Source organism: Burkholderia sp. RF7-non_BP4 (assembly GCF_001521935.1).
In the GTDB taxonomy this organism is placed as follows: Bacteria; Pseudomonadota; Gammaproteobacteria; order Burkholderiales; family Burkholderiaceae; genus Burkholderia; species Burkholderia diffusa.
In genome coordinates, this window is record NZ_LOTA01000091.1 from 1 (window position 1) to 107,260 (window position 107,260).

General features: G+C 64.5%; 112 protein-coding genes, 5 tRNA genes, 1 rRNA gene and 1 riboswitch. Of the genes, 110 read left to right on the top strand and 8 right to left on the bottom strand.

Annotated features, from left to right (window positions below):
* Nucleotides 1–7: 7 nt before the first annotated feature.
* The 50 genes from rrf (at nt 8) to dsbD (ending at nt 40,013) form a co-directional block, all read left to right on the top strand.
* Nucleotides 8–120 (top strand): 5S ribosomal RNA (rrf, locus tag WS49_RS28635).
* A 1,877-nt stretch (nt 121–1,997) separates the two neighbouring features.
* Nucleotides 1,998–2,083 (top strand) — tRNA-Tyr (locus WS49_RS28645).
* A 43-nt stretch (nt 2,084–2,126) separates the two neighbouring features.
* Nucleotides 2,127–2,200 (top strand) — tRNA-Gly (locus WS49_RS28650).
* Between the two features lie 25 nt (nt 2,201–2,225).
* Nucleotides 2,226–2,300 (top strand) — tRNA-Thr (locus WS49_RS28655).
* A 65-nt stretch (nt 2,301–2,365) separates the two neighbouring features.
* A complete protein-coding gene (gene tuf, locus WS49_RS28660; protein WP_006482910.1) occupies nt 2,366–3,556 on the top strand; it encodes an elongation factor Tu in 1,191 nt (396 codons plus the stop codon).
* A gap of 59 nt (nt 3,557–3,615) precedes the next feature.
* Nucleotides 3,616–3,691 (top strand) — tRNA-Trp (locus tag WS49_RS28665).
* Nucleotides 3,692–3,733: 42 nt separating this feature from the next.
* Nucleotides 3,734–4,114, top strand: coding sequence for a preprotein translocase subunit SecE (gene secE, locus WS49_RS28670; RefSeq protein WP_059535562.1), 381 nt, complete (start codon nt 3,734–3,736; stop codon nt 4,112–4,114).
* Nucleotide 4,115: 1 nt separating this feature from the next.
* On the top strand, nt 4,116–4,673 hold the full coding sequence (nusG, locus tag WS49_RS28675) for a transcription termination/antitermination protein NusG (protein WP_006400672.1): 558 nt from the start codon (nt 4,116–4,118) through the stop codon (nt 4,671–4,673).
* 140 nt (nt 4,674–4,813) lie between these two features.
* Nucleotides 4,814–5,245 carry a 50S ribosomal protein L11 gene (rplK, locus tag WS49_RS28680; protein ID WP_006400671.1) on the top strand — a complete coding sequence of 144 codons (432 nt, stop codon included), beginning with the start codon at nt 4,814–4,816 and terminating at the stop codon, nt 5,243–5,245.
* Nucleotides 5,246–5,944 (top strand): 50S ribosomal protein L1, encoded by a 699-nt coding sequence (gene rplA / locus WS49_RS28685; protein WP_059535563.1) that lies wholly within the window; start codon nt 5,246–5,248, stop codon nt 5,942–5,944.
* A 295-nt stretch (nt 5,945–6,239) separates the two neighbouring features.
* Nucleotides 6,240–6,737, top strand: a complete 498-nt coding sequence (rplJ, locus tag WS49_RS28690; RefSeq protein WP_038715103.1) for a 50S ribosomal protein L10 — start codon at nt 6,240–6,242, stop codon at nt 6,735–6,737.
* Between the two features lie 63 nt (nt 6,738–6,800).
* The gene (gene rplL / locus WS49_RS28695; RefSeq protein ID WP_021161757.1) at nt 6,801–7,175 is read left to right on the top strand and encodes a 50S ribosomal protein L7/L12; all 375 of its coding nucleotides are present in this window, start codon (nt 6,801–6,803) and stop codon (nt 7,173–7,175) included.
* Nucleotides 7,176–7,552: 377 nt separating this feature from the next.
* Nucleotides 7,553–11,659 (top strand): DNA-directed RNA polymerase subunit beta, encoded by a 4,107-nt coding sequence (gene rpoB, locus WS49_RS28700; protein WP_059535566.1) that lies wholly within the window; start codon nt 7,553–7,555, stop codon nt 11,657–11,659.
* 21 nt (nt 11,660–11,680) lie between these two features.
* The gene (gene rpoC / locus WS49_RS28705) at nt 11,681–15,922 is read left to right on the top strand and encodes a DNA-directed RNA polymerase subunit beta' (RefSeq protein ID WP_059535568.1); all 4,242 of its coding nucleotides are present in this window, start codon (nt 11,681–11,683) and stop codon (nt 15,920–15,922) included.
* A 242-nt stretch (nt 15,923–16,164) separates the two neighbouring features.
* Nucleotides 16,165–18,012 carry a DNA helicase RecQ gene (gene recQ, locus WS49_RS28710; protein WP_059535570.1) on the top strand — a complete coding sequence of 616 codons (1,848 nt, stop codon included), beginning with the start codon at nt 16,165–16,167 and terminating at the stop codon, nt 18,010–18,012.
* Nucleotides 18,013–18,239: 227 nt separating this feature from the next.
* Nucleotides 18,240–18,620 (top strand): 30S ribosomal protein S12, encoded by a 381-nt coding sequence (gene rpsL, locus WS49_RS28715; RefSeq protein WP_006400662.1) that lies wholly within the window; start codon nt 18,240–18,242, stop codon nt 18,618–18,620.
* Nucleotides 18,621–18,792: 172 nt separating this feature from the next.
* Nucleotides 18,793–19,263 (top strand): 30S ribosomal protein S7, encoded by a 471-nt coding sequence (rpsG, locus tag WS49_RS28720; protein WP_034209730.1) that lies wholly within the window; start codon nt 18,793–18,795, stop codon nt 19,261–19,263.
* Between the two features lie 123 nt (nt 19,264–19,386).
* The gene (gene fusA, locus WS49_RS28725; protein ID WP_059535572.1) at nt 19,387–21,489 is read left to right on the top strand and encodes an elongation factor G; all 2,103 of its coding nucleotides are present in this window, start codon (nt 19,387–19,389) and stop codon (nt 21,487–21,489) included.
* A gap of 41 nt (nt 21,490–21,530) precedes the next feature.
* On the top strand, nt 21,531–22,721 hold the full coding sequence (gene tuf / locus WS49_RS28730; protein ID WP_006482910.1) for an elongation factor Tu: 1,191 nt from the start codon (nt 21,531–21,533) through the stop codon (nt 22,719–22,721).
* Between the two features lie 286 nt (nt 22,722–23,007).
* The gene (gene rpsJ, locus WS49_RS28735) at nt 23,008–23,319 is read left to right on the top strand and encodes a 30S ribosomal protein S10 (protein WP_004199280.1); all 312 of its coding nucleotides are present in this window, start codon (nt 23,008–23,010) and stop codon (nt 23,317–23,319) included.
* 178 nt (nt 23,320–23,497) lie between these two features.
* Complete coding sequence (rplC, locus tag WS49_RS28740) at nt 23,498–24,148, top strand: 50S ribosomal protein L3 (RefSeq protein ID WP_006752926.1); 651 nt, start codon at nt 23,498–23,500, stop codon at nt 24,146–24,148.
* Entirely contained in the window at nt 24,148–24,768 is a 621-nt protein-coding gene (rplD, locus tag WS49_RS28745; RefSeq protein ID WP_006477192.1) for a 50S ribosomal protein L4, read from the top strand. The genes rplC and rplD overlap by 1 nt, the downstream gene beginning before the upstream one ends.
* On the top strand, nt 24,765–25,079 hold the full coding sequence (gene rplW, locus WS49_RS28750; protein WP_004199275.1) for a 50S ribosomal protein L23: 315 nt from the start codon (nt 24,765–24,767) through the stop codon (nt 25,077–25,079). Before rplD ends, rplW begins: the two co-directional genes overlap by 4 nt.
* Nucleotides 25,080–25,081: 2 nt before the next feature.
* Nucleotides 25,082–25,909: a 50S ribosomal protein L2 gene (rplB, locus tag WS49_RS28755; protein ID WP_006482900.1), complete on the top strand. Its 828-nt coding sequence runs from the start codon at nt 25,082–25,084 to the stop codon at nt 25,907–25,909.
* Nucleotides 25,910–25,919: 10 nt separating this feature from the next.
* Entirely contained in the window at nt 25,920–26,195 is a 276-nt protein-coding gene (gene rpsS, locus WS49_RS28760) for a 30S ribosomal protein S19 (protein ID WP_004199273.1), read from the top strand.
* Nucleotides 26,196–26,207: 12 nt separating this feature from the next.
* A complete protein-coding gene (gene rplV, locus WS49_RS28765; RefSeq protein ID WP_004199272.1) occupies nt 26,208–26,537 on the top strand; it encodes a 50S ribosomal protein L22 in 330 nt (109 codons plus the stop codon).
* 11 nt (nt 26,538–26,548) lie between these two features.
* A complete protein-coding gene (gene rpsC, locus WS49_RS28770) occupies nt 26,549–27,349 on the top strand; it encodes a 30S ribosomal protein S3 (RefSeq protein ID WP_006482899.1) in 801 nt (266 codons plus the stop codon).
* A 2-nt stretch (nt 27,350–27,351) separates the two neighbouring features.
* Entirely contained in the window at nt 27,352–27,768 is a 417-nt protein-coding gene (gene rplP, locus WS49_RS28775) for a 50S ribosomal protein L16 (RefSeq protein ID WP_059468475.1), read from the top strand.
* A 9-nt stretch (nt 27,769–27,777) separates the two neighbouring features.
* Nucleotides 27,778–27,972, top strand: coding sequence for a 50S ribosomal protein L29 (gene rpmC / locus WS49_RS28780; RefSeq protein WP_006400652.1), 195 nt, complete (start codon nt 27,778–27,780; stop codon nt 27,970–27,972).
* Nucleotides 27,969–28,241 carry a 30S ribosomal protein S17 gene (gene rpsQ, locus WS49_RS28785; RefSeq protein ID WP_006752928.1) on the top strand — a complete coding sequence of 91 codons (273 nt, stop codon included), beginning with the start codon at nt 27,969–27,971 and terminating at the stop codon, nt 28,239–28,241. Before rpmC ends, rpsQ begins: the two co-directional genes overlap by 4 nt.
* 309 nt (nt 28,242–28,550) lie before the next feature.
* Entirely contained in the window at nt 28,551–28,919 is a 369-nt protein-coding gene (rplN, locus tag WS49_RS28790) for a 50S ribosomal protein L14 (protein ID WP_006752929.1), read from the top strand.
* A gap of 9 nt (nt 28,920–28,928) precedes the next feature.
* Complete coding sequence (gene rplX, locus WS49_RS28795) at nt 28,929–29,237, top strand: 50S ribosomal protein L24 (protein ID WP_006477187.1); 309 nt, start codon at nt 28,929–28,931, stop codon at nt 29,235–29,237.
* A gap of 16 nt (nt 29,238–29,253) precedes the next feature.
* A complete protein-coding gene (gene rplE, locus WS49_RS28800) occupies nt 29,254–29,793 on the top strand; it encodes a 50S ribosomal protein L5 (protein ID WP_006482882.1) in 540 nt (179 codons plus the stop codon).
* A 7-nt stretch (nt 29,794–29,800) separates the two neighbouring features.
* Complete coding sequence (gene rpsN, locus WS49_RS28805; RefSeq protein WP_006482884.1) at nt 29,801–30,106, top strand: 30S ribosomal protein S14; 306 nt, start codon at nt 29,801–29,803, stop codon at nt 30,104–30,106.
* A gap of 14 nt (nt 30,107–30,120) precedes the next feature.
* A complete protein-coding gene (gene rpsH, locus WS49_RS28810) occupies nt 30,121–30,516 on the top strand; it encodes a 30S ribosomal protein S8 (RefSeq protein WP_006477185.1) in 396 nt (131 codons plus the stop codon).
* Nucleotides 30,517–30,534: 18 nt separating this feature from the next.
* Complete coding sequence (rplF, locus tag WS49_RS28815) at nt 30,535–31,065, top strand: 50S ribosomal protein L6 (RefSeq protein ID WP_006758786.1); 531 nt, start codon at nt 30,535–30,537, stop codon at nt 31,063–31,065.
* Nucleotides 31,066–31,077: 12 nt separating this feature from the next.
* Nucleotides 31,078–31,443 (top strand): 50S ribosomal protein L18, encoded by a 366-nt coding sequence (rplR, locus tag WS49_RS28820; RefSeq protein WP_006477183.1) that lies wholly within the window; start codon nt 31,078–31,080, stop codon nt 31,441–31,443.
* 14 nt (nt 31,444–31,457) lie between these two features.
* Complete coding sequence (gene rpsE / locus WS49_RS28825) at nt 31,458–31,976, top strand: 30S ribosomal protein S5 (RefSeq protein ID WP_006752931.1); 519 nt, start codon at nt 31,458–31,460, stop codon at nt 31,974–31,976.
* Between the two features lie 15 nt (nt 31,977–31,991).
* Nucleotides 31,992–32,174 carry a 50S ribosomal protein L30 gene (gene rpmD, locus WS49_RS28830; RefSeq protein ID WP_006400644.1) on the top strand — a complete coding sequence of 61 codons (183 nt, stop codon included), beginning with the start codon at nt 31,992–31,994 and terminating at the stop codon, nt 32,172–32,174.
* A 26-nt stretch (nt 32,175–32,200) separates the two neighbouring features.
* Entirely contained in the window at nt 32,201–32,635 is a 435-nt protein-coding gene (gene rplO, locus WS49_RS28835) for a 50S ribosomal protein L15 (RefSeq protein WP_006482880.1), read from the top strand.
* A 42-nt stretch (nt 32,636–32,677) separates the two neighbouring features.
* Complete coding sequence (gene secY / locus WS49_RS28840) at nt 32,678–34,027, top strand: preprotein translocase subunit SecY (protein ID WP_006400642.1); 1,350 nt, start codon at nt 32,678–32,680, stop codon at nt 34,025–34,027.
* Between the two features lie 9 nt (nt 34,028–34,036).
* Nucleotides 34,037–34,255: a translation initiation factor IF-1 gene (gene infA / locus WS49_RS28845; protein ID WP_004521905.1), complete on the top strand. Its 219-nt coding sequence runs from the start codon at nt 34,037–34,039 to the stop codon at nt 34,253–34,255.
* A gap of 20 nt (nt 34,256–34,275) precedes the next feature.
* Complete coding sequence (gene rpmJ, locus WS49_RS28850) at nt 34,276–34,392, top strand: 50S ribosomal protein L36 (RefSeq protein ID WP_004199844.1); 117 nt, start codon at nt 34,276–34,278, stop codon at nt 34,390–34,392.
* Nucleotides 34,393–34,430: 38 nt separating this feature from the next.
* On the top strand, nt 34,431–34,796 hold the full coding sequence (gene rpsM, locus WS49_RS28855; RefSeq protein ID WP_039323572.1) for a 30S ribosomal protein S13: 366 nt from the start codon (nt 34,431–34,433) through the stop codon (nt 34,794–34,796).
* Between the two features lie 28 nt (nt 34,797–34,824).
* Nucleotides 34,825–35,226 (top strand): 30S ribosomal protein S11, encoded by a 402-nt coding sequence (gene rpsK, locus WS49_RS28860; RefSeq protein ID WP_004197937.1) that lies wholly within the window; start codon nt 34,825–34,827, stop codon nt 35,224–35,226.
* A 155-nt stretch (nt 35,227–35,381) separates the two neighbouring features.
* The gene (gene rpsD / locus WS49_RS28865) at nt 35,382–36,005 is read left to right on the top strand and encodes a 30S ribosomal protein S4 (RefSeq protein WP_012362893.1); all 624 of its coding nucleotides are present in this window, start codon (nt 35,382–35,384) and stop codon (nt 36,003–36,005) included.
* Nucleotides 36,006–36,129: 124 nt separating this feature from the next.
* Nucleotides 36,130–37,107 carry a DNA-directed RNA polymerase subunit alpha gene (locus tag WS49_RS28870; protein WP_006477176.1) on the top strand — a complete coding sequence of 326 codons (978 nt, stop codon included), beginning with the start codon at nt 36,130–36,132 and terminating at the stop codon, nt 37,105–37,107.
* A 136-nt stretch (nt 37,108–37,243) separates the two neighbouring features.
* A complete protein-coding gene (gene rplQ / locus WS49_RS28875) occupies nt 37,244–37,639 on the top strand; it encodes a 50S ribosomal protein L17 (protein ID WP_006477175.1) in 396 nt (131 codons plus the stop codon).
* Between the two features lie 207 nt (nt 37,640–37,846).
* Nucleotides 37,847–38,173, top strand: a complete 327-nt coding sequence (cutA, locus tag WS49_RS28880) for a divalent-cation tolerance protein CutA (protein WP_057924809.1) — start codon at nt 37,847–37,849, stop codon at nt 38,171–38,173.
* On the top strand, nt 38,166–40,013 hold the full coding sequence (dsbD, locus tag WS49_RS28885; protein ID WP_059535574.1) for a protein-disulfide reductase DsbD: 1,848 nt from the start codon (nt 38,166–38,168) through the stop codon (nt 40,011–40,013). The genes cutA and dsbD overlap by 8 nt, the downstream gene beginning before the upstream one ends.
* A 115-nt stretch (nt 40,014–40,128) precedes the next feature.
* Here dsbD and hemB read toward each other — a convergent pair whose 3' ends face one another.
* Entirely contained in the window at nt 40,129–41,127 is a 999-nt protein-coding gene (gene hemB / locus WS49_RS28890) for a porphobilinogen synthase (protein ID WP_059535576.1), read from the bottom strand.
* A 253-nt stretch (nt 41,128–41,380) separates the two neighbouring features.
* Complete coding sequence (gene yihA / locus WS49_RS28895; RefSeq protein WP_059505749.1) at nt 41,381–42,040, bottom strand: ribosome biogenesis GTP-binding protein YihA/YsxC; 660 nt, start codon at nt 42,038–42,040, stop codon at nt 41,381–41,383.
* 218 nt (nt 42,041–42,258) lie between these two features.
* Between yihA and WS49_RS28900 the strand changes: the two genes are divergently transcribed.
* The 5 genes from WS49_RS28900 to msrQ all read left to right on the top strand — a co-directional run bounded on the left by WS49_RS28900 (nt 42,259) and on the right by msrQ (nt 48,390).
* Complete coding sequence (locus WS49_RS28900; RefSeq protein ID WP_059535578.1) at nt 42,259–42,912, top strand: c-type cytochrome; 654 nt, start codon at nt 42,259–42,261, stop codon at nt 42,910–42,912.
* A gap of 201 nt (nt 42,913–43,113) precedes the next feature.
* A complete protein-coding gene (locus tag WS49_RS28905) occupies nt 43,114–45,330 on the top strand; it encodes a cytochrome c biogenesis protein ResB (RefSeq protein ID WP_059535580.1) in 2,217 nt (738 codons plus the stop codon).
* A gap of 4 nt (nt 45,331–45,334) precedes the next feature.
* Complete coding sequence (gene ccsB / locus WS49_RS28910) at nt 45,335–46,525, top strand: c-type cytochrome biogenesis protein CcsB (protein ID WP_059535582.1); 1,191 nt, start codon at nt 45,335–45,337, stop codon at nt 46,523–46,525.
* A gap of 159 nt (nt 46,526–46,684) precedes the next feature.
* Complete coding sequence (gene msrP / locus WS49_RS28915) at nt 46,685–47,680, top strand: protein-methionine-sulfoxide reductase catalytic subunit MsrP (protein ID WP_059535584.1); 996 nt, start codon at nt 46,685–46,687, stop codon at nt 47,678–47,680.
* Nucleotides 47,681–47,700: 20 nt separating this feature from the next.
* Nucleotides 47,701–48,390, top strand: a complete 690-nt coding sequence (msrQ, locus tag WS49_RS28920) for a protein-methionine-sulfoxide reductase heme-binding subunit MsrQ (RefSeq protein ID WP_059535669.1) — start codon at nt 47,701–47,703, stop codon at nt 48,388–48,390.
* Between the two features lie 86 nt (nt 48,391–48,476).
* On the opposite strand, the gene lptM is transcribed toward msrQ, so the two are convergent.
* The gene (gene lptM / locus WS49_RS28925) at nt 48,477–48,758 is read right to left on the bottom strand and encodes an LPS translocon maturation chaperone LptM (protein WP_059535586.1); all 282 of its coding nucleotides are present in this window, start codon (nt 48,756–48,758) and stop codon (nt 48,477–48,479) included.
* A 36-nt stretch (nt 48,759–48,794) separates the two neighbouring features.
* On the opposite strand from lptM, the gene cyaY reads away from it, so the two are divergent.
* Nucleotides 48,795–49,121, top strand: a complete 327-nt coding sequence (gene cyaY, locus WS49_RS28930; RefSeq protein ID WP_059535587.1) for an iron donor protein CyaY — start codon at nt 48,795–48,797, stop codon at nt 49,119–49,121.
* Between the two features lie 98 nt (nt 49,122–49,219).
* On the opposite strand, the gene WS49_RS28935 is transcribed toward cyaY, so the two are convergent.
* Nucleotides 49,220–51,607, bottom strand: coding sequence for a penicillin-binding protein 1A (locus WS49_RS28935; RefSeq protein WP_156441469.1), 2,388 nt, complete (start codon nt 51,605–51,607; stop codon nt 49,220–49,222).
* 226 nt (nt 51,608–51,833) lie between these two features.
* Between WS49_RS28935 and WS49_RS28940 the strand changes: the two genes are divergently transcribed.
* From WS49_RS28940 to ugpQ, 12 genes are all read left to right on the top strand, one after another.
* Nucleotides 51,834–52,757: a hypothetical protein gene (locus WS49_RS28940; RefSeq protein WP_059535591.1), complete on the top strand. Its 924-nt coding sequence runs from the start codon at nt 51,834–51,836 to the stop codon at nt 52,755–52,757.
* Complete coding sequence (locus WS49_RS28945; RefSeq protein WP_179949296.1) at nt 52,754–53,389, top strand: fimbrial protein; 636 nt, start codon at nt 52,754–52,756, stop codon at nt 53,387–53,389. Before WS49_RS28940 ends, WS49_RS28945 begins: the two co-directional genes overlap by 4 nt.
* The gene (locus tag WS49_RS28950) at nt 53,386–54,255 is read left to right on the top strand and encodes a hypothetical protein (RefSeq protein WP_059535593.1); all 870 of its coding nucleotides are present in this window, start codon (nt 53,386–53,388) and stop codon (nt 54,253–54,255) included. Before WS49_RS28945 ends, WS49_RS28950 begins: the two co-directional genes overlap by 4 nt.
* Nucleotides 54,252–55,895 carry a type IV pilus secretin PilQ gene (gene pilQ / locus WS49_RS28955; RefSeq protein ID WP_059535595.1) on the top strand — a complete coding sequence of 548 codons (1,644 nt, stop codon included), beginning with the start codon at nt 54,252–54,254 and terminating at the stop codon, nt 55,893–55,895. The genes WS49_RS28950 and pilQ overlap by 4 nt, the downstream gene beginning before the upstream one ends.
* Nucleotides 55,896–55,935: 40 nt before the next feature.
* Nucleotides 55,936–56,490, top strand: a complete 555-nt coding sequence (aroK, locus tag WS49_RS28960) for a shikimate kinase AroK (RefSeq protein ID WP_059535597.1) — start codon at nt 55,936–55,938, stop codon at nt 56,488–56,490.
* Nucleotides 56,487–57,566 (top strand): 3-dehydroquinate synthase, encoded by a 1,080-nt coding sequence (aroB, locus tag WS49_RS28965; protein WP_059535599.1) that lies wholly within the window; start codon nt 56,487–56,489, stop codon nt 57,564–57,566. The genes aroK and aroB overlap by 4 nt, the downstream gene beginning before the upstream one ends.
* Before the next feature lie 41 nt (nt 57,567–57,607).
* The gene (locus WS49_RS28970) at nt 57,608–58,816 is read left to right on the top strand and encodes a deoxyguanosinetriphosphate triphosphohydrolase (RefSeq protein WP_059535601.1); all 1,209 of its coding nucleotides are present in this window, start codon (nt 57,608–57,610) and stop codon (nt 58,814–58,816) included.
* 90 nt (nt 58,817–58,906) lie between these two features.
* A complete protein-coding gene (ugpB, locus tag WS49_RS28975; RefSeq protein WP_059535603.1) occupies nt 58,907–60,241 on the top strand; it encodes a sn-glycerol-3-phosphate ABC transporter substrate-binding protein UgpB in 1,335 nt (444 codons plus the stop codon).
* A 99-nt stretch (nt 60,242–60,340) separates the two neighbouring features.
* Nucleotides 60,341–61,225 (top strand): sn-glycerol-3-phosphate ABC transporter permease UgpA, encoded by an 885-nt coding sequence (ugpA, locus tag WS49_RS28980; RefSeq protein ID WP_059535674.1) that lies wholly within the window; start codon nt 60,341–60,343, stop codon nt 61,223–61,225.
* Nucleotides 61,222–62,067, top strand: a complete 846-nt coding sequence (gene ugpE / locus WS49_RS28985) for a sn-glycerol-3-phosphate ABC transporter permease UgpE (protein WP_059535604.1) — start codon at nt 61,222–61,224, stop codon at nt 62,065–62,067. The genes ugpA and ugpE overlap by 4 nt, the downstream gene beginning before the upstream one ends.
* 32 nt (nt 62,068–62,099) lie before the next feature.
* Nucleotides 62,100–63,185, top strand: a complete 1,086-nt coding sequence (locus WS49_RS28990) for a sn-glycerol-3-phosphate import ATP-binding protein UgpC (protein ID WP_059535606.1) — start codon at nt 62,100–62,102, stop codon at nt 63,183–63,185.
* A 28-nt stretch (nt 63,186–63,213) separates the two neighbouring features.
* On the top strand, nt 63,214–63,978 hold the full coding sequence (gene ugpQ, locus WS49_RS28995) for a glycerophosphodiester phosphodiesterase (protein WP_059535608.1): 765 nt from the start codon (nt 63,214–63,216) through the stop codon (nt 63,976–63,978).
* Between the two features lie 164 nt (nt 63,979–64,142).
* On the opposite strand, the gene WS49_RS29000 is transcribed toward ugpQ, so the two are convergent.
* Nucleotides 64,143–64,874: an OmpW/AlkL family protein gene (locus WS49_RS29000; protein WP_059535610.1), complete on the bottom strand. Its 732-nt coding sequence runs from the start codon at nt 64,872–64,874 to the stop codon at nt 64,143–64,145.
* Nucleotides 64,875–65,067: 193 nt separating this feature from the next.
* Between WS49_RS29000 and WS49_RS29005 the strand changes: the two genes are divergently transcribed.
* The 5 genes from WS49_RS29005 to thpR all read left to right on the top strand — a co-directional run bounded on the left by WS49_RS29005 (nt 65,068) and on the right by thpR (nt 74,668).
* Nucleotides 65,068–65,781: a transposase gene (locus WS49_RS29005; protein WP_059467849.1), complete on the top strand. Its 714-nt coding sequence runs from the start codon at nt 65,068–65,070 to the stop codon at nt 65,779–65,781.
* 288 nt (nt 65,782–66,069) lie between these two features.
* Nucleotides 66,070–70,773, top strand: a complete 4,704-nt coding sequence (locus WS49_RS29010; RefSeq protein ID WP_059535612.1) for a glutamate synthase-related protein — start codon at nt 66,070–66,072, stop codon at nt 70,771–70,773.
* Nucleotides 70,774–70,858: 85 nt separating this feature from the next.
* On the top strand, nt 70,859–72,325 hold the full coding sequence (locus WS49_RS29015) for a glutamate synthase subunit beta (protein WP_059535614.1): 1,467 nt from the start codon (nt 70,859–70,861) through the stop codon (nt 72,323–72,325).
* 307 nt (nt 72,326–72,632) lie between these two features.
* A complete protein-coding gene (locus tag WS49_RS29020; protein WP_059535616.1) occupies nt 72,633–74,123 on the top strand; it encodes an alanine/glycine:cation symporter family protein in 1,491 nt (496 codons plus the stop codon).
* Nucleotides 74,120–74,668, top strand: coding sequence for an RNA 2',3'-cyclic phosphodiesterase (gene thpR / locus WS49_RS29025; RefSeq protein WP_059535618.1), 549 nt, complete (start codon nt 74,120–74,122; stop codon nt 74,666–74,668). The genes WS49_RS29020 and thpR overlap by 4 nt, the downstream gene beginning before the upstream one ends.
* 67 nt (nt 74,669–74,735) lie before the next feature.
* Here thpR and WS49_RS29030 read toward each other — a convergent pair whose 3' ends face one another.
* Entirely contained in the window at nt 74,736–76,505 is a 1,770-nt protein-coding gene (locus WS49_RS29030; protein WP_059535620.1) for an ABC transporter ATP-binding protein/permease, read from the bottom strand.
* Nucleotides 76,506–76,774: 269 nt separating this feature from the next.
* Nucleotides 76,775–76,898, top strand: a riboswitch (TPP riboswitch).
* Nucleotides 76,899–77,132: 234 nt separating this feature from the next.
* Here WS49_RS29030 and WS49_RS29035 point away from each other — a divergent pair.
* The 29 genes from WS49_RS29035 (at nt 77,133) to tatC (ending at nt 98,575) form a co-directional block, all read left to right on the top strand.
* Complete coding sequence (locus WS49_RS29035) at nt 77,133–78,269, top strand: FAD-dependent oxidoreductase (protein WP_059535621.1); 1,137 nt, start codon at nt 77,133–77,135, stop codon at nt 78,267–78,269.
* A gap of 32 nt (nt 78,270–78,301) precedes the next feature.
* Nucleotides 78,302–78,499: a sulfur carrier protein ThiS gene (thiS, locus tag WS49_RS29040; protein WP_014898319.1), complete on the top strand. Its 198-nt coding sequence runs from the start codon at nt 78,302–78,304 to the stop codon at nt 78,497–78,499.
* Between the two features lie 39 nt (nt 78,500–78,538).
* Nucleotides 78,539–79,354, top strand: coding sequence for a thiazole synthase (locus WS49_RS29045; RefSeq protein ID WP_039322226.1), 816 nt, complete (start codon nt 78,539–78,541; stop codon nt 79,352–79,354).
* Nucleotides 79,351–80,475: a thiamine phosphate synthase gene (gene thiE / locus WS49_RS32860; protein WP_063888620.1), complete on the top strand. Its 1,125-nt coding sequence runs from the start codon at nt 79,351–79,353 to the stop codon at nt 80,473–80,475. The genes WS49_RS29045 and thiE overlap by 4 nt, the downstream gene beginning before the upstream one ends.
* Before the next feature lie 84 nt (nt 80,476–80,559).
* The gene (locus WS49_RS29055) at nt 80,560–81,381 is read left to right on the top strand and encodes an ABC transporter ATP-binding protein (RefSeq protein ID WP_059535623.1); all 822 of its coding nucleotides are present in this window, start codon (nt 80,560–80,562) and stop codon (nt 81,379–81,381) included.
* Nucleotides 81,378–82,145, top strand: coding sequence for a lipid asymmetry maintenance ABC transporter permease subunit MlaE (mlaE, locus tag WS49_RS29060; protein WP_059535625.1), 768 nt, complete (start codon nt 81,378–81,380; stop codon nt 82,143–82,145). The genes WS49_RS29055 and mlaE overlap by 4 nt, the downstream gene beginning before the upstream one ends.
* A 24-nt stretch (nt 82,146–82,169) precedes the next feature.
* The gene (gene mlaD / locus WS49_RS29065; RefSeq protein WP_059535627.1) at nt 82,170–82,730 is read left to right on the top strand and encodes an outer membrane lipid asymmetry maintenance protein MlaD; all 561 of its coding nucleotides are present in this window, start codon (nt 82,170–82,172) and stop codon (nt 82,728–82,730) included.
* A 32-nt stretch (nt 82,731–82,762) separates the two neighbouring features.
* Nucleotides 82,763–83,728 carry an MlaA family lipoprotein gene (locus WS49_RS29070; protein WP_059535678.1) on the top strand — a complete coding sequence of 322 codons (966 nt, stop codon included), beginning with the start codon at nt 82,763–82,765 and terminating at the stop codon, nt 83,726–83,728.
* A gap of 110 nt (nt 83,729–83,838) precedes the next feature.
* Nucleotides 83,839–84,468 carry an MlaC/ttg2D family ABC transporter substrate-binding protein gene (locus tag WS49_RS29075; RefSeq protein WP_059535680.1) on the top strand — a complete coding sequence of 210 codons (630 nt, stop codon included), beginning with the start codon at nt 83,839–83,841 and terminating at the stop codon, nt 84,466–84,468.
* Nucleotides 84,465–84,740, top strand: coding sequence for an STAS domain-containing protein (locus WS49_RS29080; protein ID WP_059535629.1), 276 nt, complete (start codon nt 84,465–84,467; stop codon nt 84,738–84,740). Before WS49_RS29075 ends, WS49_RS29080 begins: the two co-directional genes overlap by 4 nt.
* Before the next feature lie 192 nt (nt 84,741–84,932).
* The gene (locus WS49_RS29085; protein ID WP_059535631.1) at nt 84,933–85,859 is read left to right on the top strand and encodes an ABC transporter ATP-binding protein; all 927 of its coding nucleotides are present in this window, start codon (nt 84,933–84,935) and stop codon (nt 85,857–85,859) included.
* Complete coding sequence (locus tag WS49_RS29090; protein ID WP_059535633.1) at nt 85,856–86,611, top strand: ABC transporter permease; 756 nt, start codon at nt 85,856–85,858, stop codon at nt 86,609–86,611. Before WS49_RS29085 ends, WS49_RS29090 begins: the two co-directional genes overlap by 4 nt.
* A gap of 50 nt (nt 86,612–86,661) precedes the next feature.
* A complete protein-coding gene (locus tag WS49_RS29095; RefSeq protein ID WP_006477131.1) occupies nt 86,662–86,901 on the top strand; it encodes a BolA family protein in 240 nt (79 codons plus the stop codon).
* Nucleotides 86,902–86,914: 13 nt separating this feature from the next.
* Nucleotides 86,915–88,264, top strand: coding sequence for a UDP-N-acetylglucosamine 1-carboxyvinyltransferase (murA, locus tag WS49_RS29100; protein ID WP_059535635.1), 1,350 nt, complete (start codon nt 86,915–86,917; stop codon nt 88,262–88,264).
* The gene (gene hisG, locus WS49_RS29105; protein ID WP_006751807.1) at nt 88,261–88,914 is read left to right on the top strand and encodes an ATP phosphoribosyltransferase; all 654 of its coding nucleotides are present in this window, start codon (nt 88,261–88,263) and stop codon (nt 88,912–88,914) included. Before murA ends, hisG begins: the two co-directional genes overlap by 4 nt.
* 24 nt (nt 88,915–88,938) lie before the next feature.
* Nucleotides 88,939–90,255 (top strand): histidinol dehydrogenase, encoded by a 1,317-nt coding sequence (hisD, locus tag WS49_RS29110; RefSeq protein ID WP_059535636.1) that lies wholly within the window; start codon nt 88,939–88,941, stop codon nt 90,253–90,255.
* Between the two features lie 119 nt (nt 90,256–90,374).
* The gene (gene hisC, locus WS49_RS29115; RefSeq protein WP_059535638.1) at nt 90,375–91,448 is read left to right on the top strand and encodes a histidinol-phosphate transaminase; all 1,074 of its coding nucleotides are present in this window, start codon (nt 90,375–90,377) and stop codon (nt 91,446–91,448) included.
* A gap of 65 nt (nt 91,449–91,513) precedes the next feature.
* Nucleotides 91,514–92,101 (top strand): imidazoleglycerol-phosphate dehydratase HisB, encoded by a 588-nt coding sequence (gene hisB, locus WS49_RS29120; RefSeq protein ID WP_006751804.1) that lies wholly within the window; start codon nt 91,514–91,516, stop codon nt 92,099–92,101.
* A gap of 62 nt (nt 92,102–92,163) precedes the next feature.
* A complete protein-coding gene (locus WS49_RS29125; RefSeq protein WP_059535640.1) occupies nt 92,164–92,784 on the top strand; it encodes a MarC family protein in 621 nt (206 codons plus the stop codon).
* Complete coding sequence (gene hisH / locus WS49_RS29130; RefSeq protein WP_059535642.1) at nt 92,781–93,422, top strand: imidazole glycerol phosphate synthase subunit HisH; 642 nt, start codon at nt 92,781–92,783, stop codon at nt 93,420–93,422. Before WS49_RS29125 ends, hisH begins: the two co-directional genes overlap by 4 nt.
* 175 nt (nt 93,423–93,597) lie before the next feature.
* Nucleotides 93,598–94,353 (top strand): 1-(5-phosphoribosyl)-5-[(5-phosphoribosylamino)methylideneamino]imidazole-4-carboxamide isomerase, encoded by a 756-nt coding sequence (gene hisA / locus WS49_RS29135; protein WP_059535644.1) that lies wholly within the window; start codon nt 93,598–93,600, stop codon nt 94,351–94,353.
* 106 nt (nt 94,354–94,459) lie between these two features.
* The gene (hisF, locus tag WS49_RS29140; protein ID WP_059535646.1) at nt 94,460–95,233 is read left to right on the top strand and encodes an imidazole glycerol phosphate synthase subunit HisF; all 774 of its coding nucleotides are present in this window, start codon (nt 94,460–94,462) and stop codon (nt 95,231–95,233) included.
* Nucleotides 95,233–95,649 carry a phosphoribosyl-AMP cyclohydrolase gene (gene hisI / locus WS49_RS29145; protein WP_059535647.1) on the top strand — a complete coding sequence of 139 codons (417 nt, stop codon included), beginning with the start codon at nt 95,233–95,235 and terminating at the stop codon, nt 95,647–95,649. The genes hisF and hisI overlap by 1 nt, the downstream gene beginning before the upstream one ends.
* Nucleotides 95,646–96,011 carry a phosphoribosyl-ATP diphosphatase gene (locus WS49_RS29150; RefSeq protein WP_059535648.1) on the top strand — a complete coding sequence of 122 codons (366 nt, stop codon included), beginning with the start codon at nt 95,646–95,648 and terminating at the stop codon, nt 96,009–96,011. Before hisI ends, WS49_RS29150 begins: the two co-directional genes overlap by 4 nt.
* A gap of 71 nt (nt 96,012–96,082) precedes the next feature.
* A complete protein-coding gene (locus WS49_RS29155) occupies nt 96,083–96,475 on the top strand; it encodes a DUF4870 family protein (RefSeq protein ID WP_059449807.1) in 393 nt (130 codons plus the stop codon).
* Between the two features lie 29 nt (nt 96,476–96,504).
* Nucleotides 96,505–96,870, top strand: coding sequence for a histidine triad nucleotide-binding protein (locus tag WS49_RS29160; RefSeq protein WP_044845951.1), 366 nt, complete (start codon nt 96,505–96,507; stop codon nt 96,868–96,870).
* A 93-nt stretch (nt 96,871–96,963) separates the two neighbouring features.
* On the top strand, nt 96,964–97,194 hold the full coding sequence (gene tatA / locus WS49_RS29165; protein WP_034183658.1) for a Sec-independent protein translocase subunit TatA: 231 nt from the start codon (nt 96,964–96,966) through the stop codon (nt 97,192–97,194).
* Nucleotides 97,195–97,220: 26 nt separating this feature from the next.
* Nucleotides 97,221–97,751: a Sec-independent protein translocase protein TatB gene (tatB, locus tag WS49_RS29170; RefSeq protein ID WP_059535650.1), complete on the top strand. Its 531-nt coding sequence runs from the start codon at nt 97,221–97,223 to the stop codon at nt 97,749–97,751.
* Between the two features lie 41 nt (nt 97,752–97,792).
* Nucleotides 97,793–98,575 carry a twin-arginine translocase subunit TatC gene (gene tatC / locus WS49_RS29175; RefSeq protein WP_059535652.1) on the top strand — a complete coding sequence of 261 codons (783 nt, stop codon included), beginning with the start codon at nt 97,793–97,795 and terminating at the stop codon, nt 98,573–98,575.
* 226 nt (nt 98,576–98,801) lie between these two features.
* On the opposite strand, the gene WS49_RS29180 is transcribed toward tatC, so the two are convergent.
* On the bottom strand, nt 98,802–100,007 hold the full coding sequence (locus tag WS49_RS29180; RefSeq protein WP_059535654.1) for a Do family serine endopeptidase: 1,206 nt from the start codon (nt 100,005–100,007) through the stop codon (nt 98,802–98,804).
* Between the two features lie 21 nt (nt 100,008–100,028).
* Here WS49_RS29180 and WS49_RS29185 point away from each other — a divergent pair, with 21 nt between their 5' ends.
* The 8 genes from WS49_RS29185 (at nt 100,029) to WS49_RS29220 (ending at nt 105,948) form a co-directional block, all read left to right on the top strand.
* A complete protein-coding gene (locus WS49_RS29185; RefSeq protein ID WP_059535656.1) occupies nt 100,029–100,775 on the top strand; it encodes a Nif3-like dinuclear metal center hexameric protein in 747 nt (248 codons plus the stop codon).
* Between the two features lie 218 nt (nt 100,776–100,993).
* Nucleotides 100,994–101,614 carry a ubiquinol-cytochrome c reductase iron-sulfur subunit gene (gene petA, locus WS49_RS29190; RefSeq protein WP_059535658.1) on the top strand — a complete coding sequence of 207 codons (621 nt, stop codon included), beginning with the start codon at nt 100,994–100,996 and terminating at the stop codon, nt 101,612–101,614.
* Complete coding sequence (locus WS49_RS29195; protein WP_059535660.1) at nt 101,614–102,996, top strand: cytochrome b; 1,383 nt, start codon at nt 101,614–101,616, stop codon at nt 102,994–102,996. The genes petA and WS49_RS29195 overlap by 1 nt, the downstream gene beginning before the upstream one ends.
* Before the next feature lie 21 nt (nt 102,997–103,017).
* Complete coding sequence (locus WS49_RS29200; protein WP_059535662.1) at nt 103,018–103,776, top strand: cytochrome c1; 759 nt, start codon at nt 103,018–103,020, stop codon at nt 103,774–103,776.
* Between the two features lie 94 nt (nt 103,777–103,870).
* Nucleotides 103,871–104,482: a glutathione S-transferase N-terminal domain-containing protein gene (locus WS49_RS29205; protein WP_006400565.1), complete on the top strand. Its 612-nt coding sequence runs from the start codon at nt 103,871–103,873 to the stop codon at nt 104,480–104,482.
* 70 nt (nt 104,483–104,552) lie between these two features.
* Nucleotides 104,553–105,074 carry a ClpXP protease specificity-enhancing factor gene (locus WS49_RS29210; protein ID WP_059535664.1) on the top strand — a complete coding sequence of 174 codons (522 nt, stop codon included), beginning with the start codon at nt 104,553–104,555 and terminating at the stop codon, nt 105,072–105,074.
* A gap of 19 nt (nt 105,075–105,093) precedes the next feature.
* Nucleotides 105,094–105,169 (top strand) — tRNA-Thr (locus WS49_RS29215).
* A 575-nt stretch (nt 105,170–105,744) separates the two neighbouring features.
* The gene (locus tag WS49_RS29220) at nt 105,745–105,948 is read left to right on the top strand and encodes a hypothetical protein (RefSeq protein WP_059535665.1); all 204 of its coding nucleotides are present in this window, start codon (nt 105,745–105,747) and stop codon (nt 105,946–105,948) included.
* Nucleotides 105,949–106,028: 80 nt separating this feature from the next.
* Here the strand turns inward: WS49_RS29220 and WS49_RS29225 are convergent, their stop codons facing one another.
* The gene (locus WS49_RS29225; protein WP_059535667.1) at nt 106,029–106,829 is read right to left on the bottom strand and encodes a cystine ABC transporter substrate-binding protein; all 801 of its coding nucleotides are present in this window, start codon (nt 106,827–106,829) and stop codon (nt 106,029–106,031) included.
* Nucleotides 106,830–107,260: the final 431 nt, after the last annotated feature.

Genomic DNA, 107,260 nt, shown 5'->3' on the forward strand with positions numbered 1-107,260 from the left:
CTCTTTGCCTGATGACCATAGCGAGTCGGTCCCACCCCTTCCCATCCCGAACAGGACCGTGAAACGACTCTACGCCGATGATAGTGCGGATTCCCGTGTGAAAGTAGGTAATCGTCAGGCTCCCTAAGCCAAGAACCCCCGCCCGAACAGGCGGGGGTTTTTGCATTGGCGCGATGGAAATGCGAGCGCAGGCAATCGATCTCCTCTGTTTGCTGCCCAAGCGCGTCGCCGGAATCCACCGCTTTCCATCAACCGGGCCAATCACCCGTCGATTCGCTGCAATCTCCAGCAAGGGAGGCGACTCGGGCCGGTTCGGCGACGCCTCCGGCAACGCATTTTTCCGGCCAATGTAGGTAACTATGTTCGAGGCGCGGGGGTTGCCGGTGTATGGCTGGCGCGTTTCATGGCAAATCCACGGTAGTTCGAGGCCGCGCGAGCATACCCGTTAGCATCCGAATGACGACCGAAATTCCCACGGAGCCCTCCGCCGCCGCCCAGTGTCGGGAGGTGACGTCGGTTTGCCTGCTCGATCCCGTCAGACGTCCCCGTGTTGGTTCTGACGAGAGCGAGCTACCAGATTCGAAGGGCATAGGCTTCGTCAACGAGCGAACGAGCTGCGCCACCGAAAAAGCCACGATCTTAGCCATCAACGCGAAATGCATACCGCTCGCGTCGACGCTGGTCGGCACATGAGGTGCACGCGGCGCTCGGATCACCCAGCGCGGAATGCTCGCCCGGTACAAGTCGCGGATCCAATTTTTGCCCTGATCTCGGCACGGCGTGAGCATCGCCGGGGCGGCGAGCAGCCGACGTTGAGGTGCTCGTGTCGGACGTTAGCTTCTCTGGCGCGCGTAGTCCGCAGGAGGCGTCGCATAGGCATCTCGATCAAAGTCGACGCGGAAGAACCGCCGGTCGACGCCGGATACTTCGCCGCCACCTACAACGCGGCGATGCCAGAGAGCGCGGCCCCGGAGGCAGTCGCGGACGCATGATGTTGAAGATCCCTTCGACCCACCTGATTGCGGCTCGCGGCGACGATGACACCGCCCGGAGCGGTCCGGAAGCTCGACCTGCCCGGACGTCCTGGTGCCGCTGATACGCGACGATTTGCACCCACACATCTGCCCATCATGTCGGCCACGCGTCACCGTCGCAGCGAACGCGCCGCGGTGCGGCAAGTATCGCGTCGGACCTTCGCGCAGCGGATCAACACATGAGTCGGACTATCGCAGCGAAGCCGCGCTATACGTCCGATATCCGATACGACACTCGGCCCGCTGACCACGGACTTCAACGTTGTTATGTGCCGTGCGAGCTGGCGCGCCTCTTTTGCGCGTCCTGCTTGCGGCATCGTGGTGCCGCCGGAGTGCGACATGGAGGCACCGAAGATCGCGCGAAAACACGAGAGAAGTCCGGACTTTGAATGAGGCGGGGGAGAGCGGGGGCTCGATCGCGTGAAAGCGGGACGGTATCGCGCCTCTATTCTGTCCCCAGAACGGAAAACGTGGGCCAATGGCGGTCCCTGTTCTGGCGGTTCGATTCCTGCATGTCGCAGCGGAGGATGCGAGCAGGCACTATATCCGGAACCCGATGTCCGGTGTGTCGGAGCCTCTGCGGATAGCCCGGCTGACCCCGGCCGGACGATGCGCTGACGCGCCACCGTTAAACGGCTTCAGATTGGTCCTGGCGTTTGCCGGATGCCTTTGCAAATCCCGCCGGCATGGAAATTGCGGATTTTTTGCATCTACCCGCTTGGCATTATGCGCGGAAGGCCTTATGATGGCGGTCTTTCGTTTTCAGCGAAGATGCAAATCGATGCTGAAGACGGAGGTCTGACGAAGATGTGGGCGCCGATCGGCGATCCTCTCGTGCTTGCCTCAGCCGGGCGAGCATGGGTGTCGAGTGAGTCGCGCAAGTAGGCTGGAAGAGGATGAAAATAATCTTCCGGATGTGCTTGACAAGAGTGCGATGCACCCCCATAATCGTCAGTTCTCTACGGAGGGGTGCCCGAGCGGCTAAAGGGGGCAGACTGTAAATCTGTTGGCTTACGCCTACGTTGGTTCGAATCCAACCTCCTCCACCAGAACATCAGCGCAGAGAGCGGTAGGGAATCGTTAGTGGCCCGTGCGGGTGTAGCTCAATGGTAGAGCAGAAGCCTTCCAAGCTTACGACGAGGGTTCGATTCCCTTCACCCGCTCCAGTCCGTGTAGTTGAAGCGTAATAGCGCCCATGTGGCTCAGTGGTAGAGCACTCCCTTGGTAAGGGAGAGGTCGGCAGTTCGATCCTGCCCATGGGCACCAGCAGTAAAAAGTCAGTGTCTGTTTGCGCGCGGCGCAACATGTGAAATTCCTTTCGGGAGTTGAAAATGGCCAAGGAAAAGTTTGAGCGGACCAAGCCGCACGTCAACGTTGGTACGATTGGTCACGTTGACCACGGCAAGACGACGCTGACGGCAGCGATCACGACGGTTCTGACGAAGAAGTTCGGCGGCGAAGCGAAGGCCTACGACCAGATCGACGCGGCACCGGAAGAAAAGGCGCGCGGCATCACGATCAACACGGCACACGTCGAGTACGAAACGGCAAACCGCCACTACGCACACGTCGACTGCCCGGGCCACGCTGACTATGTGAAGAACATGATCACGGGCGCAGCGCAGATGGACGGCGCGATCCTGGTTTGCTCGGCAGCAGACGGCCCGATGCCGCAAACGCGTGAGCACATCCTGCTGGCGCGTCAGGTTGGCGTTCCGTACATCATCGTGTTCCTGAACAAGTGCGACATGGTGGACGACGCTGAACTGCTCGAGCTGGTCGAGATGGAAGTTCGCGAACTGCTGTCGAAGTACGACTTCCCGGGCGACGACACGCCGATCGTGAAGGGTTCGGCGAAGCTGGCGCTGGAAGGCGACACGGGCGAGCTGGGCGAAGTGGCGATCATGAGCCTGGCAGATGCACTGGACACGTACATCCCGACGCCGGAGCGTGCAGTTGACGGCGCGTTCCTGATGCCGGTGGAAGACGTGTTCTCGATCTCGGGCCGCGGTACGGTGGTGACGGGTCGTGTCGAGCGCGGCATCGTGAAGGTCGGCGAGGAAATCGAAATCGTCGGTATCAAGCCGACGGTGAAGACGACCTGCACGGGCGTTGAAATGTTCCGCAAGCTGCTGGACCAAGGTCAGGCAGGCGACAACGTCGGTATCCTGCTGCGCGGCACGAAGCGTGAAGACGTGGAGCGTGGTCAGGTTCTGGCGAAGCCGGGTTCGATCACGCCGCACACGCACTTCACGGCTGAAGTGTACGTGCTGAGCAAGGACGAAGGCGGCCGTCACACGCCGTTCTTCAACAACTACCGTCCGCAGTTCTACTTCCGTACGACGGACGTGACGGGCTCGATCGAGCTGCCGAAGGACAAGGAAATGGTGATGCCGGGCGACAACGTGTCGATCACGGTGAAGCTGATCGCTCCGATCGCGATGGAAGAAGGTCTGCGCTTCGCAATCCGCGAAGGCGGCCGTACCGTCGGTGCCGGCGTCGTCGCCAAGATCATCGAGTAAGCCAGTTATTCGTTGATCGACAGTTTTGGGGCTGGCATCAGCCGGCCCCAACATGGTTTAGGGGTATAGCTCAACTGGCAGAGCGTCGGTCTCCAAAACCGAAGGTTGGGGGTTCGATTCCCTCTGCCCCTGCCAAAAATCGCCACGTGTCCCACGTGGCATTTGTTTTAAGGTGTTATGGCGAATCCATCCGTCGAAACTGTAAATACCTCCGGCGATAAGCTGATGCTGGCCCTGGGCGTATTGCTGGTCTTGGCCGGATTCGTGGGCTTCTTCTGGCTGGCCAACCAGCAGTGGTATGTCCGCGGCGCCGCATTGGCGGTAGGTATCATCGCCGGCGTGGCCGTCGGTCTGATGTCCGTGCCTGGCAAGAGCCTCATCGCATTTGCCAAGGATTCGTACAAGGAAGTCCGCAAGGTCGTTTGGCCCACCCGCAAGGAAGCAACGCAAACCACGCTTGTCGTGTTCGGTTTCGTGCTCGTGATGGCGATTTTCCTCTGGTTGAGTGACAAATCGATCGAATGGGTGATTTTCTCGGCGATTCTGGGTTGGAAATGATATGAGCGATACTCCGGCATCCCCGAGCGGAAAGCGTTGGTACGTCGTGCACGCCTACTCCGGTATGGAGAAGAGCGTGCAGCGCGCGCTTCAGGAGCGCATTGAGCGTGCTGGCATGCAGGATAAATTCGGTCAGATCCTGGTTCCGACCGAAGAAGTGGTCGAAGTCAAAGGCGGCCACAAGGCTGTAACCGAGCGTCGTTTCTTCCCCGGCTACGTGCTGGTGGAAATGGAGATGACGGACGAAACGTGGCACCTCGTGAAGAACACGGCGAAGGTCACGGGTTTCGTCGGCGGTGCGCGTAACCGCCCGACCCCGATTTCCCCGAAGGAAGTCGAAAAGATCATGTCGCAGATGCAGGAAGGCGTCGAGAAGCCGCGCCCGAAGACCCTGTTCGAAGTTGGCGAGATGGTGCGTGTCAAGGAAGGCCCGTTCACGGACTTCAACGGCACTGTCGAGGAAGTCAACTACGAAAAATCGCGCGTGCGTGTGTCGGTCACCATCTTTGGCCGCTCTACCCCGGTCGAACTCGAGTTCGGTCAGGTCGAAAAAGTTTGATCCCGATTCGGTGGGCAGCCTCGGCTGCCCACCTTCGCGCTTACGGCTCGCGTTATGGCCGTTGAGGAGCGTCAGTAGCCAACGGCGAACGCGCGTTATCACTCACCGAACGCCGTCTGGCGTTCCAACGAGGTTTACAAATGGCAAAGAAGATTGTCGGCTTTATCAAGCTGCAGATTCCTGCAGGTAAAGCCAACCCGTCGCCGCCGGTCGGTCCGGCACTGGGCCAGCGCGGCCTGAACATCATGGAGTTCTGCAAGGCGTTCAACGCGCAGACTCAAGGCATGGAGCCGGGTCTGCCGGTGCCGGTGGTCATCACGGCATACGCTGACAAGAGCTTCACGTTCGTGATGAAGACGCCGCCGGCGACCGTCCTGATCAAGAAGGCGGCGAAGGTGGACAAGGGCTCGAGCAAGCCGCACACCGACAAGGTCGGTTCGATCACGCGCGCTCAAGCCGAAGAAATCGCGAAGACCAAGATGCCGGACCTTACGGCAGCTGATCTGGACGCAGCCGTTCGCACCATCGCTGGTAGCGCACGCTCGATGGGCATCACTGTGGAGGGCGTGTAAATGGCTAAGATCTCCAAGCGCCGTCAGGCATTTGCCGCCAAGGTCGACCGTCAGAAGCTGTACGCGATCGAAGACGCACTGGCACTCGTGAAGGAATGCGCGAGCGCGAAGTTCAACGAATCGATCGACGTCGCAGTCCAGCTCGGCATCGACGCGAAGAAGTCGGACCAAGTCGTTCGTGGTTCGGTCGTTCTGCCGGCAGGTACGGGCAAGTCGGTTCGCGTTGCCGTGTTCGCACAAGGCGACAAGGCCGAGCAGGCTCGTGCAGCAGGCGCGGAAATCGTCGGTATGGAAGACCTGGCTGAGCAGATCAAGGCTGGCCAGATGGACTTCGACATCGTGATCGCTTCGCCGGACACGATGCGTATCGTCGGTACGCTCGGTCAGATCCTCGGCCCGCGCGGCCTGATGCCGAACCCGAAGGTCGGCACGGTCACGCCGGACGTCGCGACTGCAGTCAAGAACGCGAAGGCTGGTCAGGTGCAATTCCGTGTCGACAAGGCCGGTATCATCCACGCGACCATCGGCCGTGCATCGTTCGAATCGACCGCACTGCGTTCGAACCTGTCGGCACTGATCGAAGCGCTGCAGAAGGCCAAGCCGGCAACGAGCAAGGGCGTCTACCTGCGCAAGATCGCACTGTCGAGCACGATGGGTGTCGGCGTGCGTGTCGACCAGGCTACGCTGGCAGCACAGTAAGCAAGTATTCGGGCCGCTTCGTTCGCGACGCGGCCTACATGGGCTTTGGGCGGTTGTTCGTGCAGCAGGGCGGGCAACCGGTTATCAAAGACCGTTGGTGGGGCGCAGCAGGCAGGCGATCCCTTAATTCAAGCCAACGCAGATGGCGAACCCGAAAAAGTTTTGCAGTGGTGAAGCCGCAGGTCGTGAAGCGATTCACGGCGTGAGGTGGAAATACTCCTAACGAGGTCGGACGCCGTTGTTGAACGAGGTACGTGAGGTTTCGTGCCGAACGTATCGTTTCTGGAGGCTAACCGTGCCGCTTAATAGAGAAGACAAGCAAGCCGTCGTCGCTGAGGTTGCCGCGCAAGTCGCGAAGGCCCAGACCGTTGTGCTGGCTGAGTATCGTGGAATTGCGGTTGGCGATCTGACCAAGCTGCGCGCGAAAGCGCGTGAGCAACAGGTTTACCTGCGCGTGTTGAAGAACACGCTGGCGCGTCGCGCTGTTGAAGGTACGCCTTTTGCTCCGCTGGCAGAGCAGATGACTGGCCCCCTGATCTACGGCATCTCGGAAGATGCAATTGCTGCTGCTAAGGTCGTCAACGACTTCAGCAAGAGCAATGACAAGTTGGTCATCAAGGCTGGTTCGTTCGATGGCAAGGTGATGGACAAGGCTGGCGTGCAAGCGCTGGCAAGCATCCCGAGCCGTGAAGAACTGCTCTCGAAGCTGCTGTTCGTTATGCAATCGCCTGTTTCGGGCTTCGCGCGTGCTCTTGCCGCGCTGGCCGAGAAGAAGCAAGCAGAAGCTGCGTAATCGAGCGTGCATCAGCGTCACTGATCGCTGGCTGTATCCGAATTCAATTTAGGAGTATTTCAAATGGCAATCGCAAAAGAAGACATCCTGGCAGCAGTCGAAGGGATGACCGTTCTGGAACTGAACGAACTGGTCAAGGCATTCGAAGAGAAGTTTGGCGTGTCGGCAGCTGCAGTGGCAGTCGCTGGCCCGGCAGGCGGCGGCGCTGCTGCTGCTGCAGAAGAGAAGACCGAATTCACGGTCGTCCTGGCTGAAGCAGGCAGCAACAAGGTTGCAGTCATCAAGGCAGTTCGCGAACTGACGGGCCTGGGCCTGAAGGAAGCGAAGGACGTCGTTGACGGCGCACCGAAGGCTGTCAAGGAAGGCGTCGACAAGGCTGCTGCTGAAGAAGCCAAGAAGAAGCTGGAAGAAGCAGGCGCGAAGGTCGAAGTCAAGTAAGTTTCGACGCGCTGTGCGAAGGCTGGCGGTATTTTCACCGCCGGCCTTTTTGTGCTTTGTGGGGACGTTATTCTGGCACTCATTCGGGAGCCCGAATAATCGGCCCCAGAAGCCAAAGAAAACCGCCGAATCGTAAGCGATGGTCGCGATCGGCGTTTCTCTTTGTCTTCTGAAGCGACTGCAGAAGGCAAGTTTGGTCGGGTAGCGGGCAACACAGGCATCCGCTGCCGTCAGCCAGCGGTTGGTAGCGGCCAACCACCAAGCTTCTCGGCTCGTTCAAGCCATCGGGCGGCCATCGGGTCTCAGTCGGTGAACACTCGGGTTCGAAACGTCCAGGTATCCCGCCTCGACAGCACCCGCCGTGATTCGGAGATCGTATGCAATATTCCTTCACCGAGAAGAAGCGCATTCGCAAGAGTTTCGCGAAGCGCCCCATCGTTCACCAAGTTCCGTTCTTGCTGGCCACCCAGCTTGAATCATTCAGCACGTTTCTGCAAGCTGATGTGCCTGGCACGCAACGCAAGCCTGAAGGTTTGCAAGCCGCATTCACATCGGTATTTCCCATTGTTTCGCACAACGGCTTCGCGCGCCTCGAGTTCGTGAGCTATGCGTTGTCCGCGCCGGCATTCAACATCAAGGAATGCCAGCAGCGTGGCCTGACGTACTGCTCCGCGCTGCGCGCGAAGGTCCGCCTCGTCATCCTCGACAAGGAATCGCCGAACAAGCCGGTCGTCAAGGAAGTGAAGGAGCAGGAAGTGTACATGGGCGAAATTCCGCTCATGACGCCGACGGGCTCGTTCGTCATCAACGGCACCGAGCGTGTCATCGTCTCGCAGCTGCACCGTTCGCCGGGCGTGTTCTTCGAACACGACAAGGGCAAGACGCACAGCTCGGGCAAGCTGCTGTTCTCGGCACGGATCATTCCGTACCGCGGCTCGTGGCTCGACTTCGAATTCGATCCGAAGGACATCCTGTACTTCCGCGTCGACCGTCGCCGCAAGATGCCGGTCACGATCCTGCTGAAGGCCATCGGCCTCACGCCGGAACAGATCCTCGCGAACTTCTTCGTGTTCGACAACTTCACGCTGATGGACGAAGGCGCGCAACTCGAGTTCGTGCCCGAGCGCCTGCGTGGTGAAGTCGCGCGCTTCGACATCACGGATCGCGACGGCAAGGTCATCGTCCAGAAGGACAAGCGGATCAACGCGAAGCACATTCGCGACCTCGAAGCCGCGAAGACCAAGTACATCTCGGTGCCGGAAGACTATCTGCTCGGCCGCGTGCTGGCGAAGAACGTCGTCGACGGCGATACCGGCGAAGTGATCGCGACCGCGAACGACGAAGTCACGGAAAGCGTGCTCGAGAAGCTGCGCGAAGCGGGCATCAAAGATATCCAGACGCTCTACACGAACGATCTGGACCAGGGTCCGTACATCTCGTCGACGCTGCGTGTCGACGAAACGACCGACAAGACGGCCGCGCGCATCGCGATCTACCGCATGATGCGTCCGGGCGAGCCGCCGACCGAAGAAGCGGTCGAGGCGCTGTTCAACCGTCTGTTCTACAGCGAAGAAGCGTACGACCTGTCGAAGGTCGGCCGTATGAAGTTCAACCGCCGCGTCAGCCGTGACGAGATCACCGGCCCGATGACGCTGCAGGACGACGACATCCTCGCGACGATCAAGATCCTCGTCGAACTGCGCAACGGCAAGGGCGAAGTGGACGACATCGACCACCTCGGCAACCGTCGCGTGCGTTGCGTCGGCGAACTGGCGGAAAACCAGTTCCGCGCGGGTCTCGTGCGTGTCGAGCGCGCGGTCAAGGAACGCCTCGGCCAGGCCGAAAGCGAAAACCTGATGCCGCACGACCTGATCAACTCGAAGCCGATTTCGTCGGCGATCCGCGAGTTCTTCGGTTCGTCGCAGCTGTCGCAGTTCATGGACCAGACCAACCCGCTGTCGGAAATCACGCACAAGCGCCGTGTTTCCGCACTGGGCCCGGGCGGTCTGACGCGCGAACGCGCAGGCTTCGAAGTTCGTGACGTGCACCCGACCCACTATGGCCGCGTGTGCCCGATCGAAACGCCGGAAGGTCCGAACATCGGTCTGATCAACTCGCTCGCACTGTACGCGCACCTGAACGAGTACGGCTTCCTCGAGACGCCGTACCGCAAGGTCGTGGACAGCAAGGTGACCGACCAGATCGACTACCTGTCGGCGATCGAGGAAGGCCGCTACATGATCGCGCAGGCGAACGCCGCAATCGACGAGAACGGCACGCTGGTCGACGAACTCGTGTCGTCGCGTGAAGCCGGCGAAACGATGATGGTCACGCCGGACCGCATCCAGTACATGGACGTCGCGCCGTCGCAGATCGTGTCGGTTGCCGCTTCGCTGATCCCGTTCCTCGAGCACGACGACGCGAACCGTGCACTGATGGGTTCGAACATGCAGCGTCAGGCCGTGCCGTGTCTGCGTCCGGAAAAGCCGGTCGTCGGTACGGGCATCGAGCGCACCTGCGCGGTCGACTCGGGCACGACGGTTCAGGCGTTCCGCGGCGGCGTCGTCGACTATGTCGACGCAGGCCGTATCGTGATTCGCGTGAACGACGACGAAGCGGTCGCAGGTGAAGTCGGCGTCGACATCTACAACCTGATCAAGTACACGCGTTCGAACCAGAACACGAACATCAACCAGCGTCCGATCGTGAAGATGGGCGACAAGGTCTCGCGCGGCGACGTGCTGGCCGACGGCGCCTCGACGGACCTGGGCGAGCTCGCGCTCGGCCAGAACATGCTGATCGCGTTCATGCCGTGGAACGGCTACAACTTCGAGGACTCGATCCTGATCTCGGAGAAGGTCGTGGCCGACGATCGCTACACGTCGATCCACATCGAAGAGCTGAACGTCGTTGCACGCGACACGAAGCTCGGGCCGGAAGAAATCACGCGCGACATCTCGAACCTGGCGGAAGTCCAGCTCGGCCGTCTCGACGAATCGGGCATCGTGTACATCGGTGCGGAAGTCGAAGCGGGCGACGTGCTGGTCGGCAAGGTCACGCCGAAGGGCGAGACCCAGCTGACGCCGGAAGAGAAGCTGCTGCGCGCGATCTTCGGCGAGAAGGCTTCGGACGTGAAGGACACGTCGCTGCGCGTGCCGTCGGGCATGAGCGGTACCGTGATCGACGTCCAGGTGTTCACGCGTGAAGGCATCCAGCGCGACAAGCGTGCGCAACAGATCATCGACGACGAACTGAAGCGCTACCGTCTCGACCTGAACGACCAGCTGCGCATCGTGGAAGGCGACGCGTTCCAGCGTCTCGCACGGATGCTGGTGGGCAAGGTCGCGAACGGCGGTCCGAAGAAGCTCGCGAAGGGCACGAAGATCGACCAGGCTTACCTGGAAGACCTCGACCACTACCACTGGTTCGACATCCGCCTCGCGGACGACGAAGCAGCGGCATCGCTCGAAGCGATCAAGAACTCGATCGAAGAAAAGCGTCACCAGTTCGATCTCGCGTTCGAAGAGAAGCGCAAGAAGCTCACGCAAGGCGACGAACTGCCGCCGGGCGTGCTGAAGATGGTCAAGGTGTACCTCGCGGTGAAGCGCCGCCTGCAGCCTGGCGACAAGATGGCAGGCCGCCACGGTAACAAGGGTGTCGTGTCGAAGATCGTCCCGATCGAAGACATGCCGTACATGGCCGATGGCCGTCCGGCAGACGTCGTGCTGAACCCGCTCGGCGTGCCGTCGCGGATGAACGTGGGTCAGGTTCTGGAAGTGCACCTCGGCTGGGCCGCGAAGGGCCTCGGCTGGCGTATCGGCGAAATGCTGCAGCGTCAGGCGAAGATCGAGGAACTGCGCGTGTTCCTGACGAAGATCTACAACGAGTCGGGCCGCCAGGAAGACCTGGAAAGCTTCACCGACGACGAGATCCTCGAACTCGCGAAGAACCTGCGCGAAGGCGTCCCGTTCGCAACGCCGGTGTTCGACGGTGCGACCGAGGAAGAAATGGGCAAGATGCTCGACCTCGCGTTCCCGGACGACATCGCGGAACAGCTCGGCATGAACCCGTCGAAGAACCAGGTCCGCCTGTACGACGGCCGCACGGGCGAGATGTTCGAACGTCGCGTGACGCTGGGTTACATGCACTACCTGAAGCTGCACCACTTGGTCGACGACAAGATGCACGCGCGTTCGACCGGCCCGTACTCGCTCGTCACGCAGCAGCCGCTGGGTGGTAAGGCGCAGTTCGGTGGCCAGCGTTTCGGTGAAATGGAAGTGTGGGCACTCGAAGCGTACGGCGCGTCCTACGTGCTGCAGGAAATGCTGACGGTGAAGTCGGACGACGTGACCGGCCGGACGAAGGTTTACGAGAACCTCGTGAAGGGCGATCACGTGATCGATGCAGGCATGCCGGAATCCTTCAACGTGCTCGTGAAGGAAATCCGCTCGCTCGGTATCGACATCGATCTCGACCGCAATTAATCGGACTACGGAGAGAAAGCAATGAAAGCTCTGCTCGATCTATTCAAGCAAGTCCAACAGGAAGAAGTTTTCGACGCGATCAAGATCGGTCTGGCCTCGCCGGACAAGATCCGTTCGTGGTCGTTCGGTGAAGTGAAGAAGCCGGAGACCATCAACTACCGTACGTTCAAGCCGGAACGCGATGGTCTCTTCTGCGCGAAGATCTTCGGGCCGATCAAGGACTACGAGTGCCTGTGCGGCAAGTACAAGCGTCTGAAGCACCGCGGCGTGATCTGCGAGAAGTGCGGCGTCGAAGTGACGCTGGCGAAGGTGCGTCGTGAACGGATGGGCCACATCGAGCTGGCCTCGCCGGTCGCGCACATCTGGTTCCTGAAGTCGCTGCCGTCGCGTCTGGGCATGGTGCTCGACATGACGCTGCGCGACATCGAACGCGTGCTGTACTTCGAAGCATATGTGGTGATCGAACCGGGCATGACGCCGCTGAAGGCGCGGCAGATCATGACCGAAGAGGATTACTACAACAAGGTCGAGGAATACGGCGACGAATTCCGTGCCGAAATGGGCGCGGAAGGCGTGCGTGAACTGCTGCGCGCGATCAACATCGACGAGCAGGTCGAGACGCTGCGCACCGAGCTGAAGAACACCGGCTCGGAAGCGAAGATCAAGAAGTACGCGAAGCGCCTGAAGGTCCTCGAGGCATTCCAGCGCTCGGGCATCAAGCCCGAGTGGATGATCCTCGAAGTGCTGCCGGTGCTGCCGCCGGAACTGCGTCCGCTCGTGCCGCTGGACGGCGGCCGTTTCGCGACGTCGGACCTGAACGACCTGTATCGCCGCGTGATCAACCGTAACAACCGGTTGAAGCGTCTGCTCGAGCTGAAGGCCCCTGAAATCATCGTCCGCAACGAAAAGCGGATGCTGCAGGAAGCCGTCGACTCGCTGCTCGACAACGGTCGTCGCGGCAAGGCGATGACGGGCGCGAACAAGCGTCCGCTGAAGTCGCTCGCCGACATGATCAAGGGCAAGGGCGGTCGTTTCCGTCAGAACCTGCTGGGCAAGCGCGTCGACTACTCGGGCCGTTCGGTCATCGTGGTCGGCCCGACGCTGAAGCTGCACCAGTGCGGTCTGCCGAAGCTGATGGCGCTCGAGCTGTTCAAGCCGTTCATCTTCAACAAGCTGGAAGTGATGGGCGTCGCGACGACCATCAAGGCTGCGAAGAAGGAAGTCGAGAACCAGACGCCGGTGGTGTGGGACATCCTCGAAGAGGTGATCCGCGAGCACCCGGTGATGCTGAACCGTGCGCCGACGCTGCACCGTCTCGGTATCCAGGCGTTCGAGCCCGTGCTGATCGAAGGCAAGGCGATCCAGCTGCACCCGCTCGTCTGCGCGGCGTTCAACGCCGACTTCGACGGTGACCAGATGGCCGTTCACGTGCCGCTGTCGCTCGAAGCGCAGATGGAAGCGCGCACGCTGATGCTGGCGTCGAACAACGTGCTGTTCCCGGCCAACGGCGATCCGTCGATCGTGCCGTCGCAGGATATCGTGCTGGGTCTGTACTACGCGACCCGCGAAGCGATCAACGGCAAGGGCGAAGGCCTGTCGTTCACCGGCGTGTCGGAAGTGATCCGCGCGTACGAGAACAAGGAAGTCGAGCTGGCATCGCGCGTCAACGTGCGGATCACCGAAATGGTCCGCAACGAAGACACGTCGGAAGGCGCGCCGCAATTCGTGCCGAAGATCTCGCTGTACGCGACGACCGTCGGTCGCGCGATCCTGTCGGAGATCCTGCCGCACGGCCTGCCGTTCTCGGTGCTGAACAAGCCGCTGAAGAAGAAGGAAATCTCGCGCCTGATCAACACCGCGTTCCGCAAGTGCGGTCTGCGTGCGACGGTCGTGTTCGCCGACCAGCTGATGCAGTCGGGTTTCCGCCTCGCGACGCGCGCCGGCATTTCGATCTGCGTGGACGACATGCTCGTGCCGCCGCAGAAGGAAACGATCGTCGGCGACGCCGCGAAGAAGGTGAAGGAGTACGACCGCCAGTACATGTCGGGTCTCGTCACCGCGCAGGAACGCTACAACAACGTGGTCGACATCTGGTCGGCGACGTCGGAAGCGGTCGGCAAGGCGATGATGGAGCAGCTGTCGACGGAGCCGGTGACGGACCGCGACGGCAACGAGACGCGCCAGGAGTCGTTCAACTCGATCTACATGATGGCCGACTCGGGCGCCCGGGGTTCGGCGGTGCAGATTCGTCAGCTGGCCGGTATGCGCGGCCTGATGGCGAAGCCGGACGGCTCGATTATCGAGACGCCGATTACCGCGAACTTCCGCGAAGGCCTGAACGTGTTGCAGTACTTCATCTCGACCCACGGTGCACGTAAGGGTCTGGCTGATACGGCACTGAAGACGGCAAACTCGGGTTACCTGACCCGTCGTCTCGTCGACGTCACGCAGGATCTAGTGGTGGTCGAGGACGATTGCGGCACGTCGAACGGCGTGGCGATGAAGGCGCTGGTCGAAGGCGGTGAAGTCGTCGAGGCACTGCGCGACCGTATCCTCGGCCGCGTCGCGGTCGCGGACGTCGTGAACCCGGAAACGCAGGAAACGCTGTACGAATCGGGCACGCTGCTCGACGAAACGGCGGTCGAGGAAATCGAACGCCTCGGCATCGACGAAGTGCGCGTGCGCACGCCGCTGACCTGCGAAACGCGTTACGGCCTGTGCGCGGCCTGCTACGGCCGTGACCTCGGCCGCGGCTCGCTCGTGAACGTCGGCGAAGCAGTCGGCGTGATCGCGGCACAGTCGATCGGTGAACCGGGCACGCAGCTGACGATGCGTACGTTCCACATCGGTGGTGCGGCATCGCGTGCGGCAGTGGCGTCGTCGGTCGAAGCGAAGAGCAACGGTATCGTGCGTTTCACGGCGACGATGCGTTACGTCACCAACGCGAAGGGCGAGCAGATCGTCATCTCGCGTTCGGGCGAGGCGCTGATCACCGACGATATCGGCCGCGAGCGCGAACGTCACAAGATCCCGTACGGCGCGACGCTGCTGCAGCTCGACGGCGCGGCGATCAAGGCCGGCACGCAGCTGGCGACGTGGGACCCGATGACGCGTCCGATCATCACCGAGTACGGTGGTACGGTGAAGTTCGAGAACGTCGAGGAAGGCGTGACCGTCGCGAAGCAGATCGACGACGTGACCGGCCTGTCGACGCTGGTCGTGATCGACGTGAAGCGTCGCGGTTCGCAAGCTTCGAAGAGCGTGCGTCCGCAGGTGAAGCTGCTCGACGCGAACGGCGACGAAGTGAAGATCCCGGGCACGGAACACGCGGTGCAGATCGGCTTCCAGGTCGGCGCGCTGATCACCGTGAAGGACGGCCAGCAAGTGCAGGTGGGTGAAGTGCTCGCACGTATCCCGACCGAAGCGCAGAAGACGCGTGACATTACCGGCGGTCTGCCGCGGGTGGCGGAACTGTTCGAAGCGCGTTCGCCGAAGGATGCCGGCATTCTCGCGGAAGTCACCGGCACGACGTCGTTCGGCAAGGACACGAAGGGCAAGCAGCGTCTCGTCATCACGGACCTCGAAGGCAATCAGCACGAGTTCCTGATCGCGAAGGAAAAGCAGGTGCTGGTCCACGATGCTCAGGTCGTCAACAAGGGCGAAATGATCGTGGACGGCCCGGCCGATCCGCACGACATCCTGCGTCTGCAGGGTATCGAGGCGCTGTCGCGCTACATCGTCGACGAAGTGCAGGACGTGTATCGTCTGCAGGGCGTGAAGATCAACGACAAGCACATCGAGGTGATCGTTCGCCAGATGCTGCGTCGTGTGCAGATCACCGACAACGGTGATACGCGCTTCATCCCGGGCGAACAGGTCGAGCGTTCCGACATGCTGGACGAGAACGATCGCATGATCGCCGAGAACAAGCGTCCGGCGTCGTACGACAACGTGCTCCTCGGTATCACGAAGGCGTCGCTGTCGACCGACTCGTTCATCTCGGCGGCATCGTTCCAGGAAACGACCCGCGTGCTGACCGAAGCGGCGATCATGGGCAAGCGCGACGATCTGCGCGGTCTGAAGGAAAACGTGATCGTCGGCCGTCTGATCCCGGCCGGTACGGGTCTCGCGTTCCACAAGGCACGCAAGGCGAAGGAGATGTCCGACCGCGAGCGTTTCGATCAGATCGCAGCGGAAGAGGCATTCGACTTCGGCACGCCGAGCGCGCCTGCGGAAGAGCCGCAACACCCGGCAGCCGAATAAGCACGGGCGGCGCGAGCCGCCTCACGTTGCGTATTCGCTGTCGTCGAAACCGCCCGGTCCGCCGGGCGGTTTTTTTTATTCGTCGTTCACGTGCATGACGGGCTTGCCGCACGCTTGCGCAGGCCCGTCATGTGCGCGAACGAACTCGGTCGATTGGCCAACGTTGCACGATTCGCCGCGCGCTGCGCGAGCGGGTTGTTAAAATCGCGGTCATCGTTCCGCCGTCCTCGTTCTCATCATTCATGTCCCGCGCCCTCGAAATCCTCGACGAAGTCTTTGGTTATTCCGCATTTCGCGGCCAGCAGGGCGAGATCGTCGAACATGTCGCCGGCGGCGGCGATTGCCTCGTGCTGATGCCGACGGGCGGCGGCAAGTCGCTGTGCTACCAGATTCCGGCGCTGCTGCGTCGCGAAGCCGGGCAGGGCGCCGGCATCGTGGTATCGCCGCTGATCGCGCTGATGCAGGACCAGGTCGCCGCGCTCAGCGAAGTCGGCGTGCGCGCGGCCTACCTGAACTCGACGCTGTCGGGCGCCGAGGCCGCGGCGACCGAGCGCGCGCTGCGCGAGGGCGAGATCGACCTGCTGTACGTCGCGCCGGAGCGTTTGATGACCGGGCGCTTCCTCGACCTGCTCGAGCGCGCGAAGATCGGCCTGTTCGCGATCGACGAGGCGCACTGCGTGTCGCAGTGGGGGCATGACTTCCGTCCCGAATACATCCAGCTGTCGGTGCTGCACGAGCGTTTCCCGTCGGTGCCGCGCATCGCGCTGACGGCTACCGCCGACGCGATCACGCGAGACGAGATCATCCATCGCCTCGCGCTCGACGATGCGCGCGTGTTCGTGTCGAGCTTCGACCGGCCGAACATCCGCTACCGGATCGTCGAGAAGGACAACGCGCGCGCGCAGCTGCTCGACTTCATCCGCGCGGAGCACACGAACGCGGACGGCACGACCGACGCGGGCGTCGTCTACTGCCTGTCGCGCCGCAAGGTCGAGGAAACGGCCGAATGGCTGAAGGCACAGGGCGTGCGCGCGCTGCCGTATCACGCGGGGATGGAGTTCGAGGTGCGACAGAAGCACCAGGAAATGTTCCAGCGCGAGGAAGGCATCGTGATGTGCGCGACCATCGCGTTCGGCATGGGCATCGACAAGCCGGACGTGCGCTTCGTCGCCCATCTCGATTTGCCGAAGAGCGTCGAAGGCTACTACCAGGAAACCGGCCGTGCGGGCCGCGACGGGATGCCGGCGAACGCGTGGATGGCGTATGGGCTCGGCGACGTCGTCCAGCAGCGCAAGATGATCGACGAGTCCGATGCGGACGACGCGCACAAGCGCGTGCAGACGTCGAAGCTCGATGCGCTGCTCGGGCTGTGCGAGACGATCTCGTGCCGGCGTGTGCGGCTTCTGAACTACTTCGGCGAGGCGAGCCAGCCGTGCGGAAACTGCGACACGTGCCTCGAGCCGCCTGATTCGTGGGACGCAACGCGCGAGGCGCAGATGGCGCTGTCGTGCGTATTCCGCGCGCAGCGCGCGAGCGGCTTCAATTTCGGTTCGAGCCATCTGATCGAGATCCTGCGCGGCGGCCGCACCGAGAAGGTGCTGCAGCGCGGCCACGACCAGCTCAGTACGTTCGGGATCGGCGCGTCGCTGTCCGAGCCCGAGTGGCGCGCGATTTTCCGGCAGCTCGTGGCGTACGGCTATCTGGCGGTCGACCATGGCGGCTTCGGCGCGCTGATGCTGACCGAGGCCGCGAAGCCGGTGCTGAAGAACGAAGAGAAGGTCACGCTGCGCCGCTACGTGAAGCCACAGCGCACGCGCCAGTCGTCGAGCCGCAGCGGCACGCGGGTCGACCCGACGGCCGGCATGGGCACGCGCGAGCGCGCACGCTGGGATGCGCTGCGCGCGTGGCGCGCGGAAACCGCGAAGTCAGACGGCGTGCCGGCCTACGTGATTTTCCACGACGCGACGCTGGCCGAAATCGCGCGCAACGCGCCGGAGACGATCGACGACCTGCGCCACATCCCCGGCATGGGCGTGCGCAAGCTGGAACGCTTCGGCGACGAGATCATCGACGTCGTCGAATCGGCATGACACAGGTGTTCCGACCCTTCCGGTAAACCGCCCGCGCGGCTGGCAAATCACGCAAGCCGTTGACTTAGTTGGTATTTCCGGAATATCATGCTGGGTTCCGGTATTCGGTGGGCCGAGTCGCGTTCGAAGGTTCGTGTCCGTATCGCCGGTTCGGAAGTCAACTGTGCGTCGATTCTCGCTTTGCCCGAAATCGATGTGCAGATTTTGTTCAATTTCAGGAATAAACAATGCCAACCATCAACCAACTGGTTCGCAAAGGCCGTCAGTCGGAAACGACGAAGAGCAAGAGCCCGGCCCTGCAGGACTGCCCCCAGCGTCGCGGCGTGTGCACCCGTGTGTACACGACGACGCCGAAGAAGCCGAACTCGGCACTCCGTAAGGTCGCCAAGGTTCGTCTGACGAACGGCTTCGAAGTGATTTCGTACATCGGCGGTGAAGGCCACAACCTGCAGGAACACTCGGTTGTGCTGATCCGCGGCGGCCGTGTGAAGGACTTGCCGGGTGTGCGTTACCACATGGTTCGCGGCTCGCTGGATACCCAGGGCGTCAAGGACCGTAAGCAAGCGCGCTCGAAGTACGGCGCGAAGCGTGCAAAGGCTGCCAAGTAAGCAGTTTTTGATCAGGGATCGCCGCAGGGCGGTCAAGGCGGGAGTGCCGGATTGCCGGTGCTGTCGAGTAAGTGGTCACCCGGCCAAGCTGGTTAGTCGTGAAGATGTGATCGGGTTTGTTGGTGACCGCGGGGCTGGATGCAGCTCCAACTGAACAGGTAAAGGAAGAATCATGCCGCGTCGTCGCGAAGTCCCCAAGCGGGAAGTGTTGCCGGATCCGAAGTTCGGCAACGTTGATGTAGCCAAGTTCATGAACATGCTGATGCTGTCCGGCAAGAAGTCGGTCGCAGAGCGCATCGTTTATGGCGCATTCGAACAAATCCAGACCAAGGGTGGCAAGGACCCGCTGGAAGTGTTCACCGTTGCGCTCAACAACGTGAAGCCGGTGGTCGAAGTGAAGAGCCGTCGCGTTGGTGGTGCCAACTATCAGGTTCCGGTCGAAGTGCGCCCGTCGCGTCGTATGGCATTGGCGATGCGCTGGCTGCGTGAGGCTGCGAAGAAGCGCAGCGAGAAGTCGATGGCTCTGCGTCTGGCAGGTGAACTCACCGAAGCGGCCGAAGGCCGTGGCGGCGCGATGAAGAAGCGCGATGAAGTTCACCGCATGGCAGAAGCCAACCGCGCGTTCTCGCATTTCCGTTTCTAAGCGCCTGGCTGGGCTGTTTGCGGAAATAAATTCCGGGCGGGTGCGCTTTTCAGGCGCCTCGCCCGTTTGTGTTGAAGCATGATGCAGCAGGGCTGCATCGTGTTATCCCAGTAGAGGATCAAAGTGGCTCGCAAGACTCCTATCGAGCGCTACCGCAATATCGGTATTAGCGCTCACATCGACGCCGGCAAGACGACGACGACCGAGCGCATTCTGTTTTACACCGGTGTGAACCACAAGATCGGTGAAGTCCACGACGGCGCAGCAACGATGGACTGGATGGAGCAGGAACAGGAGCGTGGCATCACGATCACGTCCGCTGCTACCACGGCCTTCTGGAAAGGCATGGGCGGCAACTATCCGGAACACCGCATCAACATCATCGACACCCCGGGCCACGTCGACTTCACGATCGAAGTGGAGCGTTCGATGCGCGTGCTCGATGGCGCGTGCATGGTGTACTGCGCAGTGGGCGGTGTGCAGCCGCAGTCGGAAACGGTGTGGCGCCAGGCTAACAAGTACAAGGTGCCCCGTCTCGCGTTCGTCAACAAGATGGACCGTACCGGCGCGAACTTCTTCAAGGTCTACGACCAGCTCCGTCTGCGCCTGAAGGCGAACCCGGTTCCGGTCGTGGTGCCGATCGGCTCGGAAGAAAACTTCAAGGGCGTGGTCGACCTGATCAAGATGAAGGCGATCATTTGGGACGAAGCGTCGCAAGGCACGAAGTTCGACTACGTCGACATCCCGGCCGAGCTCGCCGAGACCTGCAAGGAATGGCGCGAAAAGATGGTCGAAGTGGCTGCTGAAGCCAGCGAAGACCTGATGAACAAGTACCTGGAAGAAGGCGATCTGCCGGAAGCCGACATCGTCAAGGCGCTGCGCGACCGTACGATCGCGTGCGAAATCCAGCCGATGCTGTGCGGTACCGCGTTCAAGAACAAGGGCGTGCAGCGTATGCTCGACGCCGTGATCGACTTCCTGCCGTCGCCGGTCGACATCCCGCCGGTCAAGGGCGAGCTCGAAAACGGTGAAGAAGCAGAGCGCAAGGCGTCGGACGACGAGAAGTTCTCGTCGCTCGCGTTCAAGATCATGACCGACCCGTTCGTCGGCCAGCTGATCTTCTTCCGTGTGTACTCGGGCGTCGTCAACTCGGGCGACACGCTGCTGAACTCGACCAAGGGCAAGAAGGAACGCCTCGGTCGTATTCTGCAGATGCACGCGAACCAGCGTGAAGAAATCAAGGAAGTCCGTGCAGGCGACATCGCTGCTGCGGTCGGCCTGAAGGAAGCGACCACGGGCGACACGCTGTGCGACCCGGCGAACCCGATCGTTCTCGAGCGCATGGTGTTCCCGGAGCCGGTGATTTCGCAGGCTGTCGAGCCGAAGACCAAGGCTGACCAGGAAAAGATGGGCCTCGCGCTGAACCGTCTGGCGCAGGAAGACCCGTCGTTCCGCGTGCAGACCGACGAAGAATCGGGCCAGACCATCATTTCGGGCATGGGCGAGCTCCACCTCGAAATTCTGGTCGACCGGATGAAGCGTGAATTCGGCGTGGAAGCGACCGTCGGCAAGCCGCAGGTTGCATACCGCGAAACGATCCGTTCGACGGCGAAGGACGTCGACGGCAAGTTCGTCAAGCAGTCGGGTGGTCGCGGTCAGTACGGTCACGCGGTCATCACGCTCGAGCCGAACGAACAGGGCAAGGGCTACGAGTTCTTCGACGAGATCAAGGGTGGTGTGATTCCGCGTGAATACATCCCGGCGGTCGACAAGGGTATCCAGGACACGCTGAAGTCGGGCGTGCTGGCTGGCTTCCCGGTCGTCGACGTGAAGGTTCACCTGACGTTCGGTTCGTACCACGACGTTGACTCGAACGAAAACGCGTTCCGCATGGCCGGTTCGATGGCGTTCAAGGAAGCGATGCGCAAGGCGAACCCGGTCGTCCTCGAGCCGATGATGGCTGTCGAAGTCGAGACGCCGGAAGACTACATGGGCAACGTGATGGGCGACCTGTCGGGCCGTCGCGGTATCGTCCAGGGCATGGAAGACATGGTTGGCGGCGGCAAGATCGTTCGCGCCGAAGTGCCGCTGTCGGAAATGTTCGGTTACTCGACGTCGCTGCGTTCGCTGACGCAAGGTCGTGCAACGTACACGATGGAGTTCAAGCACTACGCTGAAGCTCCGCGCAACGTTGCTGAAGCGATCATCAGCGCGAAGTCGAAGTAAATCTGAAGCTACCAACCGATATTTTTTGAAAGAAGAGAATCATGGCAAAAGAAAAGTTTGAGCGGACCAAGCCGCACGTCAACGTTGGTACGATTGGTCACGTTGACCACGGCAAGACGACGCTGACGGCAGCGATCACGACGGTTCTGACGAAGAAGTTCGGCGGCGAAGCGAAGGCCTACGACCAGATCGACGCGGCACCGGAAGAAAAGGCGCGCGGCATCACGATCAACACGGCACACGTCGAGTACGAAACGGCAAACCGCCACTACGCACACGTCGACTGCCCGGGCCACGCTGACTATGTGAAGAACATGATCACGGGCGCAGCGCAGATGGACGGCGCGATCCTGGTTTGCTCGGCAGCAGACGGCCCGATGCCGCAAACGCGTGAGCACATCCTGCTGGCGCGTCAGGTTGGCGTTCCGTACATCATCGTGTTCCTGAACAAGTGCGACATGGTGGACGACGCTGAACTGCTCGAGCTGGTCGAGATGGAAGTTCGCGAACTGCTGTCGAAGTACGACTTCCCGGGCGACGACACGCCGATCGTGAAGGGTTCGGCGAAGCTGGCGCTGGAAGGCGACACGGGCGAGCTGGGCGAAGTGGCGATCATGAGCCTGGCAGATGCACTGGACACGTACATCCCGACGCCGGAGCGTGCAGTTGACGGCGCGTTCCTGATGCCGGTGGAAGACGTGTTCTCGATCTCGGGCCGCGGTACGGTGGTGACGGGTCGTGTCGAGCGCGGCATCGTGAAGGTCGGCGAGGAAATCGAAATCGTCGGTATCAAGCCGACGGTGAAGACGACCTGCACGGGCGTTGAAATGTTCCGCAAGCTGCTGGACCAAGGTCAGGCAGGCGACAACGTCGGTATCCTGCTGCGCGGCACGAAGCGTGAAGACGTGGAGCGTGGTCAGGTTCTGGCGAAGCCGGGTTCGATCACGCCGCACACGCACTTCACGGCTGAAGTGTACGTGCTGAGCAAGGACGAAGGCGGCCGTCACACGCCGTTCTTCAACAACTACCGTCCGCAGTTCTACTTCCGTACGACGGACGTGACGGGCTCGATCGAGCTGCCGAAGGACAAGGAAATGGTGATGCCGGGCGACAACGTGTCGATCACGGTGAAGCTGATCGCTCCGATCGCGATGGAAGAAGGTCTGCGCTTCGCAATCCGCGAAGGCGGCCGTACCGTCGGCGCCGGCGTCGTCGCCAAGATCATCGAGTAACATCGACGATCCGCGGATCCCTCCGGGGTCCGCGATTCCACGGTAGGCAGTCGTACCGTCGAAACCGGGTGTCCAGTTTGATCTGGCACCCGGTTTTGTCTTTGTGGCGTGCGCGTTGCCGTCTTGATAAACGCATACCACCATTCCGATTTTTCGTGTAGAATCGCGGGCTTAGCAGTGGAAGTACCGTTCGGAAGCTGGCGCCTCGCTCCCCGCAGGTAACAGGTTTCGCGTTCTTTTAGTGTCCGGCGATGCAACATCGCCTCGCTCTTTTCAAGGAATCGTCATGCAGCAACAGAAAATCCGCATTCGCCTGAAGGCTTTCGACTATCGTCTGATCGATCAATCGGCTGCCGAAATCGTCGATACCGCGAAGCGGACTGGCGCAATCGTCCGTGGCCCGGTGCCGCTGCCGACGCGCATCCAGCGTTTTGACATCCTGCGTTCGCCGCACGTCAACAAGACGTCGCGCGATCAGCTCGAAATCCGTACCCACCAGCGCCTGATGGACATCGTCGATCCGACCGACAAGACGGTTGACGCGCTGATGAAGCTCGACCTGCCGGCTGGCGTCGACGTGGAAATCAAGCTGCAGTAAGGCTTTCGGCGCCATCTGGCGTGCCGGGCGGTGCTAAGTCTTTGTATTGCTTGCGGAAATCGATAAGTCGGGCTATACTGCTTGGCTTTTCGCGTATTCGCGTAAAAAAGTTGGGCCTTGCGTGCCTGGCATTTTGTAAATCAGCCCCGACCAATCGCAGTCGGGAATGGAGAAAATGATGAGCCTTGGACTCGTAGGTCGCAAGGTTGGCATGACCCGTATCTTCACGGCTGAAGGGGATTCGATTCCCGTCACCGTGCTGGACGTGTCGGACAACCGCGTGACGCAGATCAAGACTGTTGAAACCGACGGCTACACGGCCGTGCAGGTTGCATTCGGCTCCCGCCGCGCATCGCGCGTGACGAAGCCGCTGGCAGGTCATCTCGCCAAAGCCGGTGTCGAAGCCGGTGAAATCCTCAAGGAATTCCGCATTGACGCGGCCAAGGCAGCTGAGCTGTCGAATGGCGCCGTGGTCGGTGCTGATCTTTTCGAAGTGGGCCAGAAGGTCGACGTGCAAGGCGTGTCGATCGGTAAGGGCTACGCCGGTACGATCAAGCGTTACAACTTCTCCTCCGGCCGTGCTACCCACGGTAACTCGCGCTCGCACAACGTGCCGGGCTCGATCGGTATGGCGCAGGATCCGGGTCGCGTTTTCCCGGGTAAGCGCATGACGGGTCACCTCGGTGACGTTACGGTGACGGTGCAGAACCTCGAAATCGCTCGTATCGACGCAGAGCGCAAGCTGCTGCTCGTCAAGGGTGCGATTCCGGGCGCGAAGGGCGGCAAGGTTTTCGTGACGCCGGCCGTCAAGACCAAGGGGGCGAAATAATGGAACTCAAGCTCCTGAACGAAAATGGTCAGGAAGGTGCAGTGGTCAACGCGTCGGACGTCGTGTTCGGTCGTGACTACAACGAAGCGCTGATCCACCAGGTCGTCGTCGCGTACCAGGCGAATGCTCGCCAGGGTAACCGCGCACAGAAGGACCGTGAGCAAGTCAAGCACACCACCAAGAAGCCGTGGCGTCAGAAGGGTACGGGCCGCGCTCGTGCCGGTATGTCGTCGAGCCCGCTGTGGCGTGGCGGTGGTCGCATCTTCCCGAACTCGCCGGAAGAGAACTTCTCGCACAAGGTCAACAAGAAGATGCATCGCGCAGGTCTCTGCTCGATCTTCTCGCAGCTGGCCCGTGAAGGCCGTCTGTCGGTCGTCGAGGACATCATCCTCGAAGCGCCGAAGACCAAGCTGCTGGCTGACAAATTCAAGACCATGGGTCTCGACTCCGTGCTGATCATTACGGACACGGTCGACGAGAACCTGTACCTGGCTTCGCGCAACCTGCCGCACGTGGCGATTGTCGAGCCGCGCTACGCTGACCCGCTGTCGCTGATCTACTTCAAGAAAGTGCTGGTCACGAAGGCTGCGGTCGCCCAGATCGAGGAGTTGCTGTCATGAGCGAGATTCGCAAGAACGATCATCGTTTGATGCAGGTCCTGCTCGCACCGGTGATCTCGGAAAAGGCGACGCTGGTTGCCGACAAGAACGAGCAGGTCGTGTTCGAAGTCGCACCGGATGCCACGAAGCAGGAAGTGAAGGCGGCTGTCGAGCTGCTGTTCAAGGTTGAAGTTGATTCGGTCAACGTGCTGGTTCAGAAGGGCAAGCAAAAGCGCTTCGGCCGTTCGATGGGCCGCCGTAAGGACGTGAAGAAGGCGTACGTTTGCCTGAAGCCCGGCCAGGAAATCAACTTTGAAGCGGAGGCCAAGTAATCATGGCAATCGTGAAAGTTAAACCGACTTCGCCGGGTCGCCGCGCGATGGTCAAGGTGGTCAACAAGAATCTGCACCAGGGCAAGCCGTTCGCGGCACTGCTCGACTCGCAGAGCTCGACCGCCGGCCGTAACAACAACGGCCGCATCACCACGCGTCACAAGGGTGGTGGTCACAAGCAGCATTACCGTATCGTCGATTTCCGTCGCACGAAGGACGGCATCCCGGCAAAGGTCGAGCGTCTCGAGTACGACCCGAACCGTAGCGCGAACATCGCGCTGGTGCTCTACGCAGACGGCGAGCGTCGCTACATCATCGCCCCGAAGGGCCTGACCGTCGGCCAACAGCTGATGTCGGGTTCGGAAGCGCCGATCCGTGCAGGCAACACGCTGCCGATCCGCAACATTCCGGTCGGTACGACGATCCACTGCATCGAGATGCTGCCGGGCAAGGGCGCGCAAATGGCGCGTTCGGCTGGCACGTCGGCCATGCTGCTGGCACGTGAAGGCGTCTACGCGCAGGTTCGTCTGCGTTCGGGCGAAATCCGCCGCGTGCACATCGAGTGCCGTGCAACGATCGGTGAAGTCGGCAACGAAGAGCATAGCCTGCGCCAAATCGGCAAGGCTGGCGCGAACCGCTGGCGCGGTATCCGCCCGACGGTGCGTGGCGTTGCGATGAACCCGGTTGATCACCCGCACGGTGGTGGTGAGGGCAAGACGGCTGCAGGTCGCGACCCGGTGAGCCCGTGGGGTACGCCGGCTAAGGGTTACCGCACCCGCAGCAACAAGCGCACGACGACGATGATCGTCCAGCGCCGTCACAAGCGTTAAGGAGTAGGCAATGGCACGTTCTGTAAAAAAAGGTCCGTTCTGCGACGCCCATTTGCTGAAGAAAGTTGAGGCGGCTGCAGCTTCGCGCGACAAAAAGCCGATCAAGACCTGGTCGCGTCGCTCGACGATTCTGCCGGATTTCATCGGCCTGACGATCGCTGTTCACAACGGCCGTCAACACGTTCCGGTGTACATCTCGGAAAACATGGTCGGCCACAAGCTTGGCGAGTTCGCACTGACCCGTACGTTCAAGGGTCACGCGGCCGACAAGAAGGCCAAGAAATAAGGGGCAATCAAGATGGAAGTGAAAGCAATTCATCGCGGTGCCCGCATCTCGGCGCAAAAAACGCGCCTTGTGGCTGACCAGATCCGCGGTTTGCCGGTCGACAAGGCGCTGAACGTTCTGACGTTCTCGCCGAAGAAGGCGGCTGGCATCGTGAAGAAGGTTGTGCTGTCGGCAATCGCGAATGCGGAGCACAACGAAGGCGCTGATATCGACGAGCTCAAGATCAAGAGCATCTACGTCGACAAGGCTGCATCGCTCAAGCGTTTCACCGCGCGCGCCAAGGGCCGCGGTAACCGCATCGAGAAGCAATCCTGTCACATCACTGTGACGGTCGGGAATTAAGGAGCCATACGATGGGACAGAAAATTCATCCGACTGGCTTCCGCCTGGCTGTCAGCCGCAATTGGGCTTCGCGTTGGTACGCGAACAACAACAATTTCGCGGCGATGCTGCAGGAAGACATCGGTGTTCGTGAATACCTGAAGAAGAAGCTGAAGAACGCTTCGGTCGGTCGGGTCGTCATCGAGCGTCCGGCAAAGAACGCGCGCATCACGATTTACAGCTCGCGTCCGGGCGTCGTCATCGGCAAGAAGGGCGAGGATATCGAACAGCTGAAGACGGAACTGCAACGCCGCATGGGCGTGCCGGTTCACGTCAACATCGAAGAAATCCGCAAGCCGGAAACCGATGCGCAACTGATCGCTGACTCGATCACGCAACAGCTCGAGCGCCGGATCATGTTCCGTCGCGCGATGAAGCGTGCGATGCAGAACGCGATGCGTCTGGGTGCCCAAGGCATCAAGATCATGAGCGCAGGCCGTCTGAACGGTATCGAAATCGCTCGTACGGAGTGGTATCGCGAAGGTCGCGTGCCCCTTCACACGCTGCGTGCCGACATCGACTACGCGACCTCGGAAGCGAAGACGACCTACGGCATCATCGGCGTCAAGGTATGGGTGTACAAGGGCGACACGCTCGGCCGCAATGACGCGCCGGTGGTCGAAGAAGTAGCCGAAGACAAGCGTCCGCGTCGCAATGCGCGTCCGGGCGACCGTCGTCCGCGCCGTGACGGCGAAGGCGGCGCTCCGGGTGCTCGTCGTGGCGCACCGCGCCGTGGCGCCGGCAAGCCCGAAGACGGCAAGACGGGAGAATAACGATGCTGCAACCGAAACGCAGGAAGTATCGTAAAGAGCAGAAGGGTCGTAACACCGGCAAGGCGACGCGCGGCAACGCAGTGTCGTTCGGTGAATTCGGTCTGAAGGCGATCGGTCGCGGTCGTTTGACCGCACGTCAAATTGAAGCGGCGCGTCGTGCAATGACGCGTCACATCAAGCGTGGCGGCCGCATCTGGATCCGGATCTTCCCGGACAAGCCGATTTCGCAAAAGCCGGCAGAAGTGCGTATGGGTAACGGTAAGGGTAACCCGGAGTACTACGTCGCCGAAATCCAGCCGGGCAAGATGCTCTATGAAATGGACGGCGTAACCGAAGAACTGGCACGCGAAGCGTTCCGTCTGGCCGCAGCGAAGCTGCCGCTGAAGACGACGTTCATCGTGCGCCAGCTCGGCGCCTAAGGAGAAAACATGAAGGCTTCCGAACTTCTCCAGAAAGACCAGGCCGCGCTCAACAAGGAGCTGGCGGACCTGCTGAAGGCGCAATTCGGCCTGCGCATGCAACTCGCGACCCAGCAGCTCACGAACACGAGCCAGCTGAAGAAGGTTCGTCGCGACATCGCACGTGTGCGGACCGTCATGACTCAGAAGGCGAACCAGAAATGAACGATAGCGTGAAAACCTCGCTGAAGCGGACGCTGGTCGGTCGGGTCGTCAGCAACAAGATGGACAAGACCGTCACCGTGCTGATCGAGCACCGCGTCAAGCACCCGATCTACGGCAAGTATGTCGTGCGCTCGAAGAAGTACCACGCGCATGATGAAGCGAACACCTGCAACGAAGGCGATCTCGTCGAAATCCAGGAAACTCGTCCTGTTTCGAAGACGAAGGCCTGGACGGTGTCGCGCCTCGTCGAAGCAGCTCGCGTCATCTAAGCGGGCAGAGCAGTAGGCAGTAACAGGCACTTCGCCAAGAAGTGCTTGAAATCGCAAAGTTTTTGCTTGCGTGACCGGGATTATTTGTTATAATCCCGGTCTTCCCTCTTTATGGGAGCCCCGTCGCGGGCGAAGTTGGTGGGGGAAGCGGACTGGCGCCAGCCTGTCCGAAAGATTCACCGAATTGCGATGGCGGGTTTCGTTTGCCGTCGCTGCTGTTCCAACCCAAGCAGCCGATTGGCTGACGGGACCAAGACTGACCGAATGCATCATGGTGGTGCATCCGGATTAAGTTGGGAAAGACAAACCATGATCCAGACCGAATCTCGGCTCGAAGTAGCCGACAACACGGGTGCGCGTGAAGTCATGTGCATCAAGGTGCTCGGCGGCTCGAAGCGTCGTTATGCCGGCATTGGCGACATCATCAAGGTGACCGTCAAAGAAGCAACGCCGCGCGGGCGCGTGAAGAAAGGCGAAATCTACAACGCCGTGGTGGTCCGCACCGCCAAGGGTGTTCGTCGTCAAGACGGCTCGCTGATCAAGTTCGACGGCAACGCCGCTGTGCTTTTGAATAACAAGCTTGAGCCGATCGGCACCCGTATCTTCGGGCCGGTGACGCGTGAGCTGCGTAGCGAACGATTCATGAAGATCGTTTCGCTGGCGCCGGAAGTGCTGTAAGGAGTCGCGATGAACAAGATTCGCAAAGGTGACGAAGTTATCGTCGTCACTGGCAAGGACAAGGGCAAGCGCGGCGTCGTGCTGGCTGTCGGTGCAGAACATGTGACGGTTGAAGGTATCAACCTCGTCAAGAAGCATGTGAAGCCGAACCCGATGAAGGGTACGACGGGCGGCGTGGAAGCGAAGACGATGCCCCTGCATATTTCGAACGTCGCACTGGTCGACGCGAATGGCAAGGCGTCGCGTGTTGGCATCAAGGTCGAGGAAGGCAAGAAGGTTCGCTTCCTGAAGACGACCGGTGCCGTACTGAGCGCCTGACGCAGCGGAGTAAAAAATGGCTCGTTTTCAAGAGTTTTACAAAGAAAAGGTTGTGCCCGGCCTGATCGAGAAGTTCGGTTACAAGTCGGTCATGGAAGTGCCGCGCATCACCAAGATCACGCTGAACATGGGTCTTGGCGAAGCGATCGCTGACAAGAAGATCATCGAGAACGCCGTTGGCGACCTCACGAAGATCGCTGGTCAGAAGCCGGTCGTCACGAAGGCGCGCAAGGCAATCGCAGGCTTCAAGATCCGCCAGGGCTACCCGATCGGCGCGATGGTGACGCTGCGTGGTCGTGCGATGTACGAATTCCTCGACCGTTTCGTGACCGTTGCCCTGCCCCGCGTGCGTGACTTCCGCGGTGTGTCGGGCCGTGCTTTCGATGGCCGCGGCAACTACAACATCGGTGTGAAAGAGCAGATCATTTTCCCCGAAATCGACTACGACAAGATCGACGCACTGCGTGGGCTGAACATCAGCATCACGACGACTGCGAAGACCGACGACGAAGCAAAGGCACTGCTCGCCAGCTTCAAGTTCCCGTTCAGAAACTGAGGTTACCGTGGCTAAACTGGCACTGATCGAACGTGAAAAGAAGCGCGCCCGCCTGGTCGCGAAGTTCGCAGCAAAGCGCGAAGCGCTGAAGGCGATCGTCGAAGACCAAAGCAAGTCGGAAGAAGAGCGCTACGAAGCACGCCTTGAGCTGCAGCAACTGCCCCGCAACGCAAACCCGACCCGCCAGCGTAACCGCTGCGCGATCACGGGCCGTCCGCGTGGCACGTTCCGTAAATTCGGCCTCGCGCGTAACAAGATTCGTGAAATCGCATTCCGTGGCGAGATTCCTGGCCTGACCAAGGCGAGCTGGTAATAGGAGAAACGTAAATGAGCATGAGTGATCCTATCGCCGATATGCTGACTCGCATCCGCAACGCGCAGATGGTCGAGAAGGTATCGGTCGCGATGCCCTCGTCGAAGGTCAAGGTTGCAATCGCGCAAGTCCTGAAGGACGAAGGTTATATCGACGATTTCGCCGTCAAGGCGGAAGGTGCGAAGTCCGAACTGAATATCGCGCTGAAGTACTACGCAGGTCGCCCGGTCATCGAACGCCTCGAGCGCGTGTCGAAGCCTGGTCTGCGCGTGTACCGCGGCCGTAACGACATTCCGCAGGTCATGAATGGCCTGGGCGTGGCAATCGTGTCGACGCCGAAGGGCGTGATGACCGACCGCAAGGCGCGCGCTACCGGCGTCGGCGGCGAAGTCATCTGCTACGTCGCTTAAAGCCGAGGAGAGAGAAACATGTCTCGAGTAGGTAAGAGCCCGATCGCGCTGCAAGGCGCGGAAGTCAAGCTGGCCGACGGTGCTATCACCGTCAAGGGCCCGCTGGGCACCATCACGCAAGCGATCAATCCGCTCGTGAACGTGGCGAACAACGACGGCACGCTGAATCTGTCGCCGGTCGACGAAAGCCGCGAAGCAAACGCACTGTCGGGCACGATGCGCGCGATCATCGCGAATGCCGTGCACGGCGTGACCAAGGGTTTCGAGCGCAAGCTGACGCTGGTTGGCGTCGGTTATCGTGCGCAAGCGCAAGGCGACAAGCTGAACCTGTCGCTGGGTTTCTCGCACCCGGTGGTGCACCAGATGCCGGAAGGCGTCAAGGCTGAAACCCCGACGCAAACCGAAATCGTGATCAAGGGGATCAACAAGCAACAAGTCGGTCAAGTGGCTGCGGAAGTCCGCGGTTACCGTCCGCCGGAGCCCTACAAGGGCAAGGGCGTGCGCTATTCCGACGAGGTTGTGATCCTCAAAGAAACGAAGAAGAAGTAAGGGTGCGCAATCATGGATAAGACTCAATCTCGCCTGCGCCGCGCTCGCCAGACGCGTATCAAGATCGCTGAGCTGCAGGTCGCGCGTCTCGCCGTGCATCGCACGAACACGCACATCTACGCTCAAGTGTTCTCGCCCTGCGGCACCAAGGTGCTCGCCAGCGCGTCGACGCTCGAAGCAGAAGTGCGCGCCGAACTGGCCGACAAGTCGGGCAAGGGCGGTAACGTTAATGCTGCGACGCTGATCGGCAAGCGTATTGCCGAGAAGGCAAAGGCCGCCGGCATCGAATCCGTCGCCTTCGACCGCTCGGGCTTCCGCTACCATGGCCGCGTCAAGGCGCTGGCTGAGGCAGCTCGCGAAGCTGGGCTCAAGTTCTAAGGAAGGAATTCGTCATGGCAAAGATGCAAGCGAAAGTTCAGGCTGACGAGCGCGACGACGGCCTTCGCGAAAAGATGATTTCGGTCAACCGCGTGACCAAGGTCGTGAAGGGTGGCCGTATTCTCGGCTTCGCCGCACTGACCGTGGTCGGCGACGGTGATGGCCGCATCGGTATGGGCAAGGGCAAGGCGAAGGAAGTGCCGGTCGCTGTCCAGAAGGCAATGGAACAAGCTCGCCGCAACATGTTCAAGGTGCCGCTCAAGAACGGCACGCTGCAGCACGAAGTGCACGGCAAGCATGGCGCATCCGCTGTCCTCCTCGCTCCGGCGAAGGCAGGTACGGGCGTGATCGCCGGCGGCCCGATGCGCGCAGTGTTCGACGTGATGGGCGTTCAGAACGTCGTGGCAAAGAGCCACGGTTCGACGAACCCGTACAACCTCGTTCGCGCCACGCTGGACGGTCTGCGCAAGCAGTCGACCCCGGCAGACATCGCGGCGAAGCGCGGCAAGTCCGTCGAAGATATTTTGGGCTAAGCCCGGGTGGTCACCATGTCTGAAAAAACTGTCAAGGTTCAGCTCGTTAAGAGCCTGATCGGGACCCGCGAATCGCACCGCGCGACCGTGCGTGGCCTGGGCCTGCGCCGACTCAACTCGGTTAGCGAGCTGCAGGACACGCCGGCGGTCCGCGGCATGATCAACAAGGTCTCGTACCTCGTTAAGGTCATCGCGTAAGCGGCCCTACGGATCAAGGAGTTGATATGGAATTGAATAACCTGAAGCCGGCCGCTGGCGCCAAGCACGCCAAGCGTCGCGTCGGCCGCGGCATCGGTTCGGGCCTCGGCAAGACGGCTGGCCGTGGTCACAAGGGTCAGAAATCGCGTTCGGGCGGCTTCCACAAAGTCGGTTTCGAAGGCGGTCAGATGCCGCTGCAACGTCGTCTGCCGAAGCGCGGCTTCACGTCGCTGACGAAGGAATTCGTCGGTGAAGTGCGCCTGGGCGACCTCGAGAAGCTGCCGGTCGATGAAATCGATCTGCTCGCACTGAAGCAAGCCGGCCTGGTCGGCGAGCTGACGAAGAGCGCAAAGATCATCGCGACGGGCGAACTGAAGCGCAAGATCGTCGTGAAGGGTCTCGGTGCCACCAAGGGTGCGCGCGCTGCGATCGAAGCGGCTGGCGGTTCGTTCGCCGAGTGACACGCGTAGCGCGTCGTTACTTGCATTCATCGGAGAAGGTACTTGGCTAACAGCCCGAGTCTTGCAAAACCCGGTCGAAGCACGGCGAAATTCGGCGATCTGCGTCGGCGAGCGATGTTCCTGCTCCTGGCGCTGATCGTCTATCGCATCGGCGCGCACATCCCCGTGCCGGGCATCGATCCGGATCAACTGGCGAAGCTGTTCCAGAGTCAGGCGGGCGGCATCCTGGGCATGTTCAACATGTTCTCGGGTGGCGCGCTTTCCCGCTTCACGATCTTTGCGCTGGGGATCATGCCGTACATCTCGGCGTCGATCATCATGCAGTTGCTGGCGATCGTCTCGCCGCAGCTTGAGGCGCTGAAGAAGGAAGGGCAGGCAGGGCAACGGAAGATCACGCAGTACACGCGGTATTTCACCGTGGTGCTCGCGACCTTCCAGGCGTTCGGTATCGCGGCTGCGCTGGAAAACCAGCCGGGCCTCGTGATCGACCCCGGCATGCTGTTCCGGCTGACGACGGTCGTGACGCTGGTTACCGGCACGATGTTCCTGATGTGGCTGGGTGAGCAGATCACCGAGCGTGGTCTGGGCAACGGCATCTCGATCATCATCTTCGGCGGGATCGCAGCAGGGTTCCCGAATGCCGTCGGTGGGCTGTTCGAGCTGGTGCGCACGGGTTCGATGAGCATCATTTCGGCGATCATCATCGTCGTTCTGATTGCCGCGGTGACTTACTTGGTCGTGTTCATCGAACGCGGTCAGCGCAAGATCCTCGTGAACTACGCGAAGCGCCAGGTCGGCAACAAGATCTACGGTGGCCAGTCGTCGCACTTGCCGCTGAAGCTGAACATGTCGGGCGTGATTCCGCCGATCTTCGCGTCGTCGATCATCCTGTTTCCGGCCACGATTCTCGGCTGGTTCAGCACGGGTCAGCCGTCGGGAAGCTGGATCTCCAACACGTTGCATAACGTCGCGGAGGCGCTGAAGCCGGGTCAGCCGGTCTATGTGCTGCTGTACACGCTGGCAATCGTGTTTTTCTGCTTCTTCTACACCGCACTGGTGTTCAACAGCAGGGAAACCGCGGACAACCTGAAGAAGAGCGGCGCGTTTGTTCCGGGCATTCGTCCGGGCGATCAGACCGCACGATATATCGACCGCATCCTCACGCGTCTGACGCTGGCCGGTGCGATCTACATCGTCTTCGTGTGTCTGCTGCCGGAATTCCTGGTGCTGCGCTGGAACGTGCCGTTTTATTTTGGTGGAACGTCGCTGCTGATCATTGTCGTCGTCACGATGGACTTCATGGCGCAGGTGCAGTCGTACGTTATGTCGCAACAGTATGAGTCGCTGCTCAAGAAGGCAAACTTCAAGGGCGGCAACATCCCAATGCGTTAATTAAGGACTATGGCCAAAGACGATGTAATCCAGATGCAAGGTGAGGTGATCGAAAACCTCCCGAATGCGACCTTCCGTGTGAAGCTGGAAAACGGCCATGTCGTGTTGGGGCATATCTCCGGGAAGATGCGGATGCACTACATCCGCATCCTGCCGGGCGACAAGGTGACGGTTGAATTGACGCCTTACGATCTGTCTCGTGCGCGGATCGTGTTCCGGGCGAAGTGATTTGAAAAAAGGGTATTATCATGAAAGTGATGGCATCGGTTAAGCGCATTTGCCGCAATTGCAAGATCATCAAGCGCAAAGGCGTCGTTCGCGTGATCTGCAGCTCGGATCCGCGCCACAAGCAGCGCCAAGGCTGACCGCGCGTTTGTTTGCGCTTTTTGTTTGAGGAAAAACAATGGCTCGTATCGCAGGGGTTAACATCCCGAATCACCAGCATACCGAGATCGGCCTGACGGCAATCTTCGGTATCGGCCGCACGCGCTCGCGCAGCATCTGCACGGCAGCTGGCGTGGAATTCTCGAAGAAGGTCAAGGACCTGACCGACGCAGACCTCGAAAAGCTGCGTGAAGAAGTGGGCAAGTTCATCGTCGAAGGCGATCTGCGCCGTGAAGTGACGATGAACATCAAGCGCCTGATGGACCTCGGTTGCTACCGTGGTGTTCGTCATCGCAAGGGCCTGCCGATGCGCGGTCAGCGTACGCGTACGAACGCACGTACCCGCAAGGGTCCGCGTCGTGCAGCGCAAGCGCTGAAGAAGTAAGCGGAACTGACAGTTACAGGAAAACGTAATGGCTAAGGCTTCGAACACCGCGGCGCAACGCGTTCGCAAGAAGGTTAAGAAGAACGTCGCTGAAGGCGTGGTTCACGTTCACGCGTCGTTCAACAACACGATCATCACGATCACCGATCGCCAGGGCAATGCACTGGCATGGGCGACGTCGGGCGGCCAGGGCTTCAAGGGCTCGCGCAAGTCGACGCCGTTCGCTGCTCAGGTTGCTGCTGAGTCGGCCGGTCGCGTGGCGATGGAATACGGCGTGAAGAATCTGGAAGTGCGGATCAAGGGCCCGGGCCCGGGTCGTGAGTCGGCAGTGCGCGCACTGCATGGCCTCGGCATCAAGATCACCGCGATTTCGGACGTCACCCCGATTCCGCACAACGGCTGCCGTCCGCCGAAGCGCCGTCGTATCTAAGAATGTGCTGGCACGTTCGTGCTGGCACATTTGCCTGTCGCCGCGTAGCGTCGACGGGCGTTGCTTTTTTGATTGACTAAGCCCACCGTTCGCCCCAAAGGGCGCGAACTAGCGCGGATTTCGATCCGCGTGACTGATTGATAAAGGAATGCAAAGTGGCACGTTATATCGGCCCTAAGGCCAAGCTGTCCCGCCGTGAAGGCACCGACCTGTTCCTGAAGAGCGCGCGCCGCTCGCTCGCCGACAAGTGCAAGCTCGACAGCAAGCCGGGTCAGCACGGTCGTACCTCGGGCGCACGTACGTCCGACTATGGTACGCAGCTGCGTGAAAAGCAAAAGGTCAAGCGCATTTACGGCGTCCTGGAGCGTCAGTTCCGCCGCTACTTCGCTGAAGCCGACCGTCGCAAGGGCAACACGGGTGAAAACCTGCTGCAACTGCTCGAGTCGCGTCTCGACAACGTCGTGTATCGCATGGGCTTCGGCTCGACCCGCGCTGAAGCGCGTCAGCTGGTGAGCCACAAGTCGATCACCGTGAACGGCGTCGTCGCGAACGTGCCGTCGCAGCAAGTGAAGGCGGGTGACGTCGTCGCGATCCGCGAAAAGGCAAAGAAGCAGGCGCGTATCGTCGAAGCGCTGTCGCTGGCCGAGCAAGGCGGCATGCCGAGCTGGGTTGCAGTCGATGCGAAGAAGTTCGAAGGCACGTTCAAGCAAATGCCGGAACGCGCTGACATCGCAGGCGACATCAACGAAAGCCTGATCGTCGAATTGTATTCGCGTTAATCCGATTGACGGCCGAGGTACCCCGATTGCGTTACGCAAGGAGGGGCCTCGGCTGTTTATTTTCTGGTTGTTACCGGTCAGCCTTATCGGTGTAACGAGCCGAGGGTATTGAAAAGGAAAGCCCATGCAAACCAGTTTGCTGAAACCCAAGATCATCGCCGTGGAATCGCTGGGCGAGAACCACGCGAGGGTGGTCATGGAACCGTTCGAACGCGGTTACGGCCACACCTTGGGCAATGCGCTTCGCCGCGTGCTGCTGTCGTCGATGGTTGGCTACGCGCCGACCGAAGTCACGATCGCCGGCGTGGTGCACGAGTATTCGACGCTTGATGGCGTGCAAGAGGACGTCGTCAACCTGCTGCTGAACCTGAAGGGTGTGGTGTTCAAGCTGCACAACCGTGACGAAGTGACGGTGACCCTGCGCAAGGAAGGCGAAGGCGTCGTCACGGCCGGCGATATCGAGCTGGCTCACGATTGCGAAGTCATCAACCCGAATCACGTGATCGCACACCTGTCGAAGGGCGGCAAGCTCGACGTTCAGATCAAGATCGAAAAGGGTCGCGGCTACGTGCCCGGCAACGTCCGTCGCTATGGCGAAGACACGGCCAAGATCATCGGCCGCATCGTTCTCGACGCGTCGTTCTCGCCGGTTCGCCGCGTGAGCTACGCAGTTGAAAGCGCACGTGTCGAGCAGCGTACCGACCTCGACAAGCTCGTGATGAACATCGAGACGAGCGGCGTGATCACCCCGGAAGAGGCGATCCGTCAATCGGCCCGCATCCTGGTCGACCAGCTGTCCGTGTTCGCGGCACTGGAAGGCACGGAAACGGCTGCAGAGGCACCGTCGCGCGCACCGCAGATCGATCCGATCCTGCTGCGTCCGGTGGACGATCTCGAGCTGACGGTTCGTTCGGCGAACTGCCTGAAGGCCGAGAACATCTACTACATCGGCGACCTGATCCAGCGCACGGAAAACGAGTTGCTGAAGACGCCGAACCTCGGTCGCAAGTCGCTCAACGAGATCAAGGAAGTGCTCGCTTCGCGCGGTCTCACGCTGGGCATGAAGCTCGAAAACTGGCCGCCGGCTGGTCTCGACAAGTAAGCCCGGTTGTTGCTGTAGTTGGCAAAGATGCGGATTTTCCTTTAAGATCCGCATCTTGCTTTTTTCGTTACCGGCCCGTGCACCCCAGCGGTGCGATAGAAGAGCTGGATCAAAACTTTGAATCAAGGAAACTGAAATGCGCCATCGTCATGGTCTGCGGAAACTGAACCGCACGAGCAGCCACCGTCTGGCTATGCTCCGTAACATGTCCAACTCGCTGATCGAGCACGAAGTCATCAAGACGACGCTGCCGAAGGCGAAGGAACTCCGTAAAGTCGTCGAGCCGCTGATCACGCTCGGCAAGAAGCCGTCGCTGGCAAACCGTCGCCTGGCGTTCAACCGCCTGCGCGATCGTGACTCGGTGGCGAAGCTGTTCGACGTGCTCGGTCCGCGTTTCGCGAACCGTCCGGGCGGCTACCTGCGCGTGCTGAAGTTCGGCTTCCGCGTCGGCGACAACGCACCGATGGCACTGGTCGAGCTGCTCGATCGTCCGGAAGTCGACGAAACGGAAAACGTGCAAGAAGCCGAGTAAGCTTCCAGTACGCAGCAGTATCTGAAAAGGGCCGGGCAAATGCTTGGCCCTTTTTGTTTTTGTGGCGCCGCGGGCTGCGATCGATTGTCGCAGCCCGCGGCCGGCAGCGTCGCGCAGGCTGCGCTACGATACGGAACTGTCGGCGCGGACCTTCGATGGGCCGATCGTGGCGGCGGAAGCCGGCAAAAACCAGCCAGGAGGGCGCGTATGGTGGTGGTGTTGATGCTGACGACGGTGCCGGACGCGGCGACGGCCGCAGCGCTCGCCGACGGCGCGCTCGATGCGCGGCTTGCCGCGTGCGTATCGGAGCTCGGTGCGATCAAGTCGCGCTACCACTGGCAGGGCAAGGTCGAGACGGCCGACGAGATCCAGTTGCTGTTCAAGACGAGCCCCGTGCGCTCGCTCGAACTGGAGCGATTTATTCTCGCGCATCATCCGTACGAGACGCCGGAAATCGTCTCGTGGCAGGCGACGGCTTCGGCCGCATACGGCCAGTGGGTGACCAGCGAAACTCAACGTCTATTTCATGTTTAACGGTATGGCGCTTTCCGTGCGCGTGCGCGCGCTGCGGGTCCTCGCAGTCCTGTTGTCGTTCATGTTCATGCTGGGCGGCCTGTCGGTCGCGCGCGCGGCCGACGATTTTCTCGATCCGTCGGTCGCATTCAAATTCAGCGCGAGCGAAGCGCCGGGGCAGGTGGACGTCCGCTTCAAGGTCGCCAATGGCTATTACCTGTACCGAGAGCGGTTCGCTTTCGCGGTGAAGGGCGGGCAGGCGACGCTCGGCGATCCACTGTTCCCGGCCGGTCATGTGAAGTTCGACCAGACGTTCCAGAAGGAAGTCGAGACCTATCGCGACGAGGTCGTGATTCATGTGCCGGTCAAGCAGGCGGCGGGGCCGTTCGAGCTCGCGGTGACGTCGCAGGGGTGCGCCGACGAAGGGATCTGCTATCCGCCCGCGGAGCACGTCGTGAAGGTCGACGGCGCGGCGCTGGGCGCGGCCGCGCCGGCCGACGGCGCACCGGCCTCGGGCAACTGGTTCGACAAGGTCACGAGCGCGGATTTCGCGCAGTCGCTGCTCGAGGGGCACGGCTTCTTCACGATCGTCGCGCTGTATTTCGTCGCGGGCGTCGTGCTGAGTCTCCTGCCCTGTTCGTATCCGATGATTCCGATCGTGTCGGCGATCATCATCGGCCAGGGCACGCGGGCGACGCATGCGCGCGGCTTTGCGCTGTCGCTGACGTACGTGGTCGGCATGGCGCTCGTCTATACGGTGCTGGGCATCGCGGCGGCGCTGGTCGGCCAGAGCCTTGGCGCGTGGTTGCAGAACCCGTGGGTGCTCGGCGCGTTCGGCGTGCTGCTCACGGCATTCGCGGTATCGCTGATTTCCGGCAAGGACATCGCATTGCCCGAGCGCTGGCAGAACGGCGCGGCCGAAGCCTCGCGCGCGCGGCAGGGCGGCCACTTCGTCGCCGTCGCCGCGATGGGTGCGTTGTCGGCGCTGGTCGTCGGCGCGTGCATGACGGCGCCGCTGTTCGCGGTGCTCGCGTTCATTGCGCACACCGGCAATGCGTGGCTCGGCGGTGCCGCGCTGTTCGCAATGGGGCTGGGGCTCGGCGTGCCGCTGCTCGTCGTCGGCATCGGTGCCGGCACGGTGCTGCCGCGCGCGGGCGCATGGATGGATGGCGTGAAGGTGTTCTTCGGCATCGTGCTGCTCGCCGCCGCGCTGTGGATCGTGTGGCCGGTGCTCGCGGGCGGGCTGAAGATGGTGCTCGCCGCGCTGTGGCTGCTCGTTGCGGCGGCGGCGCTCGGCCTGTTCACGCCGCATGCCGGCGCCGCGTCGATCTGGCGCCGTCTCGGTCGCGGCCTCGGTGCGGCGCTCGCGATCTGGGCCGCGACGCTGCTCGTCGGGCTCGCGGCGGGCTCCAACGACCCCGTGAAGCCGCTGGCCGTACTCGCGGCGCGCACGGTTGCGTCGGGCGATGCGTCGGCAGCCGGCGCGGCGGCCGGGCAGGCGGGCCCCGCGTTCGCGTCGGTACGCTCCAGCGGCGAGCTCGACGCGCTGCTCAAGACGTCGGGCCGACCCGTGATGCTCGACTTCTACGCCGACTGGTGCGTGAGCTGCAAGGAGATGGAGCATCTGACGTTCACTGATTCGCGCGTGCAGGCGCGGCTCGCGCAGCTTCACCTGGTGCGCGCGGACGTCACCGCGAACAATCCGGCGGACCAGGCGCTCCTCAAGCGCTTCAACCTGTTCGGGCCGCCGGGCATCATCTTCTTCGATCGCAACGGCAATGAGATCGGCCGCGTGGTCGGCTATCAGGCGGCAGAGACGTTCCTGCGCAGCCTCGATCGCGCGGCGGTGCCGACGGTGTAAGGCGCGCGCGTCCACGCATATAGGCGCCCGCTACGCCGGCCGGACGACAAATACAAAACGGCGGGACACCGATGAAGTGTCCCGCCGTTTTTCTTGATACGCGCCGTCGTGCGGCTCAGCGCTGCGCTTTCAGCAGACGGGCAGCGTCGAGCGCGAAGTACGTGAGGACACCGTCGGCGCCTGCGCGCTTGAATGCGAGCAGCGATTCGAGCACAACCTTGTCGTGGTCGAGCCAGCCGTTCATCGCGGCGGCCTTCAGCATCGCGTATTCGCCGCTCACCTGGTACACGTAGGTCGGGAAGCGGAACTCGTCCTTCACGCGGCGCACGATGTCGAGATACGGCATGCCGGGCTTGACCATCACCATGTCGGCGCCTTCGTCGATGTCGAGGCGCACTTCGCGCAGCGCTTCGTCGCTGTTCGCCGGATCCATCTGGTAGGTCATCTTGTTGCCCTTGCCCAGATTGGACGCCGAGCCGACCGCATCGCGGAACGGGCCGTAGAACGCCGACGCGAACTTGGCCGAATAGGCCATGATGCGCGTATGGATATGGCCGTCGCTTTCCAGCATCTCGCGGACTGCGCCGATGCGCCCGTCCATCATGTCCGACGGCGCGACGATGTCGACGCCGGCTTCCGCCTGCGCGCGCGCCTGGTCGACCAGGATCTCGATCGTGTCGTCGTTGACCACGTAGCCGTTTTCGTCGAGCACGCCGTCCTGGCCGTGGCTCGTGTACGGATCGAGCGCGACGTCGGTCAGCACGCCGAGCTCGGGGAAACGCTTCTTCAGCTCGCGCACCGCGCGCGGGATCAGGCCTTCCGGATTGGCCGCTTCGCGGCCGTCCGGCGTTTTCAGCGACGGCTCGATGGCCGGGAACAGCGACAGCACGGGCACGCCGAGTTCGACGCACTGCTCGGCGACGTGCATCAGCAGATCGACCGACACGCGCTCGACGCCGGGCATCGACGGGACTGCCTGACGTTCGTTGGTGCCGTCGACGACGAACACCGGGTAGATCAGGTCGTCGGTGGTCAGGCGGTTTTCGCGCATCAGGCGCCGGGAGAAGTCGTCGCGGCGCATCCGGCGCGGACGATGAAGCGGATGGAAGCTCATGGCGATTTGGCAGAAATCAGGGCAAGAAGGACCTTACGGAACCCTTAGGTCATTTTCGAGATCGTTGGTATATGATAGCGATCGAGCGGCACGCGTCGCGTGCAGCTCCCCGCTTCTCCTCCCTGAGCGGGTGCCTGTCGTTTTTCGATTAGGCTGTTTGACCCGCCGTTCAACGGCGGGTTTTTTTATGAGCCGGCCGAATTCGCAGGTGCCGTCAGGTGCGCACGGCCGATCCCGGCCGCGCGTTGCCCGCTCATTGTGCTACAGGCTCGCCTTTTTCGTCGGCGGCGGACGGCCGCACCCAACTCTCGATCAGCTCGTGCGCTTCGTCGAGCCCCGTGCGCTTCAGCGCCGAGAACAGCTGGACGGTCAGCTTGCCCTTCACGCCCTGGTCGCGATACGCGTCGAGTCCCTTCTGCGTGTTACGCAGCGCGTTGATGCTTTCCTGGCGCGTCAATTTGTCGCACTTCGTCAGCAGCGTGTGGATCGGCTTGCCGGTCGGCGCGAACCACTCGATCATCCGGCGATCGAGGTCGGTCAGCGGGCGGCGCGAATCCATCATCAGGATCAGGCCGCACAGCTGCGAACGCGTCGCGAGATAGGACGACAGCAGCATTTCCCAGTGGGCCTTCGCGGCCCCCGGCACTTCCGCGTAACCGTAGCCGGGCAGGTCGACGAGGTTCGCGACGGGCTCGGCGGCCGGGCCGACGGAGAAGTAGTTGATGTGCTGCGTGCGACCGGGCGTCTTCGACGCGAACGCGAGCCGCTTCTGATTGCACAGCACGTTGATCGCCGTCGATTTGCCGGCATTCGAGCGGCCCGCGAACGCGATTTCCGGTTGCACCGTCGGCGGCAGGTCGCGCAGATGGTTGACGGTCGTGTAGAAGCGGGCTTGATGGAGCAAAAAGGCCATGGGGGAAACCGGAGGGACGGGGCGGCGCGAGCCGCTTGGTGGAGGCGGGGTAGCCCCGATAGGCGCGGGAGCTTTCAGCGCGATATTGTACAATACGCCGGTTTTGCCGAAGGGCTGCGGGCGCCTGCCTCGCGCTTTTATGCAGCTTCTGCGGTAGACTGGTCGACGTCGTTTTTTGCAGAACCTCAAATTCCCACAAGACGAAACAGGGTGTGCGAATGAATCGACTGTGCAAGTCTCTGATGGTGCTTCAGGTTGCAGCAGGGTTCGTAGGTTTCGTAGCGGAGGCAAACGCGGCGGATGCGGCAAAGCCGGATCTGGACCGCGGCAAGGCGATTGCCGGGCAAGTCTGCGCGTCGTGTCACGGCGCCGACGGCAACAGCGCATCGGGCAGTTTTCCGAAGCTCGCCGGCCAGCATCCCGAATATCTGGTCAAGCAGTTGAACGACTTCAAGGCCCAGCCGGGCGCGAAGGGGCCGGCGCGGACCAATCCGGTGATGGTCGGGTTTGCGAGCGCGTTGAGCGCGGACGACATGCGCAACGTCGCCGCGTATTACGGATCGCAGTCCACGAAGCTCGGCACCGCACGCGATGCGGCGACCGTGCCGATCGGCCAGAAGATCTATCGCGGCGGCATCGCGGAAAAGGGTGTGCCCGCCTGCGCGAGCTGCCACGGGCCGACGGGGCAGGGGATTCCGGTCCAGTACCCGCGTTTGTCGGGGCAGTGGGCCGATTACACGGTGGCCCAGTTGACCGCGTTCCAGCAGGGTGTCGGCGCGCGCAACAACAACGAGGCGATGCATCAGATCGCATCACGTCTGTCGGACAACGAGATCAAGGCCGTCGCGGATTACATCGCGGGCCTGCGTTGAACGGACGGTCGCGAATGGAATGACCGGACGCCCGAAGGGCGGCCGGAGTCAGAACAAGAAAAGGGTGGGGCGCCGCACCGTTGCGGTTGCCTCGCCCTTTTTTGTCGGCACTCGCCGGGCCGTCCCAAGAGTGCTGACCGCCCCCGCGGGGGCAGCGAACATAGTGAGCGTGGGGGCTGTTTCCCCTTAGTCGGAGTTTGAATGAGCGTTACCACGTCGGGGTTGCAGTCGAAGTCGGGTCAAAGTGCGTCCAGGCGCGCGGTCGAGTTGCTGAGCTCGATGCGCTTCGCGATCGCACTGTTGGTGGTGCTGTCGATCGCGAGCATCGTCGGGACGGTCCTGACCCAGGATGACCCGTATCCGAACTACGTGAACCAGTTCGGGCCATTCTGGGCGGACATCTTCCGCTCGCTGGGCCTGTACAACGTGTACAGCGCGTGGTGGTTCATGCTGATCCTGATTTTCCTCGTCGTGTCGATCTCGCTGTGCGTGATCCGCAACGCGCCGAAGATGCTTGCCGACGCGAAGAGCTGGAAGGACAAGGTGCGCGAAGGCAGCCTGCGCGCCTTCCACCACAAGGCCGAATACTCGGCGTCCGGCACGCGCGCGACCGTCGCGGCCTCGCTTGCCACGTTCGTCACCAAGGCCGGCTACAAGCACGTCGTGCGTGAAACCGACGGTGCAACGCTGATCTCCGCGAAACGCGGCGCGCTGACGAAGTGGGGCTACATCTCCGCGCACCTTGCGATCGTCGTGATCTGTATCGGCGGCCTGCTGGACAGCAACCTGCCGATCAAATTCCAGATGTGGATGTTCGGCAAGAGCCCGGTCAACACGAGCGCGACGATCAGCGAAATCTCGCCCGACCATCGGTTGTCCGCGTCGAACCCGACGTTCCGCGGCTACGCGTGGGTGCCGGAAGGCCAGTTCGTGTCCACCGCGATCCTGAACCAGCCGAGCGGTTCGCTGATCCAGGACCTGCCCTTCTCGATCCAGCTCAACAAGTTCATCGTCGACTACTACACGACGGGGATGCCGAAGCTGTTCGCGAGCGACATCGTCGTGATCGATCGCGAGACGGGCCAGAAGATCCCGGCGCGCGTCGAGGTCAACAAGCCGTTCACGTACAAGGGCGTGTCCATCTACCAGTCGAGCTTCCAGGACGGCGGCTCGCAGATGGAGATGACGGCCTACCCGATGACGGGCGGCAACGCGAAGACCTTCGCGGTGAAGGGCACGATCGGCAGCACGGCGCCGCTGCAGATGCCGGGCAGCGACGGCGACACGATCGAATTCTCCGACTTCCGGGCGATCAACGTCGAGAACATGGCGGACGCGAACGGCAAGCCGGACGTGCGCGGCGTCGCGAAGACGGAGTCGCTCAAGGAAGCATTCGACGAGCGGCTCGGTTCGGGCGCGAAGACGTCGAAGCCGATGCAGCTCCACAACATCGGCCCGTCTGTGCAGTACAAGATTCGCGGCAAGGACGGCCAGGCGCGCGAATTCAACAACTACATGCTGCCCGTCGACATGGGCGGCACGCGCGTGTTCCTCGCCGGCGTGCGCGCGAGCCCGAACGATCCGTTCCGCTACATGCGGATTCCGGCCGACAGCCAGGATTCGATCGGCGAATGGATGCGCCTGCGCGCCGCGCTCGAGGATCCGGCCGTGCGTGCCGACGCCGCCGCACGTTTCGCGCAGCGTTCGCTGCCGACGACCGAAGCGTCGCTGCGCGGCCGCCTGCAGGACAGCGCGTTCAAGGTGCTGACCCTTTTTGCGGCGAGCGACGACAGCGTCGGCCGCGGCGCCGACGGCCAGCCGGTCGGCGGCTTCCAGGCGGTGGCGACGTTCATCGACCGCTCGGTGCCGAAGGCCGAGCAGGAAAAGGCGGCCAGCCTGCTGCTGCGCATGCTCGAGGGGTCGATGTGGGAGGTCTGGCAGATCGCACGCGAGCGTGCCGGCGAGCCGGCCGCCCAGCAGGGCGCCGACACGATCCGCTTCGTGCAGAACGCGATCAATGCGCTATCCGACAGCTTCTTGTACGGATCGCCGGTCTATTTGCAGCTCGACTCCTTCAAGCAGGTGCAAGCTTCGGTATTTCAGCTGACGCGCGCACCCGGCAAGAATCTGGTGTATCTTGGCAGCCTGCTGTTGGTCGCCGGCATCTTCTCGATGTTCTACGTGCGCGAGCGGCGACTCTGGTTCTGGCTCAAGGACGCCGGTTCGGGCGTCGATGTGGTGATGGCGATGTCCACGGCCCGCAAGACCTTCGATTTCGAGAAAGAATTCGTGCAGACGCGCGACGCGGCCGGCGCCGCCTTGCGCGCCACGCCGCGCGACGCCGCACCCGCCGGTGCGGCAGCGACTGCCCGTCCGCCCGCCGGCGACGGTTCCGATTCCGAGAATTCCACCCGGTAACATCATGGATCTCACTCAAGTTTCCTCTTCCCGTTCGGGGCCGGTCCAGGCCCCGAATCCGGCGCCGTTGTTCGACGACCGTCCGTTCCTCGCGCGCCTGTCGATCATCGACTGGCTGTTCGCCCTGGCACTCGTCGTCGGTGCGGGCTATGCGTTCGTGCATTACAACGAACACATGAATTACTACGACAAGGCGGTGATGATCGGCACGGTGCCGGCGCTTGTCGTGCTCGGCTGGCGCTGGAAGCCTGCGCGGCTGATGATGGCGTCGATCGCGGTGCTGTCGCTGCTGTCGATCCAGATCTACCAGGGTGATCTCGCGCGCGCCGATTCGGCGTTCTTCCTCAAGTACTTCCTGTCGAGCCAGTCCGCGATTCTGTGGATGAGCGCGCTGTTCGTGCTCGCGACGATCTTCTACTGGATCGGCCTGCTCGCGCGCTCCGAATCGGGCTCCGCGATCGGCCAGAAAATGACGTGGGTCGCGGTGCTGATGGGTTTCACCGGCCTGATGGTGCGCTGGTACGAGTCCTACCTGATCGGTGCCGACGTCGGGCATATCCCGGTGTCGAATCTGTATGAAGTCTTCGTGCTGTTCAGCCTGATCACCGCGCTGCTTTATCTGTATTACGAAGGCCACTACGGCACGCGCTCGCTCGGCGCGTTCGTGCTGCTGGTCATCAGCGCGGCCGTCGGCTTCCTGATGTGGTATTCGGTCGCGCGCGACGCGCAGCAGATCCAGCCGCTCGTGCCGGCGCTGCAGAGCTGGTGGATGAAGATTCACGTGCCGGCGAACTTCATCGGCTACGGCAGCTTCGCGCTGTCGGCGATGGTGTCGGTCGCGTACCTGATGAAGGAGCGCGGCGTGCTCGCCGATCGCCTGCCGACGCTCGAGGTGCTCGACGACGTGATGTACAAGTCGATCGCGGTCGGTTTCGCGTTCTTCACGATCGCAACGATCCTCGGCGCGCTGTGGGCCGCTGAAGCATGGGGTGGTTACTGGAGCTGGGACCCGAAGGAAACCTGGGCGCTGATCGTGTGGCTCAACTACGCGGCCTGGCTGCACATGCGCCTGATGAAGGGCCTGCGTGGCGCGGTCGCCGCCTGGTGGGCGCTCACGGGCCTGCTCGTGACGACGTTCGCGTTCCTCGGCGTCAACATGTTCCTGTCCGGGCTGCATAGCTACGGCAAGCTGTAAGATTTCCGACGTTGGTCCGACAAAAGACCGCCGGCGCACTGCGTGCCCGGCGGTTTTCTTTTGTAACGGGCGGGCGGGTCCGGGCGTCGAACGGCGCAGCACGGGTCGGGTCGAACGCTCATGAAGCGTGCGCGCCGCGCATGCAGGAGGAGCAGCACGATGTGGATCAAACACTCTTTGCGCACCGTACTGACCGGCGGTGATATCGCGCAGAGCCAGATTACGCCGCGCGCGGTATTCGAGAACCGGCGGCGCGTATTGCAGGCCGCCGGCCTGGCGGCGGCGGGCGGATTGCTCGGCGGCAGCGACGCGGCGTTCGCGGCCTATGCGTCGCCGGACGCGCGGGCCGCGAAGCTTGCGGCGAAAACTAACCCGAGGTTCGTCGCGGCCGACAAGGTGACGCCGTTCAAGGACATCACGTCCTACAACAACTTCTACGAATTCGGCACCGACAAGAGCGACCCGGCCCAGAACGCGGGCACGCTGCGGCCGCGCCCGTGGCGCTTGAGCGTCGAGGGCGAGGTGCTGCACCCGAAGGTGTTCGATCTCGACGAACTGCTGAAGCTCGCGCCGCTCGAGGAGCGCGTGTACCGGCTGCGTTGCGTCGAAGGATGGTCGATGGTGATTCCGTGGATCGGCGTGCCGCTGTCCGAGCTGATCAAACGCGTGCAGCCGACCGGCAACGCGAAATACGTGCAGTTCATCACGCTGGCCGACCCGTCGCAGATGCCTGGGTTGTCGGCGCCGGTGCTCGATTGGCCGTATTCGGAAGGGCTGCGGATGGACGAGGCGATGAATCCGCTGACGCTGCTGACGATGGGCATGTACGGCCAGGTGCTGCCGAACCAGAACGGCGCGCCGGTGCGGATCGTCGTGCCGTGGAAGTACGGCTTCAAGAGCGCGAAGTCGCTGGTGAAGATCCGCTTCGTCGACAAGCAGCCAAAGACGAGCTGGAACACGTATGCGTCGAACGAATACGGCTTCTATTCGAACGTGAACCCGAACGTCGATCACCCGCGCTGGAGCCAGGCGACCGAGCGCCGGATCGGCGAGGACGGCTTCTTCACGCCGAAGCGCAAGACGCTGATGTTCAACGGCTATGGCGATCTCGTGGCGTCGATGTATCAGGGCATGGACCTGAAAAAGAACTTCTGAGCTTGCCGGTGAGAAACGACATTCCTTCCTCCACGCTGACGCCCGCGCGCGCGTCCGGCATGCGCACGGCTGCCGCCGGTGGTGCAGGGGCCGGGGCGGCGCGTACCGCCTCGCCGCGCTGGCTTGCCCCCGCCAAGGTGCTGGTGTTCGCGGCCGGTCTCTATCCGCTCGCGCGTCTTGTGCTGTTCGGGCTGACCGACCGGCTCGGCGCGAACCCGATCGAGTTCATCACGCGTTCGACGGGCCTCTGGACGCTGGTGATGCTCTGCATCACGCTCGCCGTCACGCCGCTTCGGCGCGTGACGGGCGTTCCCGCATTGCTGCGCTTTCGCCGGATGATCGGCCTGTTCGCGTTCTTTTACGCGACGCTGCATTTCACGACGTATCTGTGGTTCGACAAGTGGTTCGACGTGCTCGCGATCCTGAAGGACGTCGGGAAGCGTCCGTTCATCACGGTCGGCTTCGCCGCGTTCGTGTTGCTGATTCCGCTGGCCGCGACGTCGCCGCGCGCGATGGTGCGCCGGCTCGGCCGTCACTGGGCGACGCTGCATCGCGCAATCTATGCGATTGCGCTGTTCGGCGTGCTGCATTTCTGGTGGATGAGGGCAGGCAAGCACAATCTCGCGCAGCCGAAGCTCTACGCGACGATCGTCGCGGTGCTGCTCGGCTGGCGGCTGCTTGAATGGGGCTGGCGGCGCATCCGTGCTTGACGATGCGGGCCTGAAAAAAACAAAAGGCGATGACGGGAAGTCATCGCCTTTGTTGCGAACGAAACCGCGCGGGCCGCGGGGTGCGATTATTGCGCGACAACCGGGCCGGATGCGGGCGTCGCGGCTCTCGACGCATCGCTCGACAGCTCCGGCGACAGCGTGAGCGGTGTGCCGGAAGAATCGGGAATGCTTTCGGTCGACGCGTTTTCATCGGTCGGCGTGACGTCCGACGGCGGCGTGTCCTGTTGCTGGATGGGCTTCGCCGGCAACGGCGGCACGGTGGGCAGATAGAGCGGGCCGCGTTGACCGCAGCCGGCAAGTATCGCCAAAGCCGCTACAATCGCGCTCATCCGGAAAACGACTCGCATGATCGTCCCTGAACAATTTAACCGATAGAGTTTAGCATGTCCGATACTGAATACCTGGCCCGTGCCGAGGCCGTGCTGGCGGCCGTCGAGCGTACCGTGGATGCCGCGAACGACGGCGACCACGACATCGATCTGGAGCGCAACGGCAGCGTGCTGACGCTGACGTTCGAGAACGGCTCGAAGATCATCATCAATCTCCAGCCGCCGATGAAGGAACTGTGGATCGCCGCGAAGGCGGGCGGATTCCATTACCGTTTCGTCGACGGCGAATGGCGCGATACGCGCACCGGCTCCGAGTTCTTCGCGGCGCTCACCGACTACGCGACGCAGCAGGCCGGCCAGCCGATCATGTTCGGCGCGTAACGTCCGGCGCTCGCCCGACCGGGCGCCCGATACGCCGGATCGAAGCACAAGAAAAAAGCGCCCCGCGGGGCGCTTTTTTCATGCTCGGGCCGTTCGTGTCAATGGCCGCGGAACAGGTTCATGATGTCCTGCTTCTCCTGCTCGTCGACGTGCGGCACGGGTTCGTCGGTGTTCTGCACCGCCGGCGCCTGCGGCACGCCGACCGTCGACACGAAGCCGTGCCCCGGCGTGAACTCGGTGAAGTAAAGCTCGCTGCCGAGCGCCTGGACGTCGTCCGGCATCGTCGGCTTGAACTCCGGCGTGCCCTTCAGTGCCGCGCCCATGTAGTCGATCCAGACCGGCAGCGACAGGCCGCCGCCGGTTTCGCGATCGCCGAGGCTGCGCGGATTGTCGTAGCCGATCCACGCGATCGCCGCGAGCGTGTGCTGGTAGCCGGCGAACCATGCGTCGTGCGAATCGTTCGTCGTACCGGTCTTGCCGGCGAGGTCGGTGCGCTTCAGCACGTTCGTGCGCGCGCCCGTGCCGCGCTGCGCGACGCTCTGCAGCAGGCTGTTCATCACGTACGCGTTGCGCGCGTCGATTGCGCGCGGCGCGTTCTGCTCGGCGATGAGCGGCTGCGCGCGGGCGACGATCGCGCCATTCGGATCGGTCACTTCGGCGATGAGGTACGGATTCACGCGGAAGCCGCCGTTCGCGAACACCGAGTACGCGCCGGCCATCTGCAACGGCGTGACCTGGCCCGCGCCGAGCGCCATCGGCAGATAGGCCGGATGGCGGTCGGCGTCGAAGCCGAAGCGCGTGATGTACTGCTGCGCGTACTTCGTGCCGATGTGGTTCAGGATCCGGATCGACACGAGGTTGCGCGAGCGCTGCAGCGCGGTGCGCATCGACATCGGGCCTTCGAAGCCGCCGCCGTAGTTCTTCGGCTCCCACGGCTGGCCGCCGGTTTCCGCGGCGCTGAAATACAGCGGGCCGTCGTTGATCACCGTGGCCGGCCCGAGGCCCTTGTCGAGCGACGCCGAGTAGATGAACGGCTTGAACGACGAACCCGGTTGCCGCCACGCCTGCGTGACGTGGTTGAACTTGTTCTTGTTGTAGTCGAAGCCGCCGACGAGCGAGCGGATCGCGCCGTCCTGCGGGACGATCGAGATGAACGCGCCCTCGACCTGCGGCAACTGCGTGATCGCCCACTTGCCTGCGTCGTTCTTCACGACCCGGACGATCGCGCCCGGCCGGATGCGGCGGTTTGGTTGCGCGCTGGCCGACAGCGCGCCCGACGCGAAGCGCAGGTTGTCGCCTTCGATCGTCGCGCTGCTGCCGTCGATGAAGGCGACGGTGATCTGGCGCGAGGTTGCGGCGGTGACGACCGCCGCGACCAGTTCGCCGTTGTCGGGGTGCTCGAGCAGCGCGTCGTCGATCGCCTGTTCGCGGTCGTCGGCGCCGGCCGGCAGCTCGATGAAGCCTTCCGGCCCGCGATAGCCGTGGCGGCGCTCGTAATCCATGATGCCCTTGCGCAGCGCGGTGTATGCGACCTGCTGGTCGGCGGAGTCGATCGTCGTGACGACGTTGAAGCCGCGCGTGTAGGTTTCCTCGCGGTACTGCGCGTACATCATCTGGCGGACCATTTCCGCGACGTACTCGGCGTGCACGCTGAATTCGCGGCCGGCGCCCTTGACGACGAGCGGCTGCGCGACGGCTTCGTCGTACTGCTCGCGCGTGATGAAGTTCAACTCGAGCATCCGTTGCAGGATGTATTCCTGGCGCACCTTCGCGCGCTTCGGATTGACGACCGGGTTATACGCGGACGGCGCCTTCGGCAGCCCCGCGAGCATTGCCGCTTCCGCGAGCGTGATGTCCTTCAAGTCCTTGCCGAAGTAGACCCGCGCGGCGCTCGCGAAGCCATACGCACGCTGGCCGAGATAGATCTGATTCATGTAGACCTCGAGAATCTGATCCTTCGTCAGCGCGCGCTCGATCCGGTACGCGAGCAGCATCTCGTAGATCTTGCGCGTGTAGGTCTTTTCGCTCGACAGGAAGAAGTTGCGCGCGACCTGCATCGTGATCGTGCTCGCGCCCTGCGACGCATGGCCGTTCGTCAGCGCGACGAAGCCGGCGCGGGCGATGCCGGTGAGGTCGACGCCGCCGTGATCGTAGAAGCGCGCATCCTCGATCGCGAGGATCGCCTTCTTGAGCGAGTCGGGTACGTCCTTGAAATGGACGATGTCGCGGCGCTCCTCACCGAATTCGCCGATCAGCACGTGATCCGACGTGTAGATCCGCAGCGGTACCTTCGGACGATAGTCGGTCAGCGCGTCGAGCGACGGCATGTTTGGCCACGCGACGACGAGCGCGTAGCCGAGCACGAGGCCGCCGGCCACGACGAGGGCCACGCACATCGCGGCGAGGCCGATCAGGACTTTCAGCCACCAGGACCGCTTCTTCGGCTCGGGCGCGGGAGGCGGGGACGTAGGGGACGTGGATTGCATAGGCATACCGGAAAACAGTCCCGCGATTATAGCTGCCCGGTAAGACGGTCCCTGACGCGGGGGACGTCCGCCGGCACGCGGCTGATCGCGGTGCCGTCAGTATGGGGTCCGCGCGGCCGCTCCGTGCCACGACTGGCCGTTCGGCCGACTGTCTGGCGCGCGCGCCGCTTTGCAGAATCAGGCCTCGGAAACGCGGCGTGGGCCGCGACGATCGCGGGAGGCTGGGATGGCAGGACGATGGGCGGCGCGGTTCGCGCCGGGCAGGCACCGCTCGACGGGCATCGACGTCGGGGCGGAAGAGGTGAGGGTGGCCGTGCTGAGCCGGCGCGGCCGGGCTGCGGACGTGCGGGTCGAAGGACTCGAGCGGGAGCCGGTCGGACTGGCGGGCGGGCCGGAGGACGCGCGCTGGGCTGCGGTCGCACGTGCGTTGGCGGCGGCGGTGTCGCGGCTGTCGGCGGCGGGCGTGCGTTGCGACGCGCGCGGCGTGATGGCGCTGCGCGATGACGAGATGCAGACCGCGACGCTCGATCTGGCCGGGCGCGACGACATCGCGGACGCCGCCCGGCAGGCGGCCGAGCGCATCTCGGGGCTGGCACCTGACGACCTCGCGTTCGACTGGCGGCAGGACGACGACGCGTGCCGGGGCGAGATTGCGGTCGCCGTGGCGCCGCAGGCATTGCTCGAGCGGCGGATCGACGTGGCCGCGCAGGCCGGCATCGATCTGACGGCCGTCGACGGCGAGTCGGCTGCCGCGCTGCGCGCGTTGCGCTATGCCGCGCAGTTCGAGCCCGACGCGCACGGCCCGTATGCCGCATTCTGGTTCAACGACACGGGCGTGCGCGGCTGGCGGATTGACGGTGCGATCGCCGCACCGGTGCTCGCGCTGTCCGGCGACGTGCGGGCGGCGTTGCCGGACGCATTGCGCCAGTGCGAGTTCGAGCCGGTGCGCTGCGTGCTCGTGGCCGGCGACGAGCGCTGCATCGCCCGCTGCGGCACGTCGGCCGCCGATATCGGCGATGCGCTCGGGGCGGCCGTGGTGCCGTTCGACTGCACCGGATGGGACGGTCTGCCGGGCGTACCCGCCGGCGCGCCGGGCGGTCCGGCGTTTGCCCTCGCGGTCGGGCTGGCGCTGCGCGGGGTGTGGGAATGATGGCCGATATGGGGTTCGGGCGGGCTGCCGCCGGCCATGCCGCGCTCGGGGGCTTCAATTTGCTGCCGTACCGTGAGCGGCTGGCGCAGGCGCTGCGGCGCCGCCGTGCCGCGCAATGCGGGGCGGCGATCGTGCTCGGCGCACTCGGGGCCGGTCTCTGGGCAGGGGTGGCGACAGCGTGGCGATGGCGCGTGGATGCCGAGCGCACGCGAGTGGAGGCGCGGCTACGGCAATTGCAGCCGCACGTCGATGCCGCACGGCGCACCGCCGGCGCGGCAGCCGATCTCGCGCAACGCGATGCGCGAGCGGCCGTGCTTGCCGCGCCGTATCGGCGCGTTGCCGGACTGCTGGCGACGCTGGCGCAGGTGCGCGACGACACGGTTCAGCTCGACGCATTGCGTACGACATCGTCCGGTGCCGAGCTCGACGCGCGTGCGACGAGTTACCGGACGGCTGCGCGATGGCTCGCACGCATCGCGGCCGAGCAGCGCGACTGGCGCTTCGACATCGGTGCGCTGACACCGGCTTCGGCCACGCCGGTCGCGGGTTCGGCCGTGCCGTTCCGTTTCTCCGTGCAGGTGCGCTGGCACGACGCGCCGCCGCGACAGACGGCAACGGGAGGCGGCGCATGACGGCGATCGTGCATCAGTCCATGCCTGACGGCGTCGAGTGGCTTGGCCGCGTGACGCGGATGTCGCCGGCCGCCGTGCACGCCGTTGGTTGCGCGCTCGCATTCGCGTTCGTGATGGGCGTGGGCGTTTATCTGATGAATGCCGTCGATGGAAGCGGACTCGCACGCAGCCGTGCATTGCTGGCAACGGCGCAGATACGGGCCGCCGACGCACAACGGCTGCTCGCGGCCGCCGCGCCGCGGCGCGATATGGGCCCGGCTGCCGCGCGCGACGCCAGCTCGCCGCCTGCGCGGGGGTGGCCCGCGCTGATGCTGGAGCTGGCCGACGTGGTCCGAGAAAGCGGACTGAGGGTGGTGTCGATCGAACCGCGGCGTACTGACGATGCGGCGCCGGATGGCCGGCGCACGATGCGGATCGTCGCGGAAGGCGGTTTTCCGGCGCTGCTGCGCCTGATGGGCGGGCTGGCGAGTTTCCCGGTGCTGGTGGTGCCGTCCGGGCTGCATATCGAGAGCAAACCGCCCGCGTCGCGGGTGGACATGACGATCGACGTGTTTCCGGCGCTGTCGGGGGCCCGGGTTCCGGACGGCGCGAAGGCGGTGCTTGCCGGCGCGCGGAGCGACGATCCATTCGGCGGAGCCGGTTCGCCGACGGTGGCTGACGATATGACGCCGCGCCTGGCCGGCACCATTCGCGACGGACGCACCGGGCTTGCGCTGTTCGACGCCGGCGATGGCGCATTCGCGACCGTTGCGCCGGGCGAGGCGTTCGGGGTGTCGCGTGTGGTGAGCGTCGATACCGGTGCCGTGACGGTCGCGACGGCCAATGGCGCACGCCGGCTCGTCGTGGACGACGGAGGTCATTCATGACGAAGTACGGATGGTGGGTGATCGCATTCTGGGCTGGATCGAGCGTGGCCGCCGTGGACGCGGCGCGATCGCCTTTGCCGCCGGCCGGCTGGCCGATCGGGGCGATACGGGCGTATGCCGAGGACACGCCGCTGCCGCAGGGCATGCCCGACGGCCTGGACGGCGTGAGCGGTAACGCGCCCGCGCACGATGGTCCACTGCCGTTCGACCAGGCGGCGCGCGCAGCGCTTCAGGCGAACACTCCGGCACCCGCGCCCCAACTGGAAGGGCAGCCGATTCCATTGCCTCCGCCGACGCGCATGAGCGACGCCGCGGCGCGGCACCCCGGCGATGCGGACGACGCGCGGCGAATCTCGCTGAATCTGCAGGGCGCCGGCCTCGCGGCCGCATTCGACGCGCTCGCGCGATTCACCGGGCTGAACATCGTCGTCGGCGAGCAGGTTCGCGGCACCGTGACATTACGTCTGAACAATGTCCGCTGGCGCGATGCGTTCGATACGTTGCTCGACACGCACGGGCTGGCGATGTCCCGGCGCGGCAACGTGATCTGGGTCACGCCGGCGGCCGAAGTCGCCGCGCGGGAGCGCGAGCGCTTCGAAACGCACGCACGCGCGGCCGAGCTGGAGCCGCTCGCGAGCCGAACCTTCGTGCTGCATTACCCGCGTGCGCAGGACGTGCAGCGGTTGCTGGCCGGGGCGACCGGCCAGCGCCTGCTGTCGAAGCGCGGCGCCGCGGCGGCCGATCCGCGCATGAACTTGTTGTTCGTCACCGATCTGGCGCCGCGCATCGAGCAGATCGCGGGCCTGATCGACGCGATCGACCGGCCGTCCCGACAGGTCCGGATCGAGGCGCGCATCGTCGAGGGCGAGCAGGGGTTCTCGCGCAACCTCGGCGCGCGCGTCGCGCTGCGCGCCCAGGGGCGGGCTCCCGCTGCAGACGGGGCGGCGACCGTGACGGACACACGCAACGCGCTCGACCTGGCCGCGCGACCGCTCGGCGGCTTCGAGGCGGCGACGGCCGGCTTCACATTGTTCGCCGCGCCGCTCAGCCGCGTGCTCGACGTCGAATTGAGCGCGCTCGAGGCGCAGGGCCGGGGCCAGATCGTTTCGAGCCCGCGCGTGGTGACGGCCGACCGCGTGAAGGCGATCGTCGAACAGGGCTCGGAGCTGCCGTACCAGGCGAAAGTCGGCAACGGCGTGAGCGGCGTGCAGTTCCGCCGCGCGACGCTGAAGCTCGAGGTCGAGCCGCAGATCACGCCCGACGGGCGCGTCGTGCTCGACCTGGACGTGACGAAGGACAGCATCGGCGAGCCGACGGCGGCCGGCCCGGCGATTCATACGAAGCACGTCCAGACGCGCGTCGAGGTCGAGGACGGCGGAACGGTCGCCATCGGCGGGATTTACGAGCAGTTGAACCGGGACGATGTGACGCGGGTGCCGCTCTTGGGCAAAATACCGGTTCTGGGCGCGCTTTTCCGGCACCGCGCGCGGCGCGACCAGCGCAACGAACTGGTCGTCTTCATCACGCCGACGGTCGTCGGCGCGCGTTGCGAAACGGTCGCCGCGGGCGACGCGGATGCAGAAAAAACGGGGCCGGAAGCCGGTGGCGCAGGCTCGACAAGGCAGCCGCTTTGCCAGTAAGCTGCGCCACACACCAGCAAGATTCAAGCAGAGGAAGCCGTTGCAAGCGCGGGACCCACACGCAAACGTATTTTTCGTCGGCCTTATGGGAGCGGGTAAGACCACCGTGGGCCGTGCGGTCGCGCGCCGGCTCGACAGGACGTTCTTCGACTCCGACCACGAAATCGAGGCCCGCACGGGTGCGCGCATTCCGGTGATCTTCGAGATGGAGGGCGAGGCCGGGTTTCGCGATCGCGAATCGCAGGTGATCGCCGATCTGACGCAGCGCGAGAACATCGTGCTCGCGACGGGCGGCGGCGCGGTGCTGCGCCCCGAAAATCGCGATTGCCTGAAAGCCAACGGCATCGTCATCTATCTGCGCGCCAATCCGCACGATCTGTGGCTGCGCACGCGCAAGGACAAGAACCGCCCGCTGTTGCAGACCGACGATCCGAAGGCGCGTCTCGAAGCGCTCTACGAAGTCCGCGACCCGCTGTACCGCGAATGCGCGGACTTCATCATCGAGACCGGCCGTCCGTCGGTCAACGGCCTCGTCAACATGGTGCTGATGCAACTCGAACTGGCAGGCGTCGTCGCCAAGCCGCTACAAGCATGATTACCGTCAACGTCGATCTGGGCGACCGCGCCTACCCGATTCACATTGGTGCCGGCCTGATCGGCCGCACCGAGCTGTTCGCTCCTCACATCGCCGGTTCGTCGGTCACGATCGTCACGAACACGACGGTCGATCCGCTCTACGGCGACGCGCTGCGCGCGGCGCTCGCGCCGCTCGGCAAGCGCGTCTCGACGGTCGTGCTGCCGGACGGCGAAGCCTACAAGAACTGGGAAACGCTGAACCTGATCTTCGACGGCCTGCTGACCGAGCGCGCCGACCGCAAGACGACGCTCGTCGCACTCGGCGGCGGCGTGATCGGCGACATGACCGGCTTCGCCGCCGCGTGCTACATGCGCGGCGTGCCGTTCATCCAGGTGCCGACGACGCTGCTGTCGCAGGTCGATTCGTCGGTCGGCGGCAAGACGGGCATCAACCACCCGCTCGGCAAGAACATGATCGGCGCGTTCTATCAGCCGCAGGCCGTGATCGCCGATATCGGCGCGCTGACCACGCTGCCCGATCGCGAGCTGGCGGCCGGCGTGGCCGAGGTCATCAAGACGGGCGCGATCGCCGATGCGGCATTCTTCGACTGGATCGAGGCGAACGTCGATGCGCTGAACCGCCGCGAGCCCGCCGCGCTCGCGCACGCGGTGAAGCGCTCGTGCGAGATCAAGGCGAGCGTGGTCGCGGCCGACGAACGCGAAGGCGGGCTGCGCGCGATCCTGAATTTCGGCCATACCTTCGGCCATGCGATCGAGGCCGGGCTCGGCTACGGCGAGTGGCTGCACGGCGAAGCGGTCGGCTGCGGGATGGTGATGGCGGGCGACCTGTCGGTGCGGCTCGGCCTCCTCGACGAAGCGTCGCGGCAGCGGCTCGATGCGGTGATCGCCGCCGCGCACCTGCCGGTCCGCGGGCCGGCGCTCGGCGATGCGCGCTATATGGACCTGATGCGCGTCGACAAGAAGGCCGAAGCCGGTGCGATCAAGTTCATCCTGCTGAAGCGATTCGGCGATACGCTGATCACCCAGGCGCCCGACGAAGCCGTGTTCGCCACGCTGGCGCAGACGACCCGGTAACGGCGCCCCGGATGCCCCGGCGCCCCTGACATGGAGGAGACGTGAGCGAGACATCCAGCAGCAAACCGTCCAAAGCCGGCCGCGCATCCGTCGCGGCGCTGGCCGAGCCGCCGACGCTGGCGGCGCTGGAAGCCCATCTCGCTCCGTATGCCGCCCATGCGTCGCAGTCGCGCGGCCGCCGCCATCACGAAACCCCGCCGGCGGCGCGCACCGAATTCCAGCGCGACCGCGACCGCATCGTTCATTCCACCGCGTTCCGCCGGCTCGAATACAAGACGCAGGTCTTCGTTAATCACGAAGGCGACCTGTTCCGCACCCGCCTCACGCACAGCCTCGAAGTCGCGCAGATCGCGCGTTCGGTCGCGCGCAACCTGCGGCTCAACGAGGATCTCGTCGAAGCGATCTCGCTCGCGCACGATCTCGGGCATACGCCGTTCGGCCATGCCGGGCAGGATGCGCTGAACGCGTGCATGCGCGAGCACGGCGGCTTCGAGCACAACCTGCAGAGCCTGGCCGTGGTCGATGAACTCGAGGAGCATTACGGCGCGTTCAACGGCCTGAACCTGTGCTTCGAGACGCGCGAAGGCATCCTCAAGCACTGCTCGCGCGAGAACGCGCGCAAGCTCGGCGCGCTCGGCGAGCGCTTTCTGCAAGGCCGCCAGCCGTCGCTGGAAGCGCAGCTCGCGAACATCGCGGACGAAATCGCGTACAACAACCACGACGTCGACGACGGCCTGCGCTCCGGCCTGATCACGATCGAGCAGCTCGCCGAAGTCGAGCTGTGGCAACGCCACTACGACGCCGCGCTCGCCGAATTCCCGCATCTGGAAGGCCGCCGCCTCGTCCACGAGACGGTGCGCCGCATCATCAACACGCTGATCGTCGACCTGATCGACGAGACCACGCGCAATCTCGCGCGCGTCGCGCCCGCGTCGCTCGACGACGTGCGCGACGCGCCGCAGCTCGTCGCGCACAGCGAGGCGATCGCCGCGCAGGCGGCCGCCCTCAAGCGTTTCCTGTTCAAGAACCTGTATCGCCACTACAAGGTGATGCGCATGGCGAACAAGGCGCAGCGCGTCGTCACCGGGCTGTTCGACGCGTTCATCGACGATCCGCGCCTGCTGCCGCCGCCTTACCAGTCGGACGACGACGCGCACCAGCCGCGCCTCGTCGCGCACTACATCGCCGGCATGACCGACCGCTTCGCGCTGAAGGAATATCAGCGCCTGTTCGTCGTCAACGACAACTGACTGTCACAAACGATCACTAGACTTCGCCGGTTCAATGGCGACGGGAATGTTGCACACGCTGTTGGTAACGTTTTCACAGGAGAGAGGTCGATGAAGAAGAAGCCCGCGGGGACCATGATTCGCTCGATCGCGCTGGGCGGCGCGTTGATGTTCGGTGTGCAGCATGCGGCGTTCGCCGTGACGGAGATCCAGTTCTGGCATGCGATGGAGTCGGCGCTGGGCGAGCGCGTGAATGAACTCGCCACGCAGTTCAACGCATCGCAGAGCGACTACAAGATCGTGCCGGTCTTCAAGGGCACTTACGACCAGGCACTCGCGGCGGGCATCGCCGCCTATCGCAGCGGCAACGCGCCGGCGATCCTCCAGGTCTACGAAGTCGGCACCGCGACGATGATGCAGGCGAAGAAGGCCGTCGTGCCGGTGTACGACGTGTTCAAGCAGGCCGGCGTGCCGCTCGACGAAAAGGCGTTCGTGCCGACCATCGCGAGCTACTACAGCGATGCGAAGACGGGCCATCTCGTGTCGATGCCGTTCAACAGCTCGACGCCGGTGCTGTACTACAACAAGGATGCGTTCAAGAAGGCCGGGCTCGATCCGAACCAGCCGCCGAAGACGTGGGCCGACGTGCAGGCCGCCGCGGAGAAGCTGCGCAAGTCCGGGATGACGTGCGGCTTCACGACCGGCTGGCAAGGCTGGATCCAGCTCGAGAACTACAGCGCGTGGCATGCGCTGCCGTTCGCGAGCCGCAACAACGGCTTCGACGGCACCGATGCGGCGCTCGAATTCAACAAGCCGCAGCAGATCGCGCACATCGCGTTCCTGCAGCAGATGCAGAAGGACGGCACGTTCACGTATGCGGGCCGCAAGGACGAAGCGTCCGCGAAGTTCTACAGCGGCGACTGCGGGATCCTGACGACGTCGTCGGGCGCGCTCGCGAACGTGCAGAAGTTCGCGAAGTTCAGCTACGGCACCGGCATGATGCCGTACGACGCGAACGTGAAGGGCGCGCCGCAGAACGCGATCATCGGCGGCGCGAGCCTGTGGGTGCTGGCCGGCAAGGATCCGGCGACCTACAAGGGCGTCGCGAAATTCCTCGCGTTCCTGGCCTCGCCGCCGACCGCCGCGAAGTGGCACCAGGAAACGGGCTACCTGCCGGTCACGACGGCCGCGTACGACCTCACGCGCCAGCAGGGCTTCTATGCGAAGAACCCGAGCGCGGAAACCGCGATCAAGCAGATGATGAACAAGCCGCCGCTGCCTTACACGAAGGGGCTGCGTCTCGGCAACATGCCGCAGATCCGCACGGTCGTCGACGAGGAACTGGAGCAGGTCTGGGCGCAGAAGAAGTCGCCGAAGGACGCGCTCGATTCCGCGGCCTCGCGCGGCGACGAGCTGCTGCGCCGCTTCGAGAAGTCGGGCGGCTGATCCCGCATCGCGCTCGTGCCGCCGGCCGCCGCATCGCATATGCGAGCGGGCGGCCGGCGGCGCGGTTCCTTTCCCGTTTCGCCTGACCGGATGCCCGCGATGCAATCCCGTTCCCGTTTCGGCGCGAGCCTGCTGCCGTACCTGCTCATCGCGCCGCAGCTCGCGATCACCGCCGTATTCTTCCTGTGGCCGGCCGGCGTCGCGCTGTGGCAGTCGACGCAGATGCAGGATGCATTCGGCACGTCGAGTGAATTCGTCGGCTTCGCGAACTTCACGCACCTGTTCGCCGATCCGCTGTACCTCGACTCGTTCCGCACGACGCTGGTGTTCAGCTCGCTCGTCACGGTCAGCGGGCTCGTCGTGTCGCTGCTGCTCGCCGCGTGCGCCGACCGCGTGATCCGCGGCGCGCGCGTGTACCGCACGCTGCTGATCTGGCCGTACGCGGTCGCGCCGACGATCGCGGCCGTGCTGTGGGCGTTCCTGTTCAACCCGAGCATCGGGCTCGTCACCTATGCGCTCGCGAAAGGCGGCATCGTGTGGAATCACGCGCTGAACGGCAGCCAGGCGATGTTCCTCGTCGTGCTCGCGTCGGTGTGGAAGCAGGTGAGCTACAACTTCCTGTTCTTCTACGCGGGGCTGCAGGCGATCCCGCGCTCGCTGATCGAGGCGGCGGCGATCGACGGCGCCGGCCCGGTGCGGCGCTTCTTCAACATCGTGCTGCCGCTGCTGTCGCCGACGAGCTTCTTCCTGCTGGTCGTGAATCTCGTCTACGCGTTCTTCGACACGTTCCCGGTGATCGACGCGGCCACCGCCGGCGGCCCCGCCCAAAGCACGAAAACGCTGATCTACAAGATCTTCACGGAGGGTTTCCAGGGCCTCGACATCGGCAGTTCGGGCGCGCAGTCGGTCGTGCTGATGATCATCGTCGTCGGCCTGACGGTGATCCAGTTCCGCTTCGTCGAACGCAGGGTGCAATACGCATGATCGAAAATCGCAAGGGCTTCGACCTGTTCTGCCACGCGGTGTTGATTGCGGGCGTCGTGCTGATCGTGTTCCCGGTGTACGTCGCGTTCTGCGCGGCGACCATGAACGCGCAGGAAGTGTTCACGATCCCGCTGTCGCTGGTGCCGAGCACGCACCTGCTGGAGAACATCGCTTACATCTGGGGGCACGGCAGCGGCGGCACGACGGCGCCGTTCGGCCGGCTGCTCGTCAACAGCTTCGTGATGGCGCTCGGGATCGCGGTCGGCAAGATCGCGGTGTCGATCCTGTCCGCGTACGCGATCGTCTATTTCCGCTTTCCGTTTCGCAACACCGCGTTCTGGCTGATCTTCATCACGCTGATGCTGCCGGTCGAGGTGCGGATCTTCCCGACCGTGCAGGTCGTGTCGACGCTGCACCTGACGAACACGTACGCGGGGCTTTCGCTGCCGCTGATCGCGTCGGCGACCGCGACGTTCCTGTTCCGCCAGTTCTTCATGACGCTGCCCGACGAGCTGATGGACGCCGCGCGCATCGACGGCGCGGGGCCGCTGCGGTTTTTCTGGGACGTGGTGCTGCCGCTGTCGAAGACGAGCATCGCGTCGCTGTTCGTGATCACGTTCATCTACGGCTGGAACCAGTATCTGTGGCCGATCCTGATCACGACGGAGGCGTCGCTGTCGACGGCGGTGGTGGGCATCAAGACGATGATCGCGAGCGGCGACGCCGCGACCGAGTGGCAATACGTAATGGCGGCGACGCTGCTGGCGATGATTCCGCCGCTCGTCGTCGTGCTGGCGATGCAGCGCTGGTTCGTGCGCGGCCTCGTCGATTCCGAGAAATGAACCACGGACGGTAACCGGGAGAAGGACCAGGTATGGCTGCGCTGAGCTTGAAGGGCGTCAGGAAATCCTACGACGGCAAGCAGCATGTGCTGCATGGCATCGACGTGGAGATCGCCGACGGCGAATTCATCGTGCTGGTCGGCCCGTCGGGCTGCGGCAAGTCGACGCTGCTGCGGATGATCGCGGGGCTCGAGACGGTGACGGACGGCGAGATCGCGATCGGCGAGCGCGTGGTCAACGCGCTGGAGCCGAAGGATCGCGACATCGCGATGGTGTTCCAGAATTACGCGCTGTATCCGCACATGACGGTCGCGCAGAACATGGGCTACGGGCTGAAGATTCGCGGCATCGAGCGCGCGACGATCGATGCGCGGGTGGCCGCGGCCGCGAAGATCCTCGAACTCGAGCCGCTGCTCGCGCGGCGGCCGCGCGAGCTGTCGGGCGGCCAGCGGCAGCGCGTGGCGATGGGGCGCGCGATCGTGCGCGAGCCGTCGGTGTTCCTGTTCGACGAGCCGCTGTCGAACCTCGACGCGAAGCTGCGCGTGCAGATGCGGCTGGAGATCCAGCGGCTGCATGCGCGGCTCGCGACGACGAGCGTGTACGTGACGCACGACCAGATCGAGGCGATGACGCTTGCACAGCGCGTGATCGTGATGAACCGCGGCTATGCGGAGCAGATCGGCGCGCCGGTCGACGTGTACGAGAAGCCGGCGACGGTGTTCGTCGCGGGCTTCATCGGCTCGCCGGCGATGAACCTGATGCATGGCCGGCTGTCCGAGGATGGCGCGACCTTCACGGTCGCGGGCGGCGGCCCGGCGCTGCCGGTTGCCGGCGCGCCCGGCATCGGCACCGCGATCGCCACGGGGCGCGACTGGGTGCTCGGCGTGCGGCCGGAGCACATGACGCCGCAGCCGGGTGTCGCGCAGGCGACGCTGCCGGTCGACTCGTGCGAGCTGCTCGGCGCGGACAACCTCGCGCACGGCCGCTGGGGCAACCACGACGTCGCGGTGCGCCTGCCGCACGCGGATCGTCCCGCGCGCGGCACGGCGCTGGCCGCCGCGCTGCCCGCGCATCGGCTGCACTTCTTCGATCCCGAGACCGGCAAGCGTGCCGGCTGACCCTGACGCATCCGCTGAGAGGCGCACGATGACTTTCCGTTCCGACTGGCCTTATCCGCGCGTCGTCGCCCATCGCGGCGGCGGCACGCTCGCGCCGGAGAACACGCTTGCCGCGTTCGACGAAGGCGCGCGGCGCGGTCACCGGATGGTCGAGTTCGACGCGAAGCTGTCCGCCGACGACGTGAGCTTCCTGCTGCACGACGACACGGTCGACCGCACGTCGAACGGCAGCGGGCCGGCAGCGGGCATGCGCTACACGGCGCTGGCCGCGCTCGACGCCGGCGCCTGGTTCGACGCGCGTTTCGCGGGCGAGCGGATGCCGACGCTCGAGGCGGCGGCGGCGCGCTGCATCGCGCACGGGCTGGCGGCGAACGTCGAGATCAAGCCGTGCCCGGGCCGCGAGCGCGACACGGGGCAGCGGGTGGCGGCCGATGCGGCCGCGTACTGGCACGGCGCCGCCGTGCCGCCGCTGCTGTCGTCGTTCTCGTTCGACGCGCTGCAACAGGCGCGCGCAAGCGCACCGGCGCTGCCGCGCGGGATGCTGTACGAGGCGGTGCCGGACGACTGGCACGCGCAGGTCGTCGGCGCGCTCGGCTGCGTATCGTTGCATGCGAGCCACAAGGCGCTCGACGAACCGCTCGTGCGCGCGATCAAGGCGGCCGGGCTGCGCATCCTGGTCTACACGGTCAACGACCTCGCCCGGGCGCGCGAACTCGTGCGCTGGGGCGTCGATGCGGTCTGCACGGACCGCATCGACCTGATCGGCCCCGATGCACTGGACGACATCACGTAGCGAGCGGTCCCGCGCGATGGTGGATGCGGGAAAACCCTGAGGCAAAAAAACGACGCCCCGGCGGGATTTCCGCCGGGGCGTTTTGCGTCGAGGAGACGTTACGTCACGAAAAATCCGCTACAAATTGCAGCAGGATTAACCATTCCCCAAATATTCGACTACGCTTAGAAGCGGTAGCCGACGTTCAGGTACGTGACGATCGGGTTGAGCGAGATCTTCGCTTTCGAGGTTTCGGTCAGGGTGCCGACCGGCGTCCGGCGGGCGGTCGTGAAGGTCGCGGTCACGCTGACCGGGATGTACGAGATCGACAGGCCCCCGAACCAGTGCTTCGTGAAGTTGTACGTGAAGCCGGCGTTGAGCACGGGCGCCCACTGGTTGCTGGTCGTGGCGCTGGTCGGGCCGCCGAGCACGCCGTTCTCGAAGCTGCTGTTCGTGATCTTTGCGCCGGTGAACCAGACATACGTCGCGCCGACGCCGAGATACGGACGGAACTTCGCGTTGGCGTCGTTGAAGTGATAGCGAAGCAGGACGGCGGGGCTCCACTGGTACGCACGGCCGAGTATGCCGAACTTTTCGAACTGACCCTTGCCGGTAATGTCGAACTTCGGCGGTATCCCCATGACGAGCTCGGTGGAGATGTGGTCGGTGACGAAGTAGCCAGCGGCGAGCCCAAGCGTATCGGCGTCGTTGATGCCGGCGCCGGTGTTGGGAATCGATTGGTTGATGGGCGTGCCGCCGACGCGGTACAGGAACAGCGGATCGCTGCTGTCCTGCGGCGACAGGTGGAACCAGCCGGTGCTGACGTAGAAATCACCTGCGGATTGTGCTTGTGCCGCGCCGCTCGCAAACGTGAATGCGAGCGCTGCAGCCCCCGTAATGGCCAGTTTTCGTTTCATTGTGTCTCCTCCGATCTAAGGCGTGCTCATTATGACGACTGCGTTTAAAACCAAACAAGCTCGTAAGTTAGAGTTTTCACCCTAGGATTAGTACGACCGTACGCTTCCGCGCCCCGCCGGGATTGGCATTCTACGCAGGTGCGCAATTTCGGACCTTCGGGTATTTCCTAACGCGTTCAAACGGACATTCAGCATGGCACGGTTAGCACGACTCTACGTTCCCGACCAGCCGCAGCACGTGATACTGCGCGGCCTGGATCAGCAACCCGCGTTCGTCGACGACCAGGACTACGAACTCTTCATCGATTGTCTGAAGGCCGCGGCACGCGATCATCACCTTTCGGTGCATGCCTACGTGCTGCTTCCGCGTCAGGTGCAGCTCCTCGTGACGCCGAGCGACGAGGCAAGCCTGCCGAAGGCGATGCAGGCGGTCGGTCGCCGCTACGTCGCGCATTTCAACCGACGTTATTCGCGTCGCGGCACCTTGTGGGAAGGCCGCTATCGCGCGACCGTGATCGAAGGCGAGCGCTATTTCCTGCTCGCGAGCCGCGTGGTCGAGATGAGCCCGGTGCGCTCGCAGCTGGTCGCGACGGCCGACGCCTATCGCTGGTCGAGCTATCGGCACCACGTCGGGCTCACCGTCGACAGCCTGATCACCGACCATCCGCTCTACTGGGCACTCGGCAACACGCCATTCGATCGTCAGCGTGCGTACAAGGAGCTCTGCGAGCAGCCGCTCGACGAGCGGCAGGCCGACCAGCTCCAGCAAGCGACGCTGAAGGGCTGGGTGCTCGGCGGCGAGAACTACCGCGAGTGGGCGGCGCGCACCGCGAACCGCCGCGTGTCGCCGCTGCCGCGCGGACGCCCCAGAAAGGTGCGTGAAAATACCCCGCCGATCCAGCAGTAACGCGGGAAAGGCGGATCACGAGGCGGCGCCGCGGGCGCCGCTTCTTTTTGCACCAAAACGATACAGCCCCAATAAAACAGCACCAGATCAGAGCATTCGTTTAATTGGGGTTCTATCAAGTGGTTTTTGTTGCTATTCCTTTGATTCGTCGCGTATATTCCGAATTCCGGTGGCCCGGGTGAAGCTCGCCCAACCACTGTCGGCCGTGCCGTCTCCCGTCGGGAGCGGGATCGACGGCAACAAAAAATGGTTCAACGGCCCTCGCGGCCCCTTTACGACGGTGTCCCCATGAACGACCACCAGCAGCCGCTCGCCGCGGTGCCCGCCGCACAAGGTCTGTACGACCCGCAAAACGAACACGACGCCTGCGGCGTCGGCTTCGTCGCTCACATCAAGGGCAAGAAGAGCCACGAGATCATTCAGCAGGGTCTGAAGATCCTGGAGAACCTCGATCACCGCGGCGCGGTCGGTGCCGATCCGCTGATGGGCGACGGCGCCGGCATCCTGATCCAGATTCCGGACGCGTTCTATCGCGAGGAAATGTCGAAGCAGGGCGTGACGCTGCCGCCGGCCGGCGAATACGGGGTCGGGATGATCTTCCTGCCGAAGGAAAACGCGTCGCGTCTCGCGTGCGAGCAGGAGCTCGAGCGGACGGTGCGGGCAGAAGGTCAGGTCGTGCTCGGCTGGCGCGACGTGCCGGTCGACCATGCGATGCCGATCTCGCCGACCGTGAAGGCGAGCGAGCCGCTGATCCGCCAGATCTTCATCGGGCGCGGCAAGGACATCATGGTGACGGACGCGCTCGAGCGGAAGCTGTACGTGATCCGCAAGACGGCGAGCCACCGCATCCAGGCGCTGAAGCTCAAGCACGGCAAGGAATACTTCGTGCCGTCGATGTCGGCGCGCACGATCGTCTACAAGGGGCTGCTGCTGGCGGGCCAAGTCGGCGTGTACTACCGCGACCTGCAGGACGGGCGCGTCGTGTCGGCGCTCGCGCTCGTGCACCAGCGCTTCTCGACCAACACGTTCCCGGCATGGGAGCTGGCTCACCCGTACCGGATGATCGCGCACAACGGCGAGATCAACACCGTGAAGGGCAACGTGAACTGGCTGAACGCGCGTACCGGCGCGATCGCGTCGCACGTGCTCGCGGACGACCTGCCGAAGCTGTGGCCGCTGATCTACCCGGGCCAGTCGGACACCGCGTCGTTCGACAACTGTCTCGAACTGCTGGTGATGGCCGGCTACCCGCTCGTGCACGCGGTGATGATGATGATCCCGGAAGCCTGGGAACAGCACACGCTGATGGATGAGAACCGCCGCGCGTTCTACGAATACCACGCCGCGATGATGGAGCCGTGGGACGGCCCCGCCGCGATCGCGTTCACGGACGGCCGCCAGATCGGCGCGACGCTCGACCGCAACGGCCTGCGCCCGGCGCGCTACATCGTGACCGACGACGACCTCGTGATCATGGCGTCGGAAGCCGGCACGCTGCCGATCCCCGAATCGAAGATCGTCAAGAAGTGGCGTCTGCAGCCGGGCAAGATGTTCCTGATCGACATGGAACACGGCCGCATCATCGACGACAAGGAACTCAAGGACAACCTCGCGAACGCGAAGCCGTACAAGAGCTGGATCGACGCCGTGCGCATCAAGCTCGACGAGATCGAGCCGAAGGCCGAGGACGTCGCGGCCGGCCGCACGCAGGGCGCGGCGCTGCTCGATCGCCAGCAGGCGTTCGGCTACACGCAGGAAGACCTGAAGTTCCTGATGGCGCCGATGGCGCAGCAGGGCGAGGAAGCCGTCGGCTCGATGGGCAACGACTCGCCGCTCGCGGTGATGTCGAACAAGAACAAGACGCTCTATCACTACTTCAAGCAGCTGTTCGCGCAGGTCACGAACCCGCCGATCGACCCGATCCGCGAGAACATGGTCATGTCGCTCGTGTCGTTCATCGGCCCGAAGCCGAACCTGCTCGACACGAACAACATCAACCCGCCGATGCGTCTCGAAGTGTCGCAGCCGGTGCTCGACTTCAAGGACATCGCGAAGATCCGCGCGATCGACCAGTACACGGGCGGCAAGTTCAGCGCATACGAACTGAACATCTGCTATCCGGTCGCATGGGGCAAGGAAGGCATCGAGGCACGCCTCGCGTCGCTGTGCGCGGAAGCCGTCGACGCGGTCAAGTCGGGCTACAACATGCTGATCGTGTCGGACCGCAAGACGGACGCCGAGCACGTCGCGATTCCGGCGCTGCTCGCCACGTCGGCGATCCACACGCACCTCGTCCAGCAAGGGCTGCGCACGAGCACGGGCCTCGTCGTCGAGACGGGCTCGGCGCGTGAGACGCACCACTTCGCGCTGCTCGCGGGCTATGGCGCGGAAGCCGTGCACCCGTACCTCGCGATGGAAACGCTCGCGAAGATGGCGGAAGGCCTGCCGGGCGACCTGTCGCCGGAGAAGGCCGTCTACAACTTCACGAAGGCGGTCGGCAAGGGCCTGCAGAAGGTGATGTCGAAGATGGGCATCTCGACGTACATGTCGTACACGGGCGCGCAGATCTTCGAAGCGCTCGGCCTGTCGAGCGACCTCGTCGAGAAGTACTTCAAGGGCACGGCATCGAAGGTCGGCGGCATCGGCCTGTTCGAAGTCGCGGAAGAGGCGATCCGCCTGCACCGCGATGCGTTCGGCGACAACCCGGTCCTGCGCGACATGCTCGACGCGGGCGGCGAGTACGCGTACCGCGTGCGCGGCGAAGATCACATGTGGACGCCGGACTCGATCGCGAAGCTCCAGCACGCGACGCGCAGCAACTCGTACCAGACGTACAAGGAATACGCGCACCTGATCAACGACCAGACCAAGCGTCACATGACGTTCCGCGGCCTGTTCGAGTTCAAGGTCGAGCCGACCAAGGCGATCCCGATCGACGACGTCGAGCCGGCGAAGGACATCGTCAAGCGCTTTGCGACGGGCGCGATGTCGCTCGGTTCGATCAGCACCGAAGCGCACGCGACGCTCGCGATCGCGATGAACCGGATCGGCGGCAAGTCGAACACCGGCGAAGGCGGCGAGGACGAGAAGCGCTACCGCAACGAACTGCGCGGCATTCCGATCAAGTCGGGCGAGACGCTGAAGTCGGTGATCGGCGACGAGATCGTCAGCGACATTCCGCTGAAGGACGGCGATTCGCTGCGCTCGAAGATCAAGCAGGTCGCGTCGGGCCGCTTCGGCGTCACCGCCGAATACCTGGCATCGGCCGACCAGATCCAGATCAAGATGGCGCAGGGCGCGAAGCCGGGCGAAGGCGGCCAGCTGCCGGGCCACAAGGTGTCGGAATACATCGGCAAGCTGCGTTACTCGGTGCCGGGCGTCGGCCTGATCTCGCCGCCGCCGCACCACGACATCTACTCGATCGAGGATCTGGCGCAGCTGATCCACGACCTGAAGAACGTGAACCCGAGCTCGAGCATCTCGGTGAAGCTGGTGTCGGAAGTCGGCGTCGGCACGGTCGCGGCGGGTGTCGCGAAGGCGAAGGCCGACCACGTCGTGATCGCCGGCCATGACGGCGGCACGGGCGCATCGCCGCTGTCGTCGGTCAAGCATGCGGGCACGCCGTGGGAACTCGGCCTCGCCGAAACGCAGCAGACGCTGGTGCTGAACCGCCTGCGCGGCCGCATCCGCGTGCAGGCCGACGGCCAGATGAAGACGGGCCGCGACGTCGTGATCGGCGCGCTGCTCGGCGCGGACGAATTCGGCTTCGCGACGGCGCCGCTCGTCGTCGAGGGCTGCATCATGATGCGCAAGTGCCACCTGAACACGTGCCCGGTCGGCGTCGCGACGCAGGATCCGGTGCTGCGTGCGAAGTTCAAGGGCCAGCCCGAGCACGTCGTGAACTACTTCTTCTTCGTCGCCGAGGAAGTGCGCGAGATCATGGCGCAGCTCGGCATCGCGAAGTTCGACGACCTGATCGGCCGCGCCGACCTGCTCGACACCCGCAAGGGCATCGAGCACTGGAAGGCGAAGGGCCTCGACTTCTCGCGCGTGTTCTACCAGCCGGAAGAGTGCGAGGACGTTGCACGGCGTCATGTCGACGTGCAGGATCACGGCCTCGAGCGCGCGCTCGACCACGTGCTGATCGAGAAGGCGAAGGCCGCGATCGAGAACGGCGAGCACGTGTCGTTCATCCAGCCGGTGCGCAACGTGAACCGCACGGTCGGCGCGATGCTGTCGGGCGTGATCGCGAAGAAGCACGGCCACGACGGCCTGGCCGACGACGCGGTGCACATCCAGCTGAAGGGCACGGCCGGCCAGAGTTTCGGCGCGTTCCTCGCGAAGGGCGTGACGCTCGACCTCGTCGGCGACGGCAACGACTATGTCGGCAAGGGCCTGTCGGGCGGCCGGATCATCATCCGTCCGACCAACGACTTCCGCGGCAAGTCCGAGGAAAACATCATCTGCGGCAACACGGTGATGTACGGCGCGATCGAAGGCGAATCGTTCTTCCGCGGCGTCGCGGGCGAGCGCTTCTGCGTGCGTAACTCGGGCGCGACGGCGGTCGTCGAAGGCACGGGCGACCACGGTTGCGAATACATGACGGGCGGCACGGTCGTCGTGCTCGGCGAAACCGGGCGCAACTTCGCGGCCGGCATGTCGGGCGGTCTCGCGTACATCTACGATCCGGAAGGCACGTTCGCGGCGAAGTGCAACAAGTCGATGGTCGCGCTCGAACCGGTGCTGCAGCAGGCCGAGCAGGAGCGCACGGTCGACCGCGCGCTCTGGCACGAGGGCACGACGGACGAAGCGTTGCTCAAGGGGCTCGTCGAGCGTCATTTCCAGTTCACGGGTTCGCCGCGCGCGAAGTCGCTGCTGGAAAACTGGGACGCGGCGCGCCGCCAGTTCGTGAAGGTGTTCCCGCACGAATACAAGCGCGCGCTGGGCGAGATCGGTGCGAAGAAGGCGGCGAAGGAAGTGCTGGCCGCCTGAGCGACGAACGACATAGCGAATGCCGCGCGCGCATGATTGCCGCGCGCGGCTCCCCCACCCGATACACCGAACAGAAGAGCACCTTATGGGCAAGGCAACCGGTTTTCTGGAGTTCGAACGCCGCCACGAGGCGTACGAAGCACCGCTCACGCGCGTGAAGCACTACAAGGAATTCGTCGCGGCACTGACCGACGCGGACGCGAAGGTCCAGGGCGCGCGCTGCATGGACTGCGGCATCCCGTTCTGCAACAACGGCTGCCCGGTCAACAACATCATCCCGGACTTCAACGATCTCGTTTACCGCCAGGACTGGCAGCAGGCGATCGAAGTCCTGCATTCGACCAACAACTTCCCCGAGTTCACGGGCCGCATCTGCCCGGCGCCGTGCGAGGCAGCCTGCACGCTCGGGATCAACGACGATCCGGTCGGCATCAAGTCGATCGAGCACGCGATCATCGACAAGGCCTGGGCGGAAGGCTGGGTGAAGCCGCTGCCGGCCGAGCACAAGACGGGCAAGAAAGTCGCGGTCGTCGGTTCCGGCCCCGCGGGTCTCGCGGCCGCGCAGCAGCTCGCGCGCGCCGGTCACGACGTGACGGTGTTCGAGAAGAACGACCGCATCGGCGGCCTGCTGCGTTACGGGATCCCCGACTTCAAGCTCGAGAAGTGGCTGATCGATCGCCGCATGCGCCAGATGGAAGCGGAAGGCGTGACGTTCCGCACCAGCGTGTTCATCGGCAAGGACGCGCTGCCGGACTCGATCGGCAACATGGCGAAGGAAACCATTTCGCCGGAGACGCTGAAGGAAGAATTCGACGCGGTCGTGATCGCGGGCGGTTCGGAAACGCCGCGCGATTTGCCGGTGCCGGGCCGCGAGCTCGCCGGCGTGCATTTCGCGATGGACTTCCTGCCGCAGCAGAACCGCGTGAACGCGGGCGACAAGCTCGTCGACCAGCTGCTCGCGAAGGGCAAGCACGTGATCGTGATCGGCGGCGGCGATACGGGTTCGGACTGCGTCGGCACGTCGAACCGTCACGGCGCGAAGCAGGTCACGCAGTTCGAACTGCTGCCGCAGCCGCCAGAAGAGGAAAACAAGCCGCTCGTGTGGCCGTACTGGCCGATCAAGCTGCGCACGTCGTCGTCGCACGAGGAAGGCTGCGAGCGTGACTGGGCGGTCGCGACGAAGCGTCTCGAAGGCAAGAACGGCAAGGTCGAGAAGCTGATCGCGGTGCGCGTCGAGTGGAAGGACGGCAAGATGCAGGAAGTGCCGGGCTCCGAGTTCGAGATGAAGGCCGACCTGGTGCTGCTCGCGATGGGCTTCACGCAGCCGGCAGCCACCGTGCTCGAGGCGTTCGGCGTCGCGAAGGACGCACGCGGCAACGCGCGTGCGGCGACCGAAGGCGATCGCTCGTACTACACGTCGGTCGACAAGGTGTTCGCGGCAGGCGACATGCGTCGCGGTCAGTCGCTCGTCGTCTGGGCGATCCGCGAAGGCCGCCAGTGCGCGCGCTCGGTCGATGCATACCTGATGGGGCATTCGGAACTGCCGCGCTGAGCTGAAGCGCGCGAGCGGGTTTCGAGGAAAACCGGGCGTCCGAAAGGGCGCCCGGTTTTTTTATGGTGCGGCGTTCTGCCGATATTCAATCGTCCGCAGGCACGCAGCCGTCGTCCGCTGTCGCCTCGCCACGCGCCCCGCATCTTTCCGAAGCGTCGCCTAACCTGATCACATCAGGCATCGATGTTCAGCGATCCGTAAACCTTTCGTTTTGTAATAATCCTTGGAAATTGTCATATCATGTCGCCCGACCGGCCGCGTTCGAGCGGCCGCCGCATTTGACTGACCCCATTTACAAGGACTCTGAATGGAAGCATTCGTGCATGGGCTGATCGACGCCGTCAACGGCGTGCTGTGGAATTACGTGCTGATCGCGCTGCTGCTCGGCGCCGGCGCGTGGTTCACGTTGCGGTTCCGGATGATCCAGCTGAAGGCGCTGCTCCTCAGCATCAAGCTGGTCGGCAGCAAGGGCGAGCCGGGCAGCATCTCGTCGTTCCAGGCGTTCGCGACCGGGCTCGCGAGCCGCGTGGGCACCGGCAACATCGCCGGCGTCGCGGTCGCGCTGACGGTCGGCGGGCCGGGCGCGATCTTCTGGATGTGGATGACGGCGCTCGTCGGGATGTCGTCGGCGTTCGTCGAAGCGACGCTCGCGCAGATCTTCAAGGTGTCGCATCCGGACGGCAGCTATCGCGGCGGCCCCGCGTACTACATCCAGACGGGCCTGCGCTCGCGCGGCTTCGGCGTGCTGTTCTCGCTGTCGCTGATCCTCGCGTTCGGCTTCGTGTTCAACGCGGTGCAGGCCAACGCGATCGCCGATGCGTTCCATACGTCGTTCGGCTGGAGCCGCAAGACGGTCGGCCTCGGCCTCGTGCTGCTCACCGCGCCGCTCATCTTCGGCGGGATTCGCCGCATCGCGTCGGTCGCGCAGGTGATCGTGCCGGTGATGGCGATCGGCTACCTCGCGCTGGCCGTCTACGCGGTCGCGACGCACGTCGCGCTGGTGCCGGAAGTGCTCGCGCTGATCGTGAAGAGCGCGTTCGGGCTCGAGCAGGCGGCGGGCGGCCTGACCGGCTATGCGGTCAGCCAGGCGGTCGCGATGGGCGTGAAGCGCGGGTTGTTCTCGAACGAGGCCGGCATGGGCAGCGCGCCGAACGCGGCGGCGACCGCGAGCGTGCGGCATCCGGTCGTGCAGGGGCTGATCCAGATGCTCGGCGTGTTCGTCGACACGATCGTGATCTGCAGCGCGACCGCGTTCGTGATCCTGCTGTCGGGCCAGTACGAACTCGGCGCCGGCATGGAGGGCGCGGCGCTCACGCAGCGCGCGATCGCGAGCCACGTCGGCGACTGGGGCGGCATTTACATGGCCGTTGCGATCTTCTTCTTCGCGTACTCGTCGGTGATCGGCAATTACGCCTACGCGGAAGGCAACGTCGACTTCATCACGAAGCGGCGCGGCGTGCTGCCGCTGTTCCGCATCGCGGTGCTCGGCATGGTGATGTTCGGCAGCGTCGGGCAACTGCCGCTCGTATGGGCGATGGCCGATACGAGCATGGGGCTGATGGCGATCATCAACCTGGTCGCGATCCTCGCGCTCGGCAAGTATGCGCATGCCGCGTGGCGCGACTATCGCCGCCAGCGCGCGGAGGGTATTGCCGATCCGGTGTTCACGCGCAACACGATTCCCGAGCTCGCGCGCGTGCTGCCGGCCGACGTGTGGGGCGAGCATGGCCCGCTGCCGCAGCGTCCGGTGTCGGCCGATGCGGTGGCCGAGGCGCGCGTGGCGGTGCGCGAGTCATGAACGGCGACCGGCTCCGTGCGTTCGTCGCGCTGATGCCCGATGCGGCATCGCGCGACGCGCTGCACGCGCTGCCGGTCACCCGAGGCGCGCGGCGCACGCTGCCCGCGCAACTGCACGTGACGCTCGCGTTCATCGGCGCGATCGAACGCGCGCGTTGCGACGCGCTGGCCGCACGCCTGCCGGCGCTCGCGGCTGCGCATGCACTGCCGATGCAGCCGGTCGAGCGGATTGCGTGGTGGCCGAGCCTGCCGCGCGCGAGACTGATCGTCGCGGAACTCGCGCCCGATCCCGCCTGTGCGGCGCTGAATGCCGACTTGTCCGCGCTGCTGCTCGAACTGGGCGTGCCGGCCGACCGCCGGCCGTTCAGGCCGCACGTCACGCTCGCGCGGCTGCCGCGCGACGCGGACGGGCAGCCCGCGCACGGCGGTGCGACCGGGCGGCCGGTCGCGCTGCGTTTCGTCGCGCTGACGTTATTTGAAAGCCGGCTGTCGCACGACGGCGTGTCGCATGTGCCGATCGTGTCGGTGCCCGTCGGGCGGGCGTAGCGGGAAGGCGGGCGGGACGAGGAAGCGAACAAGGCCGGCGCGGTATGCGCCGGCCTTTTTGTTTCGGTTACGCGGCGACCTTGTCGCTGTCGTTCACGCGTTCGACGTTGATCGTGCCGACGTGGAACGCGGCCAGCGATTCGCGATGCGCGATGCTGACAATCGCGGCTTTCGGCAGCCGTTCGGCGAGCAGGTGATAGAGCCGCGCTTCGTTGTCGGCGTCGAGCGCGCTCGTCGCTTCGTCGAGGAACAGGAAGTCGGGCTTATGCAGCAGCACGCGCGCGCCGGCCAGACGCTGCTGTTCGCCCGGCGACAGCACGCGCGTCCAGTGGCCGGTTTCGTCGAGGCGGCCGACGTAGTCTTCCAGGCGGCACGCGCGCAGCGCGTCGCGGCACGCGTCGTCGGTGAACGCGTCGGGCGCGGCCGGATAGGTGAGCGCGGCCTTCAGCGTGCCGATCGGCAAGTAGCTGGTTTGCGGCACGAACATCATCCGCGCGCCGACCGGCGCGTCGATCGCCCCGTCGCCGAACGGCCACAGGCCCGCGAGCGCGCGCATGAACGTGCTCTTGCCGGAACCCGACTTGCCGACCACGAGCCAGCGCGAGCCGGGCTCGATCGTCACGTTGCCGATGTTCGCGAGCGCGTTGCCGTTCGGCAGCGCGAGCTTCAGCGACGACGTCGACAGCTTCGCGGCATCGACGTAGTGCAGGTTGATGCCGCCGTGCTCGGTCGCGGGCGACAGGCTTTCCTTCAGGTGCGACGTGCCCATCACGCGCTTGAATTCACGCAGACGGTTGACGGTCGCGCGCCATTCGACGAGGGTCGAGTAACTGTTGATGAACCACGAGAACGAATCGCTGACGGTGCCGAACGCGGACGCAATCTGCATCAGCACGCCGAACGAGAACGCGCCCGCGAAATAGCGCGGCGCCGCGACGACGAGCGGAAAGATGATCGCGATCTGACTGTAGAAGGCCGTGACGAACGTGAGGCGCTTCGTGTACTTCATCACGCGCCACCAGTTGTCGCGAATGCGCGTGAACAGCGTCTGCGCGGTGCCGATCTCGGTTTTCTCGCCGTCGTAGAACGCGATCTGCTCGGCGTTCTCGCGCACGCGGATCAAGCCGAAGCGGAAGTCGGCCTCGACGCGCTGTTGCTGGTAGTTGATCGACACGAGCGGGTGGCCGACCTTCTGGATGATCAGCGAGCCGACCACCGCATACAGTGCGGCCGCCCAAACCATGTACCCGGGAATCGCGACAGGCGTCGCGCCGAGCGTGATCGTCAGCGCGCCCGCGAGCGACCACAGGATCGTGATGAACGACACGAGCGTGACGACCGTCGACAGCAGGTCGAGCGACAACGTGAGCGTGGCCGTCGCGAACGACTGGAGGTCGTCGGTGATCCGCTGGTCGGGGTTGTCGGCGAGGCGGTCGCGCTCGATCCGGTAGAACGCGCGATCGCCGAGCCATTGGCCGAGGAAGCGGTCGGTGAGCCACTGGCGCCAGCGGAACCCGAGCATCTGGCGCAGATAGCGGCCGTAGACGGCGAGGATGATGAATGCGAACGCGAATGCCGAGAACTGCATCAGCAGACCGGGGAAGTCTTGAACGTTCTTCGACTGCAGCGCGTTGTAGAACCCCACGTTCCACTTGTTCAGCTTGACGTTGATCCAGACCACGCAGAGATTGATCGCGATGATCGTGACCAGCAGCCCCCACGCGATTTTCCATTCGGACGACACCCAGTAGGGCTTGATGAGGCTCCACGCGGATACCGGGCGCTCGTCCTGCGGCGCGTCGGAGGCGGAGCGGACGGGATCGATCGATTGGGTCATGTGCTTCCTGATGAGTAGCCGGCGCGCGTGCCGGGCGGAGCCGGACGCGCGCCGCGATACGGTATGCCGGGACGGAGTGCCGACTGACGGCGGGCGTCCGGATGGTGGCCCGCGCGTCTTAAACGGCACTTAAGGCCGGCGGTGACGCGGCAACCGGCCGCTCGCGCGGCCGGCCTGCGGGCATTGTGCCAGAGCGGCGCGACGCGACGGCGAATTTGCCGCAAGGGGGACAGTTTGCGGCGCTTTCCGCTTTTATGGTCTAATGGCCGACGACGAAACAGGGGTGCTTCGAGCGCGGCCGACGGACAGTTCCGGGCGACGCGGCGAGGCTGAGAAAGACCCTTCGCACCCGATCCGGGTAATACCGGCGAGGGAAGTTTCTGATCCCGCCGGGCCGCGCTGGCTGCCATCCCACATGGTCAGCGCCCGAGTCCCGCCCGGCCGGCCTTTGCTGCCGGTTTCGTCCTTTTGGGTACGCGCGTTGCGCGTTACGGAAGGAATGATGACCGCTCAATCTTCAGTCTTTTGCGCTGTTCCCGATCCGCTGTCGCGTGCGTCCGCACGGGACGGTGCGCGCGCGTCGACGTTCGTCGCACGCGCCCGCGCGGTTCGCGAGGAGGGCGCGCGATGAACCTCCACGCTTCCCGGCCCGATTTCGCGGTACTTGGCGGCGGCCTCGTCGGCCGTCTGGTCGCGTGGCGGCTTGCGGGCGACGGGCATCGCGTCGCGCTGTACGAGCGCGGCGGCCCGGACGGCGAGCAGTCGGCCGCGTGGGTCGCGGCCGCGATGCTCGCGCCGCTCGCCGAGGCGGCGAGCGCCGAACTGCTGATCACCGAGCTCGGCGCGGCATCGCTCGCGCGCTGGCCGCAATGGCTCCCGGAACTGCCCGAACCAGTGTTCTTCCAGCAGCACGGCACGCTCGTCGTCTGGCATCACGCGGATCGCGCCGAGGCGCCGCTGTTCGAGCGGCGCGTGCGCGCGAACGCGCCGGCCGAGCTGTTCGACGGTGGCTTCGTCGCGCTGGCCGGCGCGCAGGTCGACGCGGCCGAGCCCGCGCTCGCGGGGCGCTTCGCGCGCGGCCTGATGCTGCCGCGCGAGGGGCAGCTCGACAACCGGCAGGCGCTGCGCGCACTCGCGGCGGGCCTCGCGCAACGCGGCGTCGAGCTGCACTGGCACGCGACGATCGACGACGCGAACCGGCCCGACGCGCATTTCACGATCGATTGCCGCGGGCTCGGCGCGAAATCCGCGCTGCCCGCGCTGCGCGGCATCCGCGGCGAAGTCGCGCGCGTGCACGCGCCGGGCATCGGGCTCACGCGGCCCGTGCGGCTGCTGCATCCGCGCTATCCGTTGTACATCGCGCCGAAACAGGACGACCTGTACGTGATCGGCGCGACCGAAGTGGAGGGCGAGGACATGTCGCCCGTCAGCGTGCGCTCGGCGCTCGAACTGCTGAGCGCGGCGTTTTCCGTGCACCCGGCGTTCGGCGAGGCGCGCATCCTCGAACTGAACGCGCAATGCCGCCCGACGTTGCCCGATCACCGCCCGGCGGTGATCTGGGACGGCGCGACGACGCTGGCCGTCAACGGCCTGTACCGGCACGGCTTCATGATCGCGCCGGAAGTCGCGCACGCGGCGGTCGCGTTGGCGCAAGCGGCGCTCGGCGGCGCATTCGCCGATGCCGACGCGTTCGCCGCGTGGCGCGACGCCGCGCGCTGGCCGACGCTCCTTCATCACCGCGACGACGCGCGCCAGCCGGCCTGACGCGCGCCGCCGACCGAATTCGATCAAGCCTCATGGATATCCAGATCAACCAACAGACGCTGACGCTGCCCGACGGCGCGACGGTGGCCGACGCGCTCGCCGCGTACGGCGCGCGTCCGCCGTACGCGGTCGCGCTGAACGGCAATTTCGTCGCGCGCACGCAGCATGCGGCGCGCGCGCTCGCGACGGGCGACAAGCTCGACGTGGTGCACCCCGTCGCGGGCGGCTGAGCGCCGCCGGTTCGCCCTCCGCTCTTCCAGGAAAACGACATGACGTCCCTCACTTCCGCCGACGCGCTGACGCTGTACGGCGAAACCTTCGCAAGCCGCGTGCTGCTCGGCACGTCGCGCTACCCGTCGCTGCAGTCGCTGTCCGATTCGATTGCCGCGTCGCGCCCCGGGATGGTGACGGTCGCACTGCGCCGCCAGATGACCGGCGGCACCGCCGAGGCCGGCTTCTTCGATCTGCTCAAGCGTCACGCGGTGCCGCTGTTGCCGAACACGGCCGGCTGCCAGACCGTCGCCGAAGCGGTGACGACCGCGCACATGGCGCGCGAGGTCTTCGATACCGACTGGATCAAGCTCGAGCTGATCGGCGACGACTACACGCTGCAGCCCGACCCGGTCGGGCTGATCGAGGCGGCCGCGCAACTGGTCAAGGACGGCTTCAAGGTGCTGCCGTATTGCACCGAGGATCTCGTGATCGGCCGGCGTCTGCTCGACGTCGGTTGCGAGGCGCTGATGCCGTGGGGCGCGCCGATCGGCACCGGCAAGGGCGTCGTGAATCCGTACGGGCTGCGCGTGCTGCGCGAGCGGCTGCCGGACGTGCCGCTGATCGTCGACGCCGGGCTCGGCGTGCCGTCGCACGCATGCCAGGTGATGGAGTGGGGCTTCGACGGCGTGCTGCTGAACACGGCCGTGTCGCAAGCCACGCATCCGGAAATCATGGCGCGTGCGTTCGCGCAAGGCGTCGAGGCCGGCCGGGCGGCCTATCTCGCCGGGCCGATGGATGCGCGCGAGACTGCGCACGCGAGCACGCCGGTCGTCGGGATGCCGTTCTGGCACCAGGACGGGGGCGGCGCATGAGCGTGCGCTTCGCCGATGCATTCTGGCCGCCGGCCGACGAGCTGGCCGAAGCGGCCGAGCGGATTCGCGCCCGCCTGGGCGACTGGCCGACCGGCACGACGCCGTGGCGGCTGTGCGTCGCGGCGCCCGACGTGCCGGCCGACGGCGACGTGCTGATCGTGTCGGCCGGCGATCGTGCCGCGCAGGCGCGCGCGTCGGCTGCGTCGCGCCCCGCGTCGCCGGACGCGGTTGCGATCGAGTTCGACGAACACGGCGCGGTGCTGCATGCCGCGGGCGTGCGCCACGCGCTGGAAGCCGCGCATCCGCTCGCCGACGACTGGATCGCGGCGCTCGCGGCGTTCCTCGATTGCGGCTTCGCGCCGATCGACGCGCTGGTGCTCGCGCTCGCGTGGCGCGACGGCGACGAAGCGCGCGGGGCCGATGCGTGGCCGGTCGATGCCGCGCGGTTCCCGCGCGTCGCCGGCCTGGCCCCGGCACCCGAGCCCGCATTCCCGCCGTGCCCCGCGCAACTTGGCCTTTATCCGGTCGTCCCCGACGCCGAATGGGTCGAACGCGTGCTCGAGTGCGGCGTGCGAACCGTGCAACTGCGCGTGAAAGGCGCGGATCCGGACGCGTTGCGCCGGGAAGTCGCACGGGCGGTCGCGGCGGGGCGCCGTTATCCCGATGCGCGCGTGTTCATCAACGATCACTGGCAGATCGCGATAGAAGAAGGCGCGTACGGCGTACATCTGGGTCAGGAGGACCTGGAAACGGCCGATCTGGCCGCGATCGCGCGTGCCGGCCTGCGGCTCGGGCTGTCGAGTCACGGTTATTACGAGATGTTGCGCGCGTTGCACGAGCGCCCGAGCTATCTGGCGCTCGGCCCCGTGTACGCGACCGCGACCAAGGCGGTCGCGGCGCCGCCGCAAGGCCTCGCGCGGATTGCCCGCTATGCGCGCTTCGCGGGCGCGCGGGCGCCGCTCGTCGCGATCGGCGGCGTGGGGCTCGACGCGTTGCCGGACGTGCTGGCGACGGGCGTCGGCAGCGTCGCGGTGGTCAGCGCGGTCACGGGCGCAGACGATTATCGGGCGGCGATTGTTGCGTTGCAGCAATGTTTTGCCCGACAATTTGACAATCATTGACCGCGGGGCTCGGAACGGCGTCACGACATCATTCCAATGCAGGCCCTATAATTCGGCGTTCTGCGTAAAAGGACTGTCAGCTCCGTGAGCCCCACTCCTACCGAGACACTGCTGGAACTTCGCGACGTCGACTTTGGCTACGGCGACCGCCTCGTCCTGTCGAACCTGAACATGCGCTTCGGGCGCGGCCAGGTCGTCGCCGTCATGGGCGGGTCGGGTTGCGGCAAGACGACCGTGTTGCGCCTGATCGGCGGCCTGGTACGCGCACGCCGCGGCCAGGTGCTGTTCGACGGCGCCGACGTCGGCGCGCAGACGCGCGACGGCCTGTACGCGCTGCGCCGCAAGATGGGCATGCTGTTCCAGTTCGGCGCGCTGTTCACCGACATGTCGGTGTTCGAGAACGTCGCGTTCGCGCTGCGAGAACACACCGACCTGCCCGAAGACCTGATCCGCGACCTGGTGCTGATGAAGCTCAACGCGGTCGGTCTGCGCGGCGCGCGCGACCTGATGCCGTCCGAGGTGTCGGGCGGGATGGCGCGCCGCATCGCGCTCGCGCGCGCGATCGCGCTCGACCCGCAGCTCATCATGTACGACGAACCGTTCGCGGGCCTCGATCCGATCTCGCTCGGCATCACGGCGAACCTGATCCGCACGCTGAACGAGGCGCTCGGCGCAACGTCGATCCTCGTCACGCACGACGTGCCGGAATCGTTCGCGATCGCCGACTACGTGTATTTTCTGGCCAATGGCGGCGTGCTCGCGCAGGGTACGCCCGACGAGCTGCGCGCGTCGACCGACCCGAGCGTGCGCCAGTTCATCGACGGCGCGCCGGACGGCCCGTTCAAATTTCATTACACGAGCCCGCCGCTGGCTGCGGATTTCGGGCTCGGCGGAGGGCGCGCATGATCAGCGCGATCGGACGTTACGTCATCGGCGGCCTCGAGCGCGCGGGCTACGGCACGCGGCTGTTCGTGCGCCTCGTGCTGGAATTCTTCCCGCTGCTGCGCCGGCCGCGGCTGGTCACGAAGCAGATCCACTTCCTCGGCAACTATTCGTTCGTGATCATTGCCGTGTCGGGCCTGTTCGTCGGCTTCGTGCTCGGCCTGCAGGGCTATTACACGCTGAATCGCTACGGGTCCGAGCAGGCGCTCGGCCTGCTGGTCGCGCTGTCGCTGGTGCGCGAGCTCGGCCCGGTCGTGACCGCGCTGCTGTTCGCGGGCCGCGCGGGCACGTCGCTCACGGCCGAGATCGGCCTGATGAAGGCCGGCGAGCAGCTCACCGCGCTCGAGATGATGGCCGTCGATCCGCTCAAGACGGTGATTGCGCCGCGCCTGTGGGCCGGCATCATCGCGATGCCGCTGCTCACCGCGATCTTCAACGCGGTCGGCGTGCTCGGCGGTTATTTCGTCGGGGTCGTGCTGATCGGCGTCGATCCGGGCGCGTTCTGGTCACAGATGCAGGGCGGGGTCGAGGTGTGGGCCGACGTCGGCAACGGCGTGATCAAGAGCATCGTGTTCGGGTTCGCCGTGACCTTCATTGCACTGTTTCAGGGGTATGAAGCGAAGCCCACGCCCGAGGGCGTGTCGCGCGCGACGACCAAGACGGTCGTGTTCGCGTCGCTCGCCGTACTCGGCCTCGATTTCCTGCTGACCGCGCTGATGTTCAGCTAAGCCTCAGCCAAGCCAAATTTTGGGATGACGATGAAAAAGACTGCTCTCGACTTCTGGGTCGGCCTGTTCGTGGTGGTGGGCTTCCTTGCGGTGCTGTTCCTGGCGCTCAAGGTCGGCAACATGAGCTCGCTGTCGTTTCAGCCGACCTACTCGGTGAGGATGAAATTCGACAACATCGGCGGGCTGAAGCCGCGCGCCGCCGTGAAGAGCTCGGGCGTCGTGGTCGGCCGCGTGAAGTCGATCGCCTTCGACACCAACACCTACCAGGCGCTGGTGACGATCGATATCGACGGCCAGTATCCGTTCCCGAAGGATTCGTCGGCGAAGATCCTGACGTCGGGCCTGCTCGGCGAGCAGTACATCGGCCTCGATCCGGGCGGCGACACCGAAATGCTGAAGGCGGGCGATACGATCACGATGACGCAGTCGGCGATCGTGCTCGAGAACCTGATCGGCCAGTTCCTGTACAGCAAGGCAGCCGACGCGGGTGGCGCGAAGCCGGCATCGGGGGCTGTGGCCGCGCCGGCCGCACCCGCGCCGGTCGCGGTGCCGGCCTCCGCGGTGTCCGGTTCGACCGCCCAATAACCACACGAGAGAAAGACAAGAGGGTAATGACCATGCAGACGATCCGCATCAGGCACGCCGCGCTCGCGGTGGCGGCAGTCGCCGCGTTGAGCGGTTGCGCGACCGTGCAGACGCCGACCAAGGGCGATCCGCTCGAAGGCTTCAACCGGTCGATGTACAAGTTCAACGACACGGTCGACACGTACGCGCTGAAACCGGTCGCGAAGGGCTACCAGTACGTGGTGCCGCAGCCGGTGCGCGACAGCGTGACGAACTTCTTCTCGAACATCGGCGACGTCTACATCGCCGCGAACAACATCGTGCAGCTGCGAATCGCGGACGGCGTCGGCGACATCATGCGCGTCGTGATCAACACGGTGTTCGGCGTCGGCGGCCTGTTCGACGTCGCGACGATCGCGAAACTGCCGAAGCACACGGCCGACTTCGGGATCACGATGGGCCGCTACGGCATGCCGTCGGGCCCGTATCTCGTGCTGCCGCTGCTCGGCCCGAGCACGCTGCGCGACACGGCAGGCCTCGGCGTCGACTACGTGGGCAATCCGCTCACCTACGTGAAGCCGGACAGCCTGAGCTGGGGCCTGTTCGGCGTGAACCTCGTCAACACGCGTGCGAACCTGCTCGGCGCGGGCGACGTGCTGGATGCCGCGGCGCTCGACAAGTATTCGTTCGTGCGCAACGCGTACCTGCAGCGCCGCCAGATGCTGATCGACAACGCGCGCGGCGAGGCCTCGACGGCGTCGAGCAACGACGCGCTGCCGAAGTACGACCTGCCGGACGACGGCGCGGCACCGGCGGCAGCCGGCGCGGCGGGAACGGCGGGTGCGGCCGCGGTCGGCGGCGCGACGGCGCCGGCCGGCGCATCGGGCGCGGCCGTCGCCGCACCGGCGTCGGGCGGTGCCGAAGCACCGAACCCGGCCAGCGCGACGAACGTGCCGGCAATGCAGATGACGCCGCCCGCTCCGGGCGGGATTCGTTTCCCGAGCATCAAGCTGCACTGACCCATTTACATTCGTTACAGCCGGAAACGATTGAGTCGGCGGCGCACGCGAACTTGCGCGTAAGCTACCGGCTCCAACCTACGCATCGACTCTTCATGCAGGTCACTATGATGAAAAAACTGTTCCTGATCCCCGTTTTCGCGGCGCTGTTCTCGTTCGGCAGCGCAGCTCACGCGCAAGTCGACCAGTCGAACCCGCAGGCGCTGATCAAGACGGCGACGCAGCAGGTCCTCGACGAGGTCAAGCAGCAGACGATCAAGCAGGGCGACACCAACCGCATCATTACGATCGTCAACAAGGACATCCTGCCGTACACCGATTTCCGCCGCACCACGCAGCTCGCGATGGGTCGCAACTGGCGTACGGCGTCGGCCGAGCAGCAGCAACAGGTTCAGGAGCAGTTCAAGCTGCTGCTGATCCGCACGTATTCGGGCGCGCTCGCGCAGCTGAAGCCGGACCAGCAGATCCAGTACCCGCCGTTCCGCGCCGATCCGGCCGACACCGACGTGGTCGTGAAGACGGTCGCGATGAACAACGGCCAGCCGGTCCAGATCGACTATCGCCTGTACAAGTCGGCGAATGGCTGGAAGGTGTATGACCTGAACGTGCTCGGCGCGTGGCTGATCCAGACGTACCAGCAGCAGTTCAACGAGAAGATCCAGCAAAGCGGCGTGGACGGCCTGATCCAGTTCCTGACGCAGCGCAACCAGCAACTTGCCGCCGGCAAGCAGGCGTCGTGAGCGCCTTCGAAGCAGGCTCATCGCTGACCGTTGCGAGCGCGAAGTCCGCGCTCGCGGACGGTCTTGCGCGCATCGGCGCCGGCGCGACCGCCGTCGATTGCGCGGCGCTGACGCAGTTCGACTCGTCCGCGCTCGCCGTGCTGCTCGCATGGCAACGTGCCGCCAAAGCGCGCGGCGCGACCCTCGACCTCCTCAATCTCCCGCAGAAGCTCGCCAGCCTCGCGCGCGCCTACGGCGTCGACGCGCTCATCGACGGCACCGGGCGACATTGACCCTGTCCGACCGAAGCCTGCCGCGCCAGCCGGCGCGCGCACGCTTCAGGCCGCGCGCCGCCTGCGCCGGCCCCACCAGCCGGTTTGCCCTATAATCAAGCGTTTTGCGGGGCAGCCAATCGGCGTCCGGCCCCCATTTTCTTTCGCAGCAAGCACAGAATAGGCGTCGCGGCCCTTGCGCCGCGCACAGTCATGTCAGCCATAGAAATCCGTCACGTCAAGAAGCGCTACAAATCGCTTCAGGCGCTCAAGGGCGTCAGCCTGTCGGTCGAGGAAGGCGAGTTTTTCGGTCTGCTCGGCCCGAACGGCGCAGGCAAGACCACGCTCATCAGTATCCTCGCCGGGCTTGCCCGGGCCGATGAAGGCAGTATCTCGGTGCGCGGCCACGACGTCGTCAAGGACTTCCGCGATGCGCGCCGCGCGCTCGGCGTCGTGCCGCAGGAACTCGTGTTCGACCCGTTCTTCACCGTCCGCGAGACGCTGCGGATCCAGTCCGGCTATTTCGGGCTGCGCCACAACGACGACTGGATCGACGAAGTGATGGCCAATCTCGACCTCACCGAGAAGGCCGACGCGAACATGCGCGCGCTGTCGGGCGGGATGAAGCGCCGCGTGCTGGTCGCGCAGGCGCTCGTGCACCGGCCGCCCGTGATCGTGCTCGACGAGCCGACCGCCGGCGTCGACGTCGAACTGCGCCAGACGCTGTGGCAGTTCATCTCGCGGCTGAACCGCGAGGGCCACACGATCGTCCTGACCACCCATTACCTGGAAGAAGCCGAGTCGCTGTGCGACCGCATCGCGATGCTGCGTCGCGGTGAAGTCGTCGCGCTCGATCGCACCGACGCGCTGCTGCGCCGCTTCGCGGGCCTGCAGCTGTACCTGCGGTTCTCGACCGGCGCGCTGCCCGCCGAGCTGCGCGGGCTGGAGACCGATCCGGCCGCGCGCGCGCCGGGCGAGCATCTGCTGCGCCTCACGAGCTACGACGATGTCGAGCGCATCCTCGCGCAGTGTCGCGCGGCCGGCTGCACGTTCGACGAGATCGAGGTCCGCAAGGCCGACCTCGAGGATGTGTTCGTCCAGGTGATGAACGGGGCCGAGGTCATCGAGGGTCTGGCATGAGCGGTTTTCAAACGCTGTTCTACAAGGAACTCCTGCGCTTCTGGAAAGTGTCGTTCCAGACGGTGTGCGCGCCGATCGTGACGGCGCTGCTGTACCTGACGATCTTCGGCCATGCGCTGTCGGGCCGCGTCGAGGTGTATCCGGGCGTCGAGTACGTGAGCTTTCTCGTGCCGGGCCTCGTGATGATGAGCGTGCTGCAGAACGCGTTCGCGAACAGCTCGTCGTCGCTGATCCAGTCGAAGATCACCGGCAACCTCGTGTTCGTGCTGCTGCCGCCGTTGTCCTACAGGGACATCTTCGGCGCGTACGTCCTTGCGTCCGTCGTGCGCGGGCTCGCGGTCGGCACGGGCGTGTTCGTCGTGACGATCTGGTTTATCCCGATGCATTTCGCGGCGCCGTTGTTCATCATCGCGTTCGCGCTGCTCGGCTCGGCAATCCTCGGTACGCTCGGGCTGATCGCCGGCATCTGGGCCGAGAAGTTCGACCAGCTCGCCGCGTTCCAGAACTTCCTGATCATGCCGCTGACGTTCCTGTCCGGCGTGTTCTATTCGACGCATTCGCTGCCGCCCGTGTGGCGCGAGATCTCGCGTCTCAACCCGTTTTTCTACATGATCGACGGCTTCCGTTACGGGTTCTTCGGCGCGTCCGACATCAACCCGCTCACGAGCCTCGCGATCGTCACCGGTTTCTTCGTGCTGCTCGCGATGTTCGCGATGCGGCTGCTCGCGACCGGCTACAAACTGCGTCATTGATATCGACGGCGGCGGCCGCCACGGGCGGCGCGCGCCGACAGGAGCCCCTCATGTTGCCGACTCCCGAACAGGTCAAGCAATACATCGCCGGCGGTCTCGCCTGCACTCATCTGGAAGTCGAAGGCGACGGCCAGCATTTCTTCGCGACGATCGTGTCGGCGGCCTTCGAAGGCAAGCGGCCGATCCAGCGGCACCAGCTCGTTTATGCGGCGCTCGGCGATCGCATGAAGCAGGAAATTCACGCGCTCAGCATGAAGACGCTGACGCCCGCCGAATGGCAGAACGCATAACCGGAACCACTGAGTGCAAGTCACCGTCAACGAGCGCGACGCCGTCCAGAGCGTCGCCACGGCACACCCGGCCGCCAACGGGGAATCGCAGGGACATGGGATGGACAAGCTGGTGATCGAAGGCGGTCGCCGGTTGTCGGGCGAGATCGTCGTGTCGGGCGCGAAGAACGCCGCGCTGCCGATCCTGTGCGCGGGGCTGCTCAGCGCCGAGCCGGTCGAACTCGACAACGTGCCGAACCTGAAGGACGTGCGCACCACGCTGAAGGTGCTGAACCAGATGGGCGTGAAGAGCGAAACGGACGGCTGCCGCGTGCAGCTCGACGCGTCGCGCGTCGACAACCTCGTCGCGCCGTACGAGCTCGTCAAGACGATGCGCGCGTCGATCCTCGTGCTCGGGCCGCTGCTCGCGCGCTTCGGCGAGGCGAAGGTGTCGCTGCCGGGCGGCTGCGCGATCGGCGCGCGGCCGGTCGACCAGCACATCAAGGGCCTGCAGGCGATGGGCGCCGAGATCAGCATCGAGCACGGCTTCATCGAGGCGCGCGCGAAGCGCCTGAAGGGCGCGCGCATCGTGACCGACATGATCACGGTGACGGGCACGGAAAACCTGCTGATGGCCGCGACGCTGGCCGATGGCGAGACGGTGATCGAAAACGCGGCGCGCGAGCCGGAAGTGAGCGATCTCGCGCACCTGCTGGTCGCGATGGGCGCGAAAATCGACGGCATCGGCACCGACCGCCTCGTGATCCAGGGCGTCGAGCGGCTGCATGGCGCACGCCATTCGGTGATTCCCGACCGCATCGAGGCCGGCACGTTCCTGTGCGCGGTCGCGGCGGCGGGCGGCGACGTGATGCTGACGGGCGTGCGCCCGCACATCCTCGACGCGGTGATCGACAAGCTGCGCGAGGCCGGCGTGTCGATCGAGGAAGGCGACAGCTGGCTGCGCGTGAAGATGGACCGCCGCCCGTCGGCGGTGACGATCCGCACGTCGGAATACCCGGCGTTTCCGACCGACATGCAGGCGCAGTTCATGGCCCTCAATTCGGTCGCGACGGGCACCGCGCAGGTCGTCGAGACCATTTTCGAGAACCGTTTCATGCACGTGCAGGAGCTGAACCGGCTCGGCGCGAACATCACCATCGACGGCAACACGGCGCTCGTGACCGGCGTCGACAAGCTGTCCGGCGCGAACGTGATGGCGACCGACCTGCGCGCGTCGGCGAGCCTCGTGATCGCCGGGCTGCGCGCCGAAGGCGAAACGCTCGTCGACCGCATCTATCACCTAGACCGCGGCTACGACCGCATGGAAACCAAACTGACCGCCGTCGGCGCGAACGTGCGCCGCCTCTCCGGGAGCCAAGCATGACCGCGCCGCTGACCCTCGCCCTGTCGAAGGGCCGGATTTTCGAGGAAACCCTGCCGCTGCTGGCGGCCGCCGGCGTGCAGGTGGCCGAGGATCCGGAAACGTCGCGCAAGCTGATCCTGCCGACGACCGATCCGAACCTGCGCGTGATCATCGTGCGTGCGAGCGACGTGCCGACCTACGTCGAATACGGCGCGGCCGATTTCGGCGTGGCCGGCAAGGACGTGCTGGTCGAGCACGGCGGCTCGGGCCTGTACCAGCCGATCGACCTGAACATTGCGCGCTGCCGGATGTCGGTGGCGGTGCCGGCCGGTTTCGACTATGCGAACGCGGTGCGCCAGGGCGCGCGCCTGCGGGTCGCGACCAAATACGTCGAAACGGCACGCGAGCACTTCGCCGCGAAAGGCGTGCACGTCGACCTGATCAAGCTGTACGGCTCGATGGAACTGGCGCCGCTGGTCGGGCTGGCCGACGCGATCGTCGACCTCGTCAGCTCGGGCGGCACGCTGAAGGCGAACAATCTGGTCGAGGTCGAGGAGATCATGGCGATCTCGTCGCGCCTCGTCGTGAACCAGGCTGCGCTGAAGTTGAAGCGCGCGGCGCTCAAGCCGATTCTCGACGCGTTCGAACGCGCGTCGCAGAATGGTAATTGAGCGCATCACCGTAACGGAATTCCCATGGCCATCACCATCCGCAAACTCGATTCGACGAGCGACGGCTTCGACGCCGCGCTGCGTGCGGTGCTCGCGTTCGAGGCGAGCGAGGACGAAGCGATCGAGCAGTCGGTCGCGAAAATTCTCGCCGACGTGAAGTCGCGCGGCGACGCCGCGGTGCTCGAGTACACGAACCGCTTCGACCGGCTGGACGCGAGCAGCGTCGCCGCGCTCGAACTGCCGCAGGACGCGCTGCAGACGGCGCTCGACGGCCTCGCGCCGAAGGCGCGCGCGGCGCTGGAAGCCGCTGCCGCGCGCGTGCGTGCGTACCACGAGAAACAGAAGATCGAGTGCGGCACCCATAGCTGGCAGTACACGGAAAGCGACGGCACGGTGCTCGGCCAGAAGATCACGCCGCTCGACCGCGTCGGCCTGTACGTGCCGGGCGGCAAGGCTGCGTATCCGTCGTCGGTGCTGATGAACGCGATTCCCGCGCGCGTCGCGGGCGTCGGCGAGATCGTGATGGTCGTGCCGACCCCGGACGGCGTGAAGAACGACCTCGTGCTCGCTGCGGCGCTGCTCGGCGGCGTCGATCGCGTGTTCACGATCGGCGGCGCGCAGGCGGTCGGCGCGCTCGCGTACGGCACGGCCACGGTGCCGCCGGTCGACAAGATCTGCGGGCCGGGCAATGCATACGTCGCGTCGGCGAAGCGCCGCGTGTTCGGCACGGTCGGCATCGACATGATCGCCGGCCCGTCGGAAATCCTCGTGCTGTGCGACGGCACGACCGATCCGAGCTGGGTCGCGATGGACCTGTTCTCGCAGGCCGAACACGACGAGCTCGCGCAGTCGATCCTGCTGTGCCCGGACGCCGCGTTCCTCGAGCGCGTCGAGAAGGCAATCGAGGAGCTGCTGCCGACGATGCCGCGCCAGGACGTGATCCGCGCGTCGCTGGAAGGCCGCGGCGCGCTGATCAAGGTGCGCGACATGGCCGAAGCGTGCCGGATCGCGAACGACATCGCGCCGGAGCACCTCGAGATTTCCGCGCTGGAGCCGCAGCAATGGGGCCAGCAAATCCGCCACGCCGGCGCGATCTTCCTCGGCCGCTACACGAGCGAAAGCCTCGGCGACTACTGCGCGGGCCCGAATCACGTGCTGCCGACGTCGCGCACCGCGCGCTTCTCGTCGCCGCTCGGCGTGTACGACTTCATCAAGCGTTCGAGCCTGATCGAAGTCAGCGCCGAAGGTGCGCAGACGCTGGGCGAGATCGCCTCGGAGCTTGCATACGGCGAAGGGCTGCAGGCGCACGCGCGCAGCGCCGAGCTCCGGATGAAGGGGTGACGCGCGCCGGAGCCGCTGCCGACGCAGCGGTTCCGGTCGACGAGGAGGCCCGGCGCAGGGCGGCAGCCGCCGCCTTGCCGACCATTTGACGCCGGCGCGACGCACGCCGGCTTGAGACCATGACGACGCCACAAGACATCATCCGCCGCGACGTGCTCGCGATGACGAGCTACCCGGTGCCCGACGCGAGCGGCTTCGTGAAGCTCGACGCGATGGAGAACCCGTATTCGCTGCCGGCACCGCTCGCGGCGGCGCTCGGCGAACGCCTCGCGCAGGTCGCGCTGAACCGCTACCCGGCGCCGCGCCCGGGCGCGCTGCTCGACAAGCTGCGCCGGGCGATGGGCGTGCCGGCCGCATGCGACGTGCTGCTCGGCAACGGCTCGGACGAAATCATCAGCATGATGTCGGTGGCGTGTGCGAAACCGGGCGCGAAGGTGCTCGCACCGGTGCCGGGTTTCGTGATGTACGAGTTGTCGGCGAAGTTCGCGCAGCTCGAATTCGTCGGCGTGCCGCTCAAGGCCGACCTGACGCTCGACGCCGACGCGATGATCGCGGCCATCGCCGAGCACCGGCCCGCGCTCGTCTACCTCGCTTACCCGAACAACCCGACCGGCACGCTGTACGACGAGGCCGACGTCGAGCGGATCATCGCGGCCGCGCCGCACAGCCTGATCGTGATCGACGAGGCGTACCAGCCGTTCGCGGAGCGCTCGTGGCTGCCGCGTGCCGCCGAGTTCGACAACGTCGTCGTGATGCGCACGGTGTCGAAGCTCGGCCTCGCGGGGATCCGCCTTGGTTATCTCGCCGGACTGCCGGCGTGGCTGACCGAGTTCGACAAGGTGCGCCCGCCGTACAACATCAACGTGCTGACCCAGGCAACCGCCGATTTCCTGCTCGACCACCTCGACGTGCTCGACGCGCAGGCGGCCGAACTGCGTGCGGAACGCACGCGCCTCGCGCAGGCCGTGGCCGCGCTGCCGGGCACGACGGTGTTCCCGAGCGCCGGCAATTTCCTGCTGGTGCGCGTGCCGGACGCAGCCGCCGTGTTCGATGCGCTGCTCACGGAGCGGGTGCTGGTCAAAAACGTGAGTAAAATGCATCCGTTGCTGTCCGAATGCGTGCGGCTGACCGTCGGTTCTCCCGACGAAAACGCGCGCCTGCTGGCTGCTTTGAAACTCGCACTGCCCGGTTGAGCCCACGGCGCGGCGGCGCGTGACGATCAATCCCCATTTACATCAGACTCAATCAAGGAATTGCCATGCGTGTGGCGGAAGTCGTTCGCAATACCAGCGAAACGCAGATCCGTGTGAAGCTCGATCTCGACGGGACGGGCCGGCAGAAGCTGGCCACCGGCGTGCCGTTTCTCGACCATATGCTCGACCAGATCGCGCGACATGGTCTGATCGATCTCGAGGTCGAAGCGCATGGCGATACCCATATCGACGACCACCACACGGTCGAGGATGTCGGCATCACGCTCGGTCAGGCCGTCGCGAAGGCGATCGGCGACAAGAAGGGCATCCGCCGCTACGGCCATTCGTACGTGCCGCTCGACGAGGCGCTGTCGCGCGTCGTGATCGACTTCTCGGGCCGGCCCGGTCTTGAATTCCACGTGCCGTTCACGCGTGCGCGGATCGGCACGTTCGACGTCGATCTCTCCATCGAATTCTTCCGCGGGTTCGTGAACCACGCGGGCGTCACGCTGCACATCGACAACCTGCGCGGCATCAACGCGCATCATCAGCTCGAAACGGTGTTCAAGGCCTTCGGCCGGGCGCTCCGTGCGGCGGTGGAGCTCGACGAGCGCGCGGCGGGGCAGATTCCGTCGACGAAGGGCAGCCTCTAACTTCCGAACGGACAGGACGCCAACGACAACCTCACGGCTTCGGCGCGGCGCGCCGGCTTGCGATGGATCTGCTCAAATCGTTCATTTCGCTGCTGGCGCTGATCAACCCGATCGGCGCGGTGCCGTTTTTCCTGAGCCTGACGGCGCAGCAGTCGGACATCGAGCGGCGCCGCACGATCCGGATCGCGTCGGTGTCGGTGTTCTGCGTGATGACGGTGACGACGCTGCTCGGGCAGCAGATCATCGACTTCTTCGGCATTTCGGTCGGCTCCCTTGAAGTGGGCGGCGGCATCATCATGTTGCTGATGGCGATCAACATGCTGAACGCGCAGATCGGCAACACGCGATCGACGCCGGAGGAGCGCCACGAGGCCGAGCTGAAGGACAACATCGCGGTCGTGCCGCTGGCGATTCCGCTGCTCACGGGCCCCGGCTCGATCAGCACGGTGATCATCTATGCGGCGAACTCGCATCACTGGTATGAGCGAGCCGGGCTCGTCGCGATCGGCGCGGTCCTGGCTCTGCTGTGTTTCTTCGCGATGCGGCTTGCCGAGCCGATCGCGAACTGGATCGGCCGCACCGGCATCAACATCGCCACGCGGCTGATGGGTTTGATGCTGTCGGCGCTGGCGGTGGAATTCATCGTCAATGGACTGAGGGCGCTACTGCCTGCACTGAGATGAAAACTTCGATTGCGATTGTGGATTATGGGATGGGCAACCTGCGGTCGGTCGCGCAGGCGCTCAAGAAGGCCGAACCGGCCGCCGACGTGGCGATCGTCGATACGCCGGCCGCGATTCGCGCGGCCGACCGCGTCGTGCTGCCCGGCCAGGGCGCGATGCCCGACTGCATGCGCTGCCTCGGCGAATCGGGGCTGCAGGAAGCGGTGATCGAGGCGTCGCGCACGAAGCCGCTGCTGGGCGTGTGCGTCGGCGAGCAGATGCTGTTCGACTGGAGCGCGGAAGGCGACACGAAGGGTCTGGGCCTGTTGCCCGGCAAGGTCGTGCGCTTCGAGCTCGACGGCCGGCTGCAGGACGACGGCTCGCGCTTCAAGGTGCCGCAGATGGGCTGGAACCGCGTGCACCAGTCGCAGCCGCACCCGCTGTGGGACGGCGTGCCCGACGACGCGTATTTCTACTTCGTGCACAGCTATTACGTGCGCCCGGACAACCCGGCGCACACGGTCGGCGAAACGGCATACGGCGCGCCGTTTACGTCCGCGGTCGCGCGGGACAACCTCTTCGCGACCCAATTCCACCCCGAGAAAAGCGCGGAGGTCGGGTTGCGTCTGTATCGCAACTTCGTACACTGGAAACCGTGAACGTCGTGTGCGTGCCACAGTCGGCGGGCCGGAAAGGCCCGTTCGCAAGCCCGCTATTGGCGGGAACAGGCCCTATGCGCCGAAAGAGTTGTACTAAACTAGCGAGACGGCGCGGCACCGGTTTGGCCGGTGCGCGCCGGATTCTTTTCATTTTCCACGACGACACCCGATTGCTATGTTGCTGATTCCGGCCATCGATCTCAAAGACGGTCAGTGTGTGCGCCTCAAACAGGGCGATATGGACCAGGCCACGATTTTCTCCGAGGACCCGGCGGCGATGGCCCGCAAGTGGGTCGATCTCGGCGCCCGGCGGCTGCATCTGGTCGACCTGAACGGCGCGTTCGCCGGCAAGCCGAAGAATCTCGAAGCGATCGAAGCGATCCTCGACGAAGTCGGCGACGAAATCCCCGTGCAGCTCGGCGGCGGCATCCGCAGCCTCGAGACGATCGAGAAGTATCTCGACGCCGGCCTCTCCTACGTGATCATCGGCACCGCGGCCGTGAAGGACCCGGGCTTCCTGCAGGACGCGTGCACCGCGTTCGCGGGCAACATCATCGTCGGGCTGGACGCGAAGGACGGCAAGGTCGCGACCGACGGCTGGAGCAAGCTGACGGGCCACGAGGTGATCGATCTCGCGCGCAAGTTCGAGGACTACGGCGTCGAATCGATCGTCTACACGGACATCGGCCGCGACGGGATGCTGCAGGGCATCAACATCGAAGCAACCGTGAAGCTCGCCCAGGCGGTCGGCATTCCGGTGATCGCAAGCGGCGGCCTGTCGAACCTCACCGACATCGAGAACCTCTGCGAAGTGGAGGAACACGGCGTCGAAGGCGTGATCTGCGGCCGTGCGATCTACTCCGGCGATCTCGATTTCGCGGCCGCGCAAAAACGCGCGGACGAACTGAACGGCGAACTCGACGACGCCTGAGCGCGGTCGTTCCGTTCGCCGGGGTCGCCAGCAGGCGGCCCCGACCGGACGCCTCGCGCGAGGCGTCCGTAACCGGCCGTCCCATCGCGGCATTTGGCGCAACATCATGGCTCTAGCTAAACGCATCATCCCCTGCCTGGACGTGACCGCCGGGCGTGTCGTCAAGGGCGTCAACTTCGTCGAACTGCGCGATGCCGGCGATCCCGTCGAAATCGCCCGCCGCTACGACGACCAGGGCGCCGACGAACTGACGTTCCTCGACATCACCGCGACCTCCGACCAGCGCGACCTGATCCTGCCGATCATCGAGGCCGTCGCGTCGCAGGTCTTCATTCCGCTGACCGTCGGCGGCGGCGTGCGCGCCGTCGAGGACGTTCGGCGCCTGTTGAACGCCGGCGCGGACAAGGTCAGCATGAATTCGTCGGCGGTCGCGAACCCGCAGCTCGTGCGCGACGCGGCCGACAAGTACGGCTCGCAGTGCATCGTCGTCGCGATCGACGCGAAGCGCGTGTCGGCCGACGGCGAGGCGCCGCGCTGGGAAGTCTTCACGCACGGCGGCCGCAAGGGCACGGGCATCGACGCGATCGAATGGGCGCGCAAGATGGCCGAGCTCGGCGCGGGCGAAATCCTGCTCACGAGCATGGACCGCGACGGCACGAAGTCCGGCTTCGACCTCGCGCTCACGCGCGGCGTGTCGGACGCGGTGCCGGTGCCGGTGATCGCGTCGGGCGGCGTGGGCTCGCTGCAGGACCTCGCGGACGGCATCAAGGACGGCCGCGCCGACGCAGTGCTGGCCGCGAGCATCTTCCACTACGGCGAGCACACGGTCGGCGAGGCGAAGCGCTTCATGGCCGACCAGGGCATTCCGGTGAGGCTGTGATGACGACGGAAACGAAATCCCTGCCCGCGTGGCTCGACAAGGTCCGCTGGGACGACAACGGCCTCGTGCCGGTGATCGCGCAGGAAGCGTCGACGAACGACGTGCTGATGTTCGCGTGGATGAACCGCGAGGCGCTGGCGAAGACGATCGAGACGCAGCGCGCGGTCTATTATTCGCGTTCACGCAAGCGCCTGTGGTTCAAGGGCGAGGAGTCGGGCCACGTGCAGCACGTGCACGAGGTGCGGCTCGACTGCGACGAGGACGTCGTGCTGCTGAAGGTCGAGCAGGTGTCGGGCATCGCATGCCACACCGGCCGGCATTCGTGCTTCTTCCAGAAATTCGAAGGCACTGTGGACAGCGGCGACTGGGTCGCGGTCGATCCGGTGCTGAAAGACCCCGAACACATCTACAAATGACGCAATCGACCGAAGACACGCTGCTGCGCCTCGCGGCCGTGATCGATAGCCGCAAGGGCGGCGACCCCGAACAATCGTACGTATCGCGCCTGTTCCACAAGGGCGACGACGCGGTGTTGAAGAAGATCGGCGAAGAGGCGACCGAAGTCGTGCTGGCCGCGAAGGACGTGCGCCAGGGCGGCGCGCCGACGGCGCTGGTCGGCGAGGTGGCCGACCTGTGGTTCCACTGCCTCGTGATGCTGTCGCATTTCGACCTGAGCCCGGCCGACGTGATCACCGAACTCGAGCGCCGCGAAGGGCTGTCGGGCATCGAGGAAAAGGCGCTGCGCAAGCGTCGCGAGCGCGAGGAAAACGGCGGGTGACGACGCGCGGCCTGCCGCGCCGACGCCAGTGCGGTAAGCTGTAAGAATTGTCATCTAACGGGGGTAGCATCATGACCGATACGCCGAGCCAGTTTCCGACACCGTCGGTGCCGGGCGCAGCGGACGCCGAGCGACTGAAAGGTCTGCGCACGCTGACGCACGTGCTGTACGGCCTCTACGCGATTCATTGGCTGACGGGCGGCGTCACCGGGATCATCGCGATCATCATCAACTACGTTAAGCGCGACGACGTGGCCGGCACGCCGTACGCCGACCATTTCGAGTGGCAGATCCGCACGTTCTGGCGCGCGCTGATCGCCTACGTGATCGGCTTCGCGCTGATGTTCGTGGTGGTGGGATTCGTCGTCATGTTTGTCACATGGATTTGGACGCTGTACCGTATCATCAAAGGTTGGCTGTACCTGAACGACAACAAGACGCTCGATCCGCAGGCCTGGTTCTGACCGGCGCGCGGGCGTTTCGCAGGAGCAACATGAGTCACGATCCGAATTGCCTGTTCTGCAAGATCGCGGCGGGCGAGATTCCGAGCACGAAGGTGCACGAGGACGACGAATTCGTCGCGTTCCGCGACATCCGCCCGGCGGCCGAGACGCACGTGCTCGTGATTCCGCGCCGGCACGTGCCGACGCTGTCGGCGGCGAGCGAGGCCGATGCGCCGATGCTCGGCCGGCTGATGCTGCTGGTCGCCCGTCTGGCCGACCAGCTCGGCGTTGCGTACACGGGGGGCGAGACCGGGTTTCGCACGGTGATCAACACGGGCCCCGGCGGCGGGCAGGAGGTCTACCACCTGCACGCGCATATCCTGGCCGGCCCGCGCCCGTGGTTGCGGATGGGTTGACGTGGCGGGGCGTTTCCCCGCATCGATAGTCGAAGCCGGCGTGCCGCCGGCGATTTGCGCCGCGACGCGGCGTGGTTGAGGAGAGGTTTCATCATGGGTGGATTGAGCATTTGGCACTGGCTGATCGTGCTGCTGATCGTCGCGCTGGTTTTCGGTACGAAGAAGCTGCGCAACATCGGCAACGACCTCGGCAGCGCCGTGAAGGGTTTCAAGGACGGCATGAAGGAAGGCGAGACACCGGCGGACGCGCAGCAACTGCCGCGCTCGGGTTCGGTCGACGTCAACGCGAAGGAAACGACGCGTTCCGATTCGAACAAGGCGTAACGCCGGCACGCTGACAGGCATTCGCGATGCTGGATCTCGGTCTTTCGAAAATGGCGCTGATCGGCGTCGTCGCGCTCGTGGTGCTCGGCCCCGAGCGCCTGCCGCGCGTCGCGCGTACGGCCGGCGCATTGTTCGGCCGCGCGCAGCGGTACATCAACGACGTGAAGGCCGAGGTCTCGCGCGAAATCGAACTCGACGCGCTGCGGACGATGAAGACCGATTTCGAATCGGCCGCGCGCAATGTCGAGACGACGATTCACGACAACCTGCGCGAGCACGAGAAGGAACTGAACGACACGTGGAATTCCGCGGTCGGCGGCCTTAACGAAGGCTCGGTCGATGCCGGCACGTACGGCTCCGACACGCCCGCGGCGCCGTCGTGGCGCGGCAGCACGGCCGCGCTCGCGCCGAAGCGTCGCAACTGGCGTGTGAAACAGGCGGCGACGCCTGTCTGGTACAAGCGCGCGACGACCCGCCGCACGCACGTGCAGTCGGGCGCCGCGCGTGTCGCGCGCCATCAGCCGGCCAGCCTGCGCCGGCCGACGCGCTTCTTCTGAGTCGAGCGCATGCTCGCTCGTCAATCCTACCGAGGGCCGGTGTGAGCGACCCGCAGCAGAATCCGGGCGACGCCCCGGAAGAAACCTTCATTTCCCATCTCGTCGAGCTTCGCGATCGCATCATTCGCGCGGGGCTGGCCGTGATCGTCGTGTTCCTCGGGCTCGTGTACTGGGCGCCCGACATCTTCCGGCTGCTCGCGCGGCCGCTGATGGAAAACCTGCCGAAGGGCGGCAGGATGATCGTGACCGACGTCACCGGCTCGTTCTTCGTGCCGATGAAGGTCACGATGCTCGTCGCGCTCGTGATCGCGCTGCCGATCGTGCTGTACCAGATCTGGGCGTTCGTCGCGCCGGGGCTGTACCAGCACGAGAAGAAGCTCGTCGCGCCGCTCGTCGGCAGCAGCTACGTCCTGTTCCTGTGCGGGATGGCGTTCGCATACTTCCTCGTGTTCCCGACGATCTTCCGCGTGATGGCGCACTACAACGCGCCGCTCGGCGCGGAGATGTCGACCGACATCGACAACTACCTGAGCTTCGTGCTCGGGATGTTCATCGCGTTCGGGGTCACGTTCGAGGTGCCGATCGTCGTCGTGCTGCTCGTCCGGATGGGCGTGCTGACGCTGAAGAAGCTGAAGGAGATGCGGCCGTACGTGATCGTCGGCGCGTTCGTCGTCGCGGCGGTCGTCACGCCGCCGGACGTGTTCTCGCAGCTGATGCTCGCGCTGCCGCTCGTCGTGCTGTTCGAGATCGGGCTGCTGGCCGCGCGCTTCTTCGTGCCGAAGCCGACGGAAGAACCCGAGGCGGAGAACGGCACCGCAAGTTGATGAGACGCGGCACGCGGCGGCCGGCATGAGGGGCGCCGTCGATGCGGCCCTTCGACGACGTTGAAGCCGGACGGGCGATCGGGCGGCGCAGGTGGCGGGGGCGACCGCAGCTCCGTCACCGCGACGAAGGATCGTCGAAGCAAAGCAAAAGGGCAGCCGATCAGGCTGCCCTTTTGCATTTCCATCGTTGACCGGCAAGCGGCGTCGATACGCCGCCCGCCGGATGTCACTCGCTGTCGCTGTCCTGTTCGTCGAGCGTCTGTTTCGGCGGTGGCGGGCGCTTGCCGATCACCACGCTCACGTCGAACTCCTTGCCCTTTCGCACGACGTGCACCTTGGTCGGCGTGCCCGGCTTGATCTGCGCGACGGTGTTTAGCAACTTCGTCGTGTCGGTGATGTCGTCGCCGTTCACGCTCACGAGGATGTCGCCCGGCTTGATGCCGGCCTTGTCGGCCGGGCCGCCCTGCAGCACGCCCGCGACGATCGCGCCCGACTTCTGCTGGAGCCCGAACGACTCGGCGATTTCCGGCGTGACGTCCTGCGGCTCGACGCCGATCCAGCCGCGCGTGACCGAGCCCGTCGTGATGATGCTTTCGAGCACGGTGCGCGCGGTCGACACGGGGATCGCGAAACCGATGCCGAGCGAGCCGCCCGAGCGCGAGTAGATCGCCGTGTTGATGCCGAGCAGGTTGCCGTTCACGTCGACGAGTGCGCCGCCCGAGTTGCCGGGGTTGATCGGCGCGTCAGTCTGGATGAAGTTCTCGAACGTGTTGATGCCGAGGTGATTGCGGCCGAGCGCGCTGATGATCCCCATCGTGACCGTCTGGCCGACGCCGAACGGGTTGCCGATCGCGAGCACGACGTCGCCGACCCGCGACTGGTCGGAACGGCCGAGCGTGATCGTCGGCAGGTTCGTCATGTTGATCTTCAGCACGGCGAGATCGGTTTCCGGGTCGCTGCCGATCACCTTCGCGGTGCCGGTGCGGCCGTCGGCGAGCGCGACTTCGATCTGGTCGGCGCCGTCCACGACGTGCTGGTTCGTTAGAATGTAACCTTCAGGGCTCACGATAACGCCGGAGCCGAGGTTGGCGGCAGGTTCGTCCTGCTGCTTGCGGGCGTTGCGGTCGCCGAAGAAGTAGCGGAACAGCGGATCCTTCGCGCGCGGATCGGGCGGCAGCGAGCCATCCTTGCTGGAGAAGACGTTGACGACGGCGGGCATCGCCTTTTGCGCGGCCTCCGCGTACGACGTGGTCGCCGGTGCACCGCCGATGCCCGGCGCGACTTCCCGCAGCGCGACGATCGGCGTGGCGAGCTGCTTGCCGAGCTGTCCTTGCCGTTGCAGCCATTGCGGCTTGAGCGTCACGACGATGAACATCAGCGCGAGCAGTACGGTCACCGCCTGCGCGAAGAACAGCCAGAAGCGTCTAAGCATCTGAATGGATTAGAGGTTTATATGGATCGGATCGAACTCGAATTGTACTTGAACAATACCCTTGAAACCGCGCGCTTCAAGGACTATTGCCCGAATGGCCTTCAGGTCGAGGGGCGTCGCAAGATCGAGAAGATCGCCACCGGCGTGACGGCGTCGGTCGCGTTCCTCGAGGCCGCGCTCGAATGGGGGGCGGATGCGGTGCTCGTCCATCACGGCTATTTCTGGCGCAACGAGGCGCCGCAGATCACGGGCCGCAAATACCGGCGCCTGAAGCTGCTGCTCGCGAACGACCTGAACCTGTTCGCGTTCCACCTGCCGCTCGACGCGCATCCCGAGTTCGGCAACAACGCGCAACTCGGCGAGAAGCTCGGGTTGATCGGCGAGCAGCGTTTCGGCGACGGCGATCTTGGCTGGATGGCCACGCTGCCGATGCCCGTCACGCTCGAGCACTTCGTCGCGAAGGTCGAGCGCACGCTCGGCCGCACGCCGCTCGTGCTCGGCGATCCGGAGATGCAACTGCGCCGCATCGCGTGGTGCACGGGCGCCGCGCAGAGCTATTTCGATGCCGCGATCGACGCCGGCGCCGACGTGTTCCTGACCGGCGAAGTGTCGGAATCCGTCACGCACGCGTCGGCCGAGAGCGGCGTCGCGTTCGTTGCGGCGGGGCACCATGCGACCGAACGCTACGGAATCCAGGCGCTTGGCGCCCACTTGTCCGAAGAATTCGATATCGAACACCTTTTTATCGATATTCATAATCCGGTCTGAACGACGGATTTGCGGCAGCGCATCGAAATTTCGTAATGTAGCGAACGCTTAAAAGCGAAATGATTTAATCGCTCCGATAGTGAGGGAAAACCCTTAACTATCAACTACTTCGAAGGGATTTTCATCTCCGGGCCTTGTAAATGGCGACTCCATTCGCGCAAACTAGCGGCGGAATGAAAAGTCGTGACGGAAAATCCAACTCAGAAGTGGGGCGTGTGATGCGAGACAAGGAAGAAAAACGCGTCGACAGCGGCCGCCGTACCTGGCTGATTGCGACATCCGTAGCAGGTGGCGTGGGAGGCGTAGCCACCGTCATACCTTTCGCGGCGTCGCTTGCGCCGTCCGCGAAAGCGAAAGCGGCCGGCGCTCCGGTCGAGGTCGACATCAGCGGCCTGAAGCCCGGCGAGATGGTCACCGTTCCGTGGCGCGGCAAGCCGGTCTGGATCCTGAACCGTACCGACGCCATGCTGGCCGACGTCGTCAAGGCCGACAAGGAAGTGGCCGATCCGACCTCCGACAAACCCTATACGATGCCGCTGCCCGCGTATTGCGCGAACGAATATCGCTCGCGGGCCGATCGCAAGAACATTCTCGTCGTGATGGCCGTGTGTACGCACCTCGGCTGCACGCCTAGCCAACGCTTCACGCCGGGGCCGCAGCCGAACCTGCCGGACGACTGGCCGGGCGGCTTCCTGTGCCCGTGCCACGGTTCGACCTACGACCTCGCCGGCCGCGTGTTCAAGAACAAGCCGGCGCCTCAGAATCTCGACATCCCGCCCTACATGTTCACGTCGGCGACGACCCTCGTGATCGGCAAGGACGAGAAAGGAGAAGCGTGATGGCTGCCGACAACAAAGAAGTCTCCACGACAGGTGTCACCGGCTGGATCGACCAGCGCTTCCCGCTCACGTCCACCTGGAAGAAGCACGTTTCCGAGTACTACGCGCCGAAGAACTTCAACTTCTGGTACTTCTTCGGCTCCCTCGCGCTGCTCGTGCTCGTCAACCAGATCGTCACGGGCATCTTCCTGACGATGAACTACAAGCCCGACTCGATGCTCGCGTTCGCGTCGGTCGAGTACATCATGCGCGAGGTGCCGTGGGGCTGGCTGATCCGCTACATGCACTCGACCGGTGCATCGATGTTCTTCGTCGTCGTATATCTGCACATGTTCCGCGGGCTGATGTACGGGTCGTACCGCAAGCCGCGCGAGCTGGTGTGGATCTTCGGTTGTGCGATCTTCCTCTGCTTGATGGCCGAGGCGTTCTTCGGCTACCTGCTGCCGTGGGGCCAGATGTCGTTCTGGGGCGCGCAGGTGATCGTGAACCTGTTCTCGGCGATCCCGTTCGTCGGCCCGGACCTGTCGTTGTGGATCCGCGGCGACTACGTCGTGTCCGACGTCACGCTGAACCGCTTCTTCGCGTTCCACGTGATCGCGATTCCGCTCGTGCTGGTCGGCCTCGTGATCGCGCACCTCGTCGCGCTGCACGAAGTCGGGTCGAATAACCCGGACGGCATCGAGATCAAGGCGAAGAAGGACGCGAACGGCATTCCGCTCGACGGCATCCCGTTCCATCCGTACTACTCAGTGCACGATTTCTTCGGTGTCTGCGTGTTCCTGATGGTGTTCGCGCTGATCGTGTTCTTCTCGCCGGAGATGGGCGGGTACTTCCTCGAGTCGAACAACTTCGTCCCGGCGAACCCGCTGCAGACGCCGCCGGAGATCGCGCCGGTCTGGTACTTCACCGCGTTCTACGCGATGCTGCGCGCCACCACCGACCCGTTCAAGATCGTGCTGATGGTCGTGATCGCGCTGCTCGGCGTGCTCGCGCTGATCCGCGCGCGCGGCAAGTGGAAGGTCGGCCTGCCGGTGCTGGCCGCCGCGATCGTCGTGTTCATGTTCCTGACGGAATCGAAGTTCTGGGGTGTCGTTGTGATGGGTTCCGCGGTGATCACGCTGTTCTTCCTGCCGTGGCTCGACCGCAGCCCGGTGAAGTCGATCCGCTACCGGCCGCTGTTCCACAAGGTGTTCCTCGGGATCTTCGTCGCGGCGTTCCTGATCCTCGCGTTCCTCGGCACACGGCCGCCATCGCCGGTCGCGACGCTGATTGCGCAGGGTTGCGCGCTGATCTACTTCGCGTTCTTCCTCGGCATGCCCGTCTGGACGCCGCTTGGCACGTTCAAGCAGCCGCCGGAACGGGTGCGCTTCAAGCCCCATTAACGTGAGCGAGGAGAGAACGACATGAAGAAACTGCTTTCGACGCTCGCGCTGATCGGGGCGACGGCCGTGGCGCTGCTGGCGGCGCCGGCCGTGCGCGCGGAAGGTAATTTTCCGCTCGACCGGGCGCCCGATAACACGGAAAATCTTGTTTCGCTTCAGCACGGCGCGCAATTGTTTGTAAACTATTGCCTGAACTGCCACAGCGCGAACCTGATGCGCTACAACCGTCTGACGGATCTGGGCATATCCCAGAAGGAGATCGAAACGAATCTCCTGTTCACGACCGACAAGGTCGGGAACACGATGTCCGTCGCGATGCGGCCCGAAGACGCGAAGAACTGGCTCGGCACCTCGCCGCCCGACCTGTCGGTCGAGGAGCGGGCGCGCGGCCGCGACTGGCTCTACACGTACCTGCGGAGTTTCTACCGCGACGATACGCGGCCGAGCGGCTGGAACAACGCGGTGTTCGAGAACGTCGGCATGCCCCATGTATTGTGGCAACTGCAGGGGCAGCGCACTGCCAAATTCGAAGACAAGACGGACGAGGAGACGGGCGAGAAGGTCCACACGCTCGTCGGCTTCCAGCAGGTCACGCCGGGGACGTTGTCGTCGCCGGACTATGATGCTGCGGTGGCCGACCTGGTGGCCTATATGACATGGATGTCCGAGCCGGCCCAGCAGACCCGCAAGCGCCTCGGCGTGTGGGTGCTGGTCTTTCTCGGTGTCCTGACTTTCCTGGCCTGGCGGCTCAATGCCGCGTACTGGAAAGATATCAAGTAAACACGCCTGACCGGCGTGGGGCCGGCGCAAGGCGGAACCCGTGAAAGGGGTTGCGCCGCGTGCCGGCCCTCGGCTTTTTTGAGGAAACGCAAATATGATGGTTCTGTATTCCGGCACAACTTGCCCGTTCTCCCAGCGTTGCCGGCTGGTGCTGTTCGAGAAGGGCATGGATTTCGAGATCCGTGACGTCGACCTGTTCAACAAGCCGGAAGACATCTCGGTCATGAACCCGTACGGTCAGGTGCCGATTCTGGTCGAGCGCGACCTGATTCTGTACGAATCGAACATCATCAACGAATACATCGACGAGCGCTTCCCGCACCCGCAACTGATGCCGGCCGACCCGGTGCAGCGCGCACGTGCACGCCTGTTCCTGCTCAACTTCGAGAAGGAGCTGTTCGTTCACGTCAGCACGCTCGAGAACGAAAAGGGCAAGGCAGCGGAGAAGAACCACGAGAAGGCACGCCTCGCGATCCGCGATCGCCTGACGCAGCTCGCGCCGATCTTCGTGAAGAACAAGTACATGCTCGGCGAGGAGTTCTCGATGCTCGACGTCGCGATCGCGCCGCTCTTGTGGCGTCTGGATCACTACGGTATCGAGCTGTCGAAGAATGCCGCGCCGCTGATGAAGTACGCCGAGCGGATCTTCAGCCGTCCGGCCTATATCGAAGCACTGACGCCGTCCGAAAAGGTCATGCGTCGTTGATGGTGCAATGAGTGCATGACGGAGCGGGCGCGCGGCGTGCCGCGTGCCTGCTCCGGGTTCGAGGATTGTGATGCAAGAGATTTCAACGAAACCTTATCTGCTGCGCGCGCTGTACGAGTGGTGCACCGATAACGGTTACACGCCGCATATCGCGGTGAGGGTCGACAACTCGACGCGCGTGCCGCGTCAGTTCGTGCGTGACGGCGAGATCGTGCTCAACATCAGCTTCGAGGCGACGAGCCAGCTGCAGATGGGTAACGAGTGGATCGAGTTCACCGCCCGGTTCTCCGGGAAGGCGCACAAGATCGAGATTCCGGTGGCCAACGTGCTCGCGATTTACGCGCGGGAGAACGGGCAGGGGATGGCGTTCCAGGTCGATGCGGTGGCGGGCGAAGGCGAGGATTCGGGCGCGTTCGAGGACGATGCCGAGCAGATCGACGACGCGCGACGCGACGAGTCGCCTGCGGTGCTGACGCCGGTTGCCGATCACGGCGCGAACGAAGAGCCGTCCGAGGGTGCCGATGAACCGCCGAAAACCGACGGCGATGGTTCGAAAGGCGGCAGCAGACCTCGCCTCAAGATCGTGAAATGAGGTAGAATCTCGCGCTTACGCCGGCTTAGCTCATCTGGTAGAGCAGTTGATTTGTAATCATCAGGTGGCGGGTTCGAGTCCTGCAGCCGGCACCAAATTGAACGAAGGGCCGGGAGATTTTTTCTCCCGGCCCTTCGTCGTTTCTGCGCCGCGAACCGATAAACCCGACGCGGGGCGCGCGGCAAAGCCGCTTCAGCGTATTGCATGTGCGGACGCGAGCACGCGGGATTTCCTTCTCGATTCGGTGCCGTACATTTCCTGGCCGGCCCGCGACGCCTCTTGTCAGGAGCGGCGCATTCCCTCGGTTGCAATGCCGCTCTAAGCGATGCCGTTGCGCCGCAGCCAATCTTTCAGGCACTGCCTGCAAACGAGCAACGCGCCGCCGACGATGAGCGCGGTCGTCGGCATCGGTCGGCCAGATGCCCCGCTCCTTAACTGTCACGGCCACGTCACGATGCCCCAATAACGTTGCACGTCCCGGCCGTGACGTATGCATCCAGCGGATCCGATGACATCGCCCCGCTCAGGGAGCGCCTGCCTCCTCGCGACGACGTGCCCTCGTCGTAAACGGCCGCGCATTTCCGCATCCCCATGCCTTCGGGCCATTTCATCAAAAGACAGGATCGACGCCGGTTCGAACCGGATCGCGGACGATCAGGAGACAAGGACCATGCTGAGTCCGCACGAATTCTCGATGCTGCTGCGCATTGCCCGCGCACCGGACAGCGTCGACCCGTCCAACCCGGCGTTCGCCGTGCTCGTCGAAAAGCGGCTGGTCGACGATACGCAGGTGCGTGTGAATGCGGTGGCGGCGCGTCCGGCGCTCACGCCGATCGGCCAGATGCTGCTTGCGCGCTTCGACGAAGCGGCTTGAGAAAGGGGAAGCGTCATGCAGATGGCGTCACGCCTTCGCCGCAGCGAAGGACGTGACGCAACGCAAGCGCGGCGAACCGCTTACTGCGCGACCGGCACCGTCACGTCGCTGCCGAACCAGTGCATCGAGATCTTCTTCAACGAGCCGTCCTTGCGCAGCGACTCCAGCGCATCGTTGATCGCCTTCTCGAATTTCGGATTGCCCTTGCGGAACGGGATCGCCATCTCCTGCTTGCCGCCGTTCAGCACCGCGCCCGAGCGCAGCGGCAGGTTCGACGTCTTGATCATGTACGGCAGCATCAGGCGGTCGTCGAGCGTCGCCTCGATCCGGCCCGCGGCGAGGTCACGCAGCTTTTCCGGCGCGCCGGGATACGTCTGCACCTCGATGCCCGGCACGCTGCGCGCCATCTGGTCGTAGTTGGTGCCGAGCGTCACGCCGAGCTTCTTGCCCTTGAAATCCTCGAGCGACTTGAAGTTGCGCGTGTCGTCCTTGCGCTGAATCAGCTGCGCGGCCGAATACGTGTACGGCTCGCTGAAGTCGAGCACTTCCTTGCGCTGCGGCGTGATCGTGACCTGATTGACGATCACGTCGAACTTGCCGGCCTGCAGCCCCGCGATGATCCCGCTCCATTCGGTCGGGACGAATTGCGTCTTCACGCCGAGCTTGCCGGCGACGGCATTGGCGACATCGACGTCGAAGCCCTCGAGCTGCCCCGACGTGCCGCGCGAGTTGAACGGCGGATACGTGCCTTCGAGGCCGACGCGCAGCACGCCGGCTTTCTTTACCGAGTCGAGCAGGTCTTCCGCATGCGCGGCAACGGCCGTGAAACCGAGGGCCGACGCGAGCAGCAGGCCCGACAGCAGGAACTTCGAACGTTTCATCGCAGATCTCCAGTGTTCAGTGTGGTAATCGAGCGCCGGGCATCGGTCGTGCCCGGACTGGGCCGGAATACGGGCACGTAGACACTACTCGCAACCGGGCCGCGCCGGAAGTCGAATTGGCCCTGATTGCAATCGATTTCCTCTGGCCGTGGGCGAACCGTACAGCGTCGGCCAAGCGTTCGAACGGTTCGCCCGGGCCGCTCGGAGGACGCTTGAAAAACTCTTTTAAATCAGTTCCATTTTTGGAGACTCGCAGTAATTTGTCTGTAAAATCGCGCGAGCGAAATCGCATAACGCGCCATCCGAGGGCGCGTCAAAAGAAGAAAAGGCCGTTGCCATGAACATGCAGAACACTGTTGCCGCATTGCGCGGCGGGTTGCTTCAGCAGGACCGGCTGCTGAAGCTCGATACGCCATTGGGCGCCAACGTGC

Excerpts from the sequence above, each read along its gene's own strand:
- hisG (WP_006751807.1), top strand. The coding sequence starts at position 88,261 with ATGACCGCGCCGCTGACCCTCGCCCTGTCGAAGGGCCGGATTTTCGAG.
- ugpE (WP_059535604.1), top strand. The coding sequence starts at position 61,222 with ATGATCGAAAATCGCAAGGGCTTCGACCTGTTCTGCCACGCGGTGTTG.
- thiS (WP_014898319.1), top strand. The coding sequence starts at position 78,302 with ATGGATATCCAGATCAACCAACAGACGCTGACGCTGCCCGACGGCGCG.
- rpoC (WP_059535568.1), top strand. The coding sequence starts at position 11,681 with ATGAAAGCTCTGCTCGATCTATTCAAGCAAGTCCAACAGGAAGAAGTT.
- rpsG (WP_034209730.1), top strand. The coding sequence starts at position 18,793 with ATGCCGCGTCGTCGCGAAGTCCCCAAGCGGGAAGTGTTGCCGGATCCG.
- rpmC (WP_006400652.1), top strand. The coding sequence starts at position 27,778 with ATGAAGGCTTCCGAACTTCTCCAGAAAGACCAGGCCGCGCTCAACAAG.
- rpsE (WP_006752931.1), top strand. The coding sequence starts at position 31,458 with ATGGCAAAGATGCAAGCGAAAGTTCAGGCTGACGAGCGCGACGACGGC.
- thpR (WP_059535618.1), top strand. The coding sequence starts at position 74,120 with ATGAACGGCGACCGGCTCCGTGCGTTCGTCGCGCTGATGCCCGATGCG.
- WS49_RS29035 (WP_059535621.1), top strand. The coding sequence starts at position 77,133 with ATGAACCTCCACGCTTCCCGGCCCGATTTCGCGGTACTTGGCGGCGGC.
- WS49_RS29225 (WP_059535667.1), bottom strand. The coding sequence starts at position 106,829 with ATGAAACGTTCGAAGTTCCTGCTGTCGGGCCTGCTGCTCGCGTCGGCC.
- WS49_RS29185 (WP_059535656.1), top strand. The coding sequence starts at position 100,029 with ATGGATCGGATCGAACTCGAATTGTACTTGAACAATACCCTTGAAACC.
- WS49_RS29210 (WP_059535664.1), top strand. The coding sequence starts at position 104,553 with ATGCAAGAGATTTCAACGAAACCTTATCTGCTGCGCGCGCTGTACGAG.
- rplB (WP_006482900.1), top strand. The coding sequence starts at position 25,082 with ATGGCAATCGTGAAAGTTAAACCGACTTCGCCGGGTCGCCGCGCGATG.
- WS49_RS28870 (WP_006477176.1), top strand. The coding sequence starts at position 36,130 with ATGCAAACCAGTTTGCTGAAACCCAAGATCATCGCCGTGGAATCGCTG.
- hemB (WP_059535576.1), bottom strand. The coding sequence starts at position 41,127 with ATGAGCTTCCATCCGCTTCATCGTCCGCGCCGGATGCGCCGCGACGAC.
- ugpB (WP_059535603.1), top strand. The coding sequence starts at position 58,907 with ATGAAGAAGAAGCCCGCGGGGACCATGATTCGCTCGATCGCGCTGGGC.
- hisH (WP_059535642.1), top strand. The coding sequence starts at position 92,781 with ATGAAAACTTCGATTGCGATTGTGGATTATGGGATGGGCAACCTGCGG.
- nusG (WP_006400672.1), top strand. The coding sequence starts at position 4,116 with ATGAGCGATACTCCGGCATCCCCGAGCGGAAAGCGTTGGTACGTCGTG.
- cutA (WP_057924809.1), top strand. The coding sequence starts at position 37,847 with ATGGTGGTGGTGTTGATGCTGACGACGGTGCCGGACGCGGCGACGGCC.
- WS49_RS29180 (WP_059535654.1), bottom strand. The coding sequence starts at position 100,007 with ATGCTTAGACGCTTCTGGCTGTTCTTCGCGCAGGCGGTGACCGTACTG.
- rpsQ (WP_006752928.1), top strand. The coding sequence starts at position 27,969 with ATGAACGATAGCGTGAAAACCTCGCTGAAGCGGACGCTGGTCGGTCGG.
- ugpA (WP_059535674.1), top strand. The coding sequence starts at position 60,341 with ATGCAATCCCGTTCCCGTTTCGGCGCGAGCCTGCTGCCGTACCTGCTC.
- dsbD (WP_059535574.1), top strand. The coding sequence starts at position 38,166 with ATGTTTAACGGTATGGCGCTTTCCGTGCGCGTGCGCGCGCTGCGGGTC.
- rplE (WP_006482882.1), top strand. The coding sequence starts at position 29,254 with ATGGCTCGTTTTCAAGAGTTTTACAAAGAAAAGGTTGTGCCCGGCCTG.
- petA (WP_059535658.1), top strand. The coding sequence starts at position 100,994 with ATGCGAGACAAGGAAGAAAAACGCGTCGACAGCGGCCGCCGTACCTGG.
- rpsJ (WP_004199280.1), top strand. The coding sequence starts at position 23,008 with ATGCAGCAACAGAAAATCCGCATTCGCCTGAAGGCTTTCGACTATCGT.
- rplW (WP_004199275.1), top strand. The coding sequence starts at position 24,765 with ATGAGCGAGATTCGCAAGAACGATCATCGTTTGATGCAGGTCCTGCTC.
- tatB (WP_059535650.1), top strand. The coding sequence starts at position 97,221 with ATGCTGGATCTCGGTCTTTCGAAAATGGCGCTGATCGGCGTCGTCGCG.
- ugpQ (WP_059535608.1), top strand. The coding sequence starts at position 63,214 with ATGACTTTCCGTTCCGACTGGCCTTATCCGCGCGTCGTCGCCCATCGC.
- WS49_RS29015 (WP_059535614.1), top strand. The coding sequence starts at position 70,859 with ATGGGCAAGGCAACCGGTTTTCTGGAGTTCGAACGCCGCCACGAGGCG.
- WS49_RS29000 (WP_059535610.1), bottom strand. The coding sequence starts at position 64,874 with ATGAAACGAAAACTGGCCATTACGGGGGCTGCAGCGCTCGCATTCACG.
- rplP (WP_059468475.1), top strand. The coding sequence starts at position 27,352 with ATGCTGCAACCGAAACGCAGGAAGTATCGTAAAGAGCAGAAGGGTCGT.
- WS49_RS29150 (WP_059535648.1), top strand. The coding sequence starts at position 95,646 with ATGACGCAATCGACCGAAGACACGCTGCTGCGCCTCGCGGCCGTGATC.
- rplC (WP_006752926.1), top strand. The coding sequence starts at position 23,498 with ATGAGCCTTGGACTCGTAGGTCGCAAGGTTGGCATGACCCGTATCTTC.
- WS49_RS29220 (WP_059535665.1), top strand. The coding sequence starts at position 105,745 with ATGCTGAGTCCGCACGAATTCTCGATGCTGCTGCGCATTGCCCGCGCA.
- WS49_RS28990 (WP_059535606.1), top strand. The coding sequence starts at position 62,100 with ATGGCTGCGCTGAGCTTGAAGGGCGTCAGGAAATCCTACGACGGCAAG.
- hisB (WP_006751804.1), top strand. The coding sequence starts at position 91,514 with ATGCGTGTGGCGGAAGTCGTTCGCAATACCAGCGAAACGCAGATCCGT.
- pilQ (WP_059535595.1), top strand. The coding sequence starts at position 54,252 with ATGACGAAGTACGGATGGTGGGTGATCGCATTCTGGGCTGGATCGAGC.
- WS49_RS28935 (WP_156441469.1), bottom strand. The coding sequence starts at position 51,607 with ATGCAATCCACGTCCCCTACGTCCCCGCCTCCCGCGCCCGAGCCGAAG.
- hisD (WP_059535636.1), top strand. The coding sequence starts at position 88,939 with ATGGCCATCACCATCCGCAAACTCGATTCGACGAGCGACGGCTTCGAC.
- WS49_RS29070 (WP_059535678.1), top strand. The coding sequence starts at position 82,763 with ATGCAGACGATCCGCATCAGGCACGCCGCGCTCGCGGTGGCGGCAGTC.
- WS49_RS29160 (WP_044845951.1), top strand. The coding sequence starts at position 96,505 with ATGAGTCACGATCCGAATTGCCTGTTCTGCAAGATCGCGGCGGGCGAG.
- WS49_RS28900 (WP_059535578.1), top strand. The coding sequence starts at position 42,259 with ATGAATCGACTGTGCAAGTCTCTGATGGTGCTTCAGGTTGCAGCAGGG.
- WS49_RS29045 (WP_039322226.1), top strand. The coding sequence starts at position 78,539 with ATGACGTCCCTCACTTCCGCCGACGCGCTGACGCTGTACGGCGAAACC.
- mlaD (WP_059535627.1), top strand. The coding sequence starts at position 82,170 with ATGACGATGAAAAAGACTGCTCTCGACTTCTGGGTCGGCCTGTTCGTG.
- rplR (WP_006477183.1), top strand. The coding sequence starts at position 31,078 with ATGGATAAGACTCAATCTCGCCTGCGCCGCGCTCGCCAGACGCGTATC.
- rplF (WP_006758786.1), top strand. The coding sequence starts at position 30,535 with ATGTCTCGAGTAGGTAAGAGCCCGATCGCGCTGCAAGGCGCGGAAGTC.
- WS49_RS29125 (WP_059535640.1), top strand. The coding sequence starts at position 92,164 with ATGGATCTGCTCAAATCGTTCATTTCGCTGCTGGCGCTGATCAACCCG.
- WS49_RS29020 (WP_059535616.1), top strand. The coding sequence starts at position 72,633 with ATGGAAGCATTCGTGCATGGGCTGATCGACGCCGTCAACGGCGTGCTG.
- WS49_RS29095 (WP_006477131.1), top strand. The coding sequence starts at position 86,662 with ATGTTGCCGACTCCCGAACAGGTCAAGCAATACATCGCCGGCGGTCTC.
- tuf (WP_006482910.1), top strand. The coding sequence starts at position 21,531 with ATGGCAAAAGAAAAGTTTGAGCGGACCAAGCCGCACGTCAACGTTGGT.
- WS49_RS29010 (WP_059535612.1), top strand. The coding sequence starts at position 66,070 with ATGAACGACCACCAGCAGCCGCTCGCCGCGGTGCCCGCCGCACAAGGT.
- tatA (WP_034183658.1), top strand. The coding sequence starts at position 96,964 with ATGGGTGGATTGAGCATTTGGCACTGGCTGATCGTGCTGCTGATCGTC.
- rpoB (WP_059535566.1), top strand. The coding sequence starts at position 7,553 with ATGCAATATTCCTTCACCGAGAAGAAGCGCATTCGCAAGAGTTTCGCG.
- rpsM (WP_039323572.1), top strand. The coding sequence starts at position 34,431 with ATGGCTCGTATCGCAGGGGTTAACATCCCGAATCACCAGCATACCGAG.
- msrP (WP_059535584.1), top strand. The coding sequence starts at position 46,685 with ATGTGGATCAAACACTCTTTGCGCACCGTACTGACCGGCGGTGATATC.
- WS49_RS29090 (WP_059535633.1), top strand. The coding sequence starts at position 85,856 with ATGAGCGGTTTTCAAACGCTGTTCTACAAGGAACTCCTGCGCTTCTGG.
- WS49_RS29155 (WP_059449807.1), top strand. The coding sequence starts at position 96,083 with ATGACCGATACGCCGAGCCAGTTTCCGACACCGTCGGTGCCGGGCGCA.
- recQ (WP_059535570.1), top strand. The coding sequence starts at position 16,165 with ATGTCCCGCGCCCTCGAAATCCTCGACGAAGTCTTTGGTTATTCCGCA.
- rpsL (WP_006400662.1), top strand. The coding sequence starts at position 18,240 with ATGCCAACCATCAACCAACTGGTTCGCAAAGGCCGTCAGTCGGAAACG.
- rplA (WP_059535563.1), top strand. The coding sequence starts at position 5,246 with ATGGCTAAGATCTCCAAGCGCCGTCAGGCATTTGCCGCCAAGGTCGAC.
- rpsC (WP_006482899.1), top strand. The coding sequence starts at position 26,549 with ATGGGACAGAAAATTCATCCGACTGGCTTCCGCCTGGCTGTCAGCCGC.
- rplX (WP_006477187.1), top strand. The coding sequence starts at position 28,929 with ATGAACAAGATTCGCAAAGGTGACGAAGTTATCGTCGTCACTGGCAAG.
- hisA (WP_059535644.1), top strand. The coding sequence starts at position 93,598 with ATGTTGCTGATTCCGGCCATCGATCTCAAAGACGGTCAGTGTGTGCGC.
- mlaE (WP_059535625.1), top strand. The coding sequence starts at position 81,378 with ATGATCAGCGCGATCGGACGTTACGTCATCGGCGGCCTCGAGCGCGCG.
- lptM (WP_059535586.1), bottom strand. The coding sequence starts at position 48,758 with ATGCGAGTCGTTTTCCGGATGAGCGCGATTGTAGCGGCTTTGGCGATA.
- rplO (WP_006482880.1), top strand. The coding sequence starts at position 32,201 with ATGGAATTGAATAACCTGAAGCCGGCCGCTGGCGCCAAGCACGCCAAG.
- rplQ (WP_006477175.1), top strand. The coding sequence starts at position 37,244 with ATGCGCCATCGTCATGGTCTGCGGAAACTGAACCGCACGAGCAGCCAC.
- rpmD (WP_006400644.1), top strand. The coding sequence starts at position 31,992 with ATGTCTGAAAAAACTGTCAAGGTTCAGCTCGTTAAGAGCCTGATCGGG.
- rplN (WP_006752929.1), top strand. The coding sequence starts at position 28,551 with ATGATCCAGACCGAATCTCGGCTCGAAGTAGCCGACAACACGGGTGCG.
- rpsK (WP_004197937.1), top strand. The coding sequence starts at position 34,825 with ATGGCTAAGGCTTCGAACACCGCGGCGCAACGCGTTCGCAAGAAGGTT.
- hisC (WP_059535638.1), top strand. The coding sequence starts at position 90,375 with ATGACGACGCCACAAGACATCATCCGCCGCGACGTGCTCGCGATGACG.
- rplK (WP_006400671.1), top strand. The coding sequence starts at position 4,814 with ATGGCAAAGAAGATTGTCGGCTTTATCAAGCTGCAGATTCCTGCAGGT.
- hisF (WP_059535646.1), top strand. The coding sequence starts at position 94,460 with ATGGCTCTAGCTAAACGCATCATCCCCTGCCTGGACGTGACCGCCGGG.
- WS49_RS29030 (WP_059535620.1), bottom strand. The coding sequence starts at position 76,505 with ATGACCCAATCGATCGATCCCGTCCGCTCCGCCTCCGACGCGCCGCAG.
- rpmJ (WP_004199844.1), top strand. The coding sequence starts at position 34,276 with ATGAAAGTGATGGCATCGGTTAAGCGCATTTGCCGCAATTGCAAGATC.
- WS49_RS29205 (WP_006400565.1), top strand. The coding sequence starts at position 103,871 with ATGATGGTTCTGTATTCCGGCACAACTTGCCCGTTCTCCCAGCGTTGC.
- WS49_RS28905 (WP_059535580.1), top strand. The coding sequence starts at position 43,114 with ATGAGCGTTACCACGTCGGGGTTGCAGTCGAAGTCGGGTCAAAGTGCG.
- WS49_RS29195 (WP_059535660.1), top strand. The coding sequence starts at position 101,614 with ATGGCTGCCGACAACAAAGAAGTCTCCACGACAGGTGTCACCGGCTGG.
- rpsH (WP_006477185.1), top strand. The coding sequence starts at position 30,121 with ATGAGCATGAGTGATCCTATCGCCGATATGCTGACTCGCATCCGCAAC.
- WS49_RS29075 (WP_059535680.1), top strand. The coding sequence starts at position 83,839 with ATGAAAAAACTGTTCCTGATCCCCGTTTTCGCGGCGCTGTTCTCGTTC.
- cyaY (WP_059535587.1), top strand. The coding sequence starts at position 48,795 with ATGTCCGATACTGAATACCTGGCCCGTGCCGAGGCCGTGCTGGCGGCC.
- WS49_RS28950 (WP_059535593.1), top strand. The coding sequence starts at position 53,386 with ATGACGGCGATCGTGCATCAGTCCATGCCTGACGGCGTCGAGTGGCTT.
- yihA (WP_059505749.1), bottom strand. The coding sequence starts at position 42,040 with ATGGCCTTTTTGCTCCATCAAGCCCGCTTCTACACGACCGTCAACCAT.
- rplV (WP_004199272.1), top strand. The coding sequence starts at position 26,208 with ATGGAAGTGAAAGCAATTCATCGCGGTGCCCGCATCTCGGCGCAAAAA.
- rplD (WP_006477192.1), top strand. The coding sequence starts at position 24,148 with ATGGAACTCAAGCTCCTGAACGAAAATGGTCAGGAAGGTGCAGTGGTC.
- infA (WP_004521905.1), top strand. The coding sequence starts at position 34,037 with ATGGCCAAAGACGATGTAATCCAGATGCAAGGTGAGGTGATCGAAAAC.
- WS49_RS29200 (WP_059535662.1), top strand. The coding sequence starts at position 103,018 with ATGAAGAAACTGCTTTCGACGCTCGCGCTGATCGGGGCGACGGCCGTG.
- rpsS (WP_004199273.1), top strand. The coding sequence starts at position 25,920 with ATGGCACGTTCTGTAAAAAAAGGTCCGTTCTGCGACGCCCATTTGCTG.
- rplL (WP_021161757.1), top strand. The coding sequence starts at position 6,801 with ATGGCAATCGCAAAAGAAGACATCCTGGCAGCAGTCGAAGGGATGACC.
- WS49_RS28945 (WP_179949296.1), top strand. The coding sequence starts at position 52,754 with ATGATGGCCGATATGGGGTTCGGGCGGGCTGCCGCCGGCCATGCCGCG.
- ccsB (WP_059535582.1), top strand. The coding sequence starts at position 45,335 with ATGGATCTCACTCAAGTTTCCTCTTCCCGTTCGGGGCCGGTCCAGGCC.
- tuf (WP_006482910.1), top strand. The coding sequence starts at position 2,366 with ATGGCCAAGGAAAAGTTTGAGCGGACCAAGCCGCACGTCAACGTTGGT.
- aroB (WP_059535599.1), top strand. The coding sequence starts at position 56,487 with ATGATTACCGTCAACGTCGATCTGGGCGACCGCGCCTACCCGATTCAC.
- WS49_RS28940 (WP_059535591.1), top strand. The coding sequence starts at position 51,834 with ATGGCAGGACGATGGGCGGCGCGGTTCGCGCCGGGCAGGCACCGCTCG.
- hisI (WP_059535647.1), top strand. The coding sequence starts at position 95,233 with ATGACGACGGAAACGAAATCCCTGCCCGCGTGGCTCGACAAGGTCCGC.
- secE (WP_059535562.1), top strand. The coding sequence starts at position 3,734 with ATGGCGAATCCATCCGTCGAAACTGTAAATACCTCCGGCGATAAGCTG.
- thiE (WP_063888620.1), top strand. The coding sequence starts at position 79,351 with ATGAGCGTGCGCTTCGCCGATGCATTCTGGCCGCCGGCCGACGAGCTG.
- WS49_RS29005 (WP_059467849.1), top strand. The coding sequence starts at position 65,068 with ATGGCACGGTTAGCACGACTCTACGTTCCCGACCAGCCGCAGCACGTG.
- WS49_RS29085 (WP_059535631.1), top strand. The coding sequence starts at position 84,933 with ATGTCAGCCATAGAAATCCGTCACGTCAAGAAGCGCTACAAATCGCTT.